The following is a 113,001-nucleotide window of genomic DNA, read 5'->3' as shown; positions in this document are numbered from 1 at the left end:
AGGTTCTCGACCAGTACAGCCGCAACTTCGTCAAGACGCTGCTGGATCGGGCCTACGCCAAGAAGTTCCGGTTCCCGACGTTCCTGGGCGCGTTCAAGTACTACACCTCCTACACGCTGAAGACGTTCGACGGGAAGCGCTACCTGGAGCGCTTCGAGGACCGCGTGGTCATGGTGGCGCTGACGCTGGCCGCTGGTGACACCATCCTCGCCGAGAAGCTCGTCGACGAGATCATCGACGGACGGTTCCAGCCGGCCACCCCGACGTTTTTGAACTCGGGCAAAAAGCAGCGCGGCGAGCCGGTGAGCTGCTTTCTGCTGCGCATCGAAGACAACATGGAGTCCATCGGGCGATCGATCAACTCCGCGCTGCAGCTGTCCAAGCGGGGCGGGGGAGTTGCGTTGCTGCTGAGCAACATCCGCGAGCACGGCGCCCCGATCAAGAACATCGAGAACCAGTCCTCGGGCGTCATCCCGATCATGAAGCTGCTCGAGGACTCGTTCTCCTACGCCAACCAGCTCGGGGCGCGCCAGGGCGCGGGCGCGGTGTACCTGCACGCGCACCACCCCGACATCTACCGATTCCTGGACACCAAGCGCGAGAACGCCGACGAGAAGATCCGCATCAAGACGCTGAGCCTGGGCGTGGTGATTCCCGACATCACCTTCGAGCTGGCCAAGAAGAACGAGGACATGTACCTGTTCTCGCCCTATGACGTCGAGCGGGTGTACGGCCTGCCGTTCGCCGACATCTCGGTCACCGAGAAGTACTACGAGATGGTCGACGACGCCCGCATTCGCAAGACCAAGATCAAGGCGCGCGAGTTCTTCCAGACGCTGGCCGAGCTGCAGTTCGAATCCGGCTACCCCTACATCATGTTCGAGGACACGGTGAACCGGGCCAACCCGATCGACGGCAAGATCACCCACTCGAACCTGTGCTCGGAGATCCTGCAGGTCTCCACGCCGTCGGTGTTCAATGATGACCTGTCGTATGCCAAAGTGGGCAAGGACATTTCGTGCAACCTGGGGTCGCTGAACATCGCCAAGACGATGGACTCGCCCGACTTCGCCCAGACCATCGAGGTGGCGATCCGCGCGCTGACGGCGGTGAGCGATCAGACGCACATCACCTCGGTGCCCTCAATCGAGCAGGGCAACAACGAGTCCCACGCGATCGGGCTCGGACAGATGAACCTGCACGGCTATTTGGCCCGCGAGCGCATCCACTACGGCTCCGAAGAGGGCGTCGACTTCACCAACATCTACTTCTACACCGTGCTCTACCACGCGCTGCGCGCGTCGAATCGTATTGCGATCGAACGGGGAAGCAAGTTCGGTGGCTTCGAGAGGTCGAAATACGCCTCGGGTGAGTTCTTCGACAAGTACACCGAGCAGGTGTGGGAGCCGGCCACCCCGCGGGTCCGCGAGATCTTCGCCGAGGCGGGCATTCGCATTCCGACGCAAGACGATTGGCGGCGGCTAAAGGAGTCGGTGCAGGAGCACGGCATCTACAACCAGAACCTGCAGGCCGTCCCGCCGACGGGGTCGATCAGCTACATCAACCACTCGACCAGCTCGATCCACCCGGTGGCGAGCAAGATCGAGATCCGCAAGGAAGGCAAGATCGGCCGCGTCTACTACCCGGCGCCGTATCTGACCAACGACAACCTGGAGTACTACCAGGACGCCTACGAGATCGGCTACGAGAAGATCATCGACACCTACGCCGCGGCCACCCAGCACGTGGATCAGGGGCTGTCGCTGACGCTGTTCTTCAAGGACACGGCCACCACCCGCGACGTGAACAAGGCGCAGATCTACGCCTGGCGCAAGGGAATCAAGACGCTGTACTACATCCGTCTTCGCCAACTGGCATTGGAGGGCACCGAGGTCGAGGGCTGCGTGTCCTGCATGCTGTAGGACACGGATTCACTCTCCGGGAGTGCTTTACAGGTTGTCGGCGCCCCAGCTGGCAAGCCGGTGTTCGCGCTCGGCGGGATCCATGTCTTCGACCCTTGTCATGATCGACCAGCGTTGCCCGAAAGGGTCGACGATTGAGCCGAACCGGTCGCCCGTGACGAAGGTCTGGGCCTCTTCGCGTACCGTCGCGCCCGCTCGCTGGGCCCGCGCCAGCACGGCGTCGACGTCGGTGCAGTAAAACACCACCGAATGGGTCACCGATTCTGTCCGGCCGGGGGCTTCGAGGTGGTAGCCGGGGTTGGGATCGGACAGCTGCAACCTGCCGTGGCCGAAGTCCAGTTCCGCGTGCGCGATCGTGTCATTCGGTCCGGCCATCTTCTCGACGAGTGTCGCGCCGAAGACGTCGATGTAAAAGCTGATGGCGGCTTCGGCGCCATCGACGACCAAGAACGGGGTCAAACTCGTGTAGCCCTCGGGAATCGGTTGCACATTCATGCAATCCAGGTTGGCTAGATTCGTCATGTGGAGGCTTGGAAAAACGCGCCACAGGCGATCGGTCCACAGCCGGGCGTGGTCGGACGCGCGGGCAGCGCATCGACGTTCGACCTCCGTCGCCAAGCGCCGTCGCAGGCCGCAGCCAAGTTCGTCGAGCATTTTTGGTCGGTGTGCTGGGATCTGACGGGACAGCCGCCGCGTGAAAGTCAGGTGATCACTTTCCCGTCGATCAACCTGAGCCATGAATGGGGCACCGACTCCCCGCGCCATGGATTCGCTTTGCCCGCCACGTTGGTACACGGCGTCGTCGAGAGGGTCTTCACCATCACGTTGTCGGGGCGTGGTGCGGTTGTCGGTGCGCGCTTCCGCGCCGGCGGGTTCACCGCCCGATTCGGACGCGATGCGGCTGCGCTGACCGGCCGAATCGTTCGAGTCGACGACGACTTGTTCAGCGGTCCAACGCTTTTCGACGACGACATCGAGCTCGCCGCCGCACAACTGGACATGGCGATCGGCGCTGCGACCATCTGCGACCCGACCTACGACGCCCTCACGGCGCTGCTCCGCCGGATGCACGACGACGAGGCTTTGCACCGCGTGGAGCAGGTGATGGCGTGCTCGCCCTGGAGCGCGCGAACCACTCAGCGCGTGTTCCGGCGCTATGTCGGTGTGCCGGTCAAGTGGGTGCTGTGCCGTTACCGCCTGCAGCAAGCTGCGTTGGCGATCGAGAGCGATCGACGCGTCGACTTCGCCGACCTGGCCGTCCGGCTCGGCTGGTATGACCAGGCGCATTTCACCAACGAGTTCCGGTCGATGCTCGGCTGCAGCCCGGGGGAGTACGCCCAGCGGCACCGTTAACCGCGGTGTCTTCGTCTGGGCCAGTCTGCCCAGGTCAGAAGCGACGACGGGGTAAAGTGCGTGAGGTGGTGAGAATGCCTCGACCTCCCAGGCCCCACCCGGCCGCCAAGCCGGGGGCCAAGGTCGACGCGCGCAGCGAACGCTGGCGCGAGCACCGCAAGAAGGTGCGCGGCGAGATCGTCGACGCGGCGTTCCGCGCCATCGACCGCCTGGGACCCGAGCTGTCCGTGCGGGAGATCGCCGAGGAGGCGGGCACCGCCAAACCGAAGATCTACCGGCATTTTCACGACAAGTCCGACCTGTTCCAGGCGATCGGGGAGCGGCTGCGCGACATGTTGTGGGCGGCGATCTTCCCGTCCATCGACCTGAAAACGGACTCGTCCCGCGAGGTGATCCGGCGCGCCGTCGAGGAGTACGTCAACCTGGTCGACAAGCACCCCAACGTGCTGCGGGTCTTCATTCAGGGCCGCTCGGCGGCGAGCCCCCAGATCCTCAACGAGGGACGCGGCATCACCCTGGCGGTGGCCGACATGTTCGACAACGAGTTGCGCGAGATGGAGCTGGACCACGCGGCCGTCGAGCTGGCCGGGAACGCGGCGTTCGGCTGCGCCGCCTCGGCCACCGAGTGGTGGCTGGGCCCCGACCCCGACAGCCCGCTTCGCATGCCGCGCGAGCAATTCGTCGCCCACCTCACGACCATCATGATGGGGGTCATCGTCGGCACCGCCGAGGCGCTCGGCATCCGCATGGACCCTGACGAGCCGATCCACAGCGTGGTCCCGGCCAACCGCGCCGCGGGCTGAGAACCTTCGGCACGTTGACATCGCCCTGGCGATCGTCAACACTCGTCCCAACCGATACCCTGGGTACTGGGTATCTGCGCCAGCCGGGCGGCTACGGCCGAGGATGCCGGCGAGCGCCGACCCGAGACTGGCCCGACTAGAAAGACCGATCGACCGTGACCGACGTCGTGACACACACCGAGACCGCCCCGGTTCCGGCGGCCAAGGCCTCCAAACCCGTCCACACCCGCGCCGTCATCATCGGGACCGGGTTCTCCGGCCTGGGGATGGCCATCGCGCTGCAGAAGCAGGGTGTGGGCTTCGTCATCCTGGAAAAGGCCGACGACATCGGCGGCACCTGGCGCGACAACAGCTACCCCGGGTGCGCCTGCGACATCCCGTCGCACCTGTATTCGTTTTCGTTCGAGCCCAAGCCGGACTGGAAGAACCCGTTCTCGTATCAGCCCGAGATCTGGGACTATCTCCAGGGCGTCACAGAGAAGTACGGGCTGCGCCGCTACATCGAGTTCAACTCGCTGGTGGATCGGGCCCACTGGGACGACGACGAGCACCGCTGGCACGTGTTCACCGCCGACGGGCGCGAATACGTCGCGCAGTTCCTGATCTCGGGCGCCGGCGCGCTGCACATCCCGTCCATGCCCGACATCGAGGGTCGCGACGAATTCGCCGGTCCCGCTTTCCATTCCGCGGAGTGGGACCACAGCGTCGACCTGACCGGCAAGCGGGTGGCGGTGATCGGTACCGGCGCCAGCGCGATCCAGATCGTGCCGGAGATCGTCGGGCAGGTCGCCGAACTTCAGCTCTACCAACGCACCCCGCCGTGGGTGGTGCCGCGCTCGAACCCCGAGATCCCGTTGGCGGTGCGCCGGGCCATGGAGAACGTGCCCGGCCTGCGCGCGCTCGTGCGACTTGTCATCTACTGGGGCCAGGAGGCTTTGGCCTTCGGCATGACCAAGCGGCCCAACCTGCTCAAGTTCATCGAGGCGTACTGCAAGTACAACATTCGCCGATCGGTCAAGGATCGGGAGTTGCGCCGCAAGCTGATTCCCAACTACCGCGTCGGGTGCAAGCGCATCCTGAACTCCTCCACCTATTACGGTGCGGTCGCCGACCCGAAGACCGAACTGGTCACCGACCACATCGCCCGGATCACCGCCGACGGCATCGACACCGTCGACGGCACGCACCGCCAGGCCGACGTGATCGTGTACGCCACCGGCTTTCACGTCACCGACTCCTACACCTACGTCCAGATCAAGGGCCTGCACGGCGAGGATCTGGTGGACCGCTGGAACCGCGAGGGCATCGGCGCCCACCGCGGGATCACCGTGGCCGACGTGCCCAACCTGTTCTTCCTGCTGGGCCCCAACACCGGGCTGGGACACAACTCGGTGGTGTTCATGATCGAGTCCCAAATCCGTTACGTCGCCGACGCGATCGCCACCTGCGACAAGCTGGGCGCGCAGGCGCTCGCCCCGACCCGGGCCGCCCAGGACGAGTTCAACGACGAGCTGCAGCGCCGGCTGGGCCCGTCGGTGTGGAACAGCGGCGGCTGCAGCAGCTGGTATCTGGACGAGCACGGCAAGAACACCGTGCTGTGGGGCGGCTACACCTGGGAGTACTGGCGGGCCACGCGCTCGGTCAGGCCCGCGGAGTATCAGTTCTTCGGGGTCGGCACGGGCAGGCACGCGGCCGCCGTGCAAAGTTGAGCCAATTCGTTTGGAGATTTGGCCGCCGCCGGGCGTTACAGTGATAGGGAAATGAGCGCCTATCAGACCGTCGTGGTCGGCACCGATGGCTCGGACTCGTCGCTGCTCGCGGTGGAGCGCGCGGCGGCAATCGCCGCGGACCACGGCGCGCGATTGATCGTGGTGACGGCGCATCTCCCCGTCCCCAAGGAACGCGGCCGCTACGCCATCCCGCCTGGGAGCGACCACGGCCAGGACTATCGGACGGTTGGGGAGGCCCCGTACTACAGGATCCTTCGCGACGCCACGGAACGGGCGCACCAAGCGGGGGCCAATAACGTGGAGGAACGGTCGATCGTCGGCGCGCCCATCAACGTGCTGGTGCAGGTCGCCGAGGAGGTCCGTGCCGACCTGATGGTCGTGGGCAACGTCGGGCTCAACAGCGTCGCCGGGCGGCTGCTGGGATCGGTGCCGTCCGAGGTCTCCCGCCGGGTCAAGACCGATGTCCTGATCGTGCACACCGCCAACTGAGGCACCGGTACGAATCAGCGGAGCAGTTCCGCGAAGGCGCGCGCGGCCGCGTCCACGCCGGCGTCATCGTCGGTGGCCACGAGATCCAGTAGCAGGCCACGGATTACGGCCAGCCCGAGCCTCGCCAGGGCGGGGTCGACCGGGCCGTCGGCGGCCTCCTTGACCTCGCCCAGCCAGCCGTCGACGGCGCCGGGAACCATTCGCGCGAAAGGCTTTTCGCCCTGCGCGGCGCGGGCGTAACACTCGAAGAAGAGGCGCTCGAACTGTCGCAGTTCGGGCCGGCGGACATCGGCCCACATGGCGGCGAAGCCCTCGACCGGGTCGTCGGGCAACTCGGCCAGCAGCCCCATCTGGCGGCGCTCGACCTCCTCGACGATCGCTACCAGCAGTCCTTCCCGAGACCCGAAGTGGTGCAACAACATTCGGTGACTGGTGCCGACCGCGTCGGCCACCGCGCGCAGCGACCGGTCGCCGACGCCGCCGGTGGCGAACTCGGTGACGAGGGCATCGAGGAGTTGGCGGCGCCGCTCGGTGTCAGGGGTGCGCGCCATCGGCGCGGCTGAGCTGCTCGGAGCGGGCCTTGAGGCCCTGGGCCTCGAGTTTGAGGTATCGCCGGGTCATCGATCGCATGAGCCGCCCGACCAGCGCGCCGAGCATGCCGTTCTGGTCGATGCGCTGGCGCACCAGGGTGCCGCCGCCCGGCTGGGCGATCACATCATGGCGGGCGCTGGCCCGCGCGCCGGGGGCGCGTTGCTCCCAGGTCCAGGACGTCCCCGGCTCGAGCTCGGTGATCTTCCAGACCAGCTTCGACATGCGTGGCTGCTTGATCGCGAACCGCTTGCCGACCGCGAGCCCGGGCCCGTCCACCGCGGCCAGCGACGTCACCGAGGCCGTCCACTCGGGCCAGCGCTCGACATCGCTGAACACCTTCCACACCACGTGCGCCGGCGCGTCGATCTCGACGCTGTCTTCGGTAATCATGTACCAAATGGTACATCCCGTCCCCGGTTATGCCCACGAAACGCCGGCCCCCGCGCGCATACTGGAGTGAAGAGGCAAATCCGGCGGCCCGCGGGCGTCCGCGACACGCAAAACACAACTTCTTGTGTTGCGCTCGGTTGTCGTACCCCAGGGGTAGTGTCTGGAGCCTGACGTCCCTCAGGCAAAACGGCGTGTGAAGCGGGGTTCTGGTGACCGAAAACATGAAGCTGATTGACCGCGTTTCGGCGATCAACTGGAACCGGCTGCAGGACGAAAAAGACGCGGAGGTGTGGGACCGGCTCACCGGCAACTTCTGGTTGCCCGAGAAGGTGCCGGTGTCCAACGACCTGCCGTCGTGGGGCACCCTGACCGCCCACGAAAAGCAGATGACCATGCGGGTGTTCACCGGCCTGACGCTGCTGGACACCATCCAGGGCACGGTCGGGGCGGTCAGCCTCATTCCCGACGCGCTGACCCCGCACGAGGAGGCCGTCTACACCAACATCGCCTTCATGGAGTCGGTGCACGCGCGCAGCTACAGCAACATCTTCTCCACGCTGTGCTCGACGGCCGAGATCGACGACGCGTTCCGCTGGTCGGAGGAGAACCCCAACCTGCAGCGCAAGGCCGAGATCGTCATGCAGTACTACAAGGGCGACGAGCCGCTCAAGCGCAAGGTCGCCTCCACGCTGCTGGAAAGCTTCCTCTTCTACTCCGGCTTCTACCTGCCGATGTACTGGTCGAGCCGGGCCAAGCTGACCAACACCGCCGACATGATCCGGCTGATCATCCGCGACGAGGCCGTCCACGGCTACTACATCGGCTACAAATTCCAGCGCGGCCTGGCGCTGGTCGACGACGCACGCAAGCAGGAGCTCAAGGACTACACCTACGAGTTGCTCTTCGAGCTCTACGACAACGAGGTGGAGTACACCCAGGACCTCTACGACGAGGTCGGGCTCACCGAGGACGTCAAGAAGTTCCTGCGCTACAACGCCAACAAGGCGCTGATGAACCTCGGCTACGAGGCGCTGTTCCCGCGCGACGAGACTGACGTGAACCCGGCGATACTGTCGGCGCTCTCACCGAACGCCGACGAGAACCACGACTTCTTCTCCGGCTCGGGCTCGTCGTACGTGATCGGCAAGGCCGTCGTCACCGAGGACGAGGACTGGGACTTCTAGCAGGGCATTCAGCCAAGCGGTGTGTGAACGCCGCGTGAATTGTGGCGACCCCGCGGCGGCCCGGTGGCGCCGCCGGCCGGGTTGCCGGGAGACTGGTGGGCGTGGCGATTACCCCATCTTCTACGGCCGCTTTCTTCCGTTCAGTGATCCAGTGGCTGCAATGCGGCTACCCCGACGGCGTTCCCGGACCCGACCGTGTACCGCTGTTGGAGCTGCTGCGCAGCACCCCGCTGACCGAGGACCAGATCAAGGAAGTCGTCGACGCGATAGACGAGGAAACCAGGCCGGGCGAGGAGATCAACCGCGACGTGATCGCCGATTTCATCTCCGACATGACCCACTACGACGCCGGCCCGGAGAACATCGCGCGGGTGGCCGCCCGGCTGGCCGCGGCGGGCTGGCCGCTGGCGGGCATCACACACCCGCCCGAGGCGGCCGAAAATCCCGGCGCGGCCAACGGCAAGGCCGAGCCGGCCCCCCACACGGCGTCCTGAGCCGCTACAGCTTCGAGATGTCGATGACGAAGCGGTAGCGGACGTCGCTGGCCAGGACGCGCTCGTACGCCTCGTTGATGTAGTCGGGGTCGATGACCTCGATTTCGGGCGTCACGTTGTGTTCGGCGCAGAAGTCCAGCATTTCCTGGGTCTCGGCGATCCCGCCGATGTTCGACCCGGACAGGCTGCGGCGCGCCAGCGCCAGCGGGAACGCGCCCACCTCCATGGGGTGCTCGGGGATGCCCAATTCGACGAGGGTGCCGTCGACGTCGAGCAGGCTCAGGTAGTCGTTGAGATTCAGGTTCGCCGAGACGGTGTTGAGCATCAGGTCGAAGCTGCTGCGCAACTTCTTGAAGGTCTCGCGGTCGGCGGTGGCGTAGTAATGCTTGGCGCCCAACCGCAGCCCGTCTTCCATCTTCTTCAGCGACTGCGAGAGCACGGTGACCTCGGCGCCCATCGCCGCGCCCAGCTTGACGCCCATGTGCCCCAGGCCGCCCAGGCCGATGATCGCCAGCCGGGTGCCCGGCCCGGCCTTCCAGTGCCGCAGCGGCGAGAACAGCGTGATGCCCGCGCACAGCAGCGGCGCCGCCTTGTCCAGCGGCAGCGAGTCGGGGATGCGCAAGACGAAGTTCTCGTCGACGACGACCGCCTGGCTGTACCCGCCCTGCGTCGACGTGCCGTCCTTATCGATCGAGTTGTAGGTGAAGGTCGCGCCGTTCTTGCAGTACTGCTCGAGCCCGGCGTCGCAGCTGCTGCACCGGCCGCAGGAATTCACCATGCAACCCACGCCGACGTGGTCGCCCACCTTGAACTTGGTGACCTCGGCGCCGACCTCGGTCACGACGCCGGCGATCTCGTGGCCCACGACCACGGGGTAATTCGGCGTGCCCCATTCGCCCTTGGCGGTGTGGATGTCGGAGTGGCAGATGCCGGCGAATTTGATGTCGATCGCCACGTCGCGCGGGCCCGGGTCGCGCCGCTCGATGGTGGTCTTGGTCAGCGGTTCGGTCGCCGACGTGGCGGCGTATGCCGAAACAGTGCGCATGAATATTCCTCTTCGGTCCGATGGCTTCGACCAAAATTTTAGCTAGGGTAACGTTCTTCCGCCAACTATCGGGGCGAACATCACGTTCGACTGGCCCGGCCTCAGTTGATGGGGGCGTTCACCAGGCGCAGGTCGTCGACGATGCCGCGGGCCGCGATCAGCCCCTCGCCGGTTTGCCAGATCTCGTCGTTGACGACATAGACCCGGTTGTCGCGGTTGGCCGACAGCTTGCGCCACGGGCCGCTGTCGAGCACCGTGGCGGCACGGTCGGCGGCGGCCGGGGTGGCGCACGACAGGTACACCACGTCGGCGTCGGCGATGGACAGGTCGGGATCCTTCGCGAGGTCGGCGTCGGTGGCGCCGATCTCGACGTAGGGCTTGTCGGTGAACCGCTGCGTCGCCGGCCGGTCGACGCCGACCGAGCCGAGCACGCTGGCCGGGAAGTTGTTGGCGCCGTAGACCCGGATCGCCTCGGTGGTCAGTCGCACGATCGACGCCTGAAAGTGGGAGGCGTCGTGGCGCGCGCCTACGTCGGTCGCCCGTTTCGCGAACCCGCCGAGCAACCCGTCCATCTCGGTGCCGCGCGCGGTGGCGGCGCCGACGGCGCGCAGGTTGTCCTCCCACCCCGCGCCCGGCGCGCCGGTGAACACCGTCGGGGCGATCGCCGCCAGCTGCGGATACAGGGTGGGCGTCAACCCCTGGGAGCCCAGGATGAGATCGGGGTGGGCCGCCTCGATCGCCTTCACGTCCGGGTGGGAGCGCGTGCCGGCGCCGGGCACACCGTGCACCGCGCCACCGAGATACGCGGGCTGGGTCGGCGAGCCGTCCGGCAGCGCGGCGGCGACCACCCGCGATTGCAGGCCCAGCGCGCACAACGCGTCGAGCTGATCGCCGGAGAGCACCACGATGCGCTGCGGGTCGGCGGGCACCTGCACCACGTCCGGCTCGACGCCGGCGGCGTTGTGGACGCGCCGCTTCGCGGCCCCCGCGTCGGCCTCGGCGGCCTCGCGGGCGCACGAATCGTCGGGCCGGCGGTCGTTTCCGAGCACCCCGGCCCCCGCGATTTGCGTGGTGGGGGTGACCAGCGAACGGGCCGGGGGCGTGGCGGCGGGCCGGTGGGATCCGCAGCCGCCGCATGCCAGCACGACCGCGGCCGCCACGGCGCCGGCGACGGCGAACCCGGGGGCCAGCCGGGGGGGTCTGATCACGCCGAACGACACACGTCAGACGCTAACATCGCCGACCCCCATGGCGATCGCGAGCGCGGCGGAGCCGGGCGAAGCGGGTCGCCACCATCGACCCGTGGCGATCGCGAGCGCGGCGGAGCCGGGCGAAGCGGGTCGCCACCATCGACCCCTCCCGGCGCCGCGACGAAGGACGCGGCGCCCCGCAGACCCATTTACGACAGTTTGTAGGACCAGCCCTGACGTCGCCATCATCGACGGCTAAGATTCGACTCAATAGTGATGTTGGGCCAGTGTCCGATCCGGATGTTTGGAGAAGCTGTTGACAGCCGAAGCGCCCCCCTTGGGAGAACTCGAGGCCGTTCGTCCGTACCCGGACCGCATGGGCCCCAAAGGGAACCTCGTCTACAAACTGATCACGACCACCGATCACAAGCTGATCGGCGTGATGTACACCGTCACCTGCTTCGCCTTCTTCTTCATAGGCGGGCTGATGGCGTTGCTGATGCGCACCGAGTTGGCCGCTCCCGGGCTGCAGTTCCTGTCCAACGAGCAGTTCAATCAGCTGTTCACCATGCACGGCACGATCATGCTGCTGCTCTACGCCACCCCGGTGGTGTTCGGTTTCGCCAACCTGGTGCTGCCGCTGCAGATCGGGGCGCCCGACGTGGCGTTCCCGCGGCTGAACGCCTTCTCGTACTGGCTGTTCTTGTTCGGCGGGCTGATCGCCGCGTCCGGCTTCATCGTCCCGGGTGGGGCCGCCGACTTCGGCTGGACCGCCTACACACCGCTGTCTGACGCCGTCCACTCGCCCGGCGCCGGGGGAGACCTGTGGATCACCGGGCTGATCCTCGCCGGTCTGGGGACCATCCTCGGGGCGGTCAACATGATCACCACCGTGGTGTGCATGCGCGCGCCCGGGATGACGATGTTCCGGATGCCGATCTTCACCTGGAACATCCTGGTGACTTCGATCCTGATCCTGATCGCGTTCCCGATCCTGACCGCCGCGCTGTTCGGACTGGCCGCCGACCGCCATCTGGGCGCCCACATCTACGACGCGTCCAACGGCGGAGTCCTGTTGTGGCAGCACCTGTTCTGGTTCTTCGGCCACCCCGAGGTCTACATCATCGCGCTGCCGTTCTTCGGCATCGTCACCGAGATCATCCCGGTGTTCTCGCGCAAGCCGGTCTTCGGCTACACCACGCTGGTGTACGCGACGCTGTCGATCGCGGCCTTGTCGGTAGCTGTGTGGGCGCACCACATGTTCGCCACCGGAGCCGTTCTGCTGCCGTTCTTCTCGTTCATGACGTACCTGATCGCGGTGCCCACCGGGATCAAGTTCTTCAACTGGATCGGCACAATGTGGAAGGGGCAGTTGACCTTTGAGACACCGATGCTGTTCTCGGTCGGCTTCCTGCTCACCTTCCTGCTCGGTGGCCTGACCGGCGTGATGCTGGCCAGCCCGCCGCTGGACTTCCACGTCACCGACAGCTACTTCGTCGTCGCCCACTTCCACTACGTGCTGTTCGGCACCATCGTGTTCGCGACGTATGCGGGCATCTACTTCTGGTTCCCGAAGATGACCGGCCGCCTGCTCGACGAGCGGCTGGGCAAGCTGCACTTCTGGTTGACGTTCATCGGGTTCCACACCACCTTCCTGGTGCAGCACTGGCTGGGCGACCTCGGCATGCCGCGGCGCTACGCCGACTACCTGCCCAGCGACGGCTTCCAGCCCTACAACATCGCGTCGACCGTGGGCGCCTTCATCCTGGGCGCGTCGATGTTCCCGTTCGTCTGGAACGTCTTCAAGAGCTGGCGCTACGGCGAGGTCGTCACGGTCGACGACCCGTGGGGCTACGGCAACTCCCTGGAGTGGGCGACCAGCTGCCCGCCGCCGCGGCACAACTTCACCGAGCTGCCCCGAATCCGTTCGGAGCGGCCGGCATTCGAGTTGCACTACCCGCACATGGTGGAACGGCTGCGCGCCGAGGCGCATGTGGGCCGGGCGCACGGGCCCGCGGACAAGGACGTCACCAGGCTGGACGACGTCCAGGTTCGCAGCTGATGGCCTGACGGGCGGCTGTCGCGAGTGAACTCACCACCCAAGGTGTCGGTGCTGATCACCGTCACCGGCGTGGACCAACCGGGTGTGACCGCGACCCTTTTCGAGGCGTTGTCACGGCACGGGGTCGAGCTGCTCAACGTCGAACAGGTGGTGATCCGGCACCGGCTGACGCTCGGCGTGCTGGTGTGCTGCCCGGCGGCCGTCGCCGACGGCGACGAGCTTCGCCACGACGTCGAGTCGGCCATCCGCAAGGTGGGCCTGGACGTCAGCATCGAGCGCAGCGACGACGTGCCGATCATCCGGGAACCCTCGACGCACACCATCTTCGTCCTGGGCCGGCCCATCACCGCCGGCGCGTTCGGCGCGGTGGCCCGCGAGGTGGCCGCGCTGGGCGTCAACATCGACCTGATCCGCGGGGTCTCCGACTATCCGGTGACGGGGCTGGAGTTGCGTGTCTCGGTGCCGCCCGGGACCGACGGCCGGCTGCGGACCGCCCTGAACCGGGTGTCCAGCGAGGAGCACGTCGACGTCGCGGTCGAGGACTACACGCTGGAGCGGCGGGCCAAGCGGCTCATCGTGTTCGACGTGGACTCCACCCTGGTGCAGGGTGAGGTCATCGAGATGCTGGCGGCCAAGGCGGGCGCCGAGGGCAAGGTCGCCGCGATCACCGACGCCGCGATGCGCGGCGAGCTGGACTTCGCGCAGTCGCTCGAGCAGCGGGTCGCGACGCTGGCCGGCCTGCCCGCCACGGTGATCGACGAGGTCGCCGATCAGCTGGAGCTGATGCCGGGCGCGCGGACCACGCTGCGGACCCTGCGGCGGCTGGGTTACGCGTGCGGCGTGGTCTCCGGGGGCTTCCGCCGGATCATCGAGCCGCTGGCCGAGGAGCTGATGCTGGACTACGTCGCGGCCAACGAGCTCGAGATCGTCGACGGCACCCTCACCGGGCGCGTGATCGGCCCCATCGTTGACCGGGCCGGAAAAGCAACGGCGCTAAGGGAATTCGCGCAGCACGCCGGTGTTCCGATGGCGCAGACCGTCGCCGTGGGCGACGGCGCCAACGACATCGACATGCTGGCCGCCGCCGGGCTGGGGATCGCGTTCAACGCCAAGCCCGCGCTGCGCGAGGTCGCCGACGCGTCGCTGAGCCACCCGTATCTGGACACGGTGCTGTTCCTGCTGGGCATCACCCGCGGCGAGATCGAGGCGGCCGACGCGATCGACGGCGAGGTCCGCCGGGTGGAAATCCCGCCCGAGTAGGTTGCTTGTGTCGATCCGATGGGCATACGGCACCATGGTCGGGTGCCCGAAAACGGAAGCGAGGCAGCCGACCCCGATCTGCTGATCGAATTGCGCGAGGTGGCGCTGCAGCGCGGCGGCAACGTCCTGGTCGGGCCGTTGGATTGGGCGGTCGAACTCGACGAGCGCTGGGTCATCGTCGGGCCCAACGGGGCGGGCAAAACCTCGCTGCTGCGGATCGCCGCGGCCGCCGAACATCCCTCGTCCGGCGTGGCTTTCGTGCTCGGTGAGCGGCTGGGCCGGATCGACGTGACGGAGTTGCGTTCCCGCATCGGCCTCAGTTCCTCGGCGTTGGCGCAGCGCGTCCCCGGCGACGAGGTGGTGCGCGATCTCGTGGTCTCGGCCGGCTACGCGGTCCTGGGCCGCTGGCGCGAGCGCTACGAAGACGTCGACTACCGCCGGGCGATCGACATGCTGGAGAGCCTGGGCGCGGAGCATCTGGCGGACCGCACCTACGGCACACTGTCGGAGGGCGAGCGCAAGCGGGTGCTGATCGCCCGCGCGCTGATGACCGACCCCGAACTGCTGCTGCTCGACGAACCGGCCGCCGGCCTGGACCTGGGCGGCCGCGAGGAGCTGGTGGCGCGGCTGGCCGACCTGGCCGCCGACCCCGACGCCCCCGCCCTGGTGCTGGTCACGCACCACGTCGAGGAGATCCCGCCCGGGTTCAGTCACTGCATGCTGCTCGCGGAAGGTCGGGTGGTGGCCGCGGGATTGCTCACCGACGTGCTGACCGCGGAGAATCTGTCCACCGCGTTCGGCCAAGCGATCGCCCTCGACGTCGTCGACGGGCGCTACTTCGCGCGGCGAGTCCGCACCCGCGCAGCCCACCGGAGGCAACTATGACGTCACCCGAGGAAGCCCCGCTGGTCCCCAGGCCGGCGGCGACCGTGATGCTGGTCCGAGACACGGGTCCGGGACTGGGCGTCTTCCTGATGCGGCGGCACGCCAAGATGGAGTTCGCGGCCGGGACGATGGTGTTCCCCGGAGGCGGCGTCGACGACCGCGACCGCAACGCCGACATCGCCTGGGCCGGACCGCCGCCGGAGTGGTGGGCGCAGCGCTTCGGCATCGAACCCGACCTGGCCGAGGCGCTGGTCTGCGCCGCGGCCCGCGAGACGTTCGAGGAATCGGGGGTGCTGTTCGCGGGGCCGGCGGGCCGGGGCCGTTCGGCGCCGGACAGTATCGTTGGCGACGCGTCGGTGTACGGCGACGCCCGCCGGGCGCTGGCCGATGGGACGTTGTCGTTCGCGGATTTCCTGCGGCGGGAGAACCTGGAGCTGCGCTCGGACCTGTTGCGGCCGTGGGCCAACTGGGTCACCCCGGAGGCCGAGCGCACGCGGCGCTACGACACCTATTTCTTCGTGGGCGCCCTGCCGAAGGGGCAGCGCGCCGACGGCGAGAACACCGAATCCGACCGGGCGGGCTGGACGACGCCGGAGGCGGCGATCGAGGACTTCGCGGCCGGACGTAGCTTTTTGCTGCCGCCGACGTGGACGCAGCTGGACTCGCTGGCCGGGCGGACCGTCGCCGAGGTGCTGGCCGTGGAGCGCCAGATCGTGGCGGTGCAGCCGCACCTCGAAATCCAGGGCGACAACTGGGTTTTCGAGTTCTTCGATTCCGACCGCTACCACCAGGCGCGGGAAGCGGGCGGGCTGGGGTGGCGGCATTGAGCGAGTTCGTCAGCGTCGTGGTCAGCGACGGCTCGCAGGACGCCGGCCTGGCCATGCTGCTGCTGTCGCGGCCACCGACGAACGCGATGACCCGCCAGGTCTACCGGGAGGTCATCGCCGCGGCCGAGGAACTGGGGCGCCGGGACGACGTCGCCGTCGTGATCCTGTTCGGCGGCCACGAGATCTTCTCGGCCGGCGACGACATGCCCGAACTGCGGACGCTGCGGGGCGCCGAAGCCGAGACCGCCGCCCGGGTCCGGCAGGAGGCCATCGACGCGGTGGCGGCCATCCCCAAGCCGACCGTGGCCGCGATCACCGGATACGCGCTGGGCGCGGGGCTCACGCTGGCGCTGGCCGCCGATTGGCGCATCAGCGGGGACAACGTGAAGTTCGGCGCGACCGAAATCCTGGCCGGCCTGGTGCCCGGCGGCGACGCGATGGCCCGCCTGACCCGGGCTGCGGGGGCGAGCAAGGCCAAGGAGCTGGTGTTCAGCGGGCGGTTCTTCGACGCCGAGGAAGCCCTGGCGCTGGGCCTCATCGACGAGATGGTGGCGCCCGACGACGTCTACGACGCCGCCGCACGATGGGCGCGCCGTTTCCTCGACGGCCCCCGGCACGCGCTGGCCGCCGCCAAGGCCGGGATCAACGACGTGTTCGACCTGGAGCGCGCCGAGCGGCTCGCCGCCGAACGCCGCCGCTACGCGGAGGTGTTTTCCGCTGGTCAGGGCGGTGGCGATCGGGCGGATCCCGGCGGCCGTTAGGCTGCCCTGCATGACGAGTTCGACCGACGCCGTTCCGACGCCCCACGCCACCGCCGAGCAGGTGGAGGCCGCCCGGCACGACAGCAAGCTGGCCCAGGTGCTCTATCACGACTGGGAGGCCGAAACCTACGACGAGAAGTGGTCGATCTCCTATGACCAGCGCTGCATCGACTACGCGCGGGGCCGTTTCGACGCCATCGTGCCCGACGCGGTGCTGCGGGAGTTGCCCTACGACCGGGCCCTCGAATTGGGCTGCGGCACAGGGTTTTTCCTGCTGAATCTGATCCAGTCCGGGGTCGCTCGCCGCGGGTCGGTGACCGACCTGTCGCCGGGCATGGTCAAGGTCGCCACCCGCAACGGGCAGTCCCTGGGCCTGGACATCGACGGCCGCGTGGCCGACGCCGAGGGCATCCCGTATGAGGACAACACCTTCGATTTGGTCGTCGGGCACGCCGTGCTGCACCACATTCCCGATGTCGAGCTTTCGCTGCGCGAGGTGATCCGGGTGCTGCGCCCGGGCGGGCGGTTCGTCTTCGCCGGCGAACCGACCAGCGCCGGCGACGTCTACGCCCGCGAGCTGTCCACGCTGACCTGGCGGATCGCCACCAACGTCACCAAGCTGCCGGGCCTGGGCAGCTGGCGGCGCCCGCAGGCCGAGCTCGACGAATCCTCCCGCGCCGCGGCGCTGGAGGCCATCGTCGACCTGCACACCTTCACCCCCGGTGACCTCGAGCGGATGGCCGCCAACGCCGGCGCCACCGAGGTGCGGACCGTCAGCGAGGAGTTCACCGCCGCGATGTTCGGCTGGCCGGTGCGCACCTTCGAGGCGTCGGTGCCGGCCGGGCGGCTCGGCTGGGGCTGGGCGAAATTCGCGTTCAACGGCTGGAAGGCCCTGAGCTGGGCGGATGCCAATGTGTGGCGGCGCGTGGTGCCGAAGGGCTGGTTCTACAACGTGATGGTGACCGGGGTCAAACCCTCCTGAGCGGTGGGCTGCGGTTCAGCGCCGACGACGTCGGCTACCTGCGGTCGCAAGCCGGCGCCGCGGCGCTGGCGGCCGTCGCCGAACTCGAGCTGACGGACGCCACCCGGGTCGCCGACGTCGCCGCGACCCGCGCCCGCTTCGGTGAGCGGGCGGCGGTGCTGGTGGAGACGGTCCTGTTGCGCCGCCGCGCCGCGGAGAAACTGAGCGGGCTGGGGTGCGCCGTGTCGGACTGGCTGTTCACCGACGAGGCGCTGCAGCAAGCCACCGCCGCGCCGGTGGCGGTGCACCGGGCCGGGCGGCTGGCCGAGGCCGCCCCGGACGCCGTCGTGCACGACGCGACGTGTTCGATCGGCACCGAGCTGGCCGCGCTGCGCGGCCGCGGGATCACGACGGTGGGCAGCGACGTCGACGCCGTGCGGCTGGCCATGGCCCGCCACAACGTGGGGGCGGCGGGGCTCTGCCGCGCCGACGCGCTGCACCCGGTGACCCGCGATGCCGTGCTCGTCGTCGATCCGGCGCGCCGCGCCGAGGGTCGGCGGCGCCTGCGCATCGACGACTATCAGCCCGGCCTGGCCGCGTTGCTGGAGGCGTATCGAGGCCGGGATTTTGTCGTAAAGTGCGCTCCGGGAATCGATTTCGACGAGGTGCGGCGGCTGGGCTTCGACGGAGAGATCGAGGTGACGTCCTATCGCGGCTCGGTTCGGGAAGCCTGCCTGTGGTCGTCGGGATTGGCGCGGCCCGGCGTCACCCGGCGGGCGAGCGTCCTCGACCGCGGCGAACAGGTCACCGACGCCGACCCCGACGACTGCGGCGTGCGCCCAGTCGGGCGGTGGATCGTCGACCCGGACGGCGCCGTGGTCCGGGCCGGGCTGGTGCGCCACTACGGCGCGCGGCACGGGCTGTGGCAGCTCGATCCCGACATCGCCTACCTCTCGGGTGATCGGCTGCCGGCCGGGGTGCGGGGCTTCGAGGTGATCGAGCGGCTGGTCTTCGACGAACGACGGCTGCGGCAGGCGCTCTCGGCGCTGGACTGCGGGTCGCTGGAGGTATTGGTCCGCGGGGTGCGGGTCGACCCCGACGCGCTGCGCAAACGGATGCGGCTGCGGGGCCGCCGGCCGCTGTCGACGGTCATCACCCGGATCGGGTCGGGAACCTCGGGGCGCGCGACGGCGTTCGTTTGCCGGGCGTCCCGGTAGCGCCGGGTACGCTGGCGGCGGTTACTTTTCCGGTCGCACCCCCGCCCTGGCTAGTTTGCGAGGACAATTCCACGATGCGTTATCTGATAGCCACTGCGCTGCTCGCAACGGCGGTGTTGTTGGGCTGGCCGGCCGCCGCCGAGCCGCCGTCGTGCGCGAGCCTCGGCGGCAGCGTCGAGGCCGGCCAGATGTGCCGCGTGCACGCCACCGGCCCCAACTACATGCTCACCATGACGTTTCCCACCGACTACCCGGATCAACAGGCGCTGACCGACTACATCACCCAAAACCGGGACGGCTTCGTCAACGTCGCGCAGAGTTCCGGGGGGCGCGACCAGCCGTACCAGCTGGAGGCCACCACCGACCAGCACAGCGCCGGTCAGCCGCCGCACAACACCCGCAGCGTGGTGCTCAAGTTCTTCCAGGACGTCGGGGGAACGCGGTCGTCGATCTGGTACAAGGCGTTCAACTACAACCTCGGGACGAAGCAGCCCATCACCTTCGACACCCTGTTCCCGCCGGGGACGACGCCGCTGGACGCCATCTTCCCGATCGTGCAGCGCGACCTGGAACGTCAAACCCCTTTGGGCGCCGCGATTTTGCCGTCGACGGGCCATGATCCGTCGCACTATCAGAATTTCGCCATCACCGACGATCAGCTGATCTTCTACTTCGCCCCGGGCGAGATGCTGCCGGCGTTCGGGGGGCCCGCCCAGGCCCAGGTGCCGCGCAACGCGATCCCGCCGCTGGCAATCTGACCACGGCTCAGACCGGCCCGGCCCGCAATTCCATCGCCACGGCCAGCGCCGCCAGCGCCACCTGGGCGAGGCAACCGATGATCGGGACGAAGAAGGCCCTCCTCCCGCGCACCAGCAGGTACACGGCGACCACGACGTCGGCGACCAAGAGGGCGGCCCCGCCCCAGGTGCCCAGGTTCATGGCCCGGTCGATCCAGGCGGGATCGCCGCACTTCTGATAGCTGCACGGGTCGGTGCTCATCACCAGCAGGCCCAGGGCCACAAAGGTCGCCCCGTAGAGGCCGCCATGGATGACCAGCAGGACGAGCGTCGCCACGATGTCGGCGGTGCTTGCGCGCCGGCCCTCCGCCGTGGTGGTCGCGGCGTCCTGCGCTGTGGGGTCGTCGATCGGCACTTAAGGAGTATGTCCCGGTCAGGCCGGCGCGAAACCGTAGACCTGGCCGTCGCTGGTGGCGGCCACCACCCGCCGGTCGGTGCCGACCGCAACCCCGAGCGGATACCCGGTGGCCGCCGGCAGCGGATAACTGTTCAGCGTGTGGCCGTCACCGGGATCGAAGACCAGCACCGACATCCCGGGGGCGCCGTTGGCGGGCGGTCCGCCGACCACCGTGTAGCCGACCCCGGCGCCTGCGAGGCTCGACGACGACAGGGGGACGGCGTCGTCGCGGCGCCACACCTGGTCGGCGTGATCGCCGGCGTCCTTGAACGCGACGAGCCGCGTGTCGGGCCCGCCACCGGACACGATCAGCCCCTGCGGGGTGATCGCCGGGGGAGTCTGCGCCAGAAATCCCAGCGGCGCCGACCACTTCACCTTCGCGTCCGCTGTGCGCAGCGCCCACAGGCGTTCGTCGCGGCCGTTGACGTAGACGGTCGACCCGTCGGCCGAGAGCACCGGGCTGGCGATGGCGCCGGCGCCCACGGCGTCGCTGGTCCACTCCTTGGTCAGCAGCGGCGTCTGCCCGGGGTGGTACTTCAGGCCCACCAGCACAGCGGCCGGTGCCCCCGGCTGCCAGACGCCGAGCACCGCCATCCCGTTGGCGGCCGAGAAGGCGGGGGCCGCCGCCACCGGGCAGCCCTGGCGCGCCGGCGCGCAGTCGGCGAGCCCGCGCGTCGCATCGGTGGGATCGATGCCGTCCACCAGATCGAGCGGGCTGCTCACCACCTGGCCGCGATGTGAGTCGAAAACCAGCACCTGCCCCAGGTGCGTGGCGACGAGTAACTCGCCGCTACCGAGGAACCGCGGCGTCGTGGGCATGCCGATGACCGGCTGGCGCCAGCGCGTCCACTGCGTCACCGGGAACGACAGGAAGGCGCCGGGCTGGCCGACGTAGAGGTTGTCGAAGCCGTCGAGCAGCGGCCCGCCGAAGCCGCCGCCCTGGAACAACCGCACACACCAGCGCTGGCGTCCGTTGTGGTTGTTCTCCCACTCCATCAGCGAACAACCCGCGGAGGTCTGGGCGTTCAGTGCCAGATAGCCCCGCGCGCTCAGCGCCGGTCCGGCGGCCAGGCTCCCCTTGACCGACCGGGTCCACTGCAACGACAGCTTGGTGGCCCCGCCGGTGGGGGTGTAGCTGCTGTTGGCGGCGTCGGCGTATTGCGCCGGCCAGCCTTGTGCGGCCGATGCGTCCACCCACGAGTCGGTGGTGCCGCAGCCGCCGACCCCGGCCACGAGCGCCGCCGCCAGCAGCGCGGATGAGCAACGCCGAAGCCCACTGACGAGGTGTCGGGCAAGCACGTCGGTTTCCAAGTCCTTCCCCAGGGCGTGCGCAGGTGCGGCGGTCGAGTACACGTGAGGGTATCGCTTGGGCTCTCGACTAGGCTTTCCGGCCATGACGAGCATGTGGGGCGCCCCGGTCCATCGCCGCTGGCGTGGATCGAACCTGCGCGACCCGCGCCAGGCCAGGTTCCTCACGCTGGCCTCGCTGAAGTGGGTGCTGCGCAACCGCGCATACACCCCGTGGTACCTGGTGCGCTACTGGCGGTTGCTGAAGTTCAAGCTGGCCAACCCGCACATCATCACCCGCGGCATGGTCTTTCTCGGCAAGGGTGTGGAAATCCATGCCACGCCCGAGCTCGCGCAGCTCGAGATCGGGCGCTGGGTCCACATCGGTGACAAGAACACCATCCGCGCGCACGAGGGTTCGCTGCGGTTCGGCGACAAGGTGGTGCTGGGCCGCGACAACGTCATCAACGCCTACCTCGACATCGAGCTCGGCGATTCGGTCCTGATGGCCGACTGGTGCTACGTCTGCGATTTCGACCACCGCATGGACAACATCGACATGCCCATCAAGGACCAGGGCATCGTCAAGTCCCCGGTGCGGATCGGCCCGGACACCTGGGTGGGGGTCAAGGTGTCGGTGCTGCGGGGCACGTCGGTCGGGCGCGGTTGCGTGCTGGGATCGCATGCGGTGGTGCGCGGGGTGATTCCGGACTACTCGATCGCGGTGGGCGCGCCGGCCAAGGTGGTCAAGAACCGCCAGCTCGCCTGGGAGAGCTCGGCCGCGCAGCGTGCCGAACTCGCCGCCGCCCTGGCCGACATCGAACGGAAAAAGGCCTCCCGCTAGCTGTCCGGTTGCGGCCGGTCGTCGACCTTGAAATGGAAGTTGACGTCGCCCGCGGCGACGTTCGTGACGGTCACCAGCACACCGTATTTCTGGCCGTGGTCGGTGAGCTGACACCGAAGTGTCGCGCCCGCAACGCCTCTCAGATTGTCGGGGCAGGTCACCGAGTCCGGCTTTCTGCCCACCCGCTGGCCGAGCTGGGTGCTGATCGCGGCGGCGACCTGCTCCTTGCCGACCATCTCCACCATGTCGAACTTGACGTCGCCGCCCTCGACGCTGGTGACCGTGACGTTGACGCCGAACGGCCGGTTCTTGACCTTCATTTCGCAGGTCACCTGCGCGCCGAGGGTTGCGGGCAGGTCGTTCGGGCAGTTCACCGACTCGGGCTTGTTGCCCGCGGCGTCGGTCATCTTCGCGGAGATCTGGCCGGCGACCTCGCTCCTGCTCACCGCGTGCGACGAACCGATCGAGCAGGAACAGCCCGCGACGGCGGTGATGAGGCCGGCGGCAGCGCACGAAACCGGCAGCGCGCGGATGACGGTCATTGTCGCCTCCCGAATGGCTTGACCCGTGAATCGGCCGATCATGGCATGCCCATCGGCTACGGGTGCACGATTGGGCAAACGAGCGCCGAGATCAGATGCTCTGATAGCGCCGCAGCGCTTCGGCCCGTTCGGCGGCGTGGTCGACGATGGGCTGCGGATAGTTGTCCGGCCGCCGGCCCCTGCGCAGGTGCACGTCATCGGCCGAGCGCAGCTCGGGCACCCAGCGGCGGATGTAATCGCCTGTGGGGTCGAACTTTTCGCCCTGTGTCGTCGGGTTGAACACCCGGAAGTAGGGCGCGGCATCGGTGCCGCAGCCCGCACACCACTGCCAGCCGTGCTGGTTGTTCGCCATGTCCCCGTCCACGAGCTGGTCCAGAAACCATTCGGCGCCCCACTGCCACGGCAGATGAAGGTCCTTGACCAGAAACGACGCGACGCTCATCCGCACCCGGTTGTGCATGAACCCGGTTTCGCGCAGCTGCCGCATCCCGGCGTCGACGAAGGGAAAACCGGTCTCACCGGCCTTCCACGCCGCGAAGCGGCGCTCGGCCTCGGCGCCGGAGTCGGTCGGGATGCCGTCGAAATCTTTGTTCCAGTTGCGCCACGCGCTCGCGGGCCAGTGGTGCAGCACGTCGGCGTAGAAATCGCGGAAAGCCAACTCCCGCAGGTACGCCTGCGCCCCGCCGCCGCGCAGGTCCAGGTCGGCGGCCAGGGTGCGGGGGTGGACGGTGCCGAATTTCAGGTGCGCCGACATCCGGCTGGTGCCGCGCAGGTCGGGCCTGTTGCGGTCGTCGGCGTAGCTTCTCAATCCGTTGTCGAGGAAGGACTTCCACTGGGCGCGCGCCGCGGCCTCGCCGGCGGCGACATCGAGCGAGACACCGGGGTCGGGGATTTCGCAGTGCTCGACTTGCAGGCGCGCCGGATCGAGCCAGCGCGCGGAGGCGGCGCCCGATGTGGCCGGGGCCCGCCAGCCGACTTTGTGCCACTGCCGCAGAAACGGTGTGAACACCTGGTACGGGGAGCCGTCCGGCTTGGTGACGCGTCCGGGCGAGACGAGGTACGGCGAGCCGGTCGCCACCAGCGGGACCGCGCCCAGTGCGGCGCGCACCCGTTCGTCGCGGCGCGTGCCGAACGGCGCGAAGTCCTCGGAGATGTGCACCGACGTCGCGCCGATCTCCTTGGCGATGTGGGGAATCTGGGTGTCGGGCCGCCCGCGGGTGACGAGCAGCCGCCCGTCGAGGTCCGCGCGCAGCCGCCGCAGCGAGTCACCCAGGAACTGCAGCCGGCGCTGTCCCGACGAGCTTTCCAGCCGCGGATCGAGCACAAAGCAGGCGAGCACCTCGTGGGCCTCGGCCGCGGCGAGCAGCGCCGGATGGTCACGCAGCCGCAGATCGCGGCGAAACCACAACAGGGCGGGCATGATTCGGCCCCTTAACGGTTGAGCCGCCAGATGTGGGTGGACAGGACGGTCGCGAAGCCGCACCACATGGGGTAGGGCAGTAGCGCCGGCCCGCCCCGCGGGCCGGCTTGCGCGGTGCGCCTCACCAGGTCGGCGCTGCTGGCCGTCAGCGCCGCGGCACCGACCGCGGCCGCACCGAGCTTGTGGTACCGAAAGAAGAGCCAACTCCACCCGGCGTTGAGGAGCAGATTGACCACCAGGGCAGCGGCGTAGCTGCGCGCCTGGTCATGGCGCCCGGTGGCGCGAAACCGGTCGATGGCCACCGCCGACGTGACCGCGATGTCCGCGTAGAGCGTGGTCCACGCGACGGGGAAGGCGGCGCGCGGCGGCTGGTACGCGGGCTTGCGAAGCCGCGCGTACCACGGCGAGGCGGCGTTGGCGCTGGCGACGCTGCCGGCGCCGGCGGCCGCGGCGACGCCCAGGGCCGTCGCACCTAAGATCGATTTGTTCACGGCGTGCTCCGTTCGCGTTGGGCCCGATCCGCTTGTTGTTCAACGGGTTCGGCATTGGCGGGGCTGGTGGGCCACCAGATTCGGTCGCCGATGAGGGCGAACAACGCCGGGATGACCAGGGTGCGCACCACGAAGGTGTCGAGCAGGATGCCCAGGCCGACGATGATCCCCAACTGCGTCAGGACGATCAACGGCAGCACCCCGAGCACGCAGAACACGGCGGCCAAAACGATTCCCGCGCTGGTGATTACGCCTCCGGTCGCCGACACCGCGCGCACCATCCCGTCGCGCGCGCCGTGCCGTGCGGCCTCTTCGCGGGCGCGGGTGACCAGAAAGATGGTGTAGTCCACGCCGAGGGCGGCCAAGAACAGGAAGGCGAACAGCGGGGTGGTGTTGTCCAGTGCCGGAAAACCGAAGATATGGATGCTCGCCCAGCCGCCCATGCCCAACGCGGCCAGGGCACCCAGAATCGTCGCGGCCAGCAGGGTCGGCGGCGCGAGGGCGGATCGCAGCAACGCATACAGGACGACCAGGATGACGGCCAGGATCGCCGGGATCAGCAGCACGCGGTCATGCGCGGCCGCGTCCCGGACGTCGAGGGCCTGCGCGTCGGCGCCGCCCACCAGCGCGCCGGGGTCGGCGGCCCGGGTCGAATCCCGCAGTGCGGCAACGATGCCGAACGCCCGGTCGGACGACGGCGGTGCGTCGATCACCACCGACCACTTCGTCAGCCCCGTTTCCGCGCGGCCGGACTCGGTCACCGAGACGACGCCGGGCGTGGCCCCGATCGCCTGCCGCACGGGCGACGCGTGGGCGGTGGGCGCGACAACCAGTGTCGGGTTGGCCAGGCCGGCCGGGAAGTGTTCGGCCACCACGGCGTAACCGGACACCGAATCCGCGCGCACGCGGAACTGCTCGGTCTGCGACAGCCCGATCCGGGTCCCCCACAAGCCCGTGCCCAGGGCGGCCAGCACCGCGATCGCGACCACCGCAACCAGCGCGGGACGACGGGCGACCGATTCCGCGATGCGCCGCCAGGCACCGGAATCCCGGTCCTCGGCGTCGTCGGCGTGCGGGATGAACGGCCAGAACAATCGGCGGCCGCACACGGCCAGCATCGGCGGCAGGATGACCAGCACCGACACCGCGGCGACCACGAGGCCGCACGCCGCCAGCGCGCCCAGACTGCGTGTGCTCGGAGTGGCCGCGAACAGCAGCGTGAGCAGCGCCAGCACCACGGTGGCATTGCTGGCAACGATGGCCGGCCCCGCCCGGCGCACGGCGTGCCGCAGCGCGACGCGGTGCCCGGAATGGCGCCGTAGCTCTTGGCGATACCGGGAGATCAACAACAGCGCGTAATTGGTGCCCGCCCCGAACACCAGCACGCTGGTGATGCCCGAGGTGGCGCCGTCGAAGCTCAGCCCGGTCAGCGACGCCACCGCCGTACCGACCGCGGCGGCGACCCGGTCGGCGAATCCGACGACGAGCAAGGGGACCAGCCACAGCACCGGGGACCGGTACGTGGCGATCAGCAGCAGCGCCACCACCGACGTCGTCACGGCGAGCAAGGTGATGTTGGCGTTGGTGAAGGCGCTGGCGATGTCGGCGCCGAACGCCGGCCCGCCCGTGACGTGCACCTGCAGATCCGTGGGCAGGCCGCTCGCCGCGGCCGTGCGCAGCGCCGTGACCGTGCGGTCGAGGTCAAGCCCCGACAGGCCGCCGCTGATCGGCACGATGCCCAGGACGGCCTTCCCGTCGGTCGACGGCAGCGCGGGCGCCGCGCCATCCCCGCCGGGCGGCGCGGCGGCCTGGGCCCGATCGCGGGCCGCGCGTGCGGCCGAAACGTCCGAGGGGCTGAGCACCGCGCCGTCGGTCCGGCTGACCACGACAATCACCGGGGCGCGGTCGCCGCCGGTGAACTGCCGCGACAGCGCGTCCACCTCGGCCGACGCGGAGTCGTCGGGCAGCGATTTCGGTGACTGGCCCGCCGCCGCGTTCTCGCCGATGAGAACCATGAAACCGACCCCCAGCAGGGCCGCGACCAGCGCGAGCAGCCACGAACGTCGACCCGTCACAGCGGTGGCCAAGGGCTCCCATACCACGAACACAACCCTTTCAGTTAGTTAAACATTAATCAACTGAAACGACGCAGCGCCACGAAGTCGGCATGGCGCTGCGCGAAAGGGGGCACTATGAACATTATGGACGCGATGCGGAGACATTGATGGACGCGAGGCTTGCCGGCGATGACCGCTGACCGTGGCGCGATGAAGAATCGCAAGCGGCGGCACATCGACGTGTGCCTGAGCGAGCCGGTCGGTTATGCCGGGGTCAGCACCGGCCTGGACCGGTATCACCTGCCCTACAACGCGCTCACGCAGACCAGCCTGGGCGACATCGACCTGTCCACCACGTTTTTCGGTGCCAACCTGCGCTCTCCGATCCTCATCGGCGCGATGACCGGGGGCGCAGAGTTGTCCGGGACGATCAACCGCAATCTGGCGGCCGCCGCCCAACAGCTCGGCGTCGGCATGATGCTCGGCTCGCAGCGCATCATGCTCGACAGCGCGCTGGGGGAGCGCGCCGCGGACAGCTTCACGGTTCGCGACGTCGCCCCAGATGCGTTGCTGTTCGGCAACATTGGGCTATCCCAGCTGGCGAAGGCGGCCGTGCCGGACCTGGCCAAGGCCCTCGATCGGGTGGGCGCCGACGCGCTTGCCGTGCATACCAATCCGTTGCAGGAAGCGATGCAACACAACGGCGACACCGACTTCTCCGGCTCGGTGGACCGGCTGCGCGAAGCGGCCGACGCCCTCGGCTACCCCGTGTTGCTCAAGGAGGTCGGCCACGGGATCGGCGGCGCCGCGGTGGCCGAACTCCTTGGGGCCGACGGCACGCTTCCGGTTGCCGGAATCGACGTGGCGGGCGCCGGCGGCACGTCGTGGTCGCGGGTCGAACAGTTCGTGCGTTACGGCGAACTGCGCCATCCGGAGTTGGCCGACTGGGGAATCCCCACCGCGCGTGCGGTCGTGGAGGTGCGCGAGGCGCTGCCGGAGATCCCGCTGGTGGCGTCCGGTGGCATTCGAACCGGGATGGACGCGGCCAAGGCGATCGCCCTGGGGGCCGACGTCGTGGCGGTGGCCCGGCCGCTGCTGCCGGCCGCGATCGAATCCACTGCGGCGGTGGTGGATTGGCTGCAGCCGTTCATCGATGAGCTTCGGGTTTGCCTGCACGGCTGCGGTGCGGCAAACCTCGCGGCGCTGCGCGACGTCGACCTCGTCCGCGTTACGTAGCTTCGCGCGACGTGGCTGTCATCCTCGCGTACGGCTCGCCGGCACTCGGACATCTGCTGCCGGTCGGCGCCCTGCTGGCCGAACTCGCCCGGCGGGGTCACGACGTTCATGTGCGCACCATGGCGGGCGGCGTCTCGACGATGCGCTCGGTTGGCGTGCACGCCGCGCCCGTCGATCCGCGAATCGAGGCGATTGCCGGGAAGGACTGGCGGGCGCGAAACGCCTTGGAGGTCTTGACCTCGTCGGTCGACGTGCTGTGCCGGCGAGCGGTGTTCGAGGTCGACGACCTGCGTCGGGCCGTGGCCGAGGTTCGGCCGGATGCGGTCATCGTGGACGCGAATTGTTGGGGCGCCTTGTCGGCCGCAGACGCCGGGGAGATTCCGTGGTCGCTGTTTTCGCCGTTCACCCCGTACCTGCGCTCCCGGGGCGTGCCGCCGTTCGGTCCCGGGCTGCGGCCCCTGCCGGGCGTCGTCGGTGACCTGCGGGACGCCACGGTACGCCCGATCGTGAGGTACCTGTTCGACCGGCCAATGCTGCCGCGCGTCAACGCAATTCGCGTGCAGCTGGCGGTGCCACCGGTAACGTCGGTGGACGGCTTCATGCGCCGCGCGCCGCTGCTGCTGGCCGTCGGAGGCGAGCCTTTCGAGTATCGGCATCCGGGATGGCCCGATGTGTTGCACCACATCGGCGCGTGCGTATTCGAGCCGACCGAAACCGTGACAGCGGGTTGGATCGATGACCTCGACCGGCCCGTCGTGCTGGTGAACACGTCGTCGTTGCGGCAGGCCGACGAACCGCTGGGGCGAATCGCCTTGCACGCGCTGGCCGATGAGGACGTGCACGTCGTGGCGACGTTTCCGGCGGGCATACCCACCGATTTGCCGCGCCCCGACAACGCGACGGTATGCCGTTTCGTGCCGCACACCGCCGTCCTGGAGAAGGCCGCCTGCGCGATCACGCATGGCGGAATGGGGACCACACTGAAGGCTCTCGACCGGGGTGTACCGGTCTGCGTCGTTCCCTTCGCCCGCGATCAGGCCGAAGTCGCCCGGCGGGTGGAGGTCGCTCACTGCGGCACCCGGCTGAGGGCGAAAAAACTCACACCGGCGCGGCTGAGAGCGAAGGTGCGTCAGGCAATGACGATGGCGGACGGTGCGCGACGGGTGGCCGCCGGGTTCGCGGCCACCGGAGGTGTGGCCCGCGGAGCGGATCTCATCGAGCAGCGGCTGTTGGGATGCACCGTCGAGCGCCCGGTGCACTAACCGGCCCGGTGCGTCTCAGCGCACGGCGCCGCCGCGGCCTTTCGCCGGGGTGCGCTTCCCCTCGGGGGTGGCGGGCCGTTTGGGAGCCGGTGCGGTGAGCGTGGATTCGAAGGCGGACATCGCCTCGATCATCGCCGTGAAAACCCGATGAGCGGCCGCCAAGTCGCGGTCGGGAAGCTCGGCGAGGGCGGTATGCAGTTCGGCGCCCAACGGCGTGAAAAATGAGCGCGCCAGCGCCATTCCAGGTTTCTCGTAGCGCAGCAGCGTCTTGCGGCGGTCCTGCGGGTCCGGTTCGCGCCGGAGGTGCCCTGCGTCGATCATGCGGTCCACGAGATAGGTGATGGCGGCGGGCGATACGTCCATGCGCCTCCGCAATTGCGCCGCCGTCAAAGGCGTTCCGGCAGTCTCGGCGACCATGATGTGCAGCAGGGCGTGGAAGTCGGTGCCGCTGACCTCGTTTTGCCGCGCGAAGTGCCGGCCGATGCGGTCGGACTGCGCCGTGATCGCGCGCATGTCCGCCGACATCAACTTCTCGAGTTCGGCTCGGTCCATTCGCCGGTCAGCGGCGCCGCGCTTGGTCACTTACCCGCATCCTCTTGCAAGATAGGCCGACCAGCGTTTCGGGACCGCTGCGCGCGGCCCCCGGTCCGGTCGGTGGCCATCAGCCTACGGCACCCCTACCGGATCACCGTGGCTTAGCCGGTGGGTCGAGGCGGTGTCACGACTTCGCGGGGTCGTGACCCCAGTTCATCAACGAGTAGCGCCAGGGGCTCTCGTCGATGTTGCCCTGTGGACGTTGCGCCAGATGGCGCTTGGCGTACCCGACAACCTTGCGCATGTGCGCGTAGTCGGCCTCGGTGAGGTCTTGTCGCTTCGCCGTGAGTATCTCGACGATGCGGCGCCCGCTGGCATGACCGGTCGACTCGCTCTCGCCCTGCTTTTGTCCCACGGCGTTCGACTCTTCTGTGGCGAGCCACTTTTCCAGCTCACCGGCGGTCATGTTCACCGCGTCGTGGAAGCGGGCCCAGGTGGTGTCCTTGTCCTCTGTCATCGGATGACCCTCGACACGAATCAGTCCGCGCGGCGCAGCGCGTCCGGCTTGTGCACCGCATCCGCGCCCGTCTTGTCGCTGCGCACCTTGTACTGCGGCTGGTCCGCGGAGGCGCGCACCGTGCGCCCGGCGGCCTCGGTATCCGAGGTGATCTCGCCCTCGACGGTACCGCGGACCGTCGTGCCGTGGCTTTGCCACTCGACCGCGTCGCCCTTGTCGAATTCTCTGTTGCTCATAGGTTTTCACCATTCGTCGATTCGTCGTTGGGCGACGCGGTGTGGGCGGGGTGACCCGCGGTGCGCCGCTCCTCTTTCATCGCCATCTCGTAGCGGTGGCGCTGTCCGCCGGCGAGTCGCATTCGCACCAGCTGTTCGATCTCCTTGAAGCAGCGGTAGTAGCCGTCGTCGTAGTCTTCGACCACCTGAAAGCTCCAGCGCCCCGGGAGGACGTTGCGCCCGATCAGCTCGCGGCTGATGTGTTGGGCCAGACCGGCGTGCCCGAGTTCGTGCAACCGCGACACCGCCTCGTCGAGTTGGAGGTCGGCATGGCCGGTGAGTTGGTGGAAGGAGTACAGGTGTCCCCGGGCGCGCTCGATGGTTTCCAGCGCCTCGGTGACTTTTCCCACCGCCTGCGTGGCGCCCTCGCCGGTGTTGTCGAAGCTCATGGTGTTCCTTCCCCGTATTCCGCTATGGCATTCCCGCTGAGCAGGGCGCCGAATCGCGGAGACGTTTCATGTATTCAATAGTCAAATGCTTGTGGCTACAGACCGCGGCGTCCTGCGGTTTGAACAGGTGCTCCTCGGGTATGTGATGGCCGATGACCGTGCACGAGACGTCGCAACGCCTGCGGGGCGCCCAGCGCAAAGTGCTGCGCCTGCAACGGCGTGTGTGGCTTGCCGAACTGGCCCTGTGGCCGGCCGCGATCGTGTTCGCGGCGCTGGTGCTGGGCACCGTATGGCTGCTGTGGCGGCGCTCAGCCGTTCACGCCGACGGGCCGCCTCCGGGGATGAAGGATCCGCCGCGCCAGGACGCACCATGAGACGCCGGCCGCGCTGAACGCCAACGCCTGTGCGGCACCAATGCGCCCGGTCGGCACGAAATGACCTGCGACATAACGCTCGATGAAGCCCGCGGTCGGCAGCGGATTCATCCCCGCGCTGCGGCGGGCCCACGATTCCAGGATGGTCAACGGGCAGGGGAGCCTGAGCGTGACGACGGCGATACCCCAACCCACCGCCGGCACGTGCAGCGCCATGGTGCGCGGCCAGCGCAATGCGAGAAAGCCGCCGCTGGGCACGTAGAGCAGGTACGCAAGGTGCGCGCCGACGGTCACTGCGACCGCGACTGCGTAGTGCCTCGTGACGGCCGAGGCGGACTCGGGTGCGGAACTGATCCGACGATTCTTGCATGCGCACCGCTGTGGGTCATCCGCGTGCGGCGCGTACCTGGTAACGACGCTCGGCGTAGGCGAGGTCGTCGCGCCAGAGCCTGCTCGACGCGAAGCGCATGAGCGGCGTGATCAGCGGCGCCACCCGAGATGCCCGCTTGAACCCGGGCCGCCCCGAGTGCGCGATGGTGGCTTCCAGGACGGCAGTGCGGGGGCGGCCATCGGGGCCCAAACCGATTGGGGTGGCATGGGTTTCGACGACGCTGCCCGCCCCCTCCCCGTCCACAATGCGCATCACGATCGTGCGGGCCTCCGGGCAGCTGAACTCCGCGACGACGGGCACCCCCAGGCGTCCCATCCGGAACGTCACGGCCACCAAGAAGCGGTCGGCGTGTTCGGTCGGTGTGGTGAGCACCTCGAGGCGGGTGAACGAGTACGGGTGAAACCAGGCGCCATGCCACGGATCGAGCCGGTTGGCGATGACGTCGATCGGCTCGCAGACGCCCTCCATGCGCGCGACGGCGGCCAGGGTGTCGCCGGTCGGCCGGTCCGGAATCACCGGCAGCTCCAGTGGCGCCTCCCGTCCCACCGCATCGAGCCGCACCCAGACCAGGATGCCGTCGTCGTGACCGGGCAATGGGCTCCAACCGAATTCGCGGGCGCGCCCGTCCAGGGTCAGCCCGTGCCACCGGCACACCAGCGTGCCGCGGTGCACCGTGCCGGTGGCGAGGTCGGCCCCCAGGTGCGGGCAACTGCGCGGTCCCACGCACAGGCGGTGCTGCTCGTCGCGCCAGGCGACGACCTCGACGCCGGCGACGAGCGCGCCGAACGGCCGCCCGCCGACCACCTGCCGGCTGGCGGCGAACGCGTACCAGTTGCCGGTGGGGCGATTTTGTGAGCGGCGCAGCGCGGCGTCGATGATGGCGGGTTGTGCGTCGCGATAGGTCGGGCGCTGATCGGCCCACGACACACGCGGGATCACCTGCAGGGGCCAATCTTTGGGCCACGTCCGCAGGCTTTGCAGCTGGTCGCGGATCTTCATCGCCGGGCGGCTCCCTCGCGGGTGGCAAGCCATCGCAGCAGTGCTGAACGGCCCCGGGTGGGCACCGTGGACAACGGGTGCCCGGCCAGTCCCCAGCGTTTCAGCAGTTGGTTCGCGGCGCACCACCCGGTGGTGGCGGCGCGCTCCATCAGCGCCACCGGCAGGTCGATCCGGATGGCGTCGCCGGCCAACACCAGGCCCGGTGTCGGGGTGATCACCGCGGGGCGGCCCGTATAGGTGCCCGGCGCGAAGAGCGGGCAGTCGCTGCGGTGCAGCAGCCTCTCGTGAACGATGTGTGCCGCCGCCGTTTCCGGGTACACCGCGTGCAGCCGGCGCAGCGCGGCGGCGCGCGACGGCGCCGAATCCAATGCGTAGGAATGCAATTCGACCACCGAACCCTGATGCGCGCACGCCCACGCGCGGGCTTCGCGTTCGTAGCGTTCCAGCACGCTGATGTTGTCCAGCGGCTTGTGCCCGGCCGTGCCCAGAAACGCCGGGCGCCGCGCCGCGACGGGGCGGTCGAGCCAGAACCGGTGCACGGCGAACGGCGGCGCGGTGCGCAGCCGCGAGATCCGGGCCCGCCAGTCATCGGTGCCAAGGCCGCTCGATCCCGCCACGACCCGCTGCAGGCCCGCGACGTCGGTGGCCAGCACCACCGCGTCGACGTCGAGCCGCTCGTCGCAATCGGTGTGCACGCGAAAGCGCCCCGCCGGATCCCCCTCGATGCCCAGGGCGGCGGTGCCGAGCCGAAACCGCACCCCGCGCCCCTCGAGGTAGCCGCACAACGGCTGCCACAGCGCGCCGTCGTAGTTCGCGCACGGGACGTCGAAGATCAGGCCCTCGGCCGATCCCAGGAAGTAGATGTGGAACATGGTCGCCAACTCGGCCGCGGACAGCTTGGCGGGGTCGGCGAAGAAGCTGCGGGAGAACACCTCGAACGCCAGATGCCGTGCGGCCTCGGGGAATCGGATGTTTTCGAGGAACGCCGCGGCGTCGATGTGGTCGAGGCGCTCGTAGGTGCCCGGCACCGACACGGCGGCCAGCGGCGCGGCGGCGCGGGCATCGATGCGGGTGAAGTCGCGAAGGCGAAAGGTCGGGCTGCGCGCGGCGAAGGCGACGGCGTTCCACGGCGGGGTGCGCGGCAGCCCGCGGAAGCTGTCGCGCCGCCCCGCGCCGTCGATGAGCGGGTAATCCTCGACGGGAGTCAGCATCCGCAATCGCGGGTCGATCCGGGCCAGCAGGGCGCGCAGGTTGTAGTACTGCCGGAAGAACGCGTGGAAGCCGCGGTTCATCGCGAGGTCGACGCCGCCGTCGCGCTCGGTCCAGCCGCCGACCCGACCGCCGAGGTAGGGTTCGCGTTCGATGACCTCGACCGCGACGCCGCGCTCGGCGAGTCCGGTGGCGGCGGCCAGTCCGGCGATCCCGCCGCCGACGACGGCGACCCGGGGCCGCGACGGCAGCGCGCCGGCGTCCGGCAATCCCGTTGGTGCGGGCAATGTTCGGCGGCGACGGTCGGCGGCGTGCGCGGTCATGACGGCGCGTCCGCCAGGAAGGTGTGCACGATGTTGGCTTCCCAGCCGGGCATCGTCTCGCTGTGCACGGCGGTGAATCCGGCGTCGGCGAGGCGGGTCCGGAACCGCGCGGCGCCGTCGAACGCGAGCACGCTGCGCCACAGGTAGCGATAGAGCGCGGTGTCGCGGGTGCGCCACCACCCGGACGGGATGATGATGCCCCAGCAGACCGCGTGCCAGATGCGGGTGGCGGCCCAGGAGTCGCGGACCGAATACTCGTGCACGGCCAGGGTGCCGCCGGGGCGCAACAGCGTGCGGAACTTGCGCAGTTGGTCGTCGCGGTCGGCGACGTTGCGGATCAGGTACGCGGCCAGGATGGCGTCGAAGGGCCCGGTGATCCCGTGCTCCGCCAATTGTTCGACGGGGGTGTGGACGAAGCGCACCGTGGCGGGCCAGTCCTTCGCGCGCGCCGCGTCGAGCATTCCGCGCGACGCGTCCACGGCGACGATGTCGGCGTGGGGCGCGACGGCGAGCAGGGCGGCCGTCGAGGCGCCCGTCCCGCAGCCGGCGTCGAGCAGCCGTAAGCCCTTGCCGCGGGCCGGAATCCGCATCCGGCGCGCCGACAGCAGCAGTTGCGCGTGATAGCCCGGGCTGGCGCCGACCAGCCGGTCGTAGGCCGCGGCACCCGCGTCGAACGCGGCTGCCAGGTCGGCGGGGGCGGGCCCCGCATCACCGACGCGCATGTTGCCGTTCCCACAGCAGCAGCACCGCGGTGACCAACGCGAAGCCGAACAGAAAGTCTTCGACCGGAATGTCGAACGGGAAGCGCAGCCCGCTCAGCTGCCGATCGTCGTAGCTGACGATGGGCGAGCTGAGCTTCGTCAGCCATCCGTCGACCGGGATCTGGAATCCCAGGACGATCACCATCGACAGCCAGTAGGCCGGCCGGCGAAACAGCCCGGTGCGCAGCACCGCCAATTCCAGTGCGCAGACGGCCAATACCGCCAGCACGGCGGGCAGGGTGTAGCCGAGACCGCTCACCGCCGGTGCACCCTTGCCAGGATGGCGCCCACGGCGTTGTAGGTCAGCAGCGCGCAGGCCGGAATGACGAGAAAGAACAGCACCTCTTCGATCGGCACCCGAAACGGGATGCTCAGGCCGCTGAGGTACGCGCCGTCGTAGGTCCACACGCGCGCGGCGACGGCGATCTCATCCCAGATCAGGAACACCGCGGCGACCGGCAGCACCGCCTTGAGGAAGCGTCGCCACTGTCGGTAGACGCCGGGGCCCAACGCCTCCAGCGGCGCCGTGATCAGCAGGCATGCGGCCAGGACCACAAGGTATTGCCACCGATCGCTCATGCGGCCCCCGAGTTGAGATCGTCCCGCTCGCCATTTCGCGCCCGCCACGACCGTATCAGTCCCGCACCGGCGACCCGAAGCCGTCGAGCCCGGCCCACGGTGGCCCGGTGGTCGAACACCGCGAACTCGCTTCTTTCGATGCAGTCCAGGATCTCGGCGTACAGGGCGGCCGCGGTTGCCACGCACGGCCGTGAGCGACGCGCGAGCGTGGCGATCCCCGCCGCGGCGAATCGGTAAGTCTGACGCGTGATTTCGTGCTGCGCGGCCAGGGCGCGGCGCACCCGGGGGTCGGTGCGGCGATGCGCATGACACCACGTCAACAGCTCCCGATCCACGCCGTCGGCCGCGAGTTCGTCGGTCGGCAGGTAGACCCGGCCGCGCACCAGATCTTCGTCGACGTCGCGCAGGAAGTTGGTGAGCTGGAAGGCTCGGCCCAGCGCCGCGGCATACGGCGCGGCCTCCTCCATCGGCGTCACGGTTCCGAGGATCGGGAGTACCTGCAGACCAATGGCTTCCGCGGAACCCCGCATGTAGAGGTTGAGCGCTTCGCGGTCGGGATAGTCGGTGACCGTGAGATCCATCCGCATCGAGTTCAGGAAGTCCTCGAAGAGCCCGGCGCTGATCCGGTAGCGCCGTGCGGTGTGAGTCACCGCCGCCACCAACGGATCGTCGAGGTGGGCGCCGTCGGAGAAGAAGCGCTCGGACAGTTGCCGCAGCCGCCTGCCACGACTGCAAGGGTCCAGCCGCGGATCGAGATCGTCGAGGATGTCGTCGGCGTAGCGGGCGAAGCCGTACAGCGCGTGCACGGGCGGCCGTTGGTCGGGCGCGAGCAGCCGGGTCGCCAGGAAGAAGGTGCGGCCATGGGCGGCATTGAGTTCCCGGCACTGACGGTATCCCTCGCGCAGCCGCGGATCGTCGATTCCGGCCGCGGCCAATTCGCTGCGCATCATGGCAAACCGGCCTTCGTGTCGAGGACGGCGATGGCCCTCGTGCCGGCCCCGGTGATGCGGTCCGCGGCGAGCCGCCCGGAAATCAGGGTGGTCGGCACGCCGACGCCGGGCACCGTGGAGGAACCGGCGAGCACCGCGTTGTCGATGCCGCGCACCATGTTGGCCGGCCGGAACGGCCCGGTCTGACCGAACGTGTGGGCCAGCGCGAAGGGGCTGCCGGCCGCCATGCCCTGACGGGCCCAGTCGGCGGGTGTGACGACGTCGAGAACCGTTGCGTCCTCCCGCAATCCGGGGAGCAACCGGTCCGCGACGTGTGCGACGAGGCCCTCGGCGTAGGCGGCGCCGGCCCGCGACCAATCGATGGTGCCGCGCTCCAGGTTCGGCGCGGGGGCCAGGACGTAGAGCAGATCGCGGCCCTCGGGAGCCAGCGCCGGGTCGCCGGCCGTCGGGCGGGTCACCAGCAACGACGGATCGGTCATCAGCCGGCCGTCGCGGATGATGTCGGTGAACGTCTGATCCCATGCCTCGCCGAACAGGATGGTGTGGTGGGCCGTGTCGCGAGCGACCGCGGGGCAACCCAGGTGCGCCACCACCGCCGACGGGGAGGCCCGCAACCGCACGGCGCGGCGGGGTGTGCGGCCCAGCAGCGCGTAGGTCTGGGGTAGTTCGGTGGTCAGCACGACCGCGTCGCACGAGATGCGCCCGGCCTGTTCGGTGAGTACGGCCCTGACCCGGCCGCCGGATTGTTCGAGGGCGGTAACGGTTGCGCCGTAACGGAATTGGACGCCGGCGTCGGTGGCCGCCGCGGCCAGCGCGTCGGGCAGCGCGCGCACGCCGCCCCGCGGGAACACCACGCCCGCGATGGTGTCCATGTAGGCGATGACCGCGTAGACCGCCAGGGCGTCACGCGGCGCCACCCCGGCGTACAGCGACTGGAAGGTGAAGATCCGCTGTAGCCGCTCATCGCTGATGTGCCGCTTGACCATGCGATCCCACCTGCGGAAGCCGCCGATCGCCGTCAGCTGCGCCAGCCGCGGCGTGAGCAGCGAGAGCGGGGAATCGAAATTGGCACCGATGAACCCGTCGAATTCGGTGCGGTACAACCTGGTCAGCCACGTGCGCAGCCGCCGGTAGCCCGCCGCCTGCCCGGAACCGGCGAAGTCGGCGATCGCGTCGGCCATCTGGTCTGCGTCACTGTGCACATCGAGTGTGCTGCCGTCGGTGAACACGGCGCGGTAGGCGGGATCAACCGGCGACAGCTCCAGCCGGTCGGACGTTGTCTCGCCGACGGCCGCGAAGGTCTCGTCGATGATGTCCGGCATCGTGAGCACCGTTGGCCCGGTGTCGATCCGGTACCCGTCGATGTCGAGGCGCCCGGCCCGCCCGCCCGGCCATGGCTCACGTTCCACCACGGTGACCGCGCGCCCCCGCCCGGCCAGGTGCAGCGCCGCGGACAGGCCGGCCAGGCCGGCGCCGACCACCACGACGTGATCGGTGCGTCCTTCGATGGTCCGCATGGTCAACGCGCTCCCGACTCGGTACCGGTCATACGGCGCGATCCGTACAGGCCGCCGCCATTTCGGCCAGCGCGATGCGAACGGGCTCCTCGATCGGCAGGTCCCCGAGGTGGGCGCGCGCGGACGCGACGCGGTCGCCGATCATCTCTTCGATCAGCCCCACGGCCCCGGTCCCGATGATCAGCGCCTTCCACCTGTCGATCGCGTCGCGCCCGAGGGCTTCACGATTCGCCAGCTCGGTGAGTTCACGGCGGGTCGAGGGATCGGCCAGCTGGTGGGCGGCCACCACGACGCTGGTTGCCTTGCGCTCGAGCAGGTCTATCGCGCCGGGCTTACCCGTTACCGCGGGTGAACCGAAGACGCCGAGCACGTCGTCGCGGAGCTGAAACGCCTCGCCGACGGCGCGGCCGTAGCGGCCCAGTTGGCACAGCGTGTGAGCGCCGCAGCCGGCCATGGCCGCCCCGATCTCCAGGGGTCGGCGCACGGTGTAGTTGCCCGATTTGCGCCGTGCCACATCGAGAACGAATTCCAGCCCGGGCGCCTGCCGCGCGTCGTTGATCAGGTCGGCGAATTGTCCCACGGCGAGCTCGGTGCGCATCGCGTCGTAGCGCGGCCACGCCAATTGCAGCCGCCGGGAATCGATTCCGCTGTCCCGCAGCATTTGTTCGGCCCAGATCAGGCACAGGTCTCCGAGCAGGATGGCCGCGGACTCGCCGAATCGCCATGAGGGGCCGGGCAGTCCGCGTTCCCGGTACCACCGCCCGAATTGCCGGTGCGCCGACGGGCGGCCGCGCCGCACGGCGGAGCCGTCCATGACGTCGTCTTGCAGCAGCGCGAAGGCGTGCACCAACTCAAAGCTCGCCGCGGCCCGCAACGCCGCGGGGTCGGCCGGCGCGCCGCACAGCCAGCCCAGGTACACGAACGTCGACCGCAGGCATTTACCGCCGGAGACGAAGTCGGCCAGGATGTCGCCGACCGCTTCGATGCCCGCCCCGTCCAGGTCGGCGGCGCGTCGCTGCGCGACGAACTCGGCGACCTCGACCAAAACCCTCCGCCGGACCTCCGACCGCCACTCGCCGAAGTCGTCACCGCCCCAGGAGCCCGTCACGGGCGGTGATGCGCCCGCGGGCGAAAACGACAAAGCTCCCATGGTGCCCAAGCGCTCCCTCCCGGACGGCTGGGAATGGCCGGGCCTGCGCTGGCCCGGCACCCGCGGTCATACCCGCCGACGAGGCGGGCAAACCACGGCGCGAGCCGCCAGGCCCCGCCCCGCGCCGCCCGGTGGGAGATACCACGTTGTTCAATAACTTAAACATTCACTTGATGAAGGTGATCCGTGTTTGCCGAGTCACGCTGGGCCCGAAACCGAGCAGGGAGCCGAAACGCCAACCCGTGCGGTGTTTTAACCCCCATCGGGGTCACGATGCGGCGCTGCGGGGGACCCGGCTACGCGGCTGTCGCGGCCGGGCCAACTCGGACACGAAACGCCGCCGCGCCGCAAGGATGTCTTCGATGGTTTGAAATGCCTCCGGTACCGAGTCGGTGGTCGCCAACCCGTTGTCGTGCACGATCCGCAGCAGTGGCCGGATCGCCGTGCCGGTGACCACGCTGCAGTGCACGCGGGCTTTGCGGAGCTCGTCGTTGACGAACAGCAGCGCCCGAAAGCCCTCGACGCTGAGGAAGCGCAGTCGGCTCAAATCGAGGACCACCGGAGTCTTGAGCCGGGCGAAGCCGCGGATGGCTTCGGTGAGGTCTCTCGCATTCGCGGCATCGATCTCGCCGTCGACGCGCACCACCGTGGCGAGGCAGCGCGCATAGACGAAAACGTGTGCCCTGGCGAATTGGGCCATGTGGCGGCCGCGTGTGGGATGTTGTTGGTCCGCCGAATCCGCGGAGTGAAGAGCAGCCATTGAAGCGCCTATCGATTGTGGTGAGAAGGGAGTGATCAGTGTTTGCACACCGCTCCCGCTAAAGACGCAGCTGTGAACTCAACCTGACAGCAGCCTAGCGTCGCCGCCGTCGCGCGGTAGCAAAGTTTCGTTTTCTGGACGGTGCGCAACGGCGCCGATGTACCCGGTGGTGAATGCGTGTTTGGCGGCGTAACCGCGGGGTATACGCCGGCCACGTAACAAACGCGACGAATCCCTTGACGGACGGACGCGAGGGGTGGTGCGGCCCAATGGAAAAGCTCGGCCGCCGCTGGTGCCGGTTAGCGCTTGCGCCCGCTGCCATCATGATGCTGATCGGCGCACCGGGATGGGCCGGCGCCGACCCGGGGATCACGGTGTTTCCGGGAATGGAGATTCGTCAGGGCAACACGGTATGCATGCTCGGAATGGTCGAGCCGCGGTTACGGGTCGCGCTGACCAGCGGGCAATGCGACGGTGGGCAGTCGATGGTGACCGACCGTGACCGCAAGCCGATCGGCGATGTGGTCCTCGGCCGTCGGCAGGTCGACACGGACTCGGCTGCGGACACGTCGATGCTGCCGGTCGAATACGAAGTCATCGCTCTTGCAGGCAATGTCACGGCCTCGGACGTGTTGCCCACGGGCCGGCAGTTGCGGTCGACGCCCGGGCTGCGCGCGCAGCCGGGCCTGCCCGTGTGCCAGCTGCGCCGCTCGACCGGGCAGCGCTGCGGGCCGGTCGGCACCGTCACCAACGGCCGTTTCGCCATCCCCGACATGGTCGTGGACGGTCGCGACTTCGGCGGCCCGGTCTACGCGCTGACCGACGACAACAAGGCCGTCATCGTGGGGCTCTACGAGGGCATGTGGAGGGCCTCACCCCAGTTCGAGTCGTGGCAGGCGGTCATGGCGCAGGTCTACATCGACAGCCACTCCTACAGCGGGCAACAACAGCTGCCCGCTCTGCGCATGATCAACTGGCGCACCGCCGCTCGCGCTGTGGCGACGCCGTAGCCATCCCGTCGTCACCCAGGGACGCCGCGCGGCGTGTTTCCCCCGACACAGAACGGGAATCCGCCGCCGGTGAACGTTTTCGATCTTGTGGCGCTGCCCTTCCAGTGGGGCTCCGCGATCCGGGGCAAACGGATCTTTCATCCGAGTGGGGTGCTGGCGAGGGGCTTCATCGAACGCATCGCCCCGGCGGGTCAGGGCTTGCCGATCCGCTCGTCGGAGGTCGTTGCCCGGGTATCCAAGGCCAGCGGCACACCCGGCGCGCTGCCCGACTTCGTCGGCCTGGCTTTCCGGTTGACGCCCCCGGAGCCGGCGGGAAAGCCGTGGGACATCTTGCTCGTGTCCGCCGGGTCGGGGGTGCTGTCCCGGGCGGTGGCGCTGCGGCCGACCGCGTCGTGGAACGGACAGACACTGACCACCCTGATGCCGTTGCACTACCAGAACCACAATTGGTGGCTGCGGGCGCGCACCCCGAGCGACATCGACGGCCTCGGCTTGTCGCTGGCCAACGTCCGCAACCGTCTCGAACGCGGCAATATCGAGATCGCGCTCGACCAAGCCTGCGGCAGAGGGCATTTCACCCCGGTGGGCCACGTGACGCTGACCGCGGTCGTCGACGACGAACAGCATCGCGACGTGTCGTTCGATCCCGTCGTCAACACCGCGCCGGGCCTGAGCCTGCACCCGCGGTGGCTCGCCGACCTGCGCGCCCGCGCGTATCGGCAGAGCCGTGACGGCAGGGATGCCGATGAGTAGCCGGGGGTAGCCGGTGCCCAAGCGCATCGTGATCACCGGGGCCAGCGGCAACGTCGGCACAGCCTTACTGCGCCGGCTCACCGCCGACGACTCGGACTATGAGATCGTCGGAATCAGCCGGAGGCGACCGCCTTCGGACGACCTGTACCGGTCCGCCCACTGGCACGAGCTGGACCTGGCCGACCCGGGCGTGGAGCTCGAGCTGCTCAAGGTCTTTCGCGGGGCCGCGTGCGTGGTCCATCTGGCGTGGGGTTTCCAGCCCACCCGCAACAGGCGTTATTTGGACTCGGTCGGGGTCAACGGCAGCGCGGCGGTATTGAGCGCGGCACACAACGCGAAAGTGCCGCACCTGCTGCACATGTCGTCGGTGGGGACCTACGCCGCCGGGCGATACGGGCAGAAGGTCGACGAGACCTTCTCGACCGCGGGCATACCATCCTCCGCGTACAGCAGGGCGAAATCCGCGGTGGAGCACATGCTCGACGGCTACGAGGGGCACAACCCCGACGGGGTCGGAATCACCCGGATGAGGCCCGGCTTCATCCTGCAGCGCGACGCCGCGTTGGGCCTGCGGCGCTACACCCTGCCCGCCTACGTGGACCCGCGTTGGGTGCGCTGGTTGCCGCTGCTACCGCTGGACCGCTCGCTGAGCGTGTCCATCGTGCACGCCGACGACGTCGCCGACGCGTGCGTCAAGGCGATCGAGCGCCGCGCACTCGGGCCCTTCAACCTGGCCGCCGAACCGCCGGTCGGCCGCGATGACATCGCAAAGGCGTTGCGGGCACGCCCGATTCACGTGCCCTCGCCGCTACTGGGGCTGCTGGTGGCGGCGTCGTGGCGGGCCAGGTTGCAACCCCTCGATCGTGGCTGGCTGGACATGGCGTTTTCGTTGCCGCTGCTGGACACCGACCGCGCGCGCAATGTTCTCGGATGGTCGCCGCGGTGGAGTTCCGAGGCTGCGCTGGCCGACCTGGTCGACGGGTTCTTGCATACCTGGGGAACCCAGAGCCCGGTCCTTCGCGCGCGTTCGTGCGCCGAGGCCATCAGCCGCGACCTTCACGAAGGCCCGCTCACCGTCCGCCGGGTGCCCTAACCGTTGACTGCCCGCGTCCCAACAGGTGACGCAGCGCCTGGGTCAGGTCGGGTTGACGGAACCGGTGCCCGGCCGCGACGAGCTTGCGGGGTGCCACCCGCTGGCTCGCGCAGGCCAGTTCGCGGGCGCCCTGCCTCCCGAGCAGGAGGCGGGGCCCCAGCGACGGCACCGGCAACACGGCCGGCCGATGCAGCACCGCCGCCAGGATCGACGTGTACTCCGCGTTGCGGACGGGTTGCGGCGCAACGGCATTCACGGGCCCCGACAGCGCCGTGTCCCACAGCGCGCGGTGATACACATCGACCAGGTCGTCGATTCCGATCCAGGACAGCCATTGCCTGCCGTCGCCCAGTCGCCCCCCGAGCCCGGCGGCGAACAGCGGACGCATCAGCCTCAGCGTGCCGCCGCGCGGTGACTGGACGATGCCGGTGCGCACCCGCACCACCCGCAGCCCCGCCTCCTGCGCGGCTGCGGTCGCCTCCTCCCAGTCGGCCACCACGTCGGCCAGGAATCCCTCCCCGCGGTCGCTGTCCTCGGCCAGCGTGTCGTCGCCGCGGTCGTATCCGTAATAGCCAATCGCTGACGCCGAGATCAGCGCGGCGGGCCGGGGATCGGTGCGGGCCAAAAGTTCGGCGAGGCGCCGGGTGGGCCCAATCCTGCTGTCCCGGATGGCATCCCGGTGCTTGTCGGTGAACCGTCCGGCGATGGAGGCGCCCGCCAGATGGATGACCGCGTCGACGCCGGCCAACAGCTGCGGGTCGGGATCCTCGGGGTCCCAACGCCGTTCGTCGGTGCCGCGTGCGTCGCGCCTGACCAGCCGGATGACCCGGTGCCCGCCGGTGCGCAGAAACGCCGTCAGCGCCGAACCGACCAGCCCCGACGATCCGGTGACGGCGATCGTCGACCGCTTCAGACCGTTCTCGGCGGCCAACCGGTGGGCGGCCAAGTCGTCGGCCAGCTGGCGGTGCCGGTAGTCGAACATGGGCCGCAACAGCGATCCCGGCACCGCGGTCTCGACCCGGTCGATCACCCGGGTGCGGTCATCGCCGATGTCTACGAACTCGTGGGTGTGGCGCCAGCGCAACGCCATTCGCGCCGGAAGCGTGGCCAGGCCGTCACCACCTAGGGCGTCGACGAACCGGCGCGGGGGATCGTAGCCGTCCGGCTGATGCACGGCGACCCAGCGCAGGCCGCCGGGCAGCGCCAGCGTCGCCCGCCCGTCCTCGAGCGAGGATGCCTCGGCGATGAGGCGCATCGGCTGCCACGGCGGCGAGAGGCGGTGGAAGGCACCCGGCCTGGCATGCCAATCGAACACGTCCGTGATCGGCGCGTGCACCACACTCGAATAGTCCAGGCCCATGCCTGAAACGTTAGAAAGCTCGCTACCGGTCCGGCAAGGCGTGTTCGACGATGGGGAGCCGCGCCTGCGGCTGCCGCTCGCCGCGCTTGGCCGACAGATAGACCTGCGCGGTCTTGTCGGCCACCGTATGCCAATCGAAGTCGGACGTGAGGCGTTCGCGGGCGGCCCGGGCGCGTTGTTGCGTGGCGCGCGGATCGTCGAGGACGGTGCGAATCGCCGCGGCCAGCCGGGTCACGTCGCGGGGCGGGCACGATACGCCGGTCCGACCGTCGATCACCGCCTCACCCAGACCGCCGATGTTCGACGTCACCAGGGGGGTGCCGGCCGCGGCCGCCTCGAGCGCAACGATGCCGAACGGCTCGTAGTGGCTGGGCAACACCGCGGCGTCGGCGCGATGCAGTACGGCCAACAGCTCCGCGTGCTCGAGGTGCCCGACGAACCGAATCGCCTTGAGCACCCGGTGTTTACGGGCTTGCTCGATGAGCCAGCCCTGCTGGGTGCCCTCGCCGGCGATGGTCAGCGTGGTGCCCGGGTGGGTGCGCCTGACCCGCGGGAGCGCGGCGATGACGTCGTGCACCCCCTTCTCGTACTCCAGCCGCCCCAGGTAAAGCAGTTCGGCCGGACCCGTGCGCGGCCGCCGCGCCGCGAACGGCCACCGCGCCGTCTCGATGCCGTTGCAGATCACGGTGATCTCGGCCAGCCCCGGACCGAACAGTTCGGTGATCTCGTCGGCCATCGACCCCGAACACGTGATCAGCGAATCGGATTCGCGCACCAGCCAGGACTCGACCGCGTGCACCTGACGGCTGAGCGCGCCGCTGACCCAGCCGGAATGCCGACCGGCCTCGGTCGCATGGATCGTGGAAACCATTGGCACGTCATAGAATTGGGCCAGCGCGATCGCCGGATGGGCCACCAGCCAGTCGTGGGCGTGCACGACGTCGGGCCGCCACGCGTGGCTGCTGCCCGGCTTCTTCAGGCTCAGCCCGGCGCGGACCATGGAATGCCCCATCGCAAGCGTCCAGGCCATCATGTCGGTGCCGAAGGTGAACTCGTGCGGATCCTGCGCGGCCGCGATCACCCGAACACCCTCGCTGATCTGGTCGGACGACGGATGGCTGCGGGGATCGGTCCCGGTGGGTCGGCGTGACAGCACCACGACGTCGTGACCTGCGGCCGCCAGCGCGGTGGACAGGTGATGGACGTGCCGGCCGAGCCCGCCCACGACCACCGGCGGGTACTCCCACGACACCATCAGGATCTTCACGTTGTGGTCCACCTCATCGGGGCAACCTGCGGGCGTCGAGGGCGCCGAAGAGTCCGTCGGCGCGGTTCCACCCCTCCGCCAGGCGCTGCGCGGTGTCGCGCCGCCCGGACGCCAGCGCCCCCGCGATCTCCCGGGTGGCGTGCGCGTGCAGGTGGGCGCGGTAGCGGGCGTAGTCGGCGGCCGAATCCTTGCTCACCATGAACGGCCAGTCGCTGGAGACCGTCAGCAACGTTTCGCGCAGGATCTGGTCCGCGACGTGGTCGCGGGGGATGGGCCCGTCCAGCGTCGCGGTTTCCGACAGCGCCTTGTCGACGGTGCTCAGCGCGGTGTCGACCACTTCGTTGTTGAGCTGCACCAGGTCGGCGACCTGGTCGCCGGCCCACACCTGCCAGTCCTTGCCCGAACCCCACGAGCTGGGCGGCAGGGCGACCGGGTTACCGACGAAGCCGTCGGCGATCGCGTCGGTCAGGGTGCCCACCCGCACGCCGGCCTCGGGCAGGGCGCGCAGCACCCGCTCCAACCAGGTCGGGCCCTCGTACCACCAATGGCCGAACAGCTCGGTGTCGAAGGCGGCGATCACATGCGCGGGCCGCCCGATGCGCGCGGACTCGCTCGTCAGGCGGTTGCGGACCGTCTCGACGAAGTCGGCGACGTGAATGTCGACGGCGTGGTCGGCCCGCGCGGGGTCGTAGGGCGCCTTGCCTTCCGAGGGCACGTTGCGGCCGGTGACCCTGGCCGGCTTGAGCCCGGTGAGGTGGTCATAGGTGTGGAAATCGCGATAGGCGGCGTGCCCGGGGTAGCCGGACTTCGGCGACCACACCCGGTAGCTGACCTGCAGGTCGCGGCCGAACGCCACCACGTCGGTGTCGCCGACGGGCCGGCCCAGCGCGGTGTCGCCGTGCAGCGACGGGCCGTCGACCATGAAGTGCGTGACCCCGGCGGCGGCGTAGTCGTGTTCGAGCCCGGGCGCGTACGCGCATTCGGGCGCCCAGATGCCGGTGGGGGTGTGCGCCAGCCGCTGCCCGGCGTCGGCCAGCCCCTCGCGCAGGGCGAACTCGCGCAGCCGGGGGGCCAGCAGCGGTTGGAACGGGTGGGCCAGCGGCCCACCGAGCAGCTCCACCGTGCCGGCGTCGAGCAGCCCGCGCAGCGGCGGGCTGCCGCCGTGCCGCCACAGGGTGGCGAAGTCCTCAAGGGCGTTATCGGCCTCCGCCTCCTCGCGAATCCCCAAGGCGCGCAACGCCTCCGGTGTGCACGACTGATAACCGGCCGACTTCGATCGGGGAATCGACCGCACACTGGCCGCCTCGGCTGCGCGTAGCCGCCAGTTCGCCAGCCAATGATGCATGCCCCCAAGGCAATACGAGTCGTCGAGTTGCGCGTTCACCACCGGCGTGACGCCGAGCGTGATCAGTCGCCGGCGGTCCTCGCCGGCCAGCGTGTTCAGCACGCGCATCAGCGGCAGGTAGGCCGCCGCCCAGGATTGATACAGCCATTCCTCACCGACCGGCCAGCGGCCGTGGTGGGCCAGCCACGGGAGGTGGGTGTGCAAAACCAGGGTGAAGAGGCCGGGGACCCGGTCTTGCGATGAGTTCACGGCGCTACCGCGATCGCGATCAGGTCGAGGCTGTCGTCGATGTGCCGGCCGGTCGCCGCGCCGGATCCGCTTTCTACGAGTTCGAAGTCGTCGGTGGTGACCGCGGCGACGTCCGCCGCCAGGTCGGGTGGCCACGGCGCGTCGGTTACCGCGCGCGCGATCTGCGCGTCGATGATCGAACCGCCGTGCCGGGCGTCCATCTCCTGCAGCCGCGGACCGTGGAACAGGCCGCTGATCGAAACGTCCGAAAAACCGCCGGCGACGAGCAGCTCAGCCATCTCGTCGGCGTTGAGTTCGCGGGTGTGGAACGGGTTGATCGGGGTGTCGCGCCCGGGCGAGAAGGTGATCCGGTTGGGCGTCGACATCATCAGCAGCCCCGACGGTCGCAGCACCCGCGCGCACTCGGCGACGAATTGTGTTTGGTCCCACAGATGCTCGATCACCTGGAAGTTGACCACAATGTCCACCGACGAATCGGGCAGCGGGAGCCGCGCGAGGTTCGCCTGCATGACGTCCACCCGGGGGTAGCGGGCGCGGACGTGGGCCACGGCGGACTCGTCGTAGTCCACGGCGATGACGCGGCGGGCGACGCCGGCGATCAGGTCGGCGCCGTATCCCTCGCCGCAGCCCGCCTCGAGCACCTCGCGGCCCACGCAGCGCTCGGCAAGCCGCTGGTAGACGACCTCGTGGCGCCGAAACCAGTAGTTTTCGATGTCCAAACCCGGGATGGTGCGCTCGCCCGTCAGCATCATCACCGCGTCGCCCACCGACGCGGTGACGCCGGGGGAGTGCGGGGGAAGGTCAGGTACCGGTGCGCTCATTGCATAGGCAGGCTAACGCGAAGTGTCGGATTCGCGAACCACGGAAGTGGGTAACCCCGCGCGCGCAGGGGGAGGCGGGCCGCAAGAACCTGCAGCACTACCAGCTATGGTGTGAAGGCATACCGCACAAAGTTACCGGGTAGTAACACGGCTGTGCGTTGCGAAAAACGCGTACCGAGGTCTCGCAGTCGAGCGCTGCGGACCCCTTCGAGGAGGACGAACCACACTCATGACGAACATCGTGGTCCTGATTAAGCAGGTCCCAGACACTTGGTCAGAGCGCAAGCTGACAGACGGCGATTACACGCTGGACCGCGAGGCCGCCGACGCGGTGCTGGACGAGATCAACGAGCGCGCGGTAGAAGAGGCCCTGCAGATCCGGGAGAAGGAAGCCGCCGACGGCGTCGAGGGGTCGGTGACCGTGCTGACCGCGGGTCCCGAGCGCGCCACCGAAGCGATCCGCAAGGCCCTGTCGATGGGCGCCGACAAGGCCGTCCACCTCAAGGACGACGGTCTGCACGGCTCCGACGTGGTGCAGACCGGGTGGGCCCTGGCCCGCGCGCTGGGCACCATCGAGGGCACCGAGCTGGTGATCGCCGGTAACGAGGCCACCGACGGCACCGGCGGGGCGGTCCCGGCCATCATCGCCGAGTACCTGGGCCTGCCTCAGCTCACCCACGTGCGCAAGCTCTCCCTCGAGGGCGACAAGGTGACCGGCGAGCGCGAGACCGACGACGGCGTCTTCAACCTCGAGGCCACGCTGCCCGCGGTCGTCAGCGTCACCGAGAAGATCAACGAGCCGCGCTTCCCGTCGTTCAAGGGCATCATGGCCGCCAAGAAGAAAGAGGTCACGGTGCTGACCTTGGCCGAGATCGGGGTCGAAAGCGACGAGGTCGGGCTGGCCAACGCCGGATCCACCGTGCTGTCGTCGACGCCGAAGCCGCCGAAGACCGCGGGTGAGAAGGTCACCGACGAGGGCGAGGGCGGCAACCAGGTCGCTCAGTACCTGGTCGCCCAGAAGATCATCTAGTCGAGCACCCCATCGAAGACCATTCCTGAGACGAGAAGAGCGATATAACCATGGCTGAAGTATTGGTGCTCGTGGAGCACGCCGAAGGTGCGCTGAAGAAGGTCACCTCCGAATTGATCACCGCCGCCCGCGCGCTGGGCGAGCCCTCCGCCGTCGTGGTCGGGGCGCCGGGGACGGCCGCCCCGCTGGCCGATGGGCTGAAGGAGGCCGGCGCCGCCAAGATCTACGTCGCCGAGTCCGACGACGTGGACAAGTACCTGATCACCCCGGTGGTCGACGTGCTCGCCGCGCTGGCCGAGTCGAACGCGCCCGCGGCCGTGCTGCTGGCCGCCAACGCCGACGGCAAGGAAATCGCCGGCCGGCTCGCGGCCCGGATCGGTTCCGGTCTGCTGGTCGACGTGGTCGAGGTCAAGGAGGGCCCCAAGGCCGTCCACTCGATCTTCGGTGGCGCGTTCACCGTCGAGGCCCAGGCGAACGGCGACACCCCGGTGATCACCCTGCGCGCCGGCGCCGTCGACGCCGAGCCGTCCGCCGGAGCGGGCGAGCAGGTCACCGTCGAGGTCCCGGCCCCCGCCGAGAACGCCACCAAGATCACCGCCCGCGAGCCCGCGGTCGCCGGTGACCGCCCGGAGCTGTCCGAGGCCACCATCGTGGTCTCCGGCGGTCGCGGCGTGGGCAGCGCGGAGAACTTCAGCGTGGTCGAGGCCCTGGCCGACTCGCTCGGTGCGGCCGTCGGCGCGTCTCGTGCCGCCGTCGACTCCGGCTACTACCCGGGCCAGTTCCAGGTGGGCCAGACGGGTAAGACGGTCTCGCCGCAGCTCTACATCGCGCTGGGCATCTCCGGTGCGATCCAGCACCGCGCCGGGATGCAGACGTCCAAGACCATCGTCGCGGTCAACAAGGACGAAGAGGCACCCATCTTCGAGATCGCCGACTACGGCGTGGTGGGCGACCTGTTCAAGGTCGCCCCGCAGCTGACCGACGCGATCAAGGCACGCAAGGGCTGAGTTTCTCGGCCTCGAAGAGCCCCCGGCGCCGCGGCGCCGGGGGCTTTCTTCTGCGATCACGCCAGTCCGGTGCGTCACACCGGCCCCACAGTCCCCGGCCCAGGGGGATATGCACAAAGCTCCTCCCGCCTTCCAGTCATCCGAGTGACGGATGGGACGACGACGCCCCCGCGTCGTCGGTTGGCTCGGTCTCATTTCGTCATCTGACGTGCACCGACACGTCACAGCGCCGATGCCGACCCGCTCACCGGCTACGCCACGTTGTGTCTCATGAGCATCGCTTCTGTCCTCATCCCCGCCGACAAGCCCAGCGGCGCGTCGACCGCACCGCGCTACTCCCTGTTGCTGTCCACCGACCCCGGCCTGATCGAAGCGGCGCAGCGACTCCGGTATGACGTCTTCACCAGCACCCCGGGCTTCGCCCTGCCGCCGGACGGCGGGCACGGATCGGACCGGCGCGACGAGGACCGCTTCGACGAGTTCTGCGACCACCTGCTGGTCCGCGACGACAACACCGGCGAGCTGGTGGGCTGCTACCGCATGCTGGCACCGGCGGGCGCCATCGCGGCCGGCGGGCTGTACACCGCCACGGAATTCGACATCCGCGCGTTCGACCCGCTGCGGCCGTCCCTGGTCGAGATGGGGCGCGCCGTGGTGCGCGACGGGCACCGCAACGGCGGCGTGGTGCTGCTGATGTGGGCGGGCATCCTGGCCTACCTGGACCGCTACGGCTACGACCACGTCACCGGATGCGTGTCGGTGCCCATCGGCGGCGGGGCCGACGATCAACCGCCGGGCAGCCGGCTGCGCGGCGTCCGCGACGTCATCCTGGCCCGTCACGGCGCGCCGGCGGACTACCGGGTGCGGCCACACCGCCCCGTCGTCGTCGACGGGACCGCGCTCGATGACATCCCGGCGCCCGCGCGGCCCTCGGTTCCGGCGCTCCTGCGCGGCTACCTGCGGCTGGGCGCGAGGGTGTGCGGGGAGCCCGCGCACGACCCGGATTTCGGTGTCGGTGACTTCTGCGTGCTGCTGGGCAAACAGCACGCCGACACCCGATACCTGAAACGCCTCCGATCGGTGTCGGCCGCGGCGGAGATGGCGGGGAAATGACCGGCATTGCGCACTCCTGGCTACCACGCGCCTCGTGCGGCGCCGGCTGCGTGCGCGCCGGCGACGCGGTCGCCTGCCCGCCGCCGCTAGTGGCGCTGCGGGTCACGCTTCGCCTGCTGCTGGCGCTGCTGCTCGCGCCGGGGCTGCCGCTGCTGGCCCTGCCGCTGCCGGGCCGCACCCGCGTGCAGCGCATCTATTGCCGGCTGGTGCTGCGCTGTTTCGGTGTCCGGATTGCGGTGTCGGGCAACCCGATCCGCAATCTGCGCGGCGTGCTGGTGGTCAGCCCGCACATGTCGTGGCTTGACGTCTTCGCGATCGGCTCGGTGTTGCCCGGGTCGTTCGTCGCCCGCGCCGACATGTTCACCGGGCCGGCGACCGGGATCGTGGCCCGCATCTGCAAGGTCATCCCGATCGAGCGGTCCAGTTTGCGGCGGTTGCCCGGCGTGGTGGACGCCGCCGCCCACCGGCTGCGCGCCGGGCAGACGGTCGTCGCGTTTCCGGAGGGCACCACGTGGTGTGGCCGCGACTGCGGGGCGTTCTATCCGGCCATGTTCCAGGCCGCGATCGATGCCGGCCGGCCGGTGCAGCCCCTGCGGCTGACCTACCACCACATCGACGGCGGCCTCTCGACGGTGCCGGCCTTCGTCGGCGACGAGACCCTGCTGGGCTCGATCCGCCGGCTGCTCGCGCAGCGCCGCACGCTGGCGCGGGTGCACGTCGAGTCGCTGCAGCTCCCGGGGACCGATCGGCGCGCGCTGGCCGGCCGCTGCCAGTCGGCGGTGGGCGCCGGAACGGCCCGGGGCGCTGGTCACGGGCGCGTGCTGGTGGCCTGAGCCCACCGGTGGGCCGGTATCGTGGGTCGCGTCATGGTCTATTTGGATCACGCCGCCACCACCCCGATGCACCCCGCCGCCGTCGAGGCGATGACGGCTGTGCTGGGCACGGTGGGCAACGCCTCCTCGCTGCACACCAGCGGCCGGGCGGCGCGGCGGCGCATCGAGGAATCCCGTGAACTGATCGCCGACAAGCTGGGGGCGCGTCCCTCGGAGGTGATCTTCACCGCCGGCGGCACCGAGAGCGACAACCTGGCGGTCAAGGGCATCTACTGGGCCCGGCGCGACGCCGAGCCGCGGCACCGGCGCATCGTCACCAGCGAGGTCGAACACCACGCCGTGCTGGACTCGGTCAATTGGCTCGTCGAGCACGAGGGAGCCGAGGTGACGTGGCTGCCGACCGCGCCCGACGGCTCGGTGTCGGCGGCGGCGCTGCGCGAGGTGCTCACCCACCACGACGATGTCGCGCTGGTTTCGGTCATGTGGGCCAACAACGAGGTCGGCACCGTGCTGCCCGTCGCCGAACTCGCCGCCGTCGCAGCCGAATTCGGGGTGCCGATGCACAGCGACGCCATTCAGGCGGTGGGGCAGTTGCCCGTGGACTTCGCCGCCAGCGGGCTGTCGGCGATGAGCGTGACCGCGCACAAGTTCGGGGGCCCCGCGGCCGTGGGCGCGCTGCTGTTGCGCCGCGACGTCGCGTGCGTGCCGCTCGCACACGGCGGCGGCCAGGAGCGCGACATCCGTTCGGGGACGGCCGATGTGGCCGGTGCGGTCGGAATGGCCGCGGCGGCCCGGATCTCGATCGACGGGCTCGAGGTCAACAGCGCCCGGCTGCGGGCGCTGCGGGACCGGCTGGTCGACGGGGTGCTCGGCGGCATCGAGGACGTCAGCCTCAACGGTGCCCGTGACGCGGCGCGCCTTCCCGGCAACGCGCACTTCACGTTCCGCGGTTGCGAGGGCGATGCGCTGTTGATGCTCCTGGACGCCAACGGAATCGAGTGTTCGACCGGTTCGGCGTGCACCGCCGGTGTCGCGCAGCCCTCGCACGTGCTGATGGCCATGGGCGCCGACCCGACCAGCGCCCGCGGGTCGCTGCGACTCTCATTGGGGCACACCAGTGTTGACGCCGACGTCGACGCGGTGCTCCGGGTGCTGCCCGGGGCGGTGGAGCGGGCGCGTCGGGCGGCCCTGGCCGCGGCGGGGGCGTCCTAAGTGAGGGTGCTTGCAGCCATGAGCGGTGGCGTCGACTCGTCGGTCGCCGCGGCCCGGATGGTCGACGCCGGGCACGACGTGGTGGGCGTGCACCTGGCGCTGTCGTCCTCGCCCGGCACGCTGCGCAGCGGCTCGCGCGGGTGCTGCTCGAAGGAGGACGCCTCGGACGCGCGCCGGGTCGCCGACGTGCTCGGAATACCGTTCTACGTCTGGGATTTCGCGGAAAAATTCCAGGCAGACGTCATCGACGAATTCGTGTCGTCCTATGCCCGCGGCGAGACGCCCAACCCGTGCGTGGTGTGCAATCAGAAGATCAAGTTCTCGGCCCTGTCGGCGCGAGCGGTTGCGCTCGGGTTCGACACGGTGGCCACCGGCCACTACGCCCGGCTTTCCGGTGGGCGGCTGCGCCGCGCCGTGGACCACGACAAGGACCAGTCCTATGTGCTGGCCGTGCTGAGCGCCGAGCAGCTGCGCCACGCCGCGTTCCCGATCGGGGACACCCCCAAGTCACAGATTCGCGCCGAAGCCGCCCGCCGCGGCCTGGCCGTCGCCGAAAAGCCGGACAGTCACGACATCTGCTTCATCCCGTCGGGCGACACCCGAGCCTTTTTGGGCTCACGCATCGGGGTTCGCCGCGGCGCCGTGGTCAATGCGGACGGGACGGTGCTCGCCGAGCACGACGGCGTGCACGGCTTCACCATCGGGCAACGCAAGGGTCTCGGCATCGCCGGGCCCGGCCCCGACGGTCGCCCGCGCTACGTGACCGCGATCGACGCCGAGACCGCGACGGTGCGGGTGGGGGACGCGGCCGATCTCGAGGTGCGCGAATTGACCGGGCGGGCACCGGTATTCACCTCGGGTGTGACGCCGTCGGGGCCGATCGAGTGCGCGGTTCAGGTGCGCGCGCACGGTGAGACGGCCGACGCCGTGGCCGAACTCGTCGGCGGCGAACTCGTCGTGCGGTTGCGCGTCCCGCTGCGCGGTGTCGCGCCGGGCCAGACGCTGGTGCTGTACCGGCCCGACCCCGACGGGGACGAGGTGCTCGGCAGCGCCGTCATCGCCGCGACGTCGCGCTGATCGCGAACTAGCGCGGCACGTTCGCGGCGATGTTCGTCATCACGATGTCGGACACCGATTGCGCGAAGCCGCAGAACGTGACCTCCAGCATGGCCACCGACAGGATGCGGTAGTCGCGGCCGCAGCCACCGGGCCGCAGGTGCAGCGAGGTGCCGTCGGCGTTCCACTCGCCGACGTAGAGCTGGCCGCCCGAGCCGTTCGCGCAGTCCCCGACGGTGCCCACCAGGGCGTTGAAGGCGGTCCGCGCAGCGTCGGCGTCGCGATAGGCCGCCGCGCCCTCCGAGATCAACGCGCCGTCGGGCGGGTCCTGAAAGGTCGTCTTGTGAAACGCCTCGAGGTCGGTCCCGAAGGTCGCGGTCTCGTCGTAGATGAACCGGCACTCCCGCGGCGCGGTCTGGGCCAGGGCATCGATGTTCACCGGGCTGGTGCCGTCCATCGAGGGAATGATGGTCAGGTGCTCACCGGCGCCGGTGATCGCACGCATCCGCGACTGGTCCAGCAGGATCGTGTCGACATTGACGCCCGACACCACCCTGCGGTTGGTGTCGGGACCCGCGAGCGCCGCGCCGTCGGTCACCCGGGTGCACGACACCGCCATCAGCACCGCCCCGCACCACAGCGGTAGCCTCGCCCACTTCGTCCTCTGCGACACCGTTTTTGCACCCCTCTGCGGTTGAACCTACCCGCGGGGACCCTCGGCACACAGCCCCTGCCGACCGGCGGCCCGGGCGACGTCGAATACGGTTGGCCGGTGAGTGTTTTCGCGGGGCCCAGTGGCGTCGGTTCCTGGCCGGGCATCGCGGCGCGGGAGGCCGCCGCCGTGATCGTCGGCGAATTGGCGGGGGCGCTGCCGCACATCGTCGAACTGCCCGCCCGCGGGGTGGGCGCCGACCTGCTGGGCCGGGCCGGGGCGCTGCTGGTCGACGTCGCCATCGACACGGTGCCGCGCGGGTACCGCCTCGTCGCCCGTCCGGGCGCGGTCACCCGCCGCGCCATCAGCCTCCTCGACGAAGACATGGACGCGCTGGAAGAGGCCTGGGAGGCCGCCGGCCTGCGCAATGACGGCCGCGTGGTCAAGGTGCAGGCGCCGGGCCCCATCACGCTGGCCGCCGAGATCGAGCTGGCCAACGGGCACCGGGCGATCACCGACCCCGGCGCGCTGCGCGACCTCACGTCCTCGCTGGCCGAAGGCGTCGCCGCGCATCGCGCTCAGCTGTCGCGGCGCCTCGAGACGCCGGTGGTGGTCCAGTTCGACGAGCCGTCGCTGCCAAAAGCGTTGGGGGGCGCGTTGAGCGGGGTGACGGCGCTCAACCCGGTCGCGCCGCTCGACGAGGCGGTGGCCGGCGGCCTGCTCGACGCCTGCGCCGAGACCGTGGGCGGCGAGGTGACGCTGCACTGCTGTGCACCCGGCGTACCCTGGGACCTGTTGCAGCGCAGCGCATTCAGCGCGGTCTCGGTCGATCCGGGCGCCTTGAGCGCGGCGGATCTCGACGGCATCGCCGCGTTCGTCGAGTCCGACCGCGCCGTCGTGCTGGGCGTCGTCCCCGCTAGCGCCCCGGCGCGGCGGCTGTCGGCGGAGGAGGTCGCCGGTGGTGTGGTCGCGGTGACCGATCGCCTCGGCTTCGCCCGCTCGGCGTTGCGCGAACGCATCGGCGTCACCCCGGCCTGTGGTCTGGCCGGCGCCACCCCCGCATGGGCCCGCACCGCGATCGAGCTCGCCCGCAAGGCCGCCCAGATGTTCGCGGAGGATCCCGACGCCATCAAATAGGCAACCGAGGGGTTGCGCTTCATACCGCGCCGTGCTGAACTAATAGGCAACCAGGAGGTTGCATATGAAGATCGAGAAGCAGGTGGTGCTGCGCGCGCCGCTGGAGCGGGTGTGGCGGGCCATCAGCGACGCCGAGGAGTTCGGCCGCTGGTTCGGGGTGCGCTTCGACGGGCCGTTCGTCGCCGGGACATCGGTGACCGCGGCGATCAGCCCGACCACCGTCGACGGCGAGGTCGCCAAGCGCCAACAGTCGCACGCGGGCGTGACGAGCACCTGGCAGATCGTCGCCGTCGAGCCGCGGCGGCGGTTCGCCTACCGCTGGCATCCCTTCGCCATCGACCCGGAGGTCGACTATGAGGGCGAGCCGACCACGCTGGTCGAGTTCACCCTCGCCGAGCGGTCCGACGGCGTGCTGCTGACCATCACCGAATCCGGTTTCGAGGCCATTCCGGAGGCCCGCCGCGGCGCGTCGTTCGAGGCGAACGGCGAAGGCTGGGCGATCCAGACCACGCTGGTGCGCAAGTACATCGAGGGCGTCCGGGTATGAGCGGACGAGTCGCCGTCGGCGCCCCGATCTTCGGTGCGCTCGGTGACCCGAACCGGCTGCGCATCATCGTGCGGCTCTGCGATCAGGGCCCGAGCTCGACGTCGCAGGTCACCAGCGTCGTCCCGGTCACCCGGCAGGCGGCGAGCAAGCACCTGCAGCTGTTGGAGTCGGTGGGGCTGGTCACCAGCAGCCGGCGGGGACGCGAGCGCGTGTGGACGGTGCAGACCGGGCCGTTGGCGTCGGCCAGCGACTACCTCGACCAGTTGTCCCGCCGGTGGGATGCGGCCCTGGATCGGTTGCGGTCCTTCGTGGAAGACGGAGTGGAGGATTGAGTCGAGCGCGCCGGGTTTTGCGTCGGTGTCCTCGGATAGCCTGCCAAGGTGAGCTCAGCAGAAGCTGATTCGGTAGCGCCCGAGGTCCGGCGGCAGTGGCAGGACCTGGCCGAAGCGGTCCGGGAACACCAGTTCCGCTACTACATCAAGGACGCGCCGATCATCTCGGACGCCGAATTCGACACGATGTTCACCGAGCTCCTCGCACTGGAGGAGCGCCACCCGGAGCTGCGGGTCGCCGATTCGCCGACCCAGCTGGTCGGCGGCGCGGGCTTCGCCACCGACTTCGCCGAGGCGCAGCACCTGGAACGCATGCTGAGCCTCGACGACGTCTTCGACCGCGACGAGCTGGTGGCCTGGAGCAACCGCGTCGAGAACGAGGTCGGCAAGGAACCGCATTACCTGTGCGAACTCAAGATCGACGGGGTCGCGCTCTCATTGGTGTACCGCGACGGCCGGCTGGAACGCGCCGCGACCCGCGGCGACGGGCGCGTCGGTGAGGACGTGACGCTCAACGCGCGCACCATCGACGACGTGCCCGAGCGGCTGTCCGCCAGCAAGGACTTCCCGACGCCGTCCCTGCTGGAGGTGCGCGGCGAGGTGTTCTTCCTGCTCGCCGATTTCGAGGCGCTCAACGCCAGCCTGGTCGAGGACGGCAAGGCGCCGTTCGCCAACCCGCGCAACAGCGCCGCCGGGTCGCTGCGCCAGAAGAACCCGGCCGTCACCGCCCGGCGCAAGCTGCGGATGATCTGCCACGGCATCGGCCGCACCGAAGGGTTCGCCCCGAAGACCCAGCACGAGGCCTACGCCGCGCTGAAGGCCTGGGGGCTGCCGGTGGCCGAACAGACGGCACGCGTGCGCGGCCTCGCCGCGGTCGAGGAGCGGATCGGCTACTGGGGAGAGCACCGCTACGACCTCGAGCACGAGATCGACGGCGTGGTGGTCAAAGTCGACGACGTCGCGTTGCAGCGCAGGCTCGGCACCACGTCGCGCGCGCCGCGCTGGGCCGTCGCCTACAAGTACCCGCCCCAGGAGGCGCAGACCAAGCTGCTCGACATCCGCGTTAACGTCGGGCGCACCGGGCGCGTCACGCCCTTTGCCTTCATGACGCCGGTGAAGGTGGCCGGGTCCACCGTCGGGCTGGCCACCCTGCACAACGCCGCCGAGGTCAAGCGCAAGGGCGTGCTGATCGGCGACACCGTGATGATCCGCAAAGCCGGCGACGTCATCCCGGAGGTGCTGGGCCCCGTCGTCGACCTGCGCGACGGCTCCGAAGGCGAATTCGTCATGCCCACAACGTGTCCCGAGTGCGACACCCCGCTGGCACCGGCCAAGGAGGGCGACGCCGACATCCGCTGCCCCAATGCCCGGTCCTGCCCGGCGCAACTGCGGGAGCGGGTGTTCCACGTCGCCGGTCGCGGGGCGTTCGACATCGAGGGGCTCGGCTACGAGGCCGCCATCGCGCTGCTCAAGGCCGAAGTGATCGCCGACGAGGGCGACCTGTTCACGCTGACCGAGGACGACCTGTTGCGCACCGAGCTCTTCCGGACCAAGGCGGGCACCTTGTCCGCCAACGGCAGACGGCTGCTCGACAACCTGGACAAGGCCAAAAAGGCTGCGCTGTGGCGGGTTTTGGTGGCGTTGTCCATCCGCCACGTCGGGCCGACGGCGGCGCGCGCCCTGGCGACCGAGTTCGGCGACCTGGACGCCATCATGTCGGCCTCGACCGAGCGGCTCGCGGCGGTCGAGGGCGTGGGCCCGACGATCGCCGCCGCGCTCACCGAATGGTTCACCGTCGACTGGCACCGCGCGATCGTCGACAAGTGGCGCGCAGCCGGCGTGCGGATGGCCGACGAGCGCGACACCAGCGTGCCGCGCACCCTGGAGGGCCTGACGGTGGTGGTCACCGGGTCCCTCGCCGGCTTTTCGCGCGACGACGCCAAGGAGGCGATCCTGGCGCGCGGGGGCAAGGCCGCCGGGTCGGTGTCGAAGAAGACCGACTACGTCGTGGCCGGGGATTCGCCGGGGTCGAAATACGACAAGGCCGTCGAGCTGGGGGTGCCCGTCCTCGACGAGGACGGCTTCCGGCGGCTGCTGGCCGACGGTCCGCAAAAAACACCGGCGGAATAACCGATGAGCGGCCGGTACGGCGATTCCACCCGCAGCCTCAAAGCCGTGAATTCCCAAGCGGTTTCGGGCCAGCCCGTCGCGCCGCAGCCGGTGCTCGCCGCCACGTATCACCTTTCGGCCGACGAAACCCTGGACAGCTACGGCCGCGGCTCCAACCCGACGTGGCGGCAACTGGAATCGGCGCTCGCCGAGCTGGAGGGGGCGGCGGGTGCGGTGGTGTTCGGCTCGGGGATGGCGGCCGTCAGCGCGGTGTTGCGGGCCTGGGCGCCGCCCGGGTCGACTCTGGTGGTGCCGGCCGACGGCTACTACCAGGTGCGCCGTCACGCCACCGAGGACCTGGCGCTCGCCGGGGTCACGGTCGTCGCGGCGTCGAGCTCGCAGATCTATGACGCCGCCGCGCAAGCCGACGTGGTGCTCGCCGAGACCCCCACCAATCCGGCGCTCGACGTGGTCGACCTGCACCGGCTGGCCACCATCTGCCACGGCCGCGGCGCACGTCTGGTCGTCGACAACACCGCCGCCACGCCGCTGGGTCAGCAGCCGCTGTCGCTGGGCGCCGACGCGGTGGTGGCCAGTGCCACCAAGGCCCTGTCCGGTCACAGCGACCTGCTGGCCGGCTATGTCGCAACCAGTCAGCAAGAGTTACTCGCCGCCGCCGAGCGCCAACGCCTGCTCGCCGGCGCGGTCCTGGGCGGGTTCGAGGCGTGGCTTCTGTTGCGCAGCCTGGAAACTGCCGGACTGCGATTCGAGCGCCAATGCCAGAACGCCCGGGCGGTGGCGACGATGCTGGCCGGCCATCCGGCGGTGCGGGCCGTGCGCTACCCGGGGTTGGCGCAGGATCCGGCGCATCCCGTCGCCATGGCGCAGATGCGCCGATTCGGCGGCCTGCTCTCGGTCGAACTGGCCGACGCCGCGGCGGTGCACGCCCTCGTCGAGGCCAGCGAGTTGCTGATCGCCGCCACCAGCTTCGGGGGCCTGCACACGTCGGTGGATCGGCGGGCCCGCTGGGGCGACCCGGTCGCCGACGGGTTCGCGCGCATCTCGCTGGGCATCGAGGACACCGACGACCTTGTCGCCGACATCGAACGCGCGCTCATGACCTCCCGATAACGACATATACATGCCGCACCGCGCGGGCGGCTCTATCGTGGGTTCTATGACCCAGACGGCCGAGGGGTGCGCGCAGGCATCGCCGTGGTCGCCGCGCGAGGCCGAGATCCTGGCGGTGACCCTGCGGCTGCTGCAGGAACACGGCTATGACCAGCTGGCGGTGGACGCGGTGGCCAATGCCGCCCGCGCCAGCAAGGCCACGGTGTACCGGCGTTGGCCGTCCAAGGCCGAACTGGTGTTGGCCGCCTTCATCGAAGGCGTCCGCCAGGTGGCCGTCCCGCCGAATACGGGCACGTTGCGCGGCGACCTGCTGAGCCTGGGGGAGACCATCGCCGTGGAATGCGGGCAGCACGCCAGCACCATCCGCGCGGTGATGGTCGAGGTGTCGCGGCACCCCGCTCTCAACGAAGCCCTGCAGCATCAGTTCCTCGACCAGCGCAAGGCGATGATTCAGCACGTGCTGCACCAGGCCGTCGACCGCGGCGAGATCACCGAGGACGTCATCACCGACGAACTCTGGGACCTGTTGCCCGGCTACCTCATCTTCCGGTCGATCATTCCCGGACGTCCGCCCACCCGACGCACCGTGCAGGCGTTCGTCGACGGGTTCCTCATCCCGGGCCTGACCGCGGGGCCCCGCGCCTAGGGCGCGAACCGCCAACGCGTCGCCCCGTGGGGCTCGGCGGTCGCGACACCGACAGCGCCCCGGGCCACGAATCGGTACAAATACCACGGCGGCGGCCCCGCGCTCTGGGCGCTGTATGGGGCGGTGACGGCGTCGCCGTCGCGTTCGCAGGGCCAGCCGGAGTCGCGATAGCGCGCCGTGACCTCGTCGAGTTCGCGCACATCGGTGGTCCGGTGGGCTACGCCGTCGAGGACCAGGTCGACTCCGGGAAGGCGGAACGACAGGGTGCAGGCCGGATTGGCGGCCAGGTTGCGGGATTTCAGCGTCGCGGGGCCGCTGGTGAAATAGATGTGCCCGCCGTGTTGGATCGAGCCGATACCCGCCGAGTGCGGGCTGCCGTCCGCCCGGACCGTCCCCAGAAACTGTGGCGTCTCCTCGGACGGCAGGGCCTTCATCGCGTCAAGGGCCCTGGCCCACGGCAGCTCGGCGTCGCCGTAGATGTTCAGGTCGGTTGCCGAAATCGGGTCTGGCAGCATGGTTACTCCTCGCAGGATTGCTCGTATGGAGACTGACCGGTGACGGCCCCGGAATTCATCGCCCGACACGACCAGGGGAAAAATTTCCCCTTGTAGAGTACGGTCCCGTACCGTACTGTCATAGCTGTCGATCACGCTGACGACGTTGGCAGCCGCGCTCGCATCGGGCGCGTCCCTGTCACCCGATTTTCGAAAGGCTAACGGGTGAAAGGCTTTTCGTTAGCACCCCTGGTGAGGCGGGGGTGGATGGTGATCGTCAGCGTGCTCGTCGTCGCGCTCGCGGGGTTCGGGATCTACCGGCTGCACGGCATCTTCGGCTCTCACGACAACACGACGGCCAACAGCGGCCTGGCGGCCGAGATCGTCCCGTTCAATCCCAAGCAGGTGGTCCTCGAGGTTTTCGGCGCCCCCGGCGCGGTGGCGACCATCAACTACCTGGACGTCAACGCCCAGCCGCAGCAAGTCAAGGACGCGGCCCTGCCATGGTCGTTCACCATCACCACCACGGAGCCCGCGGTCATCGGCAACGTCGTCGCGCAGGGCAACGGGGACACCCTCGGCTGCCGCATCACCGTCAACGGTGAAGTGAAAGACCAACGCACGGTTCACAAAGTCGACGCCTACACCTTCTGTCTGGACAAATCTGGATGAGCAACGAACAACAGCCGCGGTCCTTCGCGCCGCGCACCATTCGCCGGCTCGCGCTGCCGATCCTGCTGTTCTGGGTCGGGCTCGCCGCCCTCACCAACATCGCGGTGCCGCAACTGGAAGACGTTGGCAAAACCCATAATGTGGCGCTGAACTCGCCCGACGCCCCGTCGCTCAAGGCGATCAAGCGCATCGGTGAGAAATTCCACGAGTTCGACACCGACAGCTCGGCCATGATCGTGCTGGAAGGTGACAAGCCGCTCGGCGCGGACGCCCACCGCTTTTACGACGAGATGATCCGCAAGATCGAGCGGGACAAGAAACACGTCCAGCACGTCCAGGATTACTGGGGCGACACACTCACCGCGGCGGGATCGCAGAGCAGCGACGGCAAGGCCGCCTACGTTCAGGTCAACCTCGCCGGCAATCAGGGCTCGGCGCTGGCCAACGAGGGCGTCGGCGCCATCCGCGACATCGTCGAACACATGAAGCCGCCCCCCGGCGTCAAGACCTATGTGACCGGCGCGGCGCCGCTGATCTCCGATCAGTTCGACGTCGGGAGCAAGGGGACCGCCAAGGTCACCGGGATCACGGTGGGGGTGATCGCGGTGATGTTGTTCTTCGTCTACCGCTCGGTGCTCACCACGTTGCTGGTGCTCGCCACGGTCCTGATCGAAATGTCAGCCGCCCGAGGCCTTGTCGCGTTCCTCGGCAACGCGGGAGTCATCGGGCTGTCGACCTATGCGACGAATCTGCTGACGCTCTTGGTGATCGCCGCGGGAACCGACTACGCGATATTTTTCGTCGGCCGCTATCAAGAAGCGCGCGGATCCGGTGAGGATCGCGAAACCGCGTTCTACACGATGTATCACGGCACCACGCACATCGTTCTGGGGTCGGGTCTGACCGTTGCGGGTGCGGTGGCCTGCCTGAGCTTCACCCGGCTGCCCTACTTCCAAAGTCTGGGTGTGCCGGCCGCATTGGGCATTCTCGTCGCGCTGTTCGCCGCGCTCACCCTGGGGCCGGCGATCCTCACTTTGGGCGCCAAGGTGGGGATCTTCGACCCCAAGCGGGCGATCCGGACGCGAGGTTGGCGGCGCATCGGCACCGCCATCGTCCGTTGGCCCGGCGCGGTTTTGGCGTCGGCGTGTGCGCTGGCCCTGGTCGGTCTGCTCGCCCTACCCGGATACAAGACGAGTTACGACACCCGGCCGTACATGCCCGCGAGCGCACCGGCCAACATCGGTTACACGGCCGCCGAGAAGCACTTCTCGCGGGCCCGGCTCGAGCCCGAATTGCTGATGGTCGAAACGGATCACGACATGCGTAATCCGGAGAGCATGCTCATCCTGGACAAGGTGGCCAAGGCGGTGTTCCACGTTCCCGGCATCGCCCAGGTGCAGTCCATCACCAGGCCGTTGGGAACCCCGCTGGTCCACAGCTCGCTTGCCTTCGTGGTCAGCAATCAAAGTGCGGCGCAACAGCAAAACCTGACCTACCAACGCGATCGGGCCGACGACGCCCTCAAGCAGGCCAATGAGCTGACCAAGACCATCAACATCTTGAAGCAGCAGTACGTATTGCAGCAGCAGCTCGCCGGCACCACCCACGAGGAAACCGAAAGTTTCCGCGACACGCTCGGCACGATCCGGGACCTGCGCGACAAGATCGCGAATTTCGACGATTTCTTCCGGCCGGTGCGCAGCTATTTCTATTGGGAAAAGCATTGTTACGACATTCCCGCCTGCTTCGCGTTCCGCTCCCTCTTCGATGCGATCGACGGCATCGATCAGCTCACCGAGAAGTTCGAAAACCTCACCGCTTCCCTCGACAAGCTTGACGCGTTGCAACCGAAACTGACGGCGCTGATCCCGCCGCAGATCGAGAGCCAGCAGACCAATCGCGATCTGACCTTGGCCAATTACGCGACGCTGTCGGGCATTTACGCGCAGACCGCCGCGGCGATCGACAACGCGACGGCGCTGGGGCGAGCCTTCGACGCGGCCAAGAACGACGACACCTTCTACCTGCCGCCCGAGGTGTTCAACAATCCCGACTTCAAACGCGGGCTGAAGCTGTTCCTGTCACCGGACGGCAAAGCCGCCCGCATGATCGTCACGCATGAGGGCGACCCCGCTACGCCGGAAGGCATTTCGCACATCGATCCGATGGCCAAGGCCGCGCACGAGGCCCTGAAGGGCACGCCGATGGCCGGCGCGCAGATCTATCTCGGCGGCACCGCCGCGACGTACAAGGACATCCAGGACGGTGCCAAGTACGACCTGATGATCGTGGCCTTCGCGGCGCTGAGCCTCATCCTGCTGATCATGATGATCATCACGCGCAGCCTGATCGCCGCGCTCGTCATCGTGGGTACCGTGGCCGTGTCGCTGGGCGCCTCGTTCGGGCTGTCGGTTCTGGTGTGGCAGTACATCTTCGGCGTCCAGCTCTATTGGGTGGTGCTGGCGCTGGCCGTGATCCTGCTGCTCGCCGTCGGATCCGACTACAACCTGCTGTTGATCTCGCGATTCAAGGAAGAGATCCATGCGGGCATCAATACCGGCATCATCCGGGCGATGGCCGGCTCGGGCTCGGTGGTCACCTCGGCCGGCATCGTGTTCGCCGTCACCATGTGTGCGTTCGTCTTCAGCGGTTTTCAGGTCCTCGGCCAGATCGGCACGACCATCGGGCTCGGCCTGCTGTTCGACACGCTGATCGTGCGGTCGTTCATGACGCCTTCTGTCGCAAGGCTTCTCGGACGCTGGTTCTGGTGGCCGCAGCGGGTGCGGCCACGGCCGGCCAGCACCATGCTGCGGCCCTATGGCCCGCGCCCCGCGGTTCGTCAGCTGCTGCTGTGGGAGGACGACGACCCGGTGGTGACACCCCAATCACCATCAGCCGCAAGTCAATCCCGCGTTTGACCCGCGCCGACGAGCCGACCCCTTGCCGGACGCAGGCGATGGTCGGTACCGTCCAGTTGTGGGAACGAAGGCCGAACGCCGGGCCGCACGGGAAGCTGTGGCGGGCTATCACGAGGCGCGGCTGGGTGAACTCATCGGGATCGTCGCGGCCGCGATCGACCGCCACCGTGCCGGCGAGATCGATGCCTATGCCGTCGACGAGACGATCCACCACTATCACCGGGCGGCTCGTGAGCTATGGAAGTTCTGTTGGTCCGGTGGCGGGGGAACGCACAGCGAAATGATCGCTCACATCATCGATCAGATGACCACTAATGGCGAAACCATCAACTGGTGGGAAAGGGTTTCGCCGCGACGCCCGAAGTGATCGGCGGGACGGTGGACAGCCCGGATGGGCGGTGGGCACGCCTGTCGTCGCAGCGTCAAAATTGGATGGTCCGATCTCGATCGACTCACCGGGAAAGCGCTTTTGCGACAAGCTGTTACGTGATCAGCGCGGTCACGATCGACATCGCCTCGCTAAGCGCGGCCGCCGACACGGCCCCGATCGGTTCACCGAGCGCCGAAGTCGGCAGCCACTGCACCAGTTCGGGGAGAAGAGTGCCTTCGGGCTGCGTGAGCGGAACGACCATGGCCATCGTGTCGTCGGGGATTTTCCCAGGGATGAACGGGCAGACGATGACGCGACCAGTGTTGGCCGCGAGGTGGATCGCGTTGGAGAGCACCGCGACGTAGAGGTCGCGGCGGGTGTCTCGCCGCGGCGCGATGTCGCCCGGCGCGATCATAGGTCCGCGGCCCGGTTGGCTTCATACACTTGCCCGGCGTAGGAGTCGATGTTGAGCGCTGGTGCGGTCCGCGTCGTATAGGTATGAAGCGCGCGACGTAGATGCTCATTGCGCAGTGCCCGCTCGATCATCTCGGAGCGATTCAGTCCGGCCGCTTTGGCGTCGGAGTCGGCGTCGGCGAGCACGGCGGCGTCGACGGTGACAGAAATCTTCTCTTTGGCCATATGAAAATCCTACCGATCATCCTACCGATGGCGCCCTTTTGATCGAGGAGCCGCGCCGGGCGGCCCAGACGGCGCGGTTATCAGCACTCGGGGGCGGATCAGCGCATGAAGCTGCGCGGAGGACGGCTGTTCAGAACTCAGCGCAGCATGGTGGCGACGATCCCGGCGAGGTAGCCCAACCGGGCGACCTCCGACGGCCGGAATTCGGGGCCCGGCCGGCCGAGCACCACGGCGGTGTGCGGGTCTCCCAGCGGGGCCGCGACCATCGTCATGTCCATGTCGCGCCATGCCTTGGGCACCCAGTCGGCGCTGCTGTCCAGCGCCACGGCCCGCTCGAGCGGCAGCCACGGGGCCGAGTCCGCCTTGGTTTCGGGGGCGCCGCGACTGCCGGCCAAGCGCTGCAGCTCGCCGCCGGCACTGCGCAACACCGTGCACCAGCTGACGCGCAACACCCTGGGCGCCTCGTTGGCCAGCACCTGCAGCCTGGACGCCGTGTCGCCGGCCGCGGCGATGTGGTCGAGCAGCTCGAGCTCGCGGTGCGCCTCCAGCAGACCGGTGTGCGGACGCACGCTGTCCACCCGGACCCCCGACAGGGATTCGGCGGCGGTGATCAGCGAGTCCGGCATCGCCCCCGGCGGCAGCTCGATGACCAGGTCGTCGATCGCGTACCCCGAGCTTCGCTCCACGACGTCGAGCGACAAGATGTCGGCGCCGACCGAACCGAGCGCGACCGCCAGCGACCCCAGGCTTCCCGGACGGTCGACCAGCTCGATGCGCAACAGATAGGAGGGCACGGCCAACACTGTTGCACAGCGATGTGTTGGCGGCATTTCGGCTCGAGCCGGCTCGGGCCCCCTCCGCCGGCAGCGGGCCCGCCGCTAGGCTTTCGGATCGTGTCCCAGATCTCCCGCGACGAGGTAGCGCACCTGGCCCGGCTGTCCCGGCTGGCGTTGACCGACAGCGAGCTCGACAGCTTCGCCGGCCAACTCGACGCCATCCTGACGCACGTCAGCCAGGTACAGGCTGTCGACGTCACCGGTGTCGAAGCGACGGACAACCCGCTGAAGGACGTCAACGTCACCCGCCCGGACGAGCCGGCGCCCTGCCTGACCCAGGCCGAAGCGCTGGCCGAGGCGCCGTCGGCCGTCGACGGCCGCTTCGCGGTCCCGCAGATCCTGGGGGACAGCCAGTGAACGAGATCATCCGGTCCGACGCCGCCACGCTGGCAGCCCGGATCGCCGCCAAGGAGCTCTCGTCGGTCGAGGTCACCCAGGCGTGCCTGGACCAGATCGAGGCCACCGACGATCGCTACCACGCCTTCCTGCACGTGGCGGCCGACGAGGCGCTTGCGGCGGCAGCCGCCGTTGACAAGCAGGTCGACGAGGCGGTGGCCGCGGGGGAACGGCTGCCGTCGCCGCTGGCCGGGGTGCCGCTGGCGCTCAAGGACGTCTTCACCACGGTCGACATGCCCACCACCTGCGGATCCAAGATCCTCGAGGGCTGGCGCGCCCCCTACGACGCCACCGTCACCTCGCGGCTGCGCGCCGCCGGCATCCCGATCCTCGGCAAGACCAACATGGACGAGTTCGCGATGGGCAGCTCGACCGAGAACTCCGCGTACGGGCCCACCCGCAACCCCTGGAACGTCGACCGGGTGCCCGGCGGCTCCGGTGGCGGCAGCGCGGCGGCGCTTGCCGCGTTCCAGGCGCCGCTGGCCATCGGGACCGATACCGGCGGCTCCATCCGGCAGCCCGCCGCGCTGACCGCGACCGTCGGCGTCAAGCCGACCTACGGCACGGTGTCGCGCTACGGCCTGGTGGCGTGCGCGTCGTCGCTGGATCAGGGCGGCCCGTGCGCGCGCACCGTGCTGGACACGGCGCTGCTGCATCAGGTGATCGCGGGGCACGACACCCGCGACTCGACATCCGTCGACGCGGCGGTGCCCGACGTCGTCGGCGCGGCGAGGGCCGGGGCGGCCGGTGACCTCAAGGGCGTGCGCGTCGGCGTGGTCAAGCAGCTGCGCGGCGAGGGGTATCAGCCCGGGGTGCTGACCTCGTTCGAGGCCGCCGTCGAGCAGCTGACCGCGCTGGGCGCCGAGGTGAGCGAGGTCGACTGCCCGCACTTCGAGTACGCGCTGTCCGCCTACTACCTGATCCTGCCCTCGGAGGTGTCGAGCAACCTGGCGCGCTTCGACGCGATGCGCTACGGGCTGCGGATCGGCGACGACGGCAGCCACAGCGCCGAGGAGGTGATGGCGCTGACCCGCGCCGCGGGCTTCGGCCCGGAGGTCAAGCGGCGCATCATGATCGGCACCTACGCGCTCTCGGCCGGCTACTACGATGCCTACTACAACCAGGCTCAGAAGGTGCGCACCCTGATCGCCCGCGATCTGGACGAGGCGTACCGGTCGGTCGATGTCGTGGTGTCACCGGCGACGCCGACCACCGCGTTCGGGCTCGGTGAGAAGGTCGACGATCCGTTGGCGATGTACCTGTTCGACCTGTGCACGCTGCCACTGAACCTGGCCGGTCACTGCGGCATGTCGGTGCCGTCGGGCCTGTCGCCGGACGACGACCTGCCCGTCGGATTGCAGATCATGGCGCCCGCGCTGGCCGACGACCGCCTGTACCGCGTCGGGGCCGCCTACGAAGCGGCGCGCGGGCCGCTGCCGGCCGCGATCTGACGTCTGCTCGCGCCGGTAGCCCGCCGCCCGGCAAGATAGGGCTATGCGGATCGGAGTGCTCACCGGAGGCGGCGACTGCCCCGGGCTCAACGCCGTCATCCGGGCGGTGGTGCGTACGTGCGACTCCCGGTACGGCTCGTCGGTGGTCGGATTTCAGGACGGATGGCGCGGGTTGCTGGAGAACCGGCGCGTCCAGCTGCACAACGACGACCGCAACGACCGCCTGCTGGCCAAGGGCGGAACGATGCTGGGGACCGCGCGCGTGAATCCCGACAAACTTCGGGCCGGGCTGAACCAGGTCAAGCAGACCCTCGACGACAACGGGATCGACGTCCTCATCCCGATCGGGGGGGAAGGCACGCTGACGGCCGCGCACTGGCTCTCCGAGGAAAACGTTCCCGTGGTCGGCGTGCCGAAGACCATCGACAACGACATCGATTGCACGGACGTGACTTTCGGCCACGACACCGCGTTGACCGTCGCCACCGAGGCGATCGACCGGTTGCACAGCACCGCCGAGTCCCACCAGCGCGTGATGCTGGTCGAGGTGATGGGCCGGCACGCGGGTTGGATTGCGCTGAACGCGGGCCTGGCTTCCGGCGCGCACATGACGCTGATCCCCGAGCAGCCATTCGACGTCGAAGAGGTCTGCCGGCTCGTCAAACGTCGCTTCCAGCGCGGAGATTCGCACTTCATCTGCGTGGTCGCCGAGGGCGCCAAACCCATACCCGGCTCGATTGCGTTGCGGGAAGGCGGGATTGACGAGTTCGGCCACGAGAAATTCACCGGTGTGGCCGCGCAGCTGGGCGCCGAGGTGGAAAAGCGCATCAACAAGGACGTCCGGGTGACCGTCTTGGGTCACGTCCAGCGCGGCGGCACCCCGACGGCATATGACCGGGTGCTGGCCACCCGGTTCGGCGTGAATGCGGCCGACGCGGCGCATGCCGGCGAATACGGCCAGATGGTGTCGCTGCGCGGCCAGGACATCGGCCGGGTGCCGCTGGCCGATGCCGTCCGCCAGCTCAAGCTGGTGCCCGACAGCCGCTACGACGACGCCGCGGCCTTCTTCGGCTAGGCCCGCCGGGCAGATAACCGGTGGTTTCCGGACCCGTGCATAACGGCTATACCGGGGTATGAGCAACCGTGGTGAGAGTCGCGGAGTCGTTCAGCATTCCGTCGGATCGGCGGGCCCACCGGGCCCGGCACCCCACCACCCGCGCCCGCCCAGCTGGCGCGCCGACGCCCGCCCGTCGGCGACCACGGTGCCCCAGCCTCGCGGGCCCGGCCGCCGTCCGCCGGTCCCGCCGCGCCCCGGGCCGGTGCTGGGCGAGACGGCGCTGGATCGCTTCGACCACCCCGAGACCGACGCCAGGCTCAACTGGCGAGGGTTGATCCACCGCGTCACCGGGATCGATCTCGGCCCGGGCAAAAACGCCGCCTACGAGACGGAGTTGCGGGAGCGCATCCGCGCGACTGTGGGTAGTGCTTTTCCGATCGCCGTCCTCAACCTCAAAGGCGGGGTGGGCAAGACCGCGGTGGTCGAGACCCTCGGGTCGACTTTCGCCGCGGTGCGCAACGACCGGGTGCTCGCACTCGACATCGACGCGGGGGACCTGGCCGAGCGCCACGGCCGTCACAACCCGCACAGCATGGCCGACCTGCTCCGCGGCGGCCCGGCAACGAGCTACGAGGACATCCGGGCGCTGACCTATATGAACGGCTTCGGGCTGGAGGTGCTCGGGCTGCCGGACTACGCAAGCACCGACTGGCGCCTGGAGCGCCGTGACGTTCTGCGGGCGTTCTCGATGCTGAGAAACCAGTATTCGGTGGTGCTGGTCGATTGCGTCAAAGCGCTCAATTCCAGTGTGATGGAGGCTGTTCTGCCGGAGTCGCGGGCCCTCGTGGTGGTCACGAGCACCTCGATCGACGCGATACGCAAGACCCACACCACCCTGGAGTGGCTGTGCCACAACGGGTATCAACGATTGATGGCGTCGACCGTGCTCGCGGTCAATCACGTCGAGCCGGCCAAGGTGGAGGGTGTGGCCGTGACGGAACTTGACCGGCTGTCCGCACGCGTCGCCGCCACCGTGGTGCTGCCGTTCGACCGGCACGTGCACGAGGGCAGGAAGATCGCGCTGGACCGAATGAGCAAGGAGAGCCGGCGCAGCTACCTCGAGATGGCCGCCGTGCTGGCCGGGATGTTCCCGGGCAGGGGAGGAGAGCGCGACCGCAGTTAGGATCGAGCGCATGAGTGTTGCCGCCAGCGCCGACCTGATGGAGTACGACGACGTCATCGCGCGTTTCGATCCGGTGCTCGGCCTCGAGGTGCACGTCGAGCTGTCCACCGTCACCAAGATGTTCTGCGGCTGCACGACCGCATTCGGCGCCGAGCCCAACACCCAGGTGTGCCCGGTGTGCCTCGGGCTGCCCGGCTCGCTGCCGGTGCTCAACCAGACCGCGGTGGAGTCGGCCATCCGAATCGGGCTGGCGCTCAACTGCGAGATCGTGCCCTGGTGCCGCTTCGCCAGGAAGAACTACTTCTACCCGGACATGCCGAAGAACTACCAGATTTCGCAGTACGACGAGCCCATCGCCATCAACGGCTACCTCGAGGCCCCGCTGGAAGACGGCAGCACCTGGCGGGTGGAGATCGAGCGCGCGCACATGGAGGAAGACACCGGCAAGCTCACCCACATCGGCAGCGAGACCGGCCGCATTCACGGCGCGACGACGTCGCTGATCGACTACAACCGCGCCGGGGTACCACTGATCGAGATCGTCACCAAGCCCATCGTCGGGGCCGGGGACCGGGCACCGCAGATCGCCCGGGCCTACGTGACCGCGTTGCGGGACCTGTTGCGCGCCTTGGACGTATCCGACGTCCGGATGGATCAGGGCTCCATGCGCTGCGACGCCAACGTGTCGCTGAAGCCGACCGGCCAGGCCGAATTCGGCACCCGCACCGAAACCAAGAACGTCAACTCGCTGAAAAGCGTCGAGGTGGCCGTGCGTTACGAAATGCAGCGCCAGGCCAGCGTCCTGGCCTCCGGCGGCCAGATCACCCAGGAAACCCGGCACTTTCACGAGGCGGGCTACACCAGCCCGGGCCGCGTCAAGGAGACCGCCGAGGACTACCGCTACTTCCCCGAGCCCGACCTGGAGCCCGTGGCGCCCAGCCGCGAGCTCGTCGAGCGGCTGCGCCAGACCATCCCCGAGCTACCGTGGTTGAGCCGCAAGCGAATTCAGGAAGAGTGGGGGATCTCCGACGAGGTGATGCGCGACCTGGTCAACGCCGGCGCGATCGAACTGGTCACCGCCACCATCGAACACGGCGCGTCCAGCGAACAGGCGCGGGCCTGGTGGGGGAACTTCTTGATGCAGAAGGCCAACGAAGCCAACGTCGCGCTCGACGAACTGGCCATCACGCCGGCCCAGGTCGCCGCGGTGGTGGCGCTGGTCGACGAGGGCAAGCTGTCCACCAAACTGGCGCGCCAGGTCGTCGAGGGCGTGCTGGCCGGGGAGGGCGAACCCGAAGAGGTCATGTCCGCGCGCGGCCTGGCGCTGGTGCGCGACGACTCGGTCACCCAGGCGGCCGTCGACGAGGCGCTGGCCGCCAATCCCGATGTGGCGGAAAAGATCCGGGGCGGCAAGGTGGCCGCGGCGGGCGCGATCGTCGGAGCGGTGATGAAGGCCACCCGCGGGCAGGCCGACGCCGCCCGGGTGCGCGAACTGGTCCTGGCGGCCTGCGGCCAGGGCTAGCCCCACCCCAAAGTCGCGAGAGTGCAGTTGTCGACGGCGCGTCTCGGCAGATGCATCGCCAGTTGCACTTTCGCGCAAACCCGGCGCGCGCTACGTCTTGTCGTCGTTGTTGCGCGGGAAGCCGCCGCCCTGCGGGAAGAGCGGGAACACCACGTCGTCCAGTTTCTCGGCGTCGCCCGCCGTCTTGTTTACGGTTGCGCCCCAGACGTTTCCATCCGGTGACATGCGCAGCGCCCACGCGTGCGCGTGCGTGTCCTTGCGCACGACGTCGGGTTCACCGGTGACCGCGCCCGTCGTCGGAGCCAGCCGGACCGCCACCGTCAGCTTGGTGTTGATCAGGTTCACCAGCACGGTGCCGTCCATCGCCGCGCAACCGGCCACGCCGGGTTTGTCCGGCCAGGTCCACACCGTGGAGACGTCCGACGTTTTGGTGATGCGCTGCAACCGATCCGCGGTCGGGGTGCGGTCGGCGACATACAGCGAGCCGTCGACCGGGTCGGTGCACAAGCCGCCGCCCGAACCCACGCCGGACAGCGCCGTGGTGGGCGGGGCCTGACCGACGGTGGTCGGCTGCTCGATGCGCAGCACCTTGCCGGCCAGCGAATTGGGGTCCGCGGCCATCGCCGGGTTACCGGCGTCGCCGGTCAGCACGACCAGCGTGGTGGGGCTGGTGAAGATCAACGCCCCGGTGTTGCCGGTGGCGCCCTTGGGGATCCCGGTCAGGATGTCCTTGGGGATGTCGCCGTCGGCGATGCGAATGACCCGGTTGTCGGTCGGGGTGCTGACGTAGGCGTACATCAGGCGGTCTTGGGTGTAGGTGGGCGACAACACGATGTCCATCAACCCGCCATCCCCGGACGGGTCGACCGGGATGACCATCTTCACCTTCGGCTCGGCGCTGACCGAGATCTCCTTGACCGCTCCGGTCGTGCGCTCGGCGACCAGCGCGGTTTTGCTGTCGGGCCCCATAATCAGCCCGCTGGTGCTCTCCAGGCAGCCCTGCATGACCCCCGGCGCCGGGCAGGCCTTCGGGAACGGGGTGGGCGGCAGCGGCGGCGGCGGGGGCGGCGTCGAGCTCGGCTGCGGCTTCAATTCCGGGGCGGTCGTGAACGGTTGTGATTGCGCGTCGTTGAAGCGCGCGCACCCGCTCGTCACCAGCACGAGGGCACACAGCGCGGCGAACCCGCGCCGCACCGACCGCCCCGATCGCCCTAGTCGCATGACCGTCAGGCTACGGACACCGCCGCCGCCGCCGCCACACGCGTCCCGCTCGCCCGCCGCCGGACCCGCGATCGGATCCCGCTTTCCACCGGGTGCCGACGGGCCCCGAATCGTGCCTTCCGGCCCCTCCAGACGGGCTCGCAGGCCGATTTCGGACCGATCCGGGCGTTTTTGGCGGGCAAACCGTCGATTGCCTGGCGAAAGCGCCGCTCAAATCCCCAATTCGGGGCCAACTGCCCTTACCCTGACACCCGTGACCAGTCAACCGAATGACGCAGATTGGCAGCGGCCGGGCGAATCCCCGGAGTCGACCCCGGGACGCCCCGCCTCGGCGCGCCTGGTCGACCCCGAAGACGATCTGACCCCAGTCGGCTACCCCGGTGACTTCAACCCGTCCACGGGAACCACCACCGTCATCCCCTACGGCGCCGCCGCGGCGATGGCCGGCTCCGGGGCCTCGGGTTACAACCTGCTCGAACACCAGGAGCCGCTGCCGTACGTCCAGCCGCATTCGGCGGCCCGGCACGCGGCGCCGGAGTCCACCGACATCGACGACGACGAGCACGACGACCGGTTGCACGACGTCGGGCGGCGCGGAACCCAGCATCTGGGTTTGCTGGTGTTGCGGGTCGGGCTTGGCGTGGTGCTCGGCGCCCACGGGCTGCAGAAGTTGTTCGGCTGGTGGGGCGGTTCGGGAGTGACCGGGTTCAGGAACTCGCTGTCCGACGTCGGCTACCAGCACGCCGACATCCTCGCCTACGTGAGCGCCGGCGGCGAGCTCGTGGCCGGTGTGCTGCTGGTGCTGGGCCTGTTCACGCCGCTGGCCGCGGCCGGCGCTCTTGCGTTTTTGATCAACGGCCTGCTGGCCACCGTCTCGGCGCGGCCGCACACGCACACCTTCTCGTACTTCCTGCCCGAGGGGCACGAATACCAGATCACCCTCATCGCCGTGGCCGCCGCGGTCATCCTGTGCGGACCCGGCCGCTACGGCCTCGACGCGCGCCGCGGCTGGGCCCACCGGCCGTTCATCGGGTCGTTCGTCGCCCTGCTGGCCGGCATCGCCGCCGGCATCGGCGTGTGGGTGGCGCTCAACGGCGTGAACCCGATCGGCTGAGCTGGGCCGCCGTCACTGATAGGGGTTGGGAACCCGCCCCGCGCTGGCCGCGGTGAGCTCCGGCAGCGTCGAGAAGCTGACCGCCGGCAATCGCAGCTCGGCGCCGCTCTTGAGGCGCGCCCGTGCCCAGGAACCGCGATGGAAACGCAGCCCGTCGATGTCGTCCCAGCGCACCGTCTGGCTGCCCAGCAGCGTGCGGACGGTGACACCGCGGTCGTCGGCGACGGTGCGTAACCGGACGATCATCGCCGACAGCACCACCGGAATGATCAACAGCGGCGCGGACGGCGGCCACAGCATCACCGGGATCAGCAAGCCCAGGGCCAGGAATCCGACCGCGAGGTGCGCGATGGGGGACAGCTTGATCACGAGAGGTGTTCGGGAAGACGAACCGGTAGCCACCCGACCATCATTTCACCCGGGGCGCCCGGCGGATCCCGCGAGCGGCCAGGCGGCGGCGCGCGCCCAACCCGGCTGGTGACGGTGACGGATTTGACTGCTGAGCTGTGCGAAGACTACCGTCGAGCGCTATGGATACCGCCGGAAAGCCCGGGATGCTCGTAGTAATTAGGCGCGTTGGTGCCTGACTTGCCTTTGAGCATTTGAAGCAATCCAGCACCAACGCGCAACCCTCGTGCAGCAGATGAGCTGTCGGGGGTTTTTTGTTGCCCCCGCGAGATTCCCAGAGTGAATAAGGACTGAACGACAGTGAGCGCTCCCACCAGGCGGCCCGCCCCCGACACACCGGGCGCCGCCGACATCGCCACCGACGCGGTGAAGCCGGCCGCGAAGTCTGCCAACGGCAAGCCGAAACGCATTGGGCCCGAGCAACTTACCGGCGCGCAGTCGGTGATCCGGTCGCTGGAGGAACTCGACGTCGACGTCATCTTCGGCATCCCCGGCGGCGCGGTGCTGCCGGTCTATGACCCGCTGTTCGACTCAAAGAAGCTGCGCCACGTGCTGGTCCGCCACGAACAGGGCGCGGGTCACGCCGCCAGCGGCTACGCGCACGCCACCGGCAAGGTCGGTGTCTGCATGGCGACTTCCGGCCCCGGGGCCACCAACCTGGTCACCGCGCTGGCCGACGCCCAGATGGACTCGATCCCCGTCGTCGCGGTCACCGGCCAGGTGGGGCGCACGCTGATCGGCACCGACGCCTTCCAGGAAGCCGACATCTCGGGCATCACGATGCCGATCACCAAGCACAACTTCCTGGTCCGCTCCGGTAACGAGATCCCGCAGGTGCTCGCCGAGGCCTTCCACATCGCCTCCTCGGGCCGCCCCGGCGCGGTGCTCGTCGACATCCCCAAGGACGTGCTGCAGGGCCAGTGCACGTTCAGCTGGCCGCCGCGCATCGATCTGCCCGGATACAAGCCGACCGTCAAGCCGCACAACCGGCAGATCCGCGAGGCCGCCAAGCTGATCGCCGCGGCCCGCAAACCGGTGCTGTACGTGGGCGGGGGTGTCATCCGCGGGGACGCGACCGAGCAGCTGGCCGAGCTGGCCGAGCTGACCGGCATCCCGGTGGTGACCACGCTGATGGCGCGCGGCGCGTTCCCGGACAGCCATCGTCAGCACATGGGCATGCCCGGCATGCACGGCACCGTCGCCGCGGTGGCGGCCCTGCAGCGCAGCGACCTCCTGATCGCGCTGGGCACCCGCTTCGACGACCGGGTGACCGGGAAGCTGGACACCTTCGCGCCCGAAGCCAAGGTCATCCACGCCGACATCGACCCGGCCGAGATCGGCAAGAACCGCCACGCCGACGTGCCGATCGTCGGTGACGTCAAGGCCGTCATCGCCGAGCTGGTCGAGCAGCTCCGCCACGACGGGGTGCCCGGCAAGATCGACATGACCGAGTGGTGGGCCTACCTCGACGGGGTTCGGTCCACGTATCCGCTGAGTTACGGACCGCAGAGCGACGGCAGCCTGGGCCCGGAATACGTCATCGAGAAGCTCGGCCAGATCGCCGGCCCGGACGCCATTTACGTCGCCGGCGTCGGCCAGCACCAGATGTGGGCGGCCCAATTCATCTCCTATGAGAAGCCGCGCACCTGGCTCAACTCCGGCGGCCTGGGCACCATGGGGTTCGCCATTCCGGCCGCCATGGGCGCCAAGATGGCCCGCCCGGACGCCGAGGTCTGGGCGATCGACGGCGACGGCTGTTTCCAGATGACCAACCAGGAGCTGGCCACCTGCGCGATCGAAGGCGTGCCGATCAAGGTGGCGCTGATCAACAACGGCAACCTGGGCATGGTCCGCCAGTGGCAGACGCTGTTCTACGAAGAGCGTTACTCGCAAACGGATCTGGCCACGCATTCGCACCGCATCCCGGACTTCGTGAAGCTGGCGGAGGCGCTGGGCTGCGTCGGGTTGCGTTGCGAGCGTGAGGAAGACGTCGCCGACGTGATCGAGCAGGCGCGGGCGATCAACGACCGACCGGTCGTGATCGACTTCATCGTCGGCGCGGACGCGCAGGTGTGGCCGATGGTCGCCGCCGGCACCAGCAATGACGAGATCCAGGCGGCCCGCGGGATCCGCCCGCTGTTCGACGACGAGAGTGAAGGGCACGCCTGATGAGTCCGCAAACCCACACTCTGTCGGTGCTGGTCGAAGACAAACCCGGTGTCCTCGCCCGCGTGGCCGCGCTGTTCTCGCGGCGCGGCTTCAACATCGAGTCCCTGGCGGTCGGCGCGACCGAGCAGAAGGACATGTCCCGGATGACGATCGTGGTCTCCGCCGAGGAGACCCCGCTCGAACAGATCACCAAGCAGCTCAACAAGCTGATCAACGTCATCAAGATTGTCGAGCTCGACGACGACAACTCGGTGTCGCGGGAATTGGCGATGATCAAGGTGCGCGCCGACGCCGGCACCCGCAGTCAGGTGATCGAAGCGGTGAACCTGTTCCGCGCCAAGGTGATTGACGTTTCCACGGAGGCGCTGACGATCGAGGCGACGGGCGACCGCGGCAAGATCGAGGCGCTGCTGCGGATCCTGGAACCGTTCGGCATCCGTGAAATCGTGCAATCGGGAGTGGTGTCGTTGTCTCGCGGTCCACGCGGAATCGGCACGGCCAAGTAACACACAAGGAGATATTCAACAGTGGCACTAGAAATGTTCTACGACGACGATGCGGACCTGACCATCATCCAGGGCCGCAAGGTCGGGGTCATCGGATACGGCAGCCAAGGGCACGCGCACTCGCTGAGCCTGCGCGACTCCGGCGTGCAGGTGAAGGTGGGCCTGAAGGAGGGTTCGAAGTCGCGGCCCAAGGTTTCTGAGCAGGGCCTGGACGTCGACACCCCCGCCGAGGTCGCCAAGTGGGCCGACGTGATCATGCTGCTGGCGCCCGACACCGCGCAGGCCGACATCTTCAAAAACGACATCGAGCCGAACCTGAAGCCCGGTGACGCGTTGTTTTTCGGTCACGGCCTCAACATCCACTTCGACCTGATCAAGCCGCCCGCCGACGTCACCATCGCCATGGTCGCGCCCAAGGGGCCCGGTCATTTGGTGCGCCGGCAGTTCGTCGACGGCAAGGGTGTGCCCTGCCTGATCGCGGTCGACCAGGACCCGTCCGGCAAGGGTGAGGCGCTCGCCTTGTCCTACGCCAAGGCCATCGGCGGTACCCGCGCCGGCGTCATCAAGACCACCTTCAAGGACGAGACCGAGACCGACCTCTTCGGTGAGCAGGCCGTCTTGTGCGGTGGCACAGAGGAATTGGTGAAGACCGGTTTCGACGTGATGGTCGAGGCCGGCTACCCGCCGGAGATGGCGTACTTCGAGGTGCTGCACGAGCTCAAGCTGATCGTCGACCTGATGTATGAGGGCGGCATCGCCCGGATGAACTACTCGGTGTCCGACACCGCGGAGTTCGGCGGGTACCTGTCGGGGCCCCGCGTCATCGACGCAGGCACCAAGGACCGGATGCGGGAGATCCTGCGCGACATTCAGAACGGCGACTTCGTCAAGAAGCTGGTCGCCAACGTCGAGGGCGGCAACAAGCAGCTCGAGCAGCTGCGCAAGGAGAACGCCGAGCACCCCATCGAGGTCACCGGCAAGAAGCTGCGCGACCTGATGAGCTGGGTCGACCGGCCGATCACCGAGACGGCTTAGCTGTCTTCGCCCGAGCGCCCGGCCAGCCGGGCGCTCGGCCTTGCCCGCCCGGCTGGCCGGGCGCTCGGTTAGGAGGCGGCCAACCGGTCCGCCGTCTCGACCACCCGGCGGGCCAGGTGCTCGAGGGCCTTGTCGGTGGGCTCGTCGAATTCGGTGATGTTGTCGTGGGTGGTGACCAGGCTGACCCCGTACGGGTTGCCGTCGACGAACTTGCACGGATCCGTGTAGCCCGGCGGCACGATGATGCCGCCGAAATGCATCAGCGTGATGTACAGGGAGAGCAGGGTGGTTTCCTGACCGCCGTGCACGGTGTTGGACGACGTGAAGCCCGCATACACCTTGTCGGCGAGCTTGCCCTGGGCCCACAGCCCGCCCAGCGAGTCGAGGAACGCGCGCAATTGCGCTGCGGGAGAGCCGAACCGCGTCGGTGAACCGAAGATCACCGCGTCGGCCCAGACGATGTCGTCGCCGGTTGCCACCGGAAGGTCCTTGGTGGCCTCGTAATTCGCCGTCCAGGCCGGGTTGTGGGCGAACGAGGCGGGATCCTGGGTTTCGGCGACGTGGCGCAGGCGGACTTCGGCCCCCGCCGACTCGGCCGCCGCGGCGACGCGCTGCGCCATCGTGGTGCCGTGTCCGGTGGCCGAGTAATAGATGATCGCGAGTTTGGTCACGGGGCCAGCTTAGGCATGCCGATCCCGAATTCGCGGCGCAACAGCGTGCGCGCGGCGTAGTAGCCGGCCATGCCGTGGACACCGCCGCCCGGTGGCGTGGCCGCCGAACACAGGTACACCTTGGGAATGGGTGTGCGCCAAGGGTTTAGCCGCGGAGTCGGGCCCGCGATCGCTCGCCAGGCCGAATTGCCGCCCATCCCGATGTCGCCGCCCACATAGTTGGCGTTGTGGTCGCACAGCCGCGCGGCGGGCACCGCGCGTGCGGCCACCACGACGTCGCGGAAGCCGGGCGCGAAGCGCTCGACCACCGCGGTCACGGCCTCCGTCGGATCGACGGTGGACCCCGACGGCACGTGGGCATAGCTCCAGAACGGGCGGCGTCCGTTCGAGTCGATGCGGCCCGGGTCGGCGACGTGCGGAGAGGCGGCCAGCACCATCGGCCACTGCGCGTGCCGGCCGGCGGCGATCTCGGCCTCGGCGCGGGCCATCTGCGCCCGGGTGCCGCCGAGATGCAGGGTGGGGGCCTTTCGTAGTCGCGGGTCCGCCCAGGGGATCTCGTCGGCCAGGACGAAGTCGACCTTGGCCACCCCCGGGCCAAACGTGTAGCGCCGCAATGCTTTGGCGTAGCGCCTCGGGAGGGAGTCGCCGTAGATCCGCAGCAGCGCGGTCGGCGCCGTGTCGAAGGCGACGACCCCGCCAGGCGGCGAAGTGACCTCCGTGCCCGCCGTAAGCTCGCCGCCGTGGGCGCGCAGGTCGGCGATCAGCGCGTCGGTGATCGCCTGGCTGCCGCCCACCGGAATCGGCCAGCCCACCGAATGCGCGAGGGTGGCCAGCATCATCCCGGCACCGGCCGCCGTCAACGACGGCATCCGCGAAATGATATGGGCGGCAACACCGGTGAACAGGGCGCGGGCGTCCTCGCCGGTCAGCGAACCCCACGCCGGGGTGCCCTGGGCCAGCATCCGCACCCCGAGCCGCCACGCCGACGGCACGGAGTTCGGCACCGACCGCTTGTCGCCCAGCAGCAGGGCCACCACGTCGTCGGAGCGCTCGACCAGCGGGCCCAGCAGGCGCCGGAATGAGGCGCCGCCCTCCAATTCGGCGCAGGTGCGGTCCAGGTCGCGGTACGCGATGGCGGCCGGGCGGCCCGGCAACGGGTTGGCGTACGAAATCTCGGGGACCGCCAATTGCACGCCGCGCGCGGGCAGGTCGAACTCCTTGAAGAACGGCGATGCCAGCGCCAACGGGTGCACCGCCGAGCAGATGTCGTGCAAGACGCCCGCGGAATCGGGGTCGGCAGCGGTGCGCGCACCCCCGCCAAAGGTCGGTTGAGCTTCGACGACCTGCACTTTCAGGCCGGCCCGGGCGCAGATTACGGCGGCGGTCAACCCGTTGGGTCCGCTGCCGACGATGGTGACGTCCACCCGTCAATTACAGCCGATAGGCTGGCCGGGTGAATTTGCCTGTTGTACTCATTGCCGACAAGCTCGCTGAATCAACCGTCGCGGCCCTGGGCGACCAGGTCGAGGTGCGCTGGGTAGACGGGCCCGATCGCGAGAAGCTGCTGGCGGCCGTGCCGGAGGCCGACGCGCTGCTGGTGCGCTCGGCCACCACCGTCGACGCCGAGGTGCTCGCGGCGGCCCCCAAGCTGAAGATCGTCGCGCGCGCCGGGGTCGGCCTGGACAACGTCGACGTGGACGCGGCCACCGAGCGCGGTGTCCTGGTGGTCAACGCGCCGACGTCGAACATTCACAGCGCCGCCGAGCACGCGCTGGCGCTGCTGCTCTCCGCGGCCCGCCAGATCCCGGCGGCCGACGCCTCGCTGCGCGAGCACACCTGGAAGCGGTCGTCGTTCTCGGGCACCGAGATTTTCGGCAAGACGGTGGGCGTCGTCGGGTTGGGTCGCATCGGGCAGCTGGTCGCCCAGCGGCTCAGCGCCTTCGGTACCCACCTGGTCGCGTATGACCCCTACGTGTCGCCGGCCCGCGCCGCGCAGCTGGGCATCGAGCTGTTGACGCTCGACGAACTGCTGGCCCGCGCCGACTTCATCTCGGTGCACCTGCCCAAGACGCCCGAAACGGCCGGACTGATCGGCAAGGACGCGCTGGCGAAAACCAAGCCGGGCGTCGTCATCGTCAACGCCGCCCGCGGCGGCCTGGTCGACGAGGCGGCGCTGGCCGACGCGGTCCGCAGTGGCCACGTGCGCGCGGCCGGGCTCGACGTGTTCTCCAAGGAGCCGTGCACCGACAGCCCGCTGTTCGAGCTGCCGCAGGTGGTGGTCACACCCCATCTGGGGGCCTCGACCGAGGAGGCCCAGGATCGGGCCGGCACCGACGTCGCGGCGAGCGTGAAGCTCGCGCTGGCCGGGGAATTCGTTCCCGACGCCGTCAACGTCGGCGGCGGGGTGGTCAACGAAGAGGTGGCGCCGTGGTTGGACCTGGTGCGCAAACTCGGCGTGCTGGCGGCCACCCTTTCCGACGGTCCGCCGGTGTCGTTGTCGGTGCAGGTGCGCGGCGAGCTCGCATCCGAAGACGTTGAGGTGCTGAAACTTTCGGCTCTGCGGGGGTTGTTCTCGGCCGTCGTCGAGGGTCCGGTGACGTTCGTCAACGCTCCGGCGCTGGCCGAGGAACGCGGCATCACCGCCGAAATCGGCACGGCGTCGGAGAGCCCGAACCACCGCAGCGTGGTCGACGTGCGCGCGGTCGCGCACGACGGCAGCGCGGTCAACGTCGCCGGCACCCTGTCCGGGCCGCAGCTGGTGGAGAAGATCGTGCAGATCAACGGCCGCAACTTCGACCTGCGCGCCCGCGGCATCAACCTGGTGATCAACTACGTCGACCAGCCCGGCGCGCTGGGCAAGATCGGCACCCTGCTGGGCTCGGCCGGGGTGAACATCCAGGCCGCGCAACTGTCCGAGGACGCCGAGGGTCCGGGAGCGACGATCCTGTTGCGCCTGGATCGGGACGTGCCGGGCGACGTGCGGTCGGAGATCGGTGCGGCCGTCGGCGCGAACAAGCTTGAGGTGGTTGATCTTTCATGAAGCGCGCTGGCGACCCGACCACGCGCCGCATGGGCGGCGCCAATGAGGAGGAGCGGCGCCGATGAAGCTCGCGGTGATCGAGGGCGACGGTATCGGGCCCGAAGTTGTGGCCGAGGCCGTCAAGGTCCTGGACGCGGTGCTGCCCGGCGTGGAGAAGACCAGCTACGACCTGGGGGCGCGGCGTTACCACGCCACGGGTGAGCTACTGCCGGACTCGGCGGTCGACGAGCTGCGCGCGCATGACGCCATCCTGCTCGGCGCCATCGGTGACCCGTCGGTGCCCAGCGGCGTGCTGGAGCGAGGTTTGTTGCTGCGCTTGCGTTTCGAGCTGGACCATCACATCAACTTGCGGCCCGGGCGGCTGTACCCGGGTGTGAACAGCCCGCTGGCCGGCAATCCCGACATCGACTTCGTGGTGGTGCGCGAGGGGACGGAAGGTCCCTACACCGGCACCGGCGGCGCCATCCGCGTCGGAACGCCCAACGAGGTCGCCACCGAGGTCAGCCAGAACACGGCTTTCGGCGTGCGACGCGTGGTGGCCGACGCGTTCGAGCGGGCTCAGCGACGCCGAAAGCACTTGACCCTGGTGCACAAAACCAACGTGCTGACCTTCGCCGGAAGGTTGTGGTCGCGCATCGTGGCCGAGGTCGGCCGGGACTATCCCGACGTCGAGGTGGCGTATCAGCACATCGACGCGGCCACCATCTTCATGGTGACCGATCCCGGTCGCTTCGACGTGATCGTCACCGACAACCTGTTCGGCGACATCATCACCGACTTGTCGGCGGCGGTGTGTGGCGGAATTGGCTTGGCCGCCAGCGGAAACATCGACGCCACGCGGACCAACCCCTCGATGTTCGAGCCCGTTCACGGCAGCGCACCGGATATCGCCGGTCAGGGCATCGCCGATCCGACGGCGGCGATCATGTCGGTGGCGTTGCTGCTCGCCCATCTCGGCGAGGACGACGCCGCCGCCCGGGTGGACCGCGCCGTCGAGCGCCACCTGGCAACGCGCGGGAGCGAACGCTTCGCCACCCGCGAAGTCGGCGAACGGATCGCCGCCGGGCTCTAGCCGCGGGCGGCCGCGCGCGAGCGCGCCTCCGACGGCACCACCGGCAGGGCCAGCAACGGAAACAGCGCGCACACCGCGAAGGCCAGCGGATATCCGGTCGCGTCGATCATCTCGCCGAAAACCGGCGGCCCGACCGCCGCGGTGAGTCGCTGGGTGGTGTTCTGCGCGCCCATGGCGCGCCCGCTCCAAAATCGGCCGGCCACTTCCGGAATGGCGGTGAACGCCAAACCGTTGTCGAGCACGGTGATCACCGACGCGGCGACCATCAGCGTCACCGCCATCGCCGAGTGTGCATGATCGGCGATCGCCAGCAAGACCATCACCACGGCGGCCGCCATCGCGATGATGCGGATCGGGCGCATTCGCGATCCCAGGCGGTCGGACCATCTGCCGACGGCGATGCGACCCAGCGCGCTCAACAGCTGCGAGAAGCTCACCAAGACGCCGGCCGTCGCGATCGACCAATGCTGGTTTTTCATCAACCAGACGAGCATGAACGTCAAGACCACGGTTTGGGGCACCATGAGCAGCGCCGACGCGAAGTGAATGCGCCACAGCACCGTCGTGCCGCGGTACGGGCTGGCCAATTCGGCCTTGTCGGCCGTCGACCGTTCGGGGCGTGCGGGATCGCGCACCCACACGGCGCACAGCACCGCGGACACCGCGCACACCGCCGCGGGGAACAACAGCGCGACCGAGATGTTGCGTTCGCCGAGCTCGGGAAGTACCAAGGCGGCCAACGCGATTCCCAACGGTTGCGCGGTCTGTCGAATCCCCATCGCCAGGCCCCGCTGCTGCGGCGGGAACCACCCCGTAACCAGGCGGCCGCTGGCGGTGTTGGCGCTCGCCGCGGCCATGCCGCCACCGAACAGGGCGATCCCTTCCGTCAGCATGGATTCCGGCACCGCCGCAGCGATGAGCGCCGCCGCCGCGGTGAGCGCCAAGCCCGCCGTGAGCACGATCCGCTCGCCGACGATGTCGAGTATGTAGCCCCAGGCGATCAGCGTGACCACCATGCCGAAGCTGGGCATCGCCGAGAGCAGCGCCGCCTCGGCCAGATTGATGCCGCGTACGTCGTTGAGGGCGGGGATCAGAAAGGCGATGCCGTTGATGAAGACCGTCGCGCTCAACGTCGCGATCAGTCCGGTCCCCAGCATCACCCATCGGCGCGTCGGTGTCGTCTGCACCTATTAATAGTTCTCACCGGATCGTTGCGGCAAACGTCGCTCCGGTCTATTCGGCATTGCGTGGGAACGGATGGCCCGCCACCAACGAACGCGACGGACGGTTTGCCGCCGGGCCCTGGTCTCCAAACCGGGCGGCAGCAACCGCGTCGGCACCAGCGGCACCGCCGCCAACGGGAACAAGGCGCACAAGAGCCACGCCGGTGGATATTTCGCGGCCGAGATCAAGGCACCGAACAGCGGGGGTCCGGCCGCCGCCATCATGCGCTGGGTGGTGTTTTGAATGCCCAGGGCGCGGCCGCTCCAATACGGGCCGGCGAATTCGGTGATGGCAGTGGCCTCCAGCCCGTTGTCGAGCACGGAGATCACCGCGATGACCACCATGAGCCCCGCCTGCCACCGCGAATTCATGTAGTCGGCCCACGCCAGCAAGAGGAGCGCCAACACCGCGACCGCCGCGATGTAGCGCACGGGACGCATCCGCGACCCGACCCGATCGGACAGGCGGCCCACGGCAACCCGGCCGAGCGCGCCCAAGAGCTGCGAGAGGGTGACCAACCCGCCCGCGGCCGTAACCGACCAGTGCAGGTTCCTGATCAGCCACACCAGCATGAACGTCACCGTCACCGTTTGCGGCATCATCATCAGGCCCGCCACAGCGTGAATCCGCCACAGCGTCAACGACTTTCGATAGGGACTGGCGAGTTCCTGATGGCTCGCGCTCGCGCGCGGTTTCCGGGGCGGGTCGACGATTCCGATCACGCTCGCTATCGCCCCGACCGCGCATGCCAGGGCGGCGAACCTGAGGCCGTGCTGCGGTCCGTGTTCGGCGAGCTCGGGAATTACCATCGCGCCCAAGGCGATTCCCAGGGGTTGCGCGGTCTGGCGGATGCCCATGGCCAGGCCGCGTTGCTGCGGCGGGAACCAGGCGGACACCAGCCGCCCGCCCGCCGTGTTGCAACTGGCGGCGGCCATGCCGCCGAGAAACAGATACACCGACATCAGCACCAACGAATGCGCGGACGCCGCGGCGTAGGCCGCCGCCGCGGTCAGCGCCGAGCCCGTGGCCATCACCACCCGTTCGCCCACCCGGTCGAGCACATAGCCCCACAACACCAGCGTCACCACCATGCCCCAGCTCGGCATCGAGGCAAGGAGGGCGGCTTCGTCCAGCCGGACTCCGCGCACTCGCAGCGACGGGATTAAAAATGCGACGCCGTTGATGAAGAGGAACGAACTCGCCGTCGCCAGCAGCGAAACGACCATGATCGACCAGCGCGCGCCCGCGCCGATTTCGGGCGTATCGGTCGAGTCGGTCTGCATTCCCCATGCTTGCATACCACCGGGAAATTTGGCCGCAGGACGTGTGCCGTTGCTGGTCATCGCCTGGCCCGCCACGCCCGGCTTCGCCGCGCTCGCGACCCTGGCTAGGCGGGATCGTCCGGCTCCTCCTCGGGCCGTCCCGGCCCGAATCGTCGCCAGACTAGGTCGGATGGTGACGGCCCGCCACGCCCGGCTACGCCGCGCTCGCGACCCTCACTGGGCCGGATGGTGACGGCCCGCCACGCCCGGCTTCGCCGCGCTCGCGACCCTCACTAGGCTCAACCGAATGCGCCTTGGTCGAATCGCCAGCCCCGACGGTGTCGCCTTCGTCAGCATCGAAGGCGAACTCGACGACCCCGCCGAGATGATCGCCCGCGAGATCGCCGAGCATCCATTCGGCACGCCGAACTTCACCGGCCGGTCATGGCCGCTCGCCGACGTCCGGCTGCTCGCCCCGATACTCGCCAGCAAGGTGGTCTGTGTCGGCAAGAACTACACCGATCACATCGCCGAGATGAAGGACATGACCGGCCCCGCGCCGGCCGAGCCGGTGATATTCCTCAAGCCGAACACCGCCATCATCGGGCCCAACGTACCGATTCGCCTGCCGGCCAACGCATCACCGGTGCACTTTGAGGGCGAGCTGGCCGTGGTCATCGGCCGGCCCTGCAAGGACGTCTCGGCCGCCCAGGCCTCGGACAACATCCTCGGCTACACCATCGGCAACGACGTGTCGGCGCGCGATCAACAAAAAGCCGACGGCCAATGGACGAGGGCCAAAGGCCACGACACCTTCTGCCCGGTCGGGCCGTGGATCGTCACCGACCTCAAGCCGCTGGACCCGGGCGATCTCGAATTGCGCACCGAGGTCAACGGCGAGGTCAAGCAACACAGCCGCACGTCGCTGCTGATCCACGACATCGGCTCCATCGTCGAGTGGATCTCGGCGGTGATGACCTTGCTGCCCGGCGACATCATCCTCACCGGAACCCCGGCGGGCGTCGGCCCCATCGAGGACGGCGACACCGTCTCCATCACCATCGAGGGCATCGGCACCCTGACCAATCCCGTGCTCCGCAAAGGAAAATCGTGACTGCACCCGCGAACGTACGCGTCCGATTCTGCCCGTCGCCCACCGGCACCCCGCACGTCGGCATGGTCCGCACGGCGCTGTTCAACTGGGCCTACGCCCGACACACCGGGGGCACCTTCGTCTTTCGCATCGAGGACACCGACGCCCAACGCGACAGTGAGGAAAGCTATCTGGCGCTGCTGGACGCGCTGCGCTGGCTCGGCCTGGACTGGGACGAGGGGCCCGAAGTGGGCGGCCCCTACGGCCCATACCGCCAATCGCTGCGCGGCGAAATCTACCGCGACGTGGTGGCCAAGCTGGTCGAGGCGGGAGAGGCCTACTACGCCTTTTCGACGCCGGAGGAGGTCGAGGCGCGTCACCTCGCCGCGGGCCGTAATCCCAAGCTGGGCTACGACAATTTCGACCGGCAGCTGACCGACTCGCAGCGCGCGGCATTCCTCGCCGAGGGCCGCCAGCCGGTGGTGCGGCTGCGGATGCCCGACGGCGACCTCAGCTGGGACGACCTGGTGCGCGGAACCACCACCTTCGCGGCCGGGTCGGTGCCCGACTTCGCGCTAACCCGCGCCAACGGAGATCCGTTGTACACCTTGGTCAATCCGTGTGACGACGCGCTGATGAAGATCACCCACGTGCTGCGCGGCGAGGACCTGCTGCCGTCGACCCCGCGCCAGCTCGCGCTGTATCAGGCGCTGATCCGCATCGGTGTCGCCGAGCGCACCCCGCAGTTCGCGCACCTGCCAACGGTATTGGGGGAGGGCACCAAAAAGCTGTCCAAGCGCGACCCGCAGTCGAACCTGTTCGCGCACCGCGACCGCGGCTTCATCCCCGAAGGGCTGCTCAATTACCTGGCGTTGCTGGGCTGGGCCATCGCCGACGACCACGACGTGTTCAGCCTCGATGAGATGGTGGCCGCGTTCGACGTCATCGACGTCAACTCCAACCCGGCCCGCTTCGACCAGAAAAAGGCCGACGCGCTCAACGCCGAGCACATCCGGATGCTCACCGTCGAGGACTTCACCGCCAGGCTGCGCGATTACTTCGGCGTCCACGGTCATCGCCTCGACCTCGACGACGCCGGCTTCGCCACGGCCGCCGACCTGGTGCAGACCCGGATCGTGGTGCTCGGTGACGCCTGGGACCTGTTGAAGTTCCTCAACGACGACGAGTACGCGATCGACCCCAAGGCCGCCGCCAAGGAGCTGGGGCCGGACTCGGCCGCCGTGCTCGATGCGGCGCTGGGCGCGCTGGACGGCGTCGCGGACTGGACGACGCCCCAGATCGAGGCCGCCCTCAAGGCGGCGCTCATCGACGAGCTGGGCCTCAAACCGCGCAAGGCGTTTGGCCCGATCCGGGTGGGCGTCACTGGGACGACGGTCAGCCCGCCGCTGTTCGAGTCGCTCGAGATGCTGGGCCGCGACCGCAGCGTGCGGCGGCTGCGCGCGGCGCGCGCGACGATCGGTTAGGGGAGACCCAGACCACGCGTGCGGACTGCCCCGCGAGACTTTGGTAGTCTGCACTGCGGTTTACCAAAGCCGACAACGACTGGCAGCGGCGGTCCCCAAAGAGCTTGTAAAGGCCCGCAATCGGCGCTGACCAGCAGTTTTAGGCAGCCAATGGGGTATGGTGTAATTGGCAACACAGCTGATTCTGGTTCAGCCATTCTAGGTTCGAGTCCTGGTACCCCAGCAAAATCCGCACCGTTTCAAGCGATTAGGTGGGCTTAGCGCGGTGAGCTATGCTGACTGCTCGGATCGTTTCTGGCCCCGTCGTCTAGCGGCCTAGGACGCCGCCCTCTCACGGCGGTAGCGTGGGTTCGAATCCCATCGGGGCTACAAACTAAGACCGCAGTTACTGGTCGTCCCCCAGGACGGCCGGTGCGGTCGATCCACCCACCGGCATCGGCGCCAGGCCCAGTTTGCGGTGATCCCACGAACGAGCGCGGCGGGCCACGATGCGAACACAGACCCGCTTGTTCATCATCTGCTCGACGAACGGCTTCATGTCGTCGGTGTAAGGGCCGGTGTAGCGCTCCCACACGCTGACCCCCACCCGGTGTGAGACGTCGGGGTCGTCCACGATCTCCGCGACGCCCTCGAAGGACACCCCGCGAAGCGTGTCGTAGGTGTGGCCGTCCTCGATCAAAAAGCTCACCCGCGGGTCCCGCTTGAGGTTGACGGCCTTCTGCGACTTGGCCTTGGTCTCCAGCCAGATCTCGCCGTCGACCACGGCGTACCACATGGCGGTCAGGTGAGGCTGGCCGTCGGGGCCGACGGTGGCCAGCGTTCCGGTGCGGCTCTTGACGACGAAATCGGCGATCTCGTCTTCCGACATGACGATGCTCGCGCGCTGATTGGTTCCCATGCCGGTCAGTCTGTCAGGCCCGCCGCGGCGCTCGCGGAAGGACCTGGGAACTAGAGCCGGCGGGCCATCGCATCGGCGGCGGACAGCAGATCGGCGGCCCAACGCGCGCCCGGACGCCGGCCGATCCGATCGATGGGGCCCGACACCGAGATGGCGGCGACGACGGTGCCGCGGCCGTCGCGCACCGGGGCGGACACGCTCGCCACACCGGGCTCGCGCTCGGCCACGCTCTGTGCCCAGCCACGCCGGCGCACCTCGGCCAGCGTTCGTTCGGTGAATTTGGCCGTCGTCAGCACCGTCTTCTGGGTGGCCGCGTCGCTATGTGCCAGCAGCACTTTGGCGCCCGACCCCGCCGTCATGGGCAGTCGCGCCCCGACCGGAACCGTATCGCGAAGGCCCGCAGCGGGTTCCAGGGCGGCCACACAGACCCGGTCGGTGCCCTCACGCCGGTACAGCTGCACGCTTTCGCCGGTGGTCTCGCGCAACAGGGGCAGCACCGCGCTGCTGGCGGCCAGCAGCGGATCGTTGACGTGCGCGGCGAGTTCGGTGACGGCCGGGCCCAGCCGCCAGCGCCCTTCGTCGTCGCGCGCCAACAGGCGATGGACTTCCAGGGCCGCCGCCAACCGATAGGCCGTGGCCCGGGGCAGCCCGGTCCGCTCACACAGTTCGGCCAATCCGCAGGGGGATTGGGCGACGCTGTGCAGGACACCCACGGCTTTGTCCAGGACGCCGATACCGCTATGCTGTCTCACAAGAAGATACTAGCGTCTCGCATTCTGAGATCACAGCCCGACTGATCGGCGAGCCGCGGATGACGCGAATTGAGGCGAGTTCGATATGGGGAGCGACGCAGGGGCGGCCGCCAAGCCGCGCACGCTGGCCGAAAAGGTCTGGGACGACCATGTTGTGGTCTCCGGGGGCGCCTCGGGGCAGGGGGCCCCCGACCTGATCTACATCGATCTGCACCTGGTGCACGAGGTCACCAGCCCGCAGGCTTTCGACGGCCTGCGCCTGGCCGGCCGGCCGGTGCGCCGCCCCGATTTGACGCTGGCCACCGAGGATCACAACGTGCCGACCATCGACATCGACAAGCCGATCGCCGACCCGGTGTCCCGCACGCAGGTCGAGACATTACGGCGAAATTGTGCCGAATTCGGTGTGCGGCTATATCCGATGGGCAACCTCGAGCAGGGCATCGTGCATGTCGTGGGGCCACAACTGGGCCTCACCCAGCCGGGCATGACGATCGTCTGTGGGGACAGTCACACCTCGACCCACGGCGCATTCGGCGCGCTGGCCATGGGAATTGGCACCTCGGAGGTCGAGCACGTGCTGGCGACCCAGACGTTGCCGCTGCGGCCGTTCAAGACGATGGCAGTCAATGTCGACGGGAAATTGCCCCCCGGCGTGACGGCCAAGGACATCATCCTCGCGCTGATCGCCAAGATCGGCACCGGCGGCGGGCAGGGGCATGTCATCGAATACCGCGGCAGCGCCATCGAATCCCTGTCGATGGAAGGCCGGATGACCGTCTGCAACATGAGCATCGAAGCCGGCGCCCGGGCGGGAATGGTGGCTCCCGACGCCACCACCTACGAATTCCTGTGTGACCGCCCGCACGCCCCGAAAGGCGCGCAATGGGATGCGGCCATGCGTTATTGGCAGCAGCTGCACACCGACCCGGGCGCCGAATTCGACACCGAGGTCTACCTCGATGCGGAGTCGCTGAGCCCGTTCGTGACGTGGGGCACAAACCCCGGCCAGGGCGTGCCGCTGGCCGCCGCCGTGCCCGACCCCGAACTGATGGCCGACGACGGCGAGCGCCAGGCCGCTGAGAAAGCGTTGGCATACATGGACCTTCGACCGGGTACCCCGATGCGTGACATCGCCGTCGACGCGGTGTTCGTGGGCTCTTGTACCAACGGTCGTATCGAAGATCTCCGCGCCGTGGCCGACATTTTGCGCGGGCGCAAAATCGCCCCGGGGGTGCGGATGCTCGTCGTGCCGGGGTCGATGCGGGTGCGCGCGCAGGCCGAAGACGAAGGGCTGGGCGAGGTTTTCACCGCCGCGGGCGCCGAATGGCGGCAGGCGGGCTGCTCGATGTGCCTGGGGATGAATCCGGACCAGTTGGCGCCGGGCGAGCGGTGCGCGGCGACGTCCAACCGCAACTTCGAAGGGCGCCAGGGTAAAGGCGGCCGCACGCATTTGGTGTCTCCGGCCGTTGCCGCGGCGACAGCAGTTCGGGGCACATTGTCCGCTCCGGCCGATTTGAGCTGACGTATCCGACGTCTGAAGGGATGAGCATGGAAGCTTTTCACACCCACACCGGTATCGGTGTGCCGCTGCGGCGCTCCAACGTCGACACCGATCAGATCATTCCGGCGGTATATTTGAAGCGTGTAACCAGAACCGGTTTCGAGGACGGCTTGTTCGCGAGCTGGAGGTCGGATCCGTCATTCGTGCTCAACCTCAGCCCGTTTGATCGGGGGTCGGTCCTGGTCGCAGGACCCGATTTCGGGACCGGCTCGTCGCGCGAGCACGCGGTGTGGGCGCTGATGGACTACGGGTTCCGAGTGGTCATCTCGTCTCGATTCGGTGACATTTTCCGGGGCAACGCCGGCAAGGCGGGGCTGCTGGCGGCCGAAGTTTCTCAGGACGGGGTGGAGCTGCTCTGGAAGCTGATCGAGCAGAGCCCCGGCTTGGAAATCACTGCCAATCTTCAAGATCGAAATATCACCGCGGGAACGACGGTGCTGCCGTTCAAGATTGACGACCACACCGCGTGGCGGCTACTCGAAGGTCTCGACGATATAGCCCTTACGCTGCGGAAACTCGATGAAATCGAGTCTTTCGAGGCGGCCTATCCGGACTGGAAACCTCGCACTCTGTCCACCTCCTGAACGGTCGGACGGAGCCGAATTTCTGCTCGATCGGCTAACTAAACCGGGCCGATTTTACGATCCCCCACCGGTCAAGGGCGGCAACCGGATTGCGAAAACGCCGTACCCCTTGCGGTGAAATTGCGCGTGGCTCTTGGAAATTTGCTGGGTGAGGGTTTACCGTGTCCACTAGTCGGTTCAAAATCGAGGACCACTAGTGTCGGAGGGATTGATGAATAAGGCAGAGCTCATTGATGTGCTCACACAGAAATTGAACACGGACCGTCGGCAGGCGACCGCAGCGGTCGAGAACGTTGTCGACACCATTGTGCGTGCGGTACACAAGGGCGACAGCGTCACCATTACCGGGTTCGGTGTGTTCGAACAGCGGCGCCGCGCAGCGCGCGTGGCTCGCAACCCGCGTACCGGTGAGACGGTGAAGGTGAAGCCGACTTCCGTCCCCGCGTTCCGTCCCGGTGCCCAATTCAAAGCGGTTGTGTCTGGCGCACAGCGTCTCCCGTCGGACGGCCCGGCCGTCAAGCGCGGTGTGGTAGGTGGCACGGGCGCGGCCAAGAAGACCGCGGCCAAGAAGGCTCCCGCCAAGAAGGCTGCGGCCAAGAAGGCTCCCGCCAAGAAGGCTGCGGCCAAGAAGGCTCCCGCCAAGAAGGCCGCAGTGAAGAAGGCTCCGGCCAAGAAGGCCGCAGTGAAGAAGGCTCCGGCCCGCAAGGCCGCGACCAAGGCTCCGGCCAAGAAGACTGCGGCAAAGAAGGCCCCGGCCCGCAAGGCCGCGACCAAGGCCCCGGCTAAGAAGGCCGCGAGCAAGTCGACGGCCCGCAAGGCTCCCGCCAAGAAGACGACCGCGCGTCGCGGCCGCCGGTAGGCAGAGCACGTTCTAGACACGAATACCCTTCGGCGGCAGCGGTGCCCCGGAGGGTATTCGTGTGCTAGTGGCGGGCCGCCGCATCACGCCAGCGGCGGCCGTCGCCGTCGCTCTTTCGCTAGGCGCGCACGTTGGCGGCCAGCGCACCGCCGAGGTGATCGGCGGCGACCAGCCGGCCGCCCGACAACGACAGCACCCAGGTGCTGCCCTTGTGATTGCGCGATTTGTCCGGCCGCACCCCATCGCGGGCACACCACCACGCAATCAGGTCCGGAATCACCTTGCCCTGCGTGCAGACAACCGGTGTGCCGTGCTCGCCGGCGATGTCCAGCATCCGGTGGCGGCCGCGTTTGGCGTTCTTGGCGTAGGCCTCTTCGGTGAGGGTGGGCTCGTTGTGCACGGTCGAGCCGAGTTCCTCGGCGAGTGGTTCCACGGTCTGATGACAGCGGACCCGGTCGGCCGCATACACCCGCGAAGCACCGAAGGCGAGCAGCTGGGGAACCAGCGCCTTGGCCTGCGCGCGCCCCCGTTTGTCGAGCGGCCGCTTGGTGTCATCGCCGGAGAAGCGCGACTTGCGTCCCGCGGTCGCGTGCCGGACCACCAACACGGTGTGGGTGTCCGCCGGCTTTTTGTTGAAGTGGCGCAACACTTTTCGGTCCTGGGCGTAATCGAGTTTCCGCATGGCTTCGGCCGCCGGTAACCAGAGCAACCGGTCGACCTCGTCGCCGGGAACGAACTCGCCGCCCACGGCGCGCGCCGACCAGTAGGAGACTTTTTTGACGCCCGCGTCGATCGGATAGCTCACCGCGTTGAGCCGCCTGCCCAGGACGGCGTGTTGGCCGGTCTCCTCGTACACCTCCCGCACCGCCGCCACGGGCGCGGTCTCGCCGGGGTCCACTTTGCCTTTGGGCAGTGACCAATCGTCATAGCGGGGGCGGTGGATGACGGCGATCTCGACATCGTGGTCGGCGGTGTCGGCATCGCCCGGCCGCCACAGGACCGCGCCGGCGGCATGGACGATTCGGCTTCCAGAGCGCCGGGCGCTAGACGAGCTCGAAGGCGGCACCTCAACTCCTGCAGGTCAATTCGGTCAGAGTCGCACGTTCAATCACGCTGCGGCCCGGGAACAACCGGAAATCACCGCACAGGTCTAGGGACTGCGATGCCGCTCCATCAACGATACTTGGTGGTCGCGCACCGTATGGCCCTCTTGCGGCGACGCGGTCCACTGCCCGTCGGACCCGAGTTCCCAGCAGCGCGTGGACGGATCCAGTGCGGACTCGAACAATTCATCCAGCTGCGCGGTGAGCTTGGGGTCCTTGACCTGAGCCAGCACCTCCACGCGGCGATCGAGGTTGCGGTGCATCATATCGGCGCTGCCGATCCAGAATTCGTTGATGTTGCGGAAATGGATGATCCGCGAGTGCTCGAGGAAGCGCCCGAGAATGGAGCGCACAACGATGTTTTCGGAGTAGCCCTGTGCACCCGGGCGCAGCGCGCAGATGCCACGCACCACCACCTCGACCCGCACGCCGGCCTGCGACGCCCGGTACAGCGCATCGATGACCTGCTCGTCCACCAGCGCATTCATCTTGAGACGAATTCGCCCGTCCCCGCGTTCGCGGTGCGCCGCGATCTCACGTTCGACGCGTTCGATGATCCCGGTGCGAATTCCGTGCGGCGCCACCAGCAGATTGCGGTAGGAGACCTTACGCGAATAGCCGGTAAGCGAATTGAACAAATCGGTGAGGTCGGCGCCGATGTCGGGGGCCGCGGTCAGCAGGCCGACATCCTCATAGAGACGGGCGGTCTTGCTGTTGTAGTTGCCCGTTCCGATGTGGCAGTAGCGCCGGATCGCCGAGCCTTCGCGACGCACCACCAAACAGGTCTTGCAGTGCGTCTTGAGCCCGACGAGTCCGTAAACCACGTGCACGCCCGCCTGTTCGAGTGCGCGCGCCCAGCGGATGTTGGCCTGTTCGTCGAAGCGCGCCTTGATCTCCACCAGTGCCACGGCCTGCTTTCCGGCCTCGGCCGCTTCGATCAGCGCGCGAACGATCGGCGAATCACCGGAGGTGCGGTACAACGTCTGTTTGATCGCCAGCACGTTGGGGTCGGCGGCGGCCTGCTGGATGAATCGCTGCACGCTGGTGGAGAACGAGTCATACGGGTGATGCACCAGCACGTCGCCCTCGCGCAGCGTCGCGAAGATGCTCTTGGGGGATTCGCGATCGGCGAAGGCCGGATGCGTGTCGGGGACGAACGCGGGGTCCTTGAGCGCCGGGCGGTCCAGGTCGTAGATCTGCCACAGCGACGAAAGATCCAAAAGGCCGGGGACTTCGATGACGTCGCCGGGATGCACATCGAGTTCGCGCAGCAGCAATTCCAGCATGCCCTCGGTCATGTCGTCGGCGATCTCGAGTCGCACCGGCGGGCCGAACCGCCGGCGCGCCAGTTCGCGTTCCAGGGCCTGCAGCAGGTCTTCGTCGCGGTCTTCTTCGACCTCCATGTCGGCGTTGCGGGTGATGCGGAAGGCGTGGTGCTCCACGATTTCCATGCCGGGGAAGAGAAGAGGAAGGAAGGCCGCGATCAGTTCTTCCAGCGGCAGATAGCGCACGATGGACCGGGCTTCGCCCGCGGCGCTGTCCCGGCCTGAGGCGGGGGCGGCGAGTTCGACGAAGCGATCGACGTTGTTGGGCACCTTGACTCGCGCGAAGTGCTGGCCACCATCCTCGGGCTGGCGGACCATGACCGCCAGATTCAGGCTCAGCCCGCTGACGAATGGGAACGGGTGCGCGGGGTCGACGGCCAGCGGCGTCAGGACGGGAAAGACTTGTTCGGTGAAATAGGCCGAGAGTTCGTCGCGTTCGGCCTGATCGAGGTCCGCCCACGTGACGATGTGGATGCCTTCCTCGGCCAGCGCGGGCCGCACCGAATCGAGGAACACCCGCGCGTGCCGGGTCGCGATCCGCTGGGTCTGTTCCCCGATGAGGGCCAGCTGCTTGCGCGGCGTCAGACCGTCGGCGGAGCGCACCGACAGGCCCATCTCGTCGCGGCGCTTGAGGCCGGCGACCCGCACCATGTAGAACTCGTCGAGGTTGGAGGCGAAGATCGCCAGGAATTTCGCCCGTTCCAGCAGCGGCAACGAATTGTCGTCGGCCAGCGCCAGCACGCGGGCGTTGAAGTCCAGCCAGCTCAGTTCCCGGTTGAGGTAACGCTCGTCGGGCAGATCGGTCATCGCGGTGGGCGTCGCAGCCGGGGGCGCCGCCACGGCCGAGTCGCCGGAATGCCACAAATTCTCGTCGGGTCGCGCCTCAGCTTCGATTTCAGTCACCCTGCGATCATCGCTCATCACGCGCGGGTGCTGCCAGTGGTGATCGCGAGCGCGGCCGTGGCCGGGCGAAGCGGGTCACCACTCATCGACACCAGTGGTGATCGCGAGCGCGGCCGTGGCGGGTCACCGGAATCCATTCGCCGTTAGGCCGACGTTCGCTTTCCGGACATCGACCGCTCGTGAGGCAAATCAGTGCGCGGCGATGGCGCGGGCGGTCGCGGCGCCCATCCCCAGGCGGCGGGCGGCGGCGAGGTCGGTCGGAGTGTCGACGTCACAGCGCAGGCCGGGCCACGCGCCGGTCAGCTCGATCGCACCCGAACTGCGGTGCCGCGCCGAAGAATCGGAACCGAACCGGGGATCGAGCGGACCCCCGAACGCGAAGAGCGCCGCGGTTCCGGTCGCCAGCCGGTCGGCGACGAAGCTGCGCCGGTGCTGGCGCGCGGCGGCGACGGCCTCGGCCAGCTCCTGGGTCTGCAGCGCCGGCAAATCGCCTTGCAGCGCAACGACATTGGAGAACGAAGTTGCCACCGCGCGCGCCGCGGTGGCGATCGCGTTGTTCAGGGGATCGGGGTGGCCCTCGGGCGTCGGGTCGGCCAGCACGTCGGCACCCAGCTCGGCGGCCGCCGCGGCCGCCGCGTCGTCGGGGGTGATGACGGTGATCGAGCCCAGCGATTCCACGCGTCCCGCGGCGGTCAGGGTGTCCATCAACATCGCCAGCACCACGCTCTCGCGGGTGCGCGCCGAGAAAACCGGCGCCAGTCTGGTCTTGGCCGCGGCCAGCCTCTTGACGGCGATGATCAACGCGACATCGCCCGCGCCGTCGGCTCGTATGCCGCTCATGAGATGTCATCCTGCCAGCGCGGCCCCGCGCGCCGGCGTCATGGCCCCGGCGCGTGGGACACGCTGGCGCGCGTGACGCCCGGTCCGTCGCTGATCTAGGGTGTAGCGGCTGCACGTGCCGCATGAGCAACGCCGACCACGACAGGGGGTGACACATGACCAGCACGCATGCCGGTTCGACCGGCGCCGTCACGGTCATGGGCGCCGGGGCGTGGGGCACGGCGCTGGCGAAGGTGCTCGTCGAGGCGGGCGGGCCGGAAACACAGGTCACGTTGTGGGCCCGCAGGCCCGAGCTCGCCGAGCGGATCAACGCCACCCGATCGAATCCGGACTATCTGCCCGGCACGTCGCTGCCGCCGGGCATCCGCGCCACCGCCGACGCCGCCGAGGCGCTCCAGAACGCGTCCACGGTGCTGCTCGGCGTGCCGGCGCAGACGATGCGGAGCAATCTCGAGCGCTGGACGCCGCTGCTGCGCGACGGCGCGACCCTGGTCAGCCTGGCCAAGGGCATCGAGCTGGGCACGCTGATGAGGATGAGCCAGGTGATCGTCGCGGTGACCGGCGTCGACCCCGCTCACGTCGCGGTGATCTCGGGGCCGAACCTGGCCAGCGAGATCGCCGGATGCCAGCCGGCCGCGACCGTGGTCGCCTGCGGCGACTCGGGCCGGGCCGTCGCCCTGCAGCGCATGCTGAACAGCGGATACTTTCGCCCCTACACCAACAGTGATGTGGTGGGCACCGAGATCGGCGGGGCGTGCAAGAACGTGATCGCGCTCGCCTGCGGGATGGCCGCCGGCGTGGGGCTCGGCGAAAACACCGCGGCGGCGATCATCACCCGGGGCCTGGCCGAGATCATGCGGCTGGGGATCGCGCTGGGCGCCAAGGGCGCGACGCTGGCCGGGCTCGCCGGCGTGGGCGACCTGGTGGCCACGTGCAGCTCCCCGCATTCGCGCAACCGGTCGTTCGGTGAACGGCTCGGCCGCGGAGCAACCGTCGAGTCGATTCTTTCCGGCACGCCCGACGGCGGCGACGGGCACGTCGTCGAGGGTGTGACGTCCTGCGAGTCGGTGCTGGCGCTGGCGGCCAGTTACGACGTCGAAATGCCGCTCACCGACGCCGTGCACCGGGTCTGCCACAAGGGGCTGTCGGTCGACGAGGCGATGGCGCTGCTGTTGGGCCGCCGCACCAAGCCCGAGTGAGACCCCACCTACCCGGTAGCCTCTTGAGATTGTGAATGCCAGCGATCGGTCGACGCCGCACCCCGGCTCGGGGGGCGGCGAGCGGGCGCGCGTGGCCGTCGTCTTCGGGGGGCGCAGCAACGAGCACGCCATCTCGTGCGTCTCGGCGGGCAGCATTCTGCGCAACCTCGACCCCGAGCGTTTCGAGGTGGTCGCGATCGGCATCACCCCGGAAGGTTCCTGGGTGCTCACCGACGGCGACCCGGCCGCGTTGGCGATCACCGACCGGCGGCTGCCCGAAGTCACCGCCGAGTCGGGGACCGAACTGGCGCTGCCGGCCGATCCGCGGCGCGGCGGCCAATTGGTCTCCCTGCCGCCCGGCGCCGGTGAGGTGTTGGCGTCCGTTGACGTGGTGTTCCCCGTGCTGCACGGCCCCTACGGCGAGGACGGCACCATCCAGGGTCTGCTCGAACTCGCCGGCGTGCCGTATGTGGGGGCCGGTGTGCTGGCCAGCGCCGCCGGCATGGACAAGGAGTTCACCAAGAAGCTGTTCGCCGCCGAGGGATTGCCGGTCGGCGACTACGCGGTGCTGCGCCCCTCGCGCGCGCGGCTGCGGCCCGAGGAGTGCCAGCGGCTGGGGCTGCCGGTGTTCGTCAAACCCGCCCGGGGAGGTTCCTCGATCGGTGTGAGCCGGGTAGCGAGCTGGGACCAGCTGGACGCCGCCGTCGCCGCGGCGCGCCGCCACGATCCCAAAGTCATCGTCGAGGCCGCGATCGTCGGCCGCGAGCTGGAGTGCGGTGTGCTCGAAATGCCGGACGGCACAGTCGAAGCCAGCGCGCTGGGCGAGATCCGGGTGGCCGGCGTGCGGGGCCGCGAGGATTCGTTCTACGACTTCGCCACCAAATACCTTGACGACGCGGCCGAATTGGACGTGCCCGCAAAGGTCGACGACGAAATCGCCGACACGGTACGCCAATTGGCGATCCGCGCCTTCAGGGCCATCGACTGTCAGGGGCTGGCGCGGGTGGATTTCTTCCTCACCGAGGACGGGCCGGTGCTCAACGAGATCAACACGATGCCGGGGTTCACCACCATCTCGATGTACCCGCGGATGTGGGCGGCCAGCGGCGTGGACTACCCGACGCTGCTGGCGACGATGGTCGAGACGGCGCTGGCCCGCGGGGTGAGCCTGCGCTAGCTAGCGCGCCGGCCCGGGGCTGATGGGCCCGGCCGGGATGCGCTGCGCGATCACCTCCGACAGGCGCTGGATCGGCGCCGGGCCCGACCCGGTGGGCAGCGTGAGCGCCACGTAGACACCGCGATCCACCGCGTACCAGGTGGATCTGCCGGCGTCACCGGCGGATTGCTGGTCGGAGCGCACCTGGAACCACTGCACCCGGTCGACCACCTGGATCGGGGAGCCGACGACGAACTCGCCCGGGCGGTCCAGGCCGCAGCGCAGCACGACGGGGTCGGCGCCCCGCCCGGAGCGCCATGCCGCCGCGCCTACCGGCGCCGGCTGCTCGAGCGCCGCCCGCTGGTAGTCACCCAGGCGCTGCGGCAGCGCGTCCATCAGCGCCCGGCACGCGGGGCTGTCGGCCTGCGGCGCCGGGACGCCCGCGACGGCGACCGGTTGCGGGGGCGCCTCACGGGTGGCCGCGATCGCCAGGATCACCCCGATGGTCGTGACGGCCAGCGCTACCGCGACGATGATCACCGCGCGCGGCGGCCCGCCGTCGGCGTCCGACTCGGTTGCCACCGCGGCCACCTCCTGTCCCCACATCACTATCGCCTCAGCTCACCCCGATGGCCAATTATTGTGGGTGGCGTGCGGGACGAATCGACGCTGCGCCAACTCGGCGAATTCGCCGTGATCGACCGACTGGTGGCCGGTCGCCGCCAGCCCGCCGCTGTGGTGCTCGGGCCGGGTGACGACGGGGCGCTGGTGGCGGCGGGCGATGGCCGCGTCGTGGTGTCGACCGACATGCTGGTGCAGGACCGGCATTTCCGGCTGGACTGGTCGACGCCGCACGACATCGGCCGCAAGGCGATCGCCCAGAACGCCGCGGACATCGAGGCGATGGGCGCGCGGCCCACGGCGTTCGTCGTCGCCTTCGGCGCGCCCGGTGAGACGCCGGCGGCCGCGGTGGACGCGCTCGTCGACGGGATGTGGGACGAGGCGCAACGGGTCGGGGCCGGCATCGCCGGCGGCGACCTGGTCAGCTGCCCGCGGTGGGTGATCTCGGTGACGGTGCTCGGCGATCTCGGCGGCCGCGAGCCGGTGCGGCGATCGGGCGCAACGCCGGGTTCGCTGGTCGCCGTCGCCGGCGACCTGGGGCGCTCGGCCGCGGGATTCGCCTTGTGGCACACCGGTATCGGCGGCTTCGAGGAGCTGCGCCGCCGGCATGTGGTGCCCGAGCCGCCGTACGGTCAGGGTGCGGTCGCCGCCGCCGGGGGGGCGCAGGCGATGATCGACGTCTCCGACGGCCTGATCGCCGACCTGCGGCATGTGGCCGTCGCGTCGGGGGTGGGCATCGACCTGTCCACGGCGGCGCTGGCCGCCGACCGCGACGCGCTCGCCGCGGCGGCCGCCGCCGCAGGCGCCGATCCCTGGCCGTGGGTGCTGGGGGGCGGCGAAGACCACGCCCTGGTGGCATGCTTCGCCGGACCCGCGCCGGCCGGATGGCGCATCATCGGGCGGGTGCTCGACGGGCCGGCCCGGGTGCTCGTCGACGATCAGGAGTGGAGCGGCCACGCCGGCTGGCAGTCGTACTAGGGTGACGCGGTGACCGTTTACCCGATCGCGAAGGGCCGACGATGACGGCGCGCCCGCTGAGCGAATTGGTCGAGCCGGGCTGGGCGAACGCGCTGCAACCCGTGGCCGGGCAGGTCGCCCAGATGGGGCAGTTCCTGCGGGACGAGATCGCGGCCGGGCGCAGGTATCTGCCCGCCGGCCCGAATGTGTTGCGCGCCTTCACCTATCCGTTCGACCAGGTCCGGGTGCTGATCGTCGGGCAGGACCCCTACCCGACGCCCGGACACGCTGTGGGGCTGAGCTTTTCGGTGGCCCCCGAGGTGCGTCCGCTGCCGCGCAGCCTGGCCAACATCTTTCAGGAGTACACCACCGACCTGGGTCACCCCCCGCCCTCGTGCGGTGACCTGACGCCCTGGGCGCAGCGTGGTGTGCTGCTGTTGAACAGGGTGCTCACCGTGCGACCCAGCAATCCGGCGTCGCATCGGGGCAAGGGCTGGGAAGCGGTGACCGAATGCGCCATCCGGGCGCTGACCGCGCGCTCGCTGCCGCTGGTGGCGATCCTGTGGGGCCGCGACGCCTCGACGCTCAAACCGATTCTCGCCCAAGGCAATTGCGTGGCCATCGAGTCACCGCATCCCTCGCCGCTGTCGGCGTCGCGGGGGTTCTTCGGCTCCCGCCCGTTCAGCCGTGCCAACGAACTGCTGGCCGGAATGGGCGCGGACGCGATCGATTGGCGGCTGCCCTGAACGAGATGACCGCGCTACGGGCGAACCGGCGCGGCGGACCGGAGCAGCTGGTGATCGAGCGGGCGCCCGTGCCGGTCGCGGCGGCCGGGGAAGCCTTGGTGGCCGTGCACGCGGCCGCCATCACCTTCGACGAGCTGACATGGGAGGAGACGTGGACCCGCGACGGCGTCAGCCGAACCCCCGTCATCCCGTCCCACGAGGTCTCCGGTGTGGTGTCCGCGGTGGCCGACGACGTCACGGATTTCGTGCCCGGCGACGAGGTCTACGGACTGATCGCGTTCGACCGCGACGGCGCGGCCGCCGATTTCGTCGCCGTGCCCGCGGCCGATCTGGCCGCCAAACCGTCGACGGTCTCCCACGTCGTCGCCGCCGCGCTCCCGCTGGCCGGCCTGACCGCGCTGCAGGCACTGGTCGATCACGCCGCGGTGCAGCCAAAGGAGAGCGTGCTGGTGCACGGAGGCGCCGGCGGGGTGGGCCTGTTGACCGTTCAGTTGGCCGCCCTGCTGGGTGCGCGGGTGACCGCGACCGTGCGCAGCGACACCGCGAATCTTCTTCGCGGCTGCGGCGCGCAGCGGGTGATCGACACACGCACCGAGGCATTCGACGAGGCCGGCGCCGCCTACGACGTCGTCGTCGACACCGTCGGCGGGCAGACGCTGGAAAGGTCCTACGGCGTGCTGCGCCGCGGCGGCCGGCTGGTGACGTTGTCGGCACCGCCGCCGGACGGCCGGGCCGACGAATTCGGCGTCAGCGCAACCTTCTTCATCGTCACACCGAATCGGGATCAGCTCGCCGAGCTCGCCGCGCTCGTCGACAGCGACCGGTTGCACGTCGCGATCGCCCAGACGTTCCCGCTCGACGAGGGCCGGGAGGCGTTCGAAAGCCGGGAGCGGGGCGGCCGCGCCGGCAAGACGGTCCTGGTCGTGCGGGATTGACGGCTCGGCGTCACGACGCCGGGAAGTTGACGTCCTTGGTGACGGCTTCCCATTCGTCGATCGACGCCGACAACGCGGCGATCTTGTCCCGCATGGCCTTGAGCACGTCGCGGCCCAGCAGCAACCGCAGCGGCGGGTCGTCGAGCTTGGCGAGCATCAGCACCGCCTCGGCCACCTTGCGCGGGTCGCCGGGCAGGTGATCGGCGAACTGCTTGATCAGGTCCTTGCGCGCCGCCACGTCGGCGTAATCGGTGATCGGCGCCCCGGATTCCTTCATCGACCTTGTCGCCCAATCGGTGCGGAACGCGCCGGGTTCGACGGCGGTCACCTTGATGCCCAGGGGGCGGACCTCGGTGGCGAGCGCCTCGGTGACCGCCTCCAGCGCGAACTTGGTCGACGAATAGTAGGCGTTGGGCGGGTTGGCCACCAGGCCGGTCATCGAGGAGATGTTGATGATGTGGCCCGATCCGCGGGCGCGCATGGCCGGCAGCACCGCCTTGATCATGTCGACGGCGCCGAAGTAGTTCACGTCGAACAGCTTTCGGACCTCGGCGTCCTCACCCTCTTCCACCGCGGACAGGTAGCCGTGTCCGGCGTTGTTGACCAGCACATCGATTCCGCCGAAGGCCTCGTCGGCCGCCGCCACCGCGGCCGCGACCTGGCCGGTGTCGGTCACGTCGAGCGCGACGGCCAGCGCCCGGTCGCCGAACTCGTCGGCGAGGTCCTGCACCGCCTCGGCGCGCCGCGCCGTCACCACCACGCTGTGGCCGGCTTCCAGTGCGGCGCGGGCGATTTCGCGTCCGAAGCCGGTGGAGCATCCCGTGATCAGCCAGCGAGCCATCGCTAAATCGTCCCTTCCGGTAGGCGGCGCAGATATCCCTTGCGGCGCTCGGCGAGCTGGGCGGCCCGCTGCTGCGGGCTCACCCGCGCCAGGTGTGGCACCTCGGCGTCGAGCCGGTCCAGCTTGACGACGCGACCGCGGGCCCCGAGGTCTTCGCGGGGACCGTTTTCGCCGAACTCCGCCATGCGCAGGGTCAGGATGGCCTCGCGCAGGCCGTCGGAGTCGATCCAGTTGGCCACGCCGGGGTCGACGGGGGAGATCACGTAGGTGTAGGCGCCGTCCTGGTTGGGGACCGACTGCGCCTTGTTGAGGCTGCCGGTGCGGTCGACGAGCTCGAGCGTGGTGCCCCAAACGTTGCTGAGCGGGACGGTGAAGTATTCGGCGCCACCGTCATTCAGGTCGACGACGAACGCCTCGTCGGGGCCGAGATCGAAGCGGCCCATCACGTACACCTGGTTGCGCATGGCGCCGATCTTGTCGGCCGACCAGGCCAGGTTGAACTGGTTGGCCGGCATCTTGTACACGCCGTGGCTGAGCTTGCCGGTGAAGTTCGCGAAGTAATCCATCATGGCGGCGGTGGCCTCGGCCTGCTCGTCAAGGGTGCGTGCCGGTGTTGACGCCGGGGCGCCAAGCCGTTGCACCTCAAGGTGATTGGGGTCGTCGCGGCCCCAGTCCAGCAGTACGTCTCGAATGTAGAACTCGTGTGCCGCCGGGGTGCTCCGCACGTGATTGGGCCGGCCGTTGGCGGGTTCGGAGTCGACGGTGATGGTGAAGCTGCCGTCGGAATCGACCCGCATGGTGCGGCCGTTGAGCACGTCGACGGTGCCCATGTTCGCATCCCAGAGGGTGAAGTAGTTCTCGGTCATCCGGTGTTCGCCGACCCGGCCGTGGATCTCGTAGCGCTCGTCCCCGGAGATGGGGATCACCCGGTACACGCTGTCGGGATTGTCGATGCCCCACCGCGATCCGGGGATCCGGCGGCCGTTTACGGGGTGGGCCAGCCGGGTGATGCAGCTGACCTTGGGGCGCAGCTTGTCCTGGTTGGACGACCACATCGCCGCCGAGAACATCACCTCGGCGAACGCGCCGTCGAACCGTTCGCGCATCGCGTCGGACGCCTTGGCGCGGCCCAGCCAGGTTTCGGCAACGGTCCGGTACGCGGCCTTGACGGTGGGATGCTCGATCAGCTCGAGCGCCGCCAATTCCTGTTCGTGCTGGGATGCCGTCGCGACCGGGTCTTCAGGCATGCGCTGTTCCTCCGATGTATTGTGCGAATCGCTTGTTGTACAACGTGAATCGCTCGTCGACCTGCTCGGGAAGCAGGCCGTAGTTCTCCAGGCCGTAGGGCGGGCGCGCCGCCTCGCGCGGACGCTCACGCAGCCAGCGCCGCATCGCGTCCTCGGCCTCGGCCGCCAGCGGCAGCCCGATCGCGTCGTAGACGCGGGCCACCTGCCCGATCGGGTCGGCCACCGCATCGTCGAACCCGATGTCGGTGACGCGCTCACCGTCGTCGGACCAGCCGTCGCGGGTCGTCATCGCACGGTCGTTGGTCCAGCCCATCCGTGCCAGCCATTGCGCGCCGACCCGGTGGGCGTCGACGACGTCGGCGTGCATCGCGTGCAGCGTGGCGTTCAGACTGGCCCCCGACGCGATCGTGGTGCGAGGATGGCGGTGCATGTGCACGACGTGCAGGTCGGGGAACTGGGCGCGCAGCAGGCCCAAATACCCCAGGTGCGCCGGCGATTTGAGCACCCACCGTTGACCGGCCAGCCCGCGTTGGCTTTTTTGCCATTGCAGGAACTGCAGCATGCGGTGCAGGTAGCCATAGGCGGGGGAGAAGTCCTGGTCGTCGAGCCAGGTTCGGTAGTGGGGCAGGTGGGCGCCCGACTCGGGGACGTGTGACAAGAAGGCGTCCGCCAAAAAGACGATCTCCTCCTCGGCTTCGGTGGCGTACATCGGGTGGATGGAGAACAACTCCGGCGCCAGTTCGCGCGATTTCGCCTCGCGCGCTTGGCTGATGGCGATGCGCGGATCCACCCCGGTGAACGGACGGTTCAACCGCGGCGCGACCTCGACGACCTCCCACCCGTACGCGCAGACGAAGCGCGGATCGGCCGCCAGCAGGCGCTGCAACAGCGTGGTCCCGCTGCGCATCATCCCGACGACGACGATCGGCGCGGCCACCCGCTCGTCGAGAATCTCCGGATGGCGGCGGATCCACTCCTGGGTGCGCAGCCGCATCCGCAGGCTGTGCACGATGCCCGAGCGCAGGATGTGGGCGCCGATCGCGTTGAGGTCGGCGCGCGCATAGTCGCGCAGCAGGACGGTCAGCGGCTCTTCGAATTCGCCCGGGCCCCAGTCGGTGAGCCCTTCCTTGCGTTGCGCGTCGGCCAGGACGGCGGCCGGCTCGAAGACGCTGGGGGATGGCACGAGGCTCAGAACTTCAGGTGGTGGCTGACGTCGCCGACCTGGTCGACGAACATGGTGCGGCTGTCGAAACACCAGGCGCCGTCCACCCGGTGAAAGGTGTCCTTGTAGTGCCCGGTCACGATGACCTGCAGCGGCAGGTCGGGGGTGGCCTGGGTGACGCAGTAGTAGGACGTGCTCGTCGCGGTGCCCTGAGCCTCGTCGATGTACAGCTGGACGTTGGTGGTGTTGTGTTTGGTCTTCGGGGTGCCGTCTTCGTAGATGCGCGTGGCCATTTCGTACATCTCGCGGACCCGCGCCGAGCCGGCGAACACCGTTTCCGGCGGGCCGTCCTCGACGCCGCAGATGCGGCCGTGCTCGAAGAGGCGGGCCACCCCGTCCAGGTCGCCGCCGTCGAGCAGCTGCGCATAGGTGTAGATGAGATTGGTGATCTCGGTGGCGCTGTCACTCATGTCGAACCGCCTCGGGAAAGTCCGTCCGGTCCAACTTACATAGAACCGACGATTACTCTTAGTCGCCGTGACCTTACCGTGGACGCCGAGCAGGCTCGGCAACCTGACCGGCAAGCGCGTGATCGTGACCGGAGCGACCAACGGGGTGGGGCTGGGCACCTCGCGCGCGCTCGCCCACGCCGGCGCGCACGTGATCCTGGCCGTGCGCAACACCGAACTCGGCGAGCAACGCGCTGCCGAAATCTCCGCGAACGGCGGCGGTGCGACGTCGGTGCTCAAGCTCGACCTCGCCGACCTGTCGTCGGTGCGGGCCTTCGCCGGCCTGATCGACGAGCCGGTGGACATCCTGATCAACAACGCCGGCGCGCTCACCGACCGCCGCACCGAGACGGTCGACGGATTCGAGATGACGCTGGGCACCAACCTGCTCGGGCCGTTCGCGCTGACGAACCTGCTGCTGCCCAAGGTGCGTTCGCAGATCATCAACGTCGGCTCCGACGCCCACCGGTCGGCGACGCTGCACCTCGACGACCTGCACCTGCGCCGCCACAAGTGGACGAGGTTGGGCGCCTACGCGCAGTCCAAGCTCGCCGTGATGCTGTGGGGGCTCGAGCTGGACCGCAGGCTGCGCGCGGCCGCATCGCCGCTCGTCACGCAGCTCACCCACCCCGGTTGGGTGGCCTCGAACCTGTCCAACCTGGGCGACTCGCCGCTGATGTCGCTGGCCCACAAGGGGGTCAAGGCGGTGGCCGACCGGTTGGCCAACGACATCGACGAGGGCGCGGCGCCGACGCTGTACTGCATCAGCGAGCCGATTCCGCCCGGCAGCTACGTCGGGGTCAGCGGCAGGTTCGGGCTGCGCGGTGGGCCGGTGCTCATCGGCCGCACGCAACTGGCGTGCGACTACGACACGGCCGCGCGGCTGGTGGCCTTCGCCGAGCGCGAGACCGGCACGAAACTGGAGATCTGAGCATGGGTGAATTCGACAACGTCGTCGCCGTCGTGACCGGCGCCGCGCGCGGCCAGGGCCGCAGCCACGCCGTCGCGCTGGCTGAGCAGGGCGCCGACATCATCGCCGTCGACATCTGCGCCGACCTCGAGGCCATTCCCTACGCGTTGGGCACCGAGGCAGAGCTGGCCGAAACGGTCCAGCTGGTCGGGTCGGCGGGCCGCAAAGCGGTTCCGGTGATCGCCGACGTGCGCGACCTTGCGGGTCTGCGGGCCGGCGTGCAGGCGGGCATCGACGAGCTCGGCGAGGTCGACGTCGTCATCGCCAACGCCGGGGTGGTGGCGATCGGCGTCACCGAGCCCGACGCCGAACCGGTGTTCAACACGATCGTCGACACCAACCTCAAGGGTGTGTGGCACACCATGCTGGCGACGGTCCCCTCGATCGTGCGCAAGGGCGTCGGCGGCTCGGTCGTGCTGGTCAGTTCGTCGCAGGGCCTGACCGGACGTGGCGGTGACGGCAGCGCCGCGATGTTCGCCTACGCGGCGTCCAAGCACGGTGTCGTGGGTCTGATGCGCTCGGCGGCCAATGCGTATGCGCCGCACAAGATTCGGGTCAACTCGGTGCACCCCAGCGGTGTCGCGACGCCGATGATTCTCAACGACTTCGTGGTGAACCGGATGACGGAGAACCCGAACCCGGCCGTCTCGCAGATGCTGCTGCCCGGCGTGCCGTTGGTCGAGGCGCGGGACGTCACCGAGGCGGTGCTGTGGCTGGCCGGGCCGCGGTCGCGCTACGTGACCGGGGTGTCGATCCCGGTCGACGCCGGCCACGTCGTCATGTAGGGGGAACTAGCCCCTGACGACCTTGCCGGCCTTGATGCAGGACGTGCAGACATTGAGGCGCTGCTTGTTACCGCCCGGACGGGCGACGTGCACGGTCTGGACGTTGGGGTCCCACCGGCGGCTGGTGCGGCGGTGGGAGTGCGACACCGACTTGCCGAAGCCGGGGCCTTTCCCGCAGATGTCGCACACAGCGGCCATTGTTCAAGCTCCTCAAAATCTCGGGGGTCCGGCAATCCGGCCGGGACAGCCCGGCCTCACCGGGCCCAATCAGAATACCGATTGTCGTGGTAACCACCAAAACGTCGACGGGCGGCCCGGGCCATGCCGGGGTCAGGTGTGCGCCGCGACCCCTTGGGCGGTAAACACCGAGTCGATCACAGTACCGGCGCGAATCCGGGCTGCTCGGACGCGGCGCCGCTAGGATGGCGTCGCCGCCGATGGTCGGTGCGGTCGCTGCCTATATCAGGTGCGGACGGCGCGCTGATTGGCTGAAGTCTTCTTCCCGGTGGTGCCGGCCCGCGCGGAGCTGCGGATGAGGCTGGGAAGCGAATATCGGCAGGCTTGAGGGGAGTGCGCGGGGTGGTTGCGCGCGCCGAAAACGCCGCCGGTCCAGCCGACGTCGAAAGCGGGCGGGGCTCACCGGCGGGCGTACGACGGTTGGTGTTGAGGTTGCGCCGGGTGGCGGCGGCCTATCTGGTGGTGGCGGCGCTGGGCAGCGTCGCCATAGGGAGTACGTCGGTCAACTGCCCGACCGCTGTGGGCGGGCAGGACGGCATCGGGCAGGGCGGACCGGGCCCGAGAGCATCGGGCCCCGCTCCAGCCGATGCGACGTGGTGGTGGCAGCCCCGTCCGCCCCGTCCCGCGGTGCAAGAGGCGGCCGCGGTGCGCGGCGGAATCCAGCTGCGGCAGGTCGCTTTCGACGGTCGGGGAGTGTGGCCGGACGGACCCGACGCGATCCGCGGCTATCTCGAGGAGGCACTGACCCGGATCGGCGTCACCGAGGCGTCGGCCCGTGGTCACTGGATCGAGGGCATGATGACCATCGCCGACCACGAATCGCAATTTCATTCGGGTGCGATCAACCTGTCAGACAGCAACGCCTACGGGCCTTCTCAGCTCGACGGTGGCCCGCTGCACGCCACGCGCGGCCCGTGGCAGGTAATGCCGGATACCTTCGCGGCCTTCCACCAGCCCGGGACGTCGAACTCGGCGTGGGATCCGGTGGCGGCCGCATGCGCGTCGATGAACTATCAGATGAGCCGCTACGGCGTCAGCCGCGACGGCAGCAATCAGCGCGCGCTGGTGGGGCAGGCCAATCCCGGTATCCGGCAGGGCTATTAAGCTCTGCCGCTGCCGGCCGGCCGCTCGATCTTCCTCAACGGCGCGGAGCAACTGAGCGCAGCGGCTGCGTCGCCGGGCTACGCTGGCGCCCACCGGGAGACAGGTGCGGAGGAGGTGGGTCAACTGGGCACTGCTGATACGTCGCAGCTACGTCTCCTGGACGCGATGACCCTGCGAGACTGGGCGCACACCGCCGTCAGCGACCTGATCACCCACATCGACGAGATCAATCGACTCAACGTCTTTCCCGTCGCCGACTCCGACACCGGCGCGAACATGCTGTTCACCATGCGTTCGGCCCTGGCGGAACTGAACGCGCAGGGCGGCTCGGGGTGCGCCGCCCGGGCCGCGGCCGCGCTGTCGGCCGGCGCGCTGAACGGCGCCCGTGGCAACTCCGGGGTGATCCTGTCGCAGATCCTGCGCGGCCTCGCCGACGTCACCGCCACCGCCGCGAGCGACGCCGGCGGCGACCTGCCCCACATCGACGCCGTCGTGCTGGGCGATGCGCTGCAGCGCGGCGTGGAGCTGGTCATCACCTCGATGGGCGGCGAGGAAGTCCCGGGGACCATCGTCTCGGTGCTACGGGCCGCCGCGACCGCCGTGCAGCAGTGCGCGCGCGCCGGGGACGGGCTCGCGCCGGCGGTCATCGCCGCCGGGGACGCGGCGGTGGTCGCCCTGGAAAAGACCCCCGAGCAGCTCGACGTGCTCGCCGACGCCGGAGCCGTGGACGCCGGCGGGCGGGGCCTGCTGGTCCTGCTGGACGCGTTGCGGACCACCATCACGGGGCAGGCGCCCGCCCGGGCGGTCTACGAGCTCGCGCCGCGGGCGCAGCGCACCGAAGCCCCCGCGCCGCGCCCGGCGCCCCAATTCGAGGTGATGTACCGGCTGGACGGCTGCGAGCCCGCGGCGGCGGACGCGCTGCGGGACCGGCTGGAGGACCTGGGCGATTCGGTGGGCATCGCGTCGGCGCCGTCGTCCGCGCAACGCACCTATTCCGTGCACGTGCACACCGACGACGCCGGCGCCGCCGTCGAGGCGGGACTGACGGCCGGACGACTCAGCCGCATCGTCATCTCGGCCCTGAGCTCCGGGGCCCCCGGGTTGCCCGCGGGCGGCTGGACGCGGGAACGGGCGGTGCTGGCCGTCGTCGACGGCGACGGCGCCGCCGAGCTGTTCGCCGGGGAAGGCGCCTGCGTGCTGCAACGCGACCCCGCGGCGCACGATCCCACGACCAACATCAGCGCGCACCAGCTGATGCGCGCCGTCGTCGACACCGGCGCCGCGCAGGTGATGGTGCTGCCCAACGGCTATGTGGCCGCCGAGGAGCTGGTCGCCGGGTGCACGGCGGCCATCGGCTGGGGGATCGACGTGGTGCCGATCCCGACCGGGTCGATGGTGCAGGGGCTGGCCGCGCTGGCCGTGCACGAGACCGGCAGGCAGGCCGTCGACGACGGGTACACCATGGCCCGCGCGGCCGGCGCCGCGCGGCACGGATCGGTGCGCATCGCCACCGAGAGCGCGTTGACCTGGGCGGGCCGCTGCCATCCCGGCGACGGCCTGGGCATCGCGGGCGACGAGGTGCTGATCGTGGCCGCCGACGCCGTCGGGGCGGCGATCGGCCTGCTCGACCTCCTGCTGGCCTCCGGCGGCGACCTGGTGACCGTGCTGCTGGGCGCCGGCATCGAGACCGATGGGGACGTCGGCGCCGTCGGCGACATCCTGGAAGAGCACATGCACGACCACCACCCGGGGACCGAACTGGTCACCTACCGCACCGGCCACCACGGTGACGCGCTGCTGATCGGGGTCGAGTAGCGATGGTGTCGCTGTCCGACCGGCTGGACTACGCCGTCGGCGGGAAGGTCGTGGAGCTCCTCGACGAGGTGTTCGGCATCCGGACCGTCAACGACCTGCTGCGCCACTACCCCCGCAGCTACACCGAGGGCGCCAGCCGCTGGGACGCCGACGACGAACGGCCGCCCGCCGGTGAACACATCACCATCGTCGACACGATCACCGACACCGAGACGTTCCCGATGAAGAAGACGCCGAAGAAGGTCTGCCACCGCATCACGCTCGGCTCCGGGCGCAACAAGGTGACCGCCACGTTCTTCAACGCGAACTACATCAAAAAGGACCTCACCACCGGCACCAAGGTGATGCTCTCCGGCGAGGTCGGGTTCTTCAGGAACGTCATGCAGCTCACCCATCCCGCGTTTCTCCTCCTCGACACGCCGGACGGGAAGAACCGCGGCACCGTGTCCCTCAAGAGCATCGCCAACGCCTCGCACGCCACCACCGGCGAAGACATCGCGGACGCGTATCAGCGCCACTTCTTCCCGATCTATGCGGCCAGCGCCAAGCTGCAGAGCTGGACCATCTTCGCCACCGTCCGCCAAGTGCTCGACGTCCTCGACCCGGTGCCCGATCCCCTGCCCGAGGACCTGCGCGCGAAATTCGGCCTGGTCTCCGAGGATCAGGCGTTGCGCGACATCCACCTCGCCGAAAGCGAGCCCCGCCGTCAGCGGGCGCGCGAGCGGCTGACCTTCGACGAGGCCGTCGGGCTGCAGTGGGCCCTGGTGGCCCGCCGGCACGGCGAGCTTTCGGAATCGGGGCCCCCGGCGCCGCCGCGTTCGGACGGTTTGGCCGCGGAACTGTTGGGGCGGTTGCCTTTCGAGCTGACCGCGGGGCAGCGTGAGGTGCTCGGCGTGCTGTCCGAGGGGCTGGCGTCCAACCGCCCGCTGAACCGCCTGCTGCAGGGGGAGGTGGGCTCGGGTAAGACGATCGTGTCGGTGCTGGCGATGCTGCAGATGGTGGACGCCGGTTATCAGTGCGCGCTGCTAGCCCCGACGGAAGTGCTTGCCGCGCAACACCTTCGATCCATCCGCGACGTGCTCGGCCCGCTGGCGATGGCGGGCCAGCTGGGCGGTGCCGATCGG

The 113,001-nt window shown here is 69.1% G+C and carries 114 protein-coding genes and 2 tRNA genes (2 of these 116 running past the window's edge); 65 read left to right on the top strand and 51 right to left on the bottom strand.

Annotation, left to right across the window (positions count from 1 at the left end; all coding sequences use genetic code 11):
- A protein-coding gene (gene nrdE, locus W7U_RS14525) for a class 1b ribonucleoside-diphosphate reductase subunit alpha (protein WP_014942701.1) crosses the window boundary here: on the top strand, window positions 1–1,922 show its 3' portion. It extends 196 nt beyond the left edge of the window; 1,922 of the gene's 2,118 nt are visible here — the last part of the coding sequence; its start codon lies beyond the left edge, outside the window; it ends in the stop codon at window positions 1,920–1,922.
- A 27-nt stretch (window positions 1,923–1,949) separates the two neighbouring features.
- Here nrdE and W7U_RS14520 read toward each other — a convergent pair whose 3' ends face one another.
- Window positions 1,950–2,417 (bottom strand): VOC family protein, encoded by a 468-nt coding sequence (locus W7U_RS14520; RefSeq protein ID WP_008259180.1) that lies wholly within the window; start codon window positions 2,415–2,417, stop codon window positions 1,950–1,952.
- Between the two features lie 27 nt (window positions 2,418–2,444).
- Here W7U_RS14520 and W7U_RS14515 point away from each other — a divergent pair, with 27 nt between their 5' ends.
- The 4 genes from W7U_RS14515 to W7U_RS14500 all read left to right on the top strand — a co-directional run bounded on the left by W7U_RS14515 (window position 2,445) and on the right by W7U_RS14500 (window position 6,297).
- Window positions 2,445–3,275, top strand: a complete 831-nt coding sequence (locus W7U_RS14515; RefSeq protein WP_008259179.1) for a helix-turn-helix domain-containing protein — start codon at window positions 2,445–2,447, stop codon at window positions 3,273–3,275.
- 74 nt (window positions 3,276–3,349) lie between these two features.
- Complete coding sequence (locus tag W7U_RS14510; RefSeq protein WP_008259177.1) at window positions 3,350–4,078, top strand: TetR/AcrR family transcriptional regulator; 729 nt, start codon at window positions 3,350–3,352, stop codon at window positions 4,076–4,078.
- 155 nt (window positions 4,079–4,233) lie between these two features.
- A complete protein-coding gene (locus W7U_RS14505; protein WP_008259176.1) occupies window positions 4,234–5,787 on the top strand; it encodes an NAD(P)/FAD-dependent oxidoreductase in 1,554 nt (517 codons plus the stop codon).
- A gap of 51 nt (window positions 5,788–5,838) precedes the next feature.
- Window positions 5,839–6,297, top strand: coding sequence for a universal stress protein (locus W7U_RS14500; protein ID WP_008259174.1), 459 nt, complete (start codon window positions 5,839–5,841; stop codon window positions 6,295–6,297).
- Between the two features lie 14 nt (window positions 6,298–6,311).
- Here the strand turns inward: W7U_RS14500 and W7U_RS14495 are convergent, their stop codons facing one another.
- On the bottom strand, window positions 6,312–6,848 hold the full coding sequence (locus tag W7U_RS14495; RefSeq protein ID WP_008259171.1) for a TetR/AcrR family transcriptional regulator: 537 nt from the start codon (window positions 6,846–6,848) through the stop codon (window positions 6,312–6,314).
- The gene (locus W7U_RS14490; RefSeq protein ID WP_008259170.1) at window positions 6,832–7,278 is read right to left on the bottom strand and encodes an SRPBCC family protein; all 447 of its coding nucleotides are present in this window, start codon (window positions 7,276–7,278) and stop codon (window positions 6,832–6,834) included. The genes W7U_RS14495 and W7U_RS14490 overlap by 17 nt, the downstream gene beginning before the upstream one ends.
- Before the next feature lie 209 nt (window positions 7,279–7,487).
- Here W7U_RS14490 and nrdF point away from each other — a divergent pair, with 209 nt between their 5' ends.
- Both nrdF and W7U_RS14480 read left to right on the top strand, forming a co-directional pair.
- Window positions 7,488–8,462 carry a class 1b ribonucleoside-diphosphate reductase subunit beta gene (nrdF, locus tag W7U_RS14485; protein WP_009954743.1) on the top strand — a complete coding sequence of 325 codons (975 nt, stop codon included), beginning with the start codon at window positions 7,488–7,490 and terminating at the stop codon, window positions 8,460–8,462.
- 143 nt (window positions 8,463–8,605) lie between these two features.
- Window positions 8,606–8,956 carry a DUF3349 domain-containing protein gene (locus W7U_RS14480; RefSeq protein ID WP_008259162.1) on the top strand — a complete coding sequence of 117 codons (351 nt, stop codon included), beginning with the start codon at window positions 8,606–8,608 and terminating at the stop codon, window positions 8,954–8,956.
- A 4-nt stretch (window positions 8,957–8,960) separates the two neighbouring features.
- Here the strand turns inward: W7U_RS14480 and W7U_RS14475 are convergent, their stop codons facing one another.
- On the bottom strand, window positions 8,961–10,001 hold the full coding sequence (locus W7U_RS14475; protein ID WP_008259160.1) for an NAD(P)-dependent alcohol dehydrogenase: 1,041 nt from the start codon (window positions 9,999–10,001) through the stop codon (window positions 8,961–8,963).
- A gap of 101 nt (window positions 10,002–10,102) precedes the next feature.
- Window positions 10,103–11,221 carry an iron-siderophore ABC transporter substrate-binding protein gene (locus W7U_RS14470; protein ID WP_008259159.1) on the bottom strand — a complete coding sequence of 373 codons (1,119 nt, stop codon included), beginning with the start codon at window positions 11,219–11,221 and terminating at the stop codon, window positions 10,103–10,105.
- Window positions 11,222–11,507: 286 nt separating this feature from the next.
- Here W7U_RS14470 and ctaD point away from each other — a divergent pair, with 286 nt between their 5' ends.
- From ctaD to W7U_RS14430, 8 genes are all read left to right on the top strand, one after another.
- Window positions 11,508–13,253: a cytochrome c oxidase subunit I gene (ctaD, locus tag W7U_RS14465; RefSeq protein WP_008259158.1), complete on the top strand. Its 1,746-nt coding sequence runs from the start codon at window positions 11,508–11,510 to the stop codon at window positions 13,251–13,253.
- A gap of 24 nt (window positions 13,254–13,277) precedes the next feature.
- Window positions 13,278–14,513 carry a phosphoserine phosphatase SerB gene (gene serB / locus W7U_RS14460; protein ID WP_008259156.1) on the top strand — a complete coding sequence of 412 codons (1,236 nt, stop codon included), beginning with the start codon at window positions 13,278–13,280 and terminating at the stop codon, window positions 14,511–14,513.
- A gap of 24 nt (window positions 14,514–14,537) precedes the next feature.
- Window positions 14,538–15,398, top strand: a complete 861-nt coding sequence (locus W7U_RS14455) for an ABC transporter ATP-binding protein (RefSeq protein ID WP_029385157.1) — start codon at window positions 14,538–14,540, stop codon at window positions 15,396–15,398.
- Complete coding sequence (locus tag W7U_RS14450; RefSeq protein ID WP_008259152.1) at window positions 15,395–16,225, top strand: NUDIX hydrolase; 831 nt, start codon at window positions 15,395–15,397, stop codon at window positions 16,223–16,225. Before W7U_RS14455 ends, W7U_RS14450 begins: the two co-directional genes overlap by 4 nt.
- Complete coding sequence (locus W7U_RS14445; RefSeq protein ID WP_050989422.1) at window positions 16,222–16,986, top strand: enoyl-CoA hydratase; 765 nt, start codon at window positions 16,222–16,224, stop codon at window positions 16,984–16,986. The genes W7U_RS14450 and W7U_RS14445 overlap by 4 nt, the downstream gene beginning before the upstream one ends.
- A gap of 10 nt (window positions 16,987–16,996) precedes the next feature.
- Window positions 16,997–17,968, top strand: coding sequence for a class I SAM-dependent methyltransferase (locus W7U_RS14440; protein ID WP_008259148.1), 972 nt, complete (start codon window positions 16,997–16,999; stop codon window positions 17,966–17,968).
- Window positions 17,926–19,164: a class I SAM-dependent methyltransferase gene (locus W7U_RS14435; protein ID WP_179960106.1), complete on the top strand. Its 1,239-nt coding sequence runs from the start codon at window positions 17,926–17,928 to the stop codon at window positions 19,162–19,164. The genes W7U_RS14440 and W7U_RS14435 overlap by 43 nt, the downstream gene beginning before the upstream one ends.
- Window positions 19,165–19,238: 74 nt before the next feature.
- A complete protein-coding gene (locus W7U_RS14430; protein WP_008259136.1) occupies window positions 19,239–19,922 on the top strand; it encodes an esterase in 684 nt (227 codons plus the stop codon).
- Between the two features lie 7 nt (window positions 19,923–19,929).
- On the opposite strand, the gene W7U_RS14425 is transcribed toward W7U_RS14430, so the two are convergent.
- Entirely contained in the window at window positions 19,930–20,310 is a 381-nt protein-coding gene (locus W7U_RS14425; protein WP_170320619.1) for a DUF6264 family protein, read from the bottom strand.
- Window positions 20,311–20,334: 24 nt separating this feature from the next.
- On the bottom strand, window positions 20,335–21,669 hold the full coding sequence (locus W7U_RS14420) for a PQQ-binding-like beta-propeller repeat protein (protein ID WP_008259132.1): 1,335 nt from the start codon (window positions 21,667–21,669) through the stop codon (window positions 20,335–20,337).
- Window positions 21,670–21,751: 82 nt separating this feature from the next.
- On the opposite strand from W7U_RS14420, the gene W7U_RS14415 reads away from it, so the two are divergent.
- On the top strand, window positions 21,752–22,489 hold the full coding sequence (locus W7U_RS14415) for an acyltransferase (protein WP_008259129.1): 738 nt from the start codon (window positions 21,752–21,754) through the stop codon (window positions 22,487–22,489).
- On the opposite strand, the gene W7U_RS14410 is transcribed toward W7U_RS14415, so the two are convergent.
- The 4 genes from W7U_RS14410 to W7U_RS14395 all read right to left on the bottom strand — a co-directional run bounded on the left by W7U_RS14410 (window position 22,486) and on the right by W7U_RS14395 (window position 27,050).
- Window positions 22,486–23,031: a DUF4333 domain-containing protein gene (locus W7U_RS14410; protein WP_036429584.1), complete on the bottom strand. Its 546-nt coding sequence runs from the start codon at window positions 23,029–23,031 to the stop codon at window positions 22,486–22,488. The two genes, W7U_RS14415 and W7U_RS14410, sit on opposite strands and share 4 nt — an antisense overlap.
- Window positions 23,032–23,122: 91 nt before the next feature.
- Entirely contained in the window at window positions 23,123–24,451 is a 1,329-nt protein-coding gene (locus W7U_RS14405) for a deoxyribodipyrimidine photo-lyase (protein ID WP_008259125.1), read from the bottom strand.
- A gap of 11 nt (window positions 24,452–24,462) precedes the next feature.
- The gene (locus W7U_RS14400) at window positions 24,463–24,942 is read right to left on the bottom strand and encodes a TspO/MBR family protein (protein WP_008259124.1); all 480 of its coding nucleotides are present in this window, start codon (window positions 24,940–24,942) and stop codon (window positions 24,463–24,465) included.
- A complete protein-coding gene (locus W7U_RS14395; protein ID WP_008259123.1) occupies window positions 24,939–27,050 on the bottom strand; it encodes an MMPL family transporter in 2,112 nt (703 codons plus the stop codon). Before W7U_RS14395 ends, W7U_RS14400 begins: the two co-directional genes overlap by 4 nt.
- Window positions 27,051–27,188: 138 nt before the next feature.
- Here W7U_RS14395 and fni point away from each other — a divergent pair, with 138 nt between their 5' ends.
- Both fni and W7U_RS14385 read left to right on the top strand, forming a co-directional pair.
- Complete coding sequence (gene fni / locus W7U_RS14390; RefSeq protein ID WP_008259122.1) at window positions 27,189–28,235, top strand: type 2 isopentenyl-diphosphate Delta-isomerase; 1,047 nt, start codon at window positions 27,189–27,191, stop codon at window positions 28,233–28,235.
- A gap of 11 nt (window positions 28,236–28,246) precedes the next feature.
- On the top strand, window positions 28,247–29,497 hold the full coding sequence (locus tag W7U_RS14385) for a glycosyltransferase (RefSeq protein ID WP_008259121.1): 1,251 nt from the start codon (window positions 28,247–28,249) through the stop codon (window positions 29,495–29,497).
- 15 nt (window positions 29,498–29,512) lie between these two features.
- Here the strand turns inward: W7U_RS14385 and W7U_RS14380 are convergent, their stop codons facing one another.
- From W7U_RS14380 to W7U_RS14365, 4 genes are all read right to left on the bottom strand, one after another.
- Complete coding sequence (locus tag W7U_RS14380; RefSeq protein ID WP_008259120.1) at window positions 29,513–30,079, bottom strand: MarR family transcriptional regulator; 567 nt, start codon at window positions 30,077–30,079, stop codon at window positions 29,513–29,515.
- Between the two features lie 136 nt (window positions 30,080–30,215).
- Window positions 30,216–30,548 carry a DUF3140 domain-containing protein gene (locus W7U_RS14375; protein WP_008259119.1) on the bottom strand — a complete coding sequence of 111 codons (333 nt, stop codon included), beginning with the start codon at window positions 30,546–30,548 and terminating at the stop codon, window positions 30,216–30,218.
- A gap of 20 nt (window positions 30,549–30,568) precedes the next feature.
- Window positions 30,569–30,784, bottom strand: a complete 216-nt coding sequence (locus tag W7U_RS14370) for a DUF2945 domain-containing protein (RefSeq protein WP_008259118.1) — start codon at window positions 30,782–30,784, stop codon at window positions 30,569–30,571.
- Window positions 30,781–31,212 (bottom strand): hypothetical protein, encoded by a 432-nt coding sequence (locus W7U_RS14365; RefSeq protein ID WP_008259117.1) that lies wholly within the window; start codon window positions 31,210–31,212, stop codon window positions 30,781–30,783. The genes W7U_RS14370 and W7U_RS14365 overlap by 4 nt, the downstream gene beginning before the upstream one ends.
- 152 nt (window positions 31,213–31,364) lie before the next feature.
- Here W7U_RS14365 and W7U_RS14360 point away from each other — a divergent pair, with 152 nt between their 5' ends.
- Window positions 31,365–31,586, top strand: a complete 222-nt coding sequence (locus W7U_RS14360) for a hypothetical protein (RefSeq protein ID WP_008259116.1) — start codon at window positions 31,365–31,367, stop codon at window positions 31,584–31,586.
- Here the strand turns inward: W7U_RS14360 and W7U_RS25640 are convergent.
- The 10 genes from W7U_RS25640 to W7U_RS14310 all read right to left on the bottom strand — a co-directional run bounded on the left by W7U_RS25640 (window position 31,521) and on the right by W7U_RS14310 (window position 40,165).
- The gene (locus W7U_RS25640) at window positions 31,521–31,880 is read right to left on the bottom strand and encodes a DUF2784 domain-containing protein (protein WP_008259115.1); all 360 of its coding nucleotides are present in this window, start codon (window positions 31,878–31,880) and stop codon (window positions 31,521–31,523) included. The genes W7U_RS14360 and W7U_RS25640 overlap by 66 nt on opposite strands.
- Before the next feature lie 91 nt (window positions 31,881–31,971).
- Window positions 31,972–32,976 (bottom strand): DUF5914 domain-containing protein, encoded by a 1,005-nt coding sequence (locus W7U_RS14350; protein WP_008259114.1) that lies wholly within the window; start codon window positions 32,974–32,976, stop codon window positions 31,972–31,974.
- Window positions 32,973–34,508 (bottom strand): FAD-dependent oxidoreductase, encoded by a 1,536-nt coding sequence (locus tag W7U_RS14345; RefSeq protein WP_008259113.1) that lies wholly within the window; start codon window positions 34,506–34,508, stop codon window positions 32,973–32,975. The genes W7U_RS14350 and W7U_RS14345 overlap by 4 nt, the downstream gene beginning before the upstream one ends.
- Window positions 34,505–35,230: a class I SAM-dependent methyltransferase gene (locus W7U_RS14340; protein WP_008259112.1), complete on the bottom strand. Its 726-nt coding sequence runs from the start codon at window positions 35,228–35,230 to the stop codon at window positions 34,505–34,507. The genes W7U_RS14345 and W7U_RS14340 overlap by 4 nt, the downstream gene beginning before the upstream one ends.
- On the bottom strand, window positions 35,217–35,528 hold the full coding sequence (locus W7U_RS14335) for a lycopene cyclase domain-containing protein (protein WP_008259111.1): 312 nt from the start codon (window positions 35,526–35,528) through the stop codon (window positions 35,217–35,219). Before W7U_RS14335 ends, W7U_RS14340 begins: the two co-directional genes overlap by 14 nt.
- Complete coding sequence (locus tag W7U_RS14330; RefSeq protein ID WP_008259109.1) at window positions 35,525–35,848, bottom strand: lycopene cyclase domain-containing protein; 324 nt, start codon at window positions 35,846–35,848, stop codon at window positions 35,525–35,527. Before W7U_RS14330 ends, W7U_RS14335 begins: the two co-directional genes overlap by 4 nt.
- Window positions 35,845–36,798 carry a phytoene/squalene synthase family protein gene (locus tag W7U_RS14325; RefSeq protein ID WP_008259107.1) on the bottom strand — a complete coding sequence of 318 codons (954 nt, stop codon included), beginning with the start codon at window positions 36,796–36,798 and terminating at the stop codon, window positions 35,845–35,847. The genes W7U_RS14330 and W7U_RS14325 overlap by 4 nt, the downstream gene beginning before the upstream one ends.
- A complete protein-coding gene (crtI, locus tag W7U_RS14320; RefSeq protein ID WP_008259104.1) occupies window positions 36,795–38,315 on the bottom strand; it encodes a phytoene desaturase family protein in 1,521 nt (506 codons plus the stop codon). Before crtI ends, W7U_RS14325 begins: the two co-directional genes overlap by 4 nt.
- A gap of 28 nt (window positions 38,316–38,343) precedes the next feature.
- The gene (locus W7U_RS14315; RefSeq protein ID WP_170320605.1) at window positions 38,344–39,465 is read right to left on the bottom strand and encodes a polyprenyl synthetase family protein; all 1,122 of its coding nucleotides are present in this window, start codon (window positions 39,463–39,465) and stop codon (window positions 38,344–38,346) included.
- Between the two features lie 268 nt (window positions 39,466–39,733).
- A complete protein-coding gene (locus W7U_RS14310; protein ID WP_008259101.1) occupies window positions 39,734–40,165 on the bottom strand; it encodes an STAS domain-containing protein in 432 nt (143 codons plus the stop codon).
- Between the two features lie 329 nt (window positions 40,166–40,494).
- Between W7U_RS14310 and W7U_RS14305 the strand changes: the two genes are divergently transcribed.
- From W7U_RS14305 to W7U_RS14295, 3 genes are all read left to right on the top strand, one after another.
- Window positions 40,495–41,235 carry a hypothetical protein gene (locus W7U_RS14305; protein WP_008259099.1) on the top strand — a complete coding sequence of 247 codons (741 nt, stop codon included), beginning with the start codon at window positions 40,495–40,497 and terminating at the stop codon, window positions 41,233–41,235.
- A gap of 69 nt (window positions 41,236–41,304) precedes the next feature.
- Window positions 41,305–41,988 carry a hypothetical protein gene (locus W7U_RS14300; protein ID WP_020823258.1) on the top strand — a complete coding sequence of 228 codons (684 nt, stop codon included), beginning with the start codon at window positions 41,305–41,307 and terminating at the stop codon, window positions 41,986–41,988.
- 13 nt (window positions 41,989–42,001) lie between these two features.
- Window positions 42,002–43,081 (top strand): NAD-dependent epimerase/dehydratase family protein, encoded by a 1,080-nt coding sequence (locus tag W7U_RS14295; RefSeq protein WP_008259097.1) that lies wholly within the window; start codon window positions 42,002–42,004, stop codon window positions 43,079–43,081.
- On the opposite strand, the gene W7U_RS14290 is transcribed toward W7U_RS14295, so the two are convergent.
- From W7U_RS14290 to W7U_RS14275, 4 genes are read right to left on the bottom strand one after another with little or no spacing between them, the layout of a single operon-like run.
- Complete coding sequence (locus tag W7U_RS14290) at window positions 43,059–44,441, bottom strand: TIGR01777 family oxidoreductase (RefSeq protein WP_008259095.1); 1,383 nt, start codon at window positions 44,439–44,441, stop codon at window positions 43,059–43,061. The genes W7U_RS14295 and W7U_RS14290 overlap by 23 nt on opposite strands.
- Before the next feature lie 22 nt (window positions 44,442–44,463).
- Complete coding sequence (locus W7U_RS14285) at window positions 44,464–45,708, bottom strand: glycosyltransferase family 4 protein (RefSeq protein WP_008259093.1); 1,245 nt, start codon at window positions 45,706–45,708, stop codon at window positions 44,464–44,466.
- 13 nt (window positions 45,709–45,721) lie between these two features.
- Window positions 45,722–47,302, bottom strand: a complete 1,581-nt coding sequence (locus W7U_RS14280) for a glycoside hydrolase family 57 protein (RefSeq protein WP_008259091.1) — start codon at window positions 47,300–47,302, stop codon at window positions 45,722–45,724.
- Window positions 47,299–48,123 carry a class I SAM-dependent methyltransferase gene (locus tag W7U_RS14275; protein WP_020823256.1) on the bottom strand — a complete coding sequence of 275 codons (825 nt, stop codon included), beginning with the start codon at window positions 48,121–48,123 and terminating at the stop codon, window positions 47,299–47,301. The genes W7U_RS14280 and W7U_RS14275 overlap by 4 nt, the downstream gene beginning before the upstream one ends.
- A gap of 229 nt (window positions 48,124–48,352) precedes the next feature.
- Here W7U_RS14275 and W7U_RS14270 point away from each other — a divergent pair, with 229 nt between their 5' ends.
- The 6 genes from W7U_RS14270 (at window position 48,353) to mnmA (ending at window position 54,395) form a co-directional block, all read left to right on the top strand.
- On the top strand, window positions 48,353–49,153 hold the full coding sequence (locus W7U_RS14270) for an electron transfer flavoprotein subunit beta/FixA family protein (protein WP_008259088.1): 801 nt from the start codon (window positions 48,353–48,355) through the stop codon (window positions 49,151–49,153).
- 50 nt (window positions 49,154–49,203) lie between these two features.
- Window positions 49,204–50,160: an electron transfer flavoprotein subunit alpha/FixB family protein gene (locus W7U_RS14265; protein ID WP_008259086.1), complete on the top strand. Its 957-nt coding sequence runs from the start codon at window positions 49,204–49,206 to the stop codon at window positions 50,158–50,160.
- Window positions 50,161–50,430: 270 nt separating this feature from the next.
- The gene (locus W7U_RS14260) at window positions 50,431–51,273 is read left to right on the top strand and encodes a GNAT family N-acyltransferase (protein ID WP_008259080.1); all 843 of its coding nucleotides are present in this window, start codon (window positions 50,431–50,433) and stop codon (window positions 51,271–51,273) included.
- Window positions 51,270–52,106, top strand: coding sequence for a lysophospholipid acyltransferase family protein (locus W7U_RS14255; RefSeq protein ID WP_008259078.1), 837 nt, complete (start codon window positions 51,270–51,272; stop codon window positions 52,104–52,106). The genes W7U_RS14260 and W7U_RS14255 overlap by 4 nt, the downstream gene beginning before the upstream one ends.
- A 33-nt stretch (window positions 52,107–52,139) precedes the next feature.
- Window positions 52,140–53,318, top strand: coding sequence for a cysteine desulfurase family protein (locus W7U_RS14250; RefSeq protein ID WP_008259071.1), 1,179 nt, complete (start codon window positions 52,140–52,142; stop codon window positions 53,316–53,318).
- The gene (mnmA, locus tag W7U_RS14245) at window positions 53,319–54,395 is read left to right on the top strand and encodes a tRNA 2-thiouridine(34) synthase MnmA (RefSeq protein ID WP_008259069.1); all 1,077 of its coding nucleotides are present in this window, start codon (window positions 53,319–53,321) and stop codon (window positions 54,393–54,395) included.
- A gap of 7 nt (window positions 54,396–54,402) precedes the next feature.
- Here mnmA and W7U_RS14240 read toward each other — a convergent pair whose 3' ends face one another.
- On the bottom strand, window positions 54,403–54,993 hold the full coding sequence (locus W7U_RS14240; protein ID WP_170320618.1) for a sensor domain-containing protein: 591 nt from the start codon (window positions 54,991–54,993) through the stop codon (window positions 54,403–54,405).
- A gap of 153 nt (window positions 54,994–55,146) precedes the next feature.
- On the opposite strand from W7U_RS14240, the gene W7U_RS14235 reads away from it, so the two are divergent.
- The 6 genes from W7U_RS14235 to W7U_RS14210 all read left to right on the top strand — a co-directional run bounded on the left by W7U_RS14235 (window position 55,147) and on the right by W7U_RS14210 (window position 60,928).
- Entirely contained in the window at window positions 55,147–56,163 is a 1,017-nt protein-coding gene (locus W7U_RS14235; protein ID WP_008259065.1) for a methionine synthase vitamin-B12 independent, read from the top strand.
- A gap of 64 nt (window positions 56,164–56,227) precedes the next feature.
- Window positions 56,228–56,710 (top strand): SRPBCC family protein, encoded by a 483-nt coding sequence (locus W7U_RS14230; protein WP_008259062.1) that lies wholly within the window; start codon window positions 56,228–56,230, stop codon window positions 56,708–56,710.
- Complete coding sequence (locus W7U_RS14225) at window positions 56,707–57,042, top strand: metalloregulator ArsR/SmtB family transcription factor (RefSeq protein ID WP_008259061.1); 336 nt, start codon at window positions 56,707–56,709, stop codon at window positions 57,040–57,042. The genes W7U_RS14230 and W7U_RS14225 overlap by 4 nt, the downstream gene beginning before the upstream one ends.
- 48 nt (window positions 57,043–57,090) lie before the next feature.
- The gene (gene ligA, locus W7U_RS14220; protein WP_008259058.1) at window positions 57,091–59,172 is read left to right on the top strand and encodes an NAD-dependent DNA ligase LigA; all 2,082 of its coding nucleotides are present in this window, start codon (window positions 57,091–57,093) and stop codon (window positions 59,170–59,172) included.
- A gap of 3 nt (window positions 59,173–59,175) precedes the next feature.
- Window positions 59,176–60,282, top strand: coding sequence for a cystathionine gamma-lyase (locus W7U_RS14215; protein ID WP_008259057.1), 1,107 nt, complete (start codon window positions 59,176–59,178; stop codon window positions 60,280–60,282).
- A 34-nt stretch (window positions 60,283–60,316) separates the two neighbouring features.
- Window positions 60,317–60,928 (top strand): TetR/AcrR family transcriptional regulator, encoded by a 612-nt coding sequence (locus tag W7U_RS14210; protein ID WP_085976513.1) that lies wholly within the window; start codon window positions 60,317–60,319, stop codon window positions 60,926–60,928.
- Here the strand turns inward: W7U_RS14210 and W7U_RS14205 are convergent.
- A complete protein-coding gene (locus tag W7U_RS14205) occupies window positions 60,925–61,443 on the bottom strand; it encodes a pyridoxamine 5'-phosphate oxidase family protein (RefSeq protein ID WP_008259053.1) in 519 nt (172 codons plus the stop codon). The genes W7U_RS14210 and W7U_RS14205 overlap by 4 nt on opposite strands.
- Before the next feature lie 204 nt (window positions 61,444–61,647).
- Between W7U_RS14205 and W7U_RS14200 the strand changes: the two genes are divergently transcribed.
- Genes W7U_RS14200 through W7U_RS14190 form a run of 3 tightly spaced genes read left to right on the top strand, consistent with a single transcriptional unit; the run spans window position 61,648 to window position 65,379 of the window.
- Window positions 61,648–62,094, top strand: a complete 447-nt coding sequence (locus W7U_RS14200; RefSeq protein ID WP_226057886.1) for an MmpS family transport accessory protein — start codon at window positions 61,648–61,650, stop codon at window positions 62,092–62,094.
- A complete protein-coding gene (locus tag W7U_RS14195; RefSeq protein WP_008259050.1) occupies window positions 62,091–65,012 on the top strand; it encodes an MMPL family transporter in 2,922 nt (973 codons plus the stop codon). Before W7U_RS14200 ends, W7U_RS14195 begins: the two co-directional genes overlap by 4 nt.
- Before the next feature lie 58 nt (window positions 65,013–65,070).
- Window positions 65,071–65,379, top strand: coding sequence for a hypothetical protein (locus tag W7U_RS14190; protein WP_008259049.1), 309 nt, complete (start codon window positions 65,071–65,073; stop codon window positions 65,377–65,379).
- Between the two features lie 115 nt (window positions 65,380–65,494).
- Here W7U_RS14190 and W7U_RS14185 read toward each other — a convergent pair whose 3' ends face one another.
- The 3 genes from W7U_RS14185 to W7U_RS14175 form a co-directional block, all read right to left on the bottom strand.
- Window positions 65,495–65,797, bottom strand: a complete 303-nt coding sequence (locus W7U_RS14185; protein WP_008259048.1) for a hypothetical protein — start codon at window positions 65,795–65,797, stop codon at window positions 65,495–65,497.
- On the bottom strand, window positions 65,794–66,021 hold the full coding sequence (locus W7U_RS14180; RefSeq protein WP_008259047.1) for a ribbon-helix-helix protein, CopG family: 228 nt from the start codon (window positions 66,019–66,021) through the stop codon (window positions 65,794–65,796). The genes W7U_RS14185 and W7U_RS14180 overlap by 4 nt, the downstream gene beginning before the upstream one ends.
- Window positions 66,022–66,158: 137 nt before the next feature.
- Entirely contained in the window at window positions 66,159–66,815 is a 657-nt protein-coding gene (locus W7U_RS14175; protein ID WP_085976512.1) for an amino acid-binding protein, read from the bottom strand.
- A 99-nt stretch (window positions 66,816–66,914) separates the two neighbouring features.
- On the opposite strand from W7U_RS14175, the gene gatC reads away from it, so the two are divergent.
- From gatC to gatB, 5 genes are all read left to right on the top strand, one after another.
- Window positions 66,915–67,214 (top strand): Asp-tRNA(Asn)/Glu-tRNA(Gln) amidotransferase subunit GatC, encoded by a 300-nt coding sequence (gene gatC, locus W7U_RS14170; protein ID WP_008259044.1) that lies wholly within the window; start codon window positions 66,915–66,917, stop codon window positions 67,212–67,214.
- The gene (gene gatA, locus W7U_RS14165; RefSeq protein WP_008259043.1) at window positions 67,211–68,704 is read left to right on the top strand and encodes an Asp-tRNA(Asn)/Glu-tRNA(Gln) amidotransferase subunit GatA; all 1,494 of its coding nucleotides are present in this window, start codon (window positions 67,211–67,213) and stop codon (window positions 68,702–68,704) included. The genes gatC and gatA overlap by 4 nt, the downstream gene beginning before the upstream one ends.
- 43 nt (window positions 68,705–68,747) lie before the next feature.
- A complete protein-coding gene (locus W7U_RS14160) occupies window positions 68,748–69,779 on the top strand; it encodes an ATP-dependent 6-phosphofructokinase (RefSeq protein ID WP_008259042.1) in 1,032 nt (343 codons plus the stop codon).
- Window positions 69,780–70,023: 244 nt separating this feature from the next.
- Window positions 70,024–70,944 carry a MinD/ParA family protein gene (locus W7U_RS14155; RefSeq protein WP_008259041.1) on the top strand — a complete coding sequence of 307 codons (921 nt, stop codon included), beginning with the start codon at window positions 70,024–70,026 and terminating at the stop codon, window positions 70,942–70,944.
- Window positions 70,945–70,954: 10 nt separating this feature from the next.
- Window positions 70,955–72,466, top strand: coding sequence for an Asp-tRNA(Asn)/Glu-tRNA(Gln) amidotransferase subunit GatB (gatB, locus tag W7U_RS14150; protein ID WP_008259040.1), 1,512 nt, complete (start codon window positions 70,955–70,957; stop codon window positions 72,464–72,466).
- A gap of 90 nt (window positions 72,467–72,556) precedes the next feature.
- Here the strand turns inward: gatB and W7U_RS14145 are convergent, their stop codons facing one another.
- A complete protein-coding gene (locus W7U_RS14145) occupies window positions 72,557–73,687 on the bottom strand; it encodes a sorbosone dehydrogenase family protein (protein ID WP_080552487.1) in 1,131 nt (376 codons plus the stop codon).
- Window positions 73,688–73,940: 253 nt separating this feature from the next.
- Here W7U_RS14145 and W7U_RS14140 point away from each other — a divergent pair, with 253 nt between their 5' ends.
- Complete coding sequence (locus W7U_RS14140; protein ID WP_008259038.1) at window positions 73,941–74,801, top strand: DoxX family protein; 861 nt, start codon at window positions 73,941–73,943, stop codon at window positions 74,799–74,801.
- A 12-nt stretch (window positions 74,802–74,813) separates the two neighbouring features.
- On the opposite strand, the gene W7U_RS14135 is transcribed toward W7U_RS14140, so the two are convergent.
- Window positions 74,814–75,170: a PH domain-containing protein gene (locus W7U_RS14135; protein WP_008259037.1), complete on the bottom strand. Its 357-nt coding sequence runs from the start codon at window positions 75,168–75,170 to the stop codon at window positions 74,814–74,816.
- Between the two features lie 405 nt (window positions 75,171–75,575).
- On the opposite strand from W7U_RS14135, the gene W7U_RS14130 reads away from it, so the two are divergent.
- Genes W7U_RS14130 through ilvC form a run of 3 tightly spaced genes read left to right on the top strand, consistent with a single transcriptional unit; the run spans window position 75,576 to window position 78,919 of the window.
- Window positions 75,576–77,378 carry an acetolactate synthase large subunit gene (locus tag W7U_RS14130; RefSeq protein ID WP_225324875.1) on the top strand — a complete coding sequence of 601 codons (1,803 nt, stop codon included), beginning with the start codon at window positions 75,576–75,578 and terminating at the stop codon, window positions 77,376–77,378.
- Window positions 77,378–77,884, top strand: a complete 507-nt coding sequence (gene ilvN / locus W7U_RS14125) for an acetolactate synthase small subunit (RefSeq protein WP_008259035.1) — start codon at window positions 77,378–77,380, stop codon at window positions 77,882–77,884. The genes W7U_RS14130 and ilvN overlap by 1 nt, the downstream gene beginning before the upstream one ends.
- Before the next feature lie 33 nt (window positions 77,885–77,917).
- Window positions 77,918–78,919 (top strand): ketol-acid reductoisomerase, encoded by a 1,002-nt coding sequence (gene ilvC, locus W7U_RS14120; RefSeq protein ID WP_009952794.1) that lies wholly within the window; start codon window positions 77,918–77,920, stop codon window positions 78,917–78,919.
- A 68-nt stretch (window positions 78,920–78,987) separates the two neighbouring features.
- Here the strand turns inward: ilvC and wrbA are convergent, their stop codons facing one another.
- The gene (wrbA, locus tag W7U_RS14115; RefSeq protein WP_008259031.1) at window positions 78,988–79,590 is read right to left on the bottom strand and encodes an NAD(P)H:quinone oxidoreductase; all 603 of its coding nucleotides are present in this window, start codon (window positions 79,588–79,590) and stop codon (window positions 78,988–78,990) included.
- Entirely contained in the window at window positions 79,587–81,014 is a 1,428-nt protein-coding gene (locus W7U_RS14110) for an NAD(P)/FAD-dependent oxidoreductase (RefSeq protein WP_008259028.1), read from the bottom strand. The genes wrbA and W7U_RS14110 overlap by 4 nt, the downstream gene beginning before the upstream one ends.
- A 29-nt stretch (window positions 81,015–81,043) precedes the next feature.
- On the opposite strand from W7U_RS14110, the gene serA reads away from it, so the two are divergent.
- Together serA and W7U_RS14100 are read left to right on the top strand one after the other, a co-directional pair.
- The gene (gene serA, locus W7U_RS14105) at window positions 81,044–82,630 is read left to right on the top strand and encodes a phosphoglycerate dehydrogenase (protein ID WP_008259026.1); all 1,587 of its coding nucleotides are present in this window, start codon (window positions 81,044–81,046) and stop codon (window positions 82,628–82,630) included.
- 61 nt (window positions 82,631–82,691) lie between these two features.
- Entirely contained in the window at window positions 82,692–83,702 is a 1,011-nt protein-coding gene (locus W7U_RS14100) for a 3-isopropylmalate dehydrogenase (protein ID WP_008259024.1), read from the top strand.
- Here the strand turns inward: W7U_RS14100 and W7U_RS14095 are convergent.
- Entirely contained in the window at window positions 83,699–84,889 is a 1,191-nt protein-coding gene (locus W7U_RS14095; protein ID WP_193375009.1) for an MFS transporter, read from the bottom strand. The two genes, W7U_RS14100 and W7U_RS14095, sit on opposite strands and share 4 nt — an antisense overlap.
- Before the next feature lie 3 nt (window positions 84,890–84,892).
- Window positions 84,893–86,209: an MFS transporter gene (locus W7U_RS14090; RefSeq protein ID WP_008259020.1), complete on the bottom strand. Its 1,317-nt coding sequence runs from the start codon at window positions 86,207–86,209 to the stop codon at window positions 84,893–84,895.
- A gap of 286 nt (window positions 86,210–86,495) precedes the next feature.
- On the opposite strand from W7U_RS14090, the gene W7U_RS14085 reads away from it, so the two are divergent.
- The 4 genes from W7U_RS14085 (at window position 86,496) to W7U_RS14070 (ending at window position 89,134) form a co-directional block, all read left to right on the top strand.
- Entirely contained in the window at window positions 86,496–87,302 is an 807-nt protein-coding gene (locus W7U_RS14085; RefSeq protein ID WP_008259018.1) for a fumarylacetoacetate hydrolase family protein, read from the top strand.
- The gene (gene gltX, locus W7U_RS14080) at window positions 87,299–88,765 is read left to right on the top strand and encodes a glutamate--tRNA ligase (protein ID WP_008259016.1); all 1,467 of its coding nucleotides are present in this window, start codon (window positions 87,299–87,301) and stop codon (window positions 88,763–88,765) included. The genes W7U_RS14085 and gltX overlap by 4 nt, the downstream gene beginning before the upstream one ends.
- A 151-nt stretch (window positions 88,766–88,916) precedes the next feature.
- A tRNA-Gln gene (locus W7U_RS14075) sits at window positions 88,917–88,988 on the top strand.
- 73 nt (window positions 88,989–89,061) lie between these two features.
- Window positions 89,062–89,134 (top strand) — tRNA-Glu (locus W7U_RS14070).
- A gap of 16 nt (window positions 89,135–89,150) precedes the next feature.
- Here the strand turns inward: W7U_RS14070 and W7U_RS14065 are convergent.
- The gene (locus W7U_RS14065) at window positions 89,151–89,663 is read right to left on the bottom strand and encodes a PPOX class F420-dependent oxidoreductase (protein WP_008259013.1); all 513 of its coding nucleotides are present in this window, start codon (window positions 89,661–89,663) and stop codon (window positions 89,151–89,153) included.
- A gap of 50 nt (window positions 89,664–89,713) precedes the next feature.
- Complete coding sequence (locus W7U_RS14060; RefSeq protein ID WP_008259012.1) at window positions 89,714–90,415, bottom strand: IclR family transcriptional regulator; 702 nt, start codon at window positions 90,413–90,415, stop codon at window positions 89,714–89,716.
- Window positions 90,416–90,500: 85 nt separating this feature from the next.
- Between W7U_RS14060 and leuC the strand changes: the two genes are divergently transcribed.
- The 3 genes from leuC (at window position 90,501) to W7U_RS14045 (ending at window position 93,422) form a co-directional block, all read left to right on the top strand.
- On the top strand, window positions 90,501–91,940 hold the full coding sequence (leuC, locus tag W7U_RS14055; protein WP_008259010.1) for a 3-isopropylmalate dehydratase large subunit: 1,440 nt from the start codon (window positions 90,501–90,503) through the stop codon (window positions 91,938–91,940).
- Between the two features lie 26 nt (window positions 91,941–91,966).
- Window positions 91,967–92,563: a 3-isopropylmalate dehydratase small subunit gene (gene leuD, locus W7U_RS14050; protein ID WP_008259008.1), complete on the top strand. Its 597-nt coding sequence runs from the start codon at window positions 91,967–91,969 to the stop codon at window positions 92,561–92,563.
- 211 nt (window positions 92,564–92,774) lie between these two features.
- Window positions 92,775–93,422, top strand: coding sequence for an HU family DNA-binding protein (locus W7U_RS14045; protein WP_008259006.1), 648 nt, complete (start codon window positions 92,775–92,777; stop codon window positions 93,420–93,422).
- Between the two features lie 118 nt (window positions 93,423–93,540).
- Here W7U_RS14045 and W7U_RS14040 read toward each other — a convergent pair whose 3' ends face one another.
- The 3 genes from W7U_RS14040 to cofC form a co-directional block, all read right to left on the bottom strand.
- The gene (locus W7U_RS14040) at window positions 93,541–94,488 is read right to left on the bottom strand and encodes an NUDIX hydrolase (RefSeq protein WP_008259004.1); all 948 of its coding nucleotides are present in this window, start codon (window positions 94,486–94,488) and stop codon (window positions 93,541–93,543) included.
- 84 nt (window positions 94,489–94,572) lie between these two features.
- Entirely contained in the window at window positions 94,573–96,774 is a 2,202-nt protein-coding gene (locus W7U_RS14035; RefSeq protein ID WP_008259001.1) for an RNA degradosome polyphosphate kinase, read from the bottom strand.
- A gap of 168 nt (window positions 96,775–96,942) precedes the next feature.
- The gene (gene cofC, locus W7U_RS14030) at window positions 96,943–97,593 is read right to left on the bottom strand and encodes a 2-phospho-L-lactate guanylyltransferase (RefSeq protein WP_008258994.1); all 651 of its coding nucleotides are present in this window, start codon (window positions 97,591–97,593) and stop codon (window positions 96,943–96,945) included.
- Between the two features lie 155 nt (window positions 97,594–97,748).
- Here cofC and W7U_RS14025 point away from each other — a divergent pair, with 155 nt between their 5' ends.
- Window positions 97,749–98,792 carry an NAD(P)H-dependent glycerol-3-phosphate dehydrogenase gene (locus W7U_RS14025; protein ID WP_008258992.1) on the top strand — a complete coding sequence of 348 codons (1,044 nt, stop codon included), beginning with the start codon at window positions 97,749–97,751 and terminating at the stop codon, window positions 98,790–98,792.
- A gap of 31 nt (window positions 98,793–98,823) precedes the next feature.
- Window positions 98,824–99,969: a D-alanine--D-alanine ligase family protein gene (locus W7U_RS14020; RefSeq protein ID WP_008258987.1), complete on the top strand. Its 1,146-nt coding sequence runs from the start codon at window positions 98,824–98,826 to the stop codon at window positions 99,967–99,969.
- On the opposite strand, the gene W7U_RS14015 is transcribed toward W7U_RS14020, so the two are convergent.
- Window positions 99,970–100,554 (bottom strand): DUF3515 domain-containing protein, encoded by a 585-nt coding sequence (locus tag W7U_RS14015; protein ID WP_008258986.1) that lies wholly within the window; start codon window positions 100,552–100,554, stop codon window positions 99,970–99,972.
- Between the two features lie 45 nt (window positions 100,555–100,599).
- Here W7U_RS14015 and W7U_RS14010 point away from each other — a divergent pair, with 45 nt between their 5' ends.
- Genes W7U_RS14010 through W7U_RS14000 form a run of 3 tightly spaced genes read left to right on the top strand, consistent with a single transcriptional unit; the run spans window position 100,600 to window position 103,207 of the window.
- A complete protein-coding gene (locus W7U_RS14010) occupies window positions 100,600–101,547 on the top strand; it encodes a thiamine-phosphate kinase (RefSeq protein WP_008258984.1) in 948 nt (315 codons plus the stop codon).
- Window positions 101,548–101,588: 41 nt separating this feature from the next.
- Entirely contained in the window at window positions 101,589–102,272 is a 684-nt protein-coding gene (locus W7U_RS14005) for a uracil-DNA glycosylase (RefSeq protein ID WP_008258983.1), read from the top strand.
- A 5-nt stretch (window positions 102,273–102,277) separates the two neighbouring features.
- Window positions 102,278–103,207, top strand: a complete 930-nt coding sequence (locus tag W7U_RS14000; RefSeq protein WP_008258982.1) for an NADP-dependent oxidoreductase — start codon at window positions 102,278–102,280, stop codon at window positions 103,205–103,207.
- A 10-nt stretch (window positions 103,208–103,217) separates the two neighbouring features.
- On the opposite strand, the gene W7U_RS13995 is transcribed toward W7U_RS14000, so the two are convergent.
- The 4 genes from W7U_RS13995 to W7U_RS13980 are packed head-to-tail and all read right to left on the bottom strand — an operon-like array spanning window position 103,218 to window position 106,927.
- Window positions 103,218–104,048, bottom strand: a complete 831-nt coding sequence (locus W7U_RS13995; protein WP_008258981.1) for an oxidoreductase — start codon at window positions 104,046–104,048, stop codon at window positions 103,218–103,220.
- A 2-nt stretch (window positions 104,049–104,050) separates the two neighbouring features.
- The gene (locus W7U_RS13990) at window positions 104,051–105,295 is read right to left on the bottom strand and encodes a hypothetical protein (protein ID WP_008258980.1); all 1,245 of its coding nucleotides are present in this window, start codon (window positions 105,293–105,295) and stop codon (window positions 104,051–104,053) included.
- Entirely contained in the window at window positions 105,288–106,478 is a 1,191-nt protein-coding gene (locus W7U_RS13985) for a sulfotransferase (protein ID WP_008258979.1), read from the bottom strand. The genes W7U_RS13990 and W7U_RS13985 overlap by 8 nt, the downstream gene beginning before the upstream one ends.
- A gap of 5 nt (window positions 106,479–106,483) precedes the next feature.
- The gene (locus W7U_RS13980) at window positions 106,484–106,927 is read right to left on the bottom strand and encodes a nuclear transport factor 2 family protein (RefSeq protein ID WP_008258978.1); all 444 of its coding nucleotides are present in this window, start codon (window positions 106,925–106,927) and stop codon (window positions 106,484–106,486) included.
- Window positions 106,928–106,994: 67 nt separating this feature from the next.
- Between W7U_RS13980 and W7U_RS13975 the strand changes: the two genes are divergently transcribed.
- Both W7U_RS13975 and W7U_RS13970 read left to right on the top strand, forming a co-directional pair.
- Window positions 106,995–107,897, top strand: coding sequence for an SDR family NAD(P)-dependent oxidoreductase (locus W7U_RS13975; protein ID WP_008258976.1), 903 nt, complete (start codon window positions 106,995–106,997; stop codon window positions 107,895–107,897).
- Window positions 107,898–107,899: 2 nt separating this feature from the next.
- Complete coding sequence (locus tag W7U_RS13970) at window positions 107,900–108,721, top strand: mycofactocin-coupled SDR family oxidoreductase (RefSeq protein ID WP_008258974.1); 822 nt, start codon at window positions 107,900–107,902, stop codon at window positions 108,719–108,721.
- A gap of 6 nt (window positions 108,722–108,727) precedes the next feature.
- Here the strand turns inward: W7U_RS13970 and rpmB are convergent, their stop codons facing one another.
- Window positions 108,728–108,919: a 50S ribosomal protein L28 gene (rpmB, locus tag W7U_RS13965; protein WP_008258973.1), complete on the bottom strand. Its 192-nt coding sequence runs from the start codon at window positions 108,917–108,919 to the stop codon at window positions 108,728–108,730.
- A 459-nt stretch (window positions 108,920–109,378) separates the two neighbouring features.
- Between rpmB and W7U_RS13960 the strand changes: the two genes are divergently transcribed.
- The 3 genes from W7U_RS13960 to recG all read left to right on the top strand — a co-directional run.
- Window positions 109,379–110,062, top strand: coding sequence for a transglycosylase SLT domain-containing protein (locus W7U_RS13960; protein WP_306454285.1), 684 nt, complete (start codon window positions 109,379–109,381; stop codon window positions 110,060–110,062).
- Between the two features lie 165 nt (window positions 110,063–110,227).
- A complete protein-coding gene (locus tag W7U_RS13955; RefSeq protein ID WP_008258970.1) occupies window positions 110,228–111,877 on the top strand; it encodes a DAK2 domain-containing protein in 1,650 nt (549 codons plus the stop codon).
- A gap of 2 nt (window positions 111,878–111,879) precedes the next feature.
- Window positions 111,880–113,001 carry the 5' portion of an ATP-dependent DNA helicase RecG gene (recG, locus tag W7U_RS13950; protein WP_008258969.1) on the top strand. The gene runs 1,098 nt beyond the window's last position, so 1,122 of the gene's 2,220 nt are visible here — the first part of the coding sequence; the start codon lies at window positions 111,880–111,882; its stop codon lies off the right edge, out of view.

Source organism: Mycobacterium sp. H4Y (genome assembly GCF_000364405.1).
GTDB lineage: Bacteria > Actinomycetota > Actinomycetes > Mycobacteriales > Mycobacteriaceae > Mycobacterium > Mycobacterium intracellulare.
This window is presented reverse-complemented; position numbering and strand designations above follow the sequence as displayed.

Bases quoted from the DNA above. Each gene is read 5' to 3' on its own strand.
- W7U_RS14450 (WP_008259152.1), top strand. From the start codon at position 15,395: ATGACGTCACCCGAGGAAGCCCCGCTGGTCCCCAGGCCGGCGGCGACC.
- W7U_RS13955 (WP_008258970.1), top strand. From the start codon at position 110,228: ATGACCCTGCGAGACTGGGCGCACACCGCCGTCAGCGACCTGATCACC.
- W7U_RS14370 (WP_008259118.1), bottom strand. From the start codon at position 30,784: ATGAGCAACAGAGAATTCGACAAGGGCGACGCGGTCGAGTGGCAAAGC.
- crtI (WP_008259104.1), bottom strand. From the start codon at position 38,315: ATGCGGACCATCGAAGGACGCACCGATCACGTCGTGGTGGTCGGCGCC.
- W7U_RS14185 (WP_008259048.1), bottom strand. From the start codon at position 65,797: ATGATCGCGCCGGGCGACATCGCGCCGCGGCGAGACACCCGCCGCGAC.
- W7U_RS13980 (WP_008258978.1), bottom strand. From the start codon at position 106,927: ATGAGTGACAGCGCCACCGAGATCACCAATCTCATCTACACCTATGCG.
- W7U_RS14500 (WP_008259174.1), top strand. From the start codon at position 5,839: ATGAGCGCCTATCAGACCGTCGTGGTCGGCACCGATGGCTCGGACTCG.
- W7U_RS14205 (WP_008259053.1), bottom strand. From the start codon at position 61,443: ATGCTGCCAGACCCGATTTCGGCAACCGACCTGAACATCTACGGCGAC.
- W7U_RS14000 (WP_008258982.1), top strand. From the start codon at position 102,278: ATGACCGCGCTACGGGCGAACCGGCGCGGCGGACCGGAGCAGCTGGTG.
- W7U_RS14510 (WP_008259177.1), top strand. From the start codon at position 3,350: ATGCCTCGACCTCCCAGGCCCCACCCGGCCGCCAAGCCGGGGGCCAAG.
- W7U_RS14005 (WP_008258983.1), top strand. From the start codon at position 101,589: ATGACGGCGCGCCCGCTGAGCGAATTGGTCGAGCCGGGCTGGGCGAAC.
- W7U_RS14180 (WP_008259047.1), bottom strand. From the start codon at position 66,021: ATGGCCAAAGAGAAGATTTCTGTCACCGTCGACGCCGCCGTGCTCGCC.
- W7U_RS14310 (WP_008259101.1), bottom strand. From the start codon at position 40,165: ATGGCCCAATTCGCCAGGGCACACGTTTTCGTCTATGCGCGCTGCCTC.
- W7U_RS14315 (WP_170320605.1), bottom strand. From the start codon at position 39,465: ATGGGAGCTTTGTCGTTTTCGCCCGCGGGCGCATCACCGCCCGTGACG.
- leuD (WP_008259008.1), top strand. From the start codon at position 91,967: ATGGAAGCTTTTCACACCCACACCGGTATCGGTGTGCCGCTGCGGCGC.
- W7U_RS14405 (WP_008259125.1), bottom strand. From the start codon at position 24,451: ATGCCCGCCCTGTTGTGGTTTCGCCGCGATCTGCGGCTGCGTGACCAT.
- W7U_RS14430 (WP_008259136.1), top strand. From the start codon at position 19,239: ATGCGTTATCTGATAGCCACTGCGCTGCTCGCAACGGCGGTGTTGTTG.
- W7U_RS14440 (WP_008259148.1), top strand. From the start codon at position 16,997: ATGACGAGTTCGACCGACGCCGTTCCGACGCCCCACGCCACCGCCGAG.
- W7U_RS14225 (WP_008259061.1), top strand. From the start codon at position 56,707: ATGAGCGGACGAGTCGCCGTCGGCGCCCCGATCTTCGGTGCGCTCGGT.
- W7U_RS14195 (WP_008259050.1), top strand. From the start codon at position 62,091: ATGAGCAACGAACAACAGCCGCGGTCCTTCGCGCCGCGCACCATTCGC.
- W7U_RS14305 (WP_008259099.1), top strand. From the start codon at position 40,495: ATGGAAAAGCTCGGCCGCCGCTGGTGCCGGTTAGCGCTTGCGCCCGCT.
- cofC (WP_008258994.1), bottom strand. From the start codon at position 97,593: ATGAGCGGCATACGAGCCGACGGCGCGGGCGATGTCGCGTTGATCATC.
- W7U_RS14275 (WP_020823256.1), bottom strand. From the start codon at position 48,123: ATGAGCGCACCGGTACCTGACCTTCCCCCGCACTCCCCCGGCGTCACC.
- W7U_RS14290 (WP_008259095.1), bottom strand. From the start codon at position 44,441: ATGGGCCTGGACTATTCGAGTGTGGTGCACGCGCCGATCACGGACGTG.
- W7U_RS13970 (WP_008258974.1), top strand. From the start codon at position 107,900: ATGGGTGAATTCGACAACGTCGTCGCCGTCGTGACCGGCGCCGCGCGC.
- W7U_RS13990 (WP_008258980.1), bottom strand. From the start codon at position 105,295: ATGCCTGAAGACCCGGTCGCGACGGCATCCCAGCACGAACAGGAATTG.
- W7U_RS14475 (WP_008259160.1), bottom strand. From the start codon at position 10,001: ATGCGCACTGTTTCGGCATACGCCGCCACGTCGGCGACCGAACCGCTG.
- W7U_RS14240 (WP_170320618.1), bottom strand. From the start codon at position 54,993: ATGGCGGTGTCGTGCACCCGGGTGACCGACGGCGCGGCGCTCGCGGGT.
- W7U_RS14350 (WP_008259114.1), bottom strand. From the start codon at position 32,976: ATGAAGATCCGCGACCAGCTGCAAAGCCTGCGGACGTGGCCCAAAGAT.
- W7U_RS14045 (WP_008259006.1), top strand. From the start codon at position 92,775: ATGAATAAGGCAGAGCTCATTGATGTGCTCACACAGAAATTGAACACG.
- W7U_RS14145 (WP_080552487.1), bottom strand. From the start codon at position 73,687: ATGCGACTAGGGCGATCGGGGCGGTCGGTGCGGCGCGGGTTCGCCGCG.
- W7U_RS14360 (WP_008259116.1), top strand. From the start codon at position 31,365: ATGACCGTGCACGAGACGTCGCAACGCCTGCGGGGCGCCCAGCGCAAA.
- W7U_RS14520 (WP_008259180.1), bottom strand. From the start codon at position 2,417: ATGAATGTGCAACCGATTCCCGAGGGCTACACGAGTTTGACCCCGTTC.
- W7U_RS14345 (WP_008259113.1), bottom strand. From the start codon at position 34,508: ATGACCGCGCACGCCGCCGACCGTCGCCGCCGAACATTGCCCGCACCA.
- W7U_RS14065 (WP_008259013.1), bottom strand. From the start codon at position 89,663: ATGGGAACCAATCAGCGCGCGAGCATCGTCATGTCGGAAGACGAGATC.
- W7U_RS14495 (WP_008259171.1), bottom strand. From the start codon at position 6,848: ATGGCGCGCACCCCTGACACCGAGCGGCGCCGCCAACTCCTCGATGCC.
- W7U_RS14415 (WP_008259129.1), top strand. From the start codon at position 21,752: ATGACGAGCATGTGGGGCGCCCCGGTCCATCGCCGCTGGCGTGGATCG.
- W7U_RS14160 (WP_008259042.1), top strand. From the start codon at position 68,748: ATGCGGATCGGAGTGCTCACCGGAGGCGGCGACTGCCCCGGGCTCAAC.
- W7U_RS14365 (WP_008259117.1), bottom strand. From the start codon at position 31,212: ATGAGCTTCGACAACACCGGCGAGGGCGCCACGCAGGCGGTGGGAAAA.
- W7U_RS14100 (WP_008259024.1), top strand. From the start codon at position 82,692: ATGAAGCTCGCGGTGATCGAGGGCGACGGTATCGGGCCCGAAGTTGTG.
- gatB (WP_008259040.1), top strand. From the start codon at position 70,955: ATGAGTGTTGCCGCCAGCGCCGACCTGATGGAGTACGACGACGTCATC.
- W7U_RS14270 (WP_008259088.1), top strand. From the start codon at position 48,353: ATGACGAACATCGTGGTCCTGATTAAGCAGGTCCCAGACACTTGGTCA.
- W7U_RS14265 (WP_008259086.1), top strand. From the start codon at position 49,204: ATGGCTGAAGTATTGGTGCTCGTGGAGCACGCCGAAGGTGCGCTGAAG.
- ilvC (WP_009952794.1), top strand. From the start codon at position 77,918: ATGTTCTACGACGACGATGCGGACCTGACCATCATCCAGGGCCGCAAG.
- W7U_RS14085 (WP_008259018.1), top strand. From the start codon at position 86,496: ATGCGCCTTGGTCGAATCGCCAGCCCCGACGGTGTCGCCTTCGTCAGC.
- W7U_RS14340 (WP_008259112.1), bottom strand. From the start codon at position 35,230: ATGCGCGTCGGTGATGCGGGGCCCGCCCCCGCCGACCTGGCAGCCGCG.
- W7U_RS14255 (WP_008259078.1), top strand. From the start codon at position 51,270: ATGACCGGCATTGCGCACTCCTGGCTACCACGCGCCTCGTGCGGCGCC.
- W7U_RS14025 (WP_008258992.1), top strand. From the start codon at position 97,749: ATGACCAGCACGCATGCCGGTTCGACCGGCGCCGTCACGGTCATGGGC.
- W7U_RS13995 (WP_008258981.1), bottom strand. From the start codon at position 104,048: ATGGCTCGCTGGCTGATCACGGGATGCTCCACCGGCTTCGGACGCGAA.
- W7U_RS14410 (WP_036429584.1), bottom strand. From the start codon at position 23,031: ATGACCGTCATCCGCGCGCTGCCGGTTTCGTGCGCTGCCGCCGGCCTC.
- W7U_RS14260 (WP_008259080.1), top strand. From the start codon at position 50,431: ATGAGCATCGCTTCTGTCCTCATCCCCGCCGACAAGCCCAGCGGCGCG.
- W7U_RS14375 (WP_008259119.1), bottom strand. From the start codon at position 30,548: ATGACAGAGGACAAGGACACCACCTGGGCCCGCTTCCACGACGCGGTG.
- leuC (WP_008259010.1), top strand. From the start codon at position 90,501: ATGGGGAGCGACGCAGGGGCGGCCGCCAAGCCGCGCACGCTGGCCGAA.
- W7U_RS14325 (WP_008259107.1), bottom strand. From the start codon at position 36,798: ATGATGCGCAGCGAATTGGCCGCGGCCGGAATCGACGATCCGCGGCTG.
- rpmB (WP_008258973.1), bottom strand. From the start codon at position 108,919: ATGGCCGCTGTGTGCGACATCTGCGGGAAAGGCCCCGGCTTCGGCAAG.
- W7U_RS14250 (WP_008259071.1), top strand. From the start codon at position 52,140: ATGGTCTATTTGGATCACGCCGCCACCACCCCGATGCACCCCGCCGCC.
- W7U_RS14015 (WP_008258986.1), bottom strand. From the start codon at position 100,554: ATGTGGGGACAGGAGGTGGCCGCGGTGGCAACCGAGTCGGACGCCGAC.
- W7U_RS14490 (WP_008259170.1), bottom strand. From the start codon at position 7,278: ATGATTACCGAAGACAGCGTCGAGATCGACGCGCCGGCGCACGTGGTG.
- W7U_RS14090 (WP_008259020.1), bottom strand. From the start codon at position 86,209: ATGCAGACCGACTCGACCGATACGCCCGAAATCGGCGCGGGCGCGCGC.
- ilvN (WP_008259035.1), top strand. From the start codon at position 77,378: ATGAGTCCGCAAACCCACACTCTGTCGGTGCTGGTCGAAGACAAACCC.
- W7U_RS14330 (WP_008259109.1), bottom strand. From the start codon at position 35,848: ATGAGCGATCGGTGGCAATACCTTGTGGTCCTGGCCGCATGCCTGCTG.
- fni (WP_008259122.1), top strand. From the start codon at position 27,189: ATGACCGCTGACCGTGGCGCGATGAAGAATCGCAAGCGGCGGCACATC.
- W7U_RS14215 (WP_008259057.1), top strand. From the start codon at position 59,176: ATGAGCGGCCGGTACGGCGATTCCACCCGCAGCCTCAAAGCCGTGAAT.
- W7U_RS14230 (WP_008259062.1), top strand. From the start codon at position 56,228: ATGAAGATCGAGAAGCAGGTGGTGCTGCGCGCGCCGCTGGAGCGGGTG.